General features: G+C 64.5%; 72 protein-coding genes and 1 tRNA gene. 45 read left to right on the top strand and 28 right to left on the bottom strand.

Going from position 1 to position 86,266, the window contains the following annotated elements; all coding sequences use genetic code 11:
- Window positions 1–89: 89 nt before the first annotated feature.
- The 3 genes from AC1Q6X_RS25085 to AC1Q6X_RS25095 are packed head-to-tail and all read right to left on the bottom strand — an operon-like array spanning window position 90 to window position 5,310.
- The gene (locus tag AC1Q6X_RS25085) at window positions 90–2,855 is read right to left on the bottom strand and encodes an Hsp70 family protein (protein ID WP_492498735.1); all 2,766 of its coding nucleotides are present in this window, start codon (window positions 2,853–2,855) and stop codon (window positions 90–92) included.
- A 5-nt stretch (window positions 2,856–2,860) separates the two neighbouring features.
- A complete protein-coding gene (locus tag AC1Q6X_RS25090; protein WP_492498736.1) occupies window positions 2,861–4,732 on the bottom strand; it encodes an Hsp70 family protein in 1,872 nt (623 codons plus the stop codon).
- Window positions 4,729–5,310, bottom strand: coding sequence for a DUF2760 domain-containing protein (locus AC1Q6X_RS25095; RefSeq protein WP_492498737.1), 582 nt, complete (start codon window positions 5,308–5,310; stop codon window positions 4,729–4,731). The genes AC1Q6X_RS25090 and AC1Q6X_RS25095 overlap by 4 nt, the downstream gene beginning before the upstream one ends.
- 265 nt (window positions 5,311–5,575) lie before the next feature.
- Here AC1Q6X_RS25095 and AC1Q6X_RS25100 point away from each other — a divergent pair, with 265 nt between their 5' ends.
- The 7 genes from AC1Q6X_RS25100 to urtE all read left to right on the top strand — a co-directional run bounded on the left by AC1Q6X_RS25100 (window position 5,576) and on the right by urtE (window position 12,817).
- On the top strand, window positions 5,576–6,187 hold the full coding sequence (locus AC1Q6X_RS25100; protein ID WP_492498738.1) for a transglutaminase-like domain-containing protein: 612 nt from the start codon (window positions 5,576–5,578) through the stop codon (window positions 6,185–6,187).
- Window positions 6,188–6,203: 16 nt separating this feature from the next.
- A complete protein-coding gene (locus AC1Q6X_RS25105; protein WP_492498739.1) occupies window positions 6,204–6,992 on the top strand; it encodes a DUF4349 domain-containing protein in 789 nt (262 codons plus the stop codon).
- A 185-nt stretch (window positions 6,993–7,177) separates the two neighbouring features.
- Window positions 7,178–8,431 carry an urea ABC transporter substrate-binding protein gene (gene urtA, locus AC1Q6X_RS25110; RefSeq protein ID WP_492498741.1) on the top strand — a complete coding sequence of 418 codons (1,254 nt, stop codon included), beginning with the start codon at window positions 7,178–7,180 and terminating at the stop codon, window positions 8,429–8,431.
- A 136-nt stretch (window positions 8,432–8,567) separates the two neighbouring features.
- Complete coding sequence (gene urtB / locus AC1Q6X_RS25115) at window positions 8,568–10,154, top strand: urea ABC transporter permease subunit UrtB (protein WP_492498742.1); 1,587 nt, start codon at window positions 8,568–8,570, stop codon at window positions 10,152–10,154.
- Entirely contained in the window at window positions 10,151–11,272 is a 1,122-nt protein-coding gene (gene urtC / locus AC1Q6X_RS25120) for an urea ABC transporter permease subunit UrtC (RefSeq protein ID WP_492498743.1), read from the top strand. Before urtB ends, urtC begins: the two co-directional genes overlap by 4 nt.
- The gene (gene urtD / locus AC1Q6X_RS25125) at window positions 11,269–12,099 is read left to right on the top strand and encodes an urea ABC transporter ATP-binding protein UrtD (protein WP_492498744.1); all 831 of its coding nucleotides are present in this window, start codon (window positions 11,269–11,271) and stop codon (window positions 12,097–12,099) included. The genes urtC and urtD overlap by 4 nt, the downstream gene beginning before the upstream one ends.
- Window positions 12,100–12,118: 19 nt before the next feature.
- Window positions 12,119–12,817: an urea ABC transporter ATP-binding subunit UrtE gene (gene urtE, locus AC1Q6X_RS25130; RefSeq protein ID WP_492498745.1), complete on the top strand. Its 699-nt coding sequence runs from the start codon at window positions 12,119–12,121 to the stop codon at window positions 12,815–12,817.
- A 2-nt stretch (window positions 12,818–12,819) separates the two neighbouring features.
- Here urtE and AC1Q6X_RS25135 read toward each other — a convergent pair whose 3' ends face one another.
- Genes AC1Q6X_RS25135 through AC1Q6X_RS25145 form a run of 3 tightly spaced genes read right to left on the bottom strand, consistent with a single transcriptional unit; the run spans window position 12,820 to window position 14,221 of the window.
- Window positions 12,820–13,404 carry a chromate transporter gene (locus tag AC1Q6X_RS25135; protein WP_070222258.1) on the bottom strand — a complete coding sequence of 195 codons (585 nt, stop codon included), beginning with the start codon at window positions 13,402–13,404 and terminating at the stop codon, window positions 12,820–12,822.
- Window positions 13,401–13,991, bottom strand: a complete 591-nt coding sequence (locus tag AC1Q6X_RS25140; RefSeq protein WP_070222256.1) for a chromate transporter — start codon at window positions 13,989–13,991, stop codon at window positions 13,401–13,403. Before AC1Q6X_RS25140 ends, AC1Q6X_RS25135 begins: the two co-directional genes overlap by 4 nt.
- A gap of 53 nt (window positions 13,992–14,044) precedes the next feature.
- Complete coding sequence (locus tag AC1Q6X_RS25145) at window positions 14,045–14,221, bottom strand: hypothetical protein (RefSeq protein ID WP_175444697.1); 177 nt, start codon at window positions 14,219–14,221, stop codon at window positions 14,045–14,047.
- A gap of 263 nt (window positions 14,222–14,484) precedes the next feature.
- Here AC1Q6X_RS25145 and AC1Q6X_RS25150 point away from each other — a divergent pair, with 263 nt between their 5' ends.
- On the top strand, window positions 14,485–14,706 hold the full coding sequence (locus AC1Q6X_RS25150) for a hypothetical protein (RefSeq protein WP_070222254.1): 222 nt from the start codon (window positions 14,485–14,487) through the stop codon (window positions 14,704–14,706).
- 416 nt (window positions 14,707–15,122) lie between these two features.
- On the opposite strand, the gene AC1Q6X_RS25155 is transcribed toward AC1Q6X_RS25150, so the two are convergent.
- Both AC1Q6X_RS25155 and AC1Q6X_RS25160 read right to left on the bottom strand, forming a co-directional pair.
- The gene (locus tag AC1Q6X_RS25155) at window positions 15,123–15,722 is read right to left on the bottom strand and encodes a response regulator (protein WP_227742005.1); all 600 of its coding nucleotides are present in this window, start codon (window positions 15,720–15,722) and stop codon (window positions 15,123–15,125) included.
- Between the two features lie 361 nt (window positions 15,723–16,083).
- Window positions 16,084–16,632 carry a phosphohydrolase gene (locus AC1Q6X_RS25160; RefSeq protein ID WP_083293695.1) on the bottom strand — a complete coding sequence of 183 codons (549 nt, stop codon included), beginning with the start codon at window positions 16,630–16,632 and terminating at the stop codon, window positions 16,084–16,086.
- A gap of 200 nt (window positions 16,633–16,832) precedes the next feature.
- On the opposite strand from AC1Q6X_RS25160, the gene AC1Q6X_RS25165 reads away from it, so the two are divergent.
- Window positions 16,833–19,970, top strand: coding sequence for an NAD(P)-binding protein (locus tag AC1Q6X_RS25165; protein ID WP_492498746.1), 3,138 nt, complete (start codon window positions 16,833–16,835; stop codon window positions 19,968–19,970).
- Between the two features lie 2 nt (window positions 19,971–19,972).
- The gene (locus tag AC1Q6X_RS25170; RefSeq protein ID WP_492498747.1) at window positions 19,973–20,884 is read left to right on the top strand and encodes an alpha/beta hydrolase; all 912 of its coding nucleotides are present in this window, start codon (window positions 19,973–19,975) and stop codon (window positions 20,882–20,884) included.
- Here AC1Q6X_RS25170 and AC1Q6X_RS25175 read toward each other — a convergent pair.
- Window positions 20,869–23,769: a hybrid sensor histidine kinase/response regulator gene (locus AC1Q6X_RS25175; protein ID WP_492498748.1), complete on the bottom strand. Its 2,901-nt coding sequence runs from the start codon at window positions 23,767–23,769 to the stop codon at window positions 20,869–20,871. The two genes, AC1Q6X_RS25170 and AC1Q6X_RS25175, sit on opposite strands and share 16 nt — an antisense overlap.
- A gap of 156 nt (window positions 23,770–23,925) precedes the next feature.
- Here AC1Q6X_RS25175 and AC1Q6X_RS25180 point away from each other — a divergent pair, with 156 nt between their 5' ends.
- Window positions 23,926–24,555: a LysE family translocator gene (locus tag AC1Q6X_RS25180; RefSeq protein ID WP_034754929.1), complete on the top strand. Its 630-nt coding sequence runs from the start codon at window positions 23,926–23,928 to the stop codon at window positions 24,553–24,555.
- Here AC1Q6X_RS25180 and AC1Q6X_RS25185 read toward each other — a convergent pair.
- A complete protein-coding gene (locus tag AC1Q6X_RS25185) occupies window positions 24,518–25,246 on the bottom strand; it encodes a YceI family protein (protein ID WP_492498750.1) in 729 nt (242 codons plus the stop codon). The two genes, AC1Q6X_RS25180 and AC1Q6X_RS25185, sit on opposite strands and share 38 nt — an antisense overlap.
- 145 nt (window positions 25,247–25,391) lie before the next feature.
- Window positions 25,392–26,288, bottom strand: a complete 897-nt coding sequence (locus tag AC1Q6X_RS25190) for an alpha/beta fold hydrolase (RefSeq protein ID WP_492498751.1) — start codon at window positions 26,286–26,288, stop codon at window positions 25,392–25,394.
- Window positions 26,289–26,399: 111 nt separating this feature from the next.
- Here AC1Q6X_RS25190 and AC1Q6X_RS25195 point away from each other — a divergent pair, with 111 nt between their 5' ends.
- Window positions 26,400–27,278, top strand: coding sequence for a LysR substrate-binding domain-containing protein (locus tag AC1Q6X_RS25195; RefSeq protein WP_492498752.1), 879 nt, complete (start codon window positions 26,400–26,402; stop codon window positions 27,276–27,278).
- A gap of 501 nt (window positions 27,279–27,779) precedes the next feature.
- Here the strand turns inward: AC1Q6X_RS25195 and AC1Q6X_RS25200 are convergent.
- On the bottom strand, window positions 27,780–30,485 hold the full coding sequence (locus tag AC1Q6X_RS25200; RefSeq protein WP_492498753.1) for a M1 family metallopeptidase: 2,706 nt from the start codon (window positions 30,483–30,485) through the stop codon (window positions 27,780–27,782).
- A gap of 252 nt (window positions 30,486–30,737) precedes the next feature.
- On the opposite strand from AC1Q6X_RS25200, the gene AC1Q6X_RS25205 reads away from it, so the two are divergent.
- Window positions 30,738–31,361 carry a glutathione S-transferase family protein gene (locus AC1Q6X_RS25205; protein WP_070222237.1) on the top strand — a complete coding sequence of 208 codons (624 nt, stop codon included), beginning with the start codon at window positions 30,738–30,740 and terminating at the stop codon, window positions 31,359–31,361.
- Window positions 31,362–31,598: 237 nt separating this feature from the next.
- Here the strand turns inward: AC1Q6X_RS25205 and AC1Q6X_RS25210 are convergent, their stop codons facing one another.
- Window positions 31,599–33,704 (bottom strand): prolyl oligopeptidase family serine peptidase, encoded by a 2,106-nt coding sequence (locus AC1Q6X_RS25210; protein WP_492498754.1) that lies wholly within the window; start codon window positions 33,702–33,704, stop codon window positions 31,599–31,601.
- Between the two features lie 214 nt (window positions 33,705–33,918).
- Window positions 33,919–35,634 carry a CehA/McbA family metallohydrolase gene (locus AC1Q6X_RS25215; protein ID WP_492498755.1) on the bottom strand — a complete coding sequence of 572 codons (1,716 nt, stop codon included), beginning with the start codon at window positions 35,632–35,634 and terminating at the stop codon, window positions 33,919–33,921.
- A 334-nt stretch (window positions 35,635–35,968) separates the two neighbouring features.
- On the opposite strand from AC1Q6X_RS25215, the gene AC1Q6X_RS25220 reads away from it, so the two are divergent.
- The 7 genes from AC1Q6X_RS25220 to AC1Q6X_RS25250 are packed head-to-tail and all read left to right on the top strand — an operon-like array spanning window position 35,969 to window position 46,726.
- Window positions 35,969–37,276 (top strand): MFS transporter, encoded by a 1,308-nt coding sequence (locus AC1Q6X_RS25220; protein WP_492498756.1) that lies wholly within the window; start codon window positions 35,969–35,971, stop codon window positions 37,274–37,276.
- Window positions 37,277–37,286: 10 nt separating this feature from the next.
- A complete protein-coding gene (gene nirB / locus AC1Q6X_RS25225) occupies window positions 37,287–39,851 on the top strand; it encodes a nitrite reductase large subunit NirB (RefSeq protein ID WP_492498757.1) in 2,565 nt (854 codons plus the stop codon).
- 3 nt (window positions 39,852–39,854) lie between these two features.
- Window positions 39,855–40,217, top strand: a complete 363-nt coding sequence (gene nirD / locus AC1Q6X_RS25230; RefSeq protein ID WP_492498758.1) for a nitrite reductase small subunit NirD — start codon at window positions 39,855–39,857, stop codon at window positions 40,215–40,217.
- Window positions 40,214–41,440, top strand: coding sequence for an NAD(P)/FAD-dependent oxidoreductase (locus AC1Q6X_RS25235; protein ID WP_492498759.1), 1,227 nt, complete (start codon window positions 40,214–40,216; stop codon window positions 41,438–41,440). Before nirD ends, AC1Q6X_RS25235 begins: the two co-directional genes overlap by 4 nt.
- Window positions 41,441–41,462: 22 nt before the next feature.
- Window positions 41,463–44,132, top strand: a complete 2,670-nt coding sequence (locus AC1Q6X_RS25240) for a molybdopterin-dependent oxidoreductase (protein ID WP_492498760.1) — start codon at window positions 41,463–41,465, stop codon at window positions 44,130–44,132.
- 24 nt (window positions 44,133–44,156) lie between these two features.
- Entirely contained in the window at window positions 44,157–44,726 is a 570-nt protein-coding gene (cysC, locus tag AC1Q6X_RS25245; protein WP_492405405.1) for an adenylyl-sulfate kinase, read from the top strand.
- Window positions 44,723–46,726, top strand: a complete 2,004-nt coding sequence (locus AC1Q6X_RS25250; protein WP_492498761.1) for a diguanylate cyclase domain-containing protein — start codon at window positions 44,723–44,725, stop codon at window positions 46,724–46,726. The genes cysC and AC1Q6X_RS25250 overlap by 4 nt, the downstream gene beginning before the upstream one ends.
- A 3-nt stretch (window positions 46,727–46,729) precedes the next feature.
- Here AC1Q6X_RS25250 and AC1Q6X_RS25255 read toward each other — a convergent pair whose 3' ends face one another.
- From AC1Q6X_RS25255 to AC1Q6X_RS25265, 3 genes are all read right to left on the bottom strand, one after another.
- Window positions 46,730–47,647 carry a pyridoxal-phosphate dependent enzyme gene (locus tag AC1Q6X_RS25255; protein WP_492498762.1) on the bottom strand — a complete coding sequence of 306 codons (918 nt, stop codon included), beginning with the start codon at window positions 47,645–47,647 and terminating at the stop codon, window positions 46,730–46,732.
- A gap of 85 nt (window positions 47,648–47,732) precedes the next feature.
- Window positions 47,733–48,233, bottom strand: a complete 501-nt coding sequence (locus AC1Q6X_RS25260) for a MarR family winged helix-turn-helix transcriptional regulator (RefSeq protein WP_070290701.1) — start codon at window positions 48,231–48,233, stop codon at window positions 47,733–47,735.
- 482 nt (window positions 48,234–48,715) lie between these two features.
- Entirely contained in the window at window positions 48,716–49,594 is an 879-nt protein-coding gene (locus tag AC1Q6X_RS25265; RefSeq protein ID WP_070222218.1) for a LysR family transcriptional regulator, read from the bottom strand.
- Between the two features lie 122 nt (window positions 49,595–49,716).
- On the opposite strand from AC1Q6X_RS25265, the gene AC1Q6X_RS25270 reads away from it, so the two are divergent.
- The gene (locus tag AC1Q6X_RS25270; RefSeq protein ID WP_070290699.1) at window positions 49,717–50,721 is read left to right on the top strand and encodes a zinc-dependent alcohol dehydrogenase family protein; all 1,005 of its coding nucleotides are present in this window, start codon (window positions 49,717–49,719) and stop codon (window positions 50,719–50,721) included.
- 22 nt (window positions 50,722–50,743) lie between these two features.
- On the opposite strand, the gene AC1Q6X_RS25275 is transcribed toward AC1Q6X_RS25270, so the two are convergent.
- Window positions 50,744–51,505, bottom strand: coding sequence for a DeoR/GlpR family DNA-binding transcription regulator (locus AC1Q6X_RS25275; protein WP_175444698.1), 762 nt, complete (start codon window positions 51,503–51,505; stop codon window positions 50,744–50,746).
- 226 nt (window positions 51,506–51,731) lie between these two features.
- On the opposite strand from AC1Q6X_RS25275, the gene glpD reads away from it, so the two are divergent.
- The 8 genes from glpD to glpK all read left to right on the top strand — a co-directional run bounded on the left by glpD (window position 51,732) and on the right by glpK (window position 60,911).
- A complete protein-coding gene (gene glpD, locus AC1Q6X_RS25280) occupies window positions 51,732–53,270 on the top strand; it encodes a glycerol-3-phosphate dehydrogenase (RefSeq protein ID WP_492498763.1) in 1,539 nt (512 codons plus the stop codon).
- A 74-nt stretch (window positions 53,271–53,344) separates the two neighbouring features.
- The gene (locus tag AC1Q6X_RS25285; protein ID WP_492498764.1) at window positions 53,345–54,439 is read left to right on the top strand and encodes an ABC transporter ATP-binding protein; all 1,095 of its coding nucleotides are present in this window, start codon (window positions 53,345–53,347) and stop codon (window positions 54,437–54,439) included.
- Between the two features lies 1 nt (window position 54,440).
- The gene (locus AC1Q6X_RS25290) at window positions 54,441–55,541 is read left to right on the top strand and encodes an ABC transporter ATP-binding protein (protein ID WP_070222210.1); all 1,101 of its coding nucleotides are present in this window, start codon (window positions 54,441–54,443) and stop codon (window positions 55,539–55,541) included.
- Window positions 55,541–56,425 carry a carbohydrate ABC transporter permease gene (locus AC1Q6X_RS25295; RefSeq protein WP_034754965.1) on the top strand — a complete coding sequence of 295 codons (885 nt, stop codon included), beginning with the start codon at window positions 55,541–55,543 and terminating at the stop codon, window positions 56,423–56,425. Before AC1Q6X_RS25290 ends, AC1Q6X_RS25295 begins: the two co-directional genes overlap by 1 nt.
- On the top strand, window positions 56,422–57,228 hold the full coding sequence (locus AC1Q6X_RS25300; RefSeq protein ID WP_070222208.1) for a carbohydrate ABC transporter permease: 807 nt from the start codon (window positions 56,422–56,424) through the stop codon (window positions 57,226–57,228). Before AC1Q6X_RS25295 ends, AC1Q6X_RS25300 begins: the two co-directional genes overlap by 4 nt.
- A gap of 31 nt (window positions 57,229–57,259) precedes the next feature.
- A complete protein-coding gene (locus AC1Q6X_RS25305) occupies window positions 57,260–57,535 on the top strand; it encodes a DUF2160 domain-containing protein (protein ID WP_070222334.1) in 276 nt (91 codons plus the stop codon).
- A 71-nt stretch (window positions 57,536–57,606) separates the two neighbouring features.
- Window positions 57,607–59,334 (top strand): ABC transporter substrate-binding protein, encoded by a 1,728-nt coding sequence (locus AC1Q6X_RS25310; protein ID WP_034779106.1) that lies wholly within the window; start codon window positions 57,607–57,609, stop codon window positions 59,332–59,334.
- An 83-nt stretch (window positions 59,335–59,417) separates the two neighbouring features.
- The gene (gene glpK, locus AC1Q6X_RS25315; protein ID WP_121669953.1) at window positions 59,418–60,911 is read left to right on the top strand and encodes a glycerol kinase GlpK; all 1,494 of its coding nucleotides are present in this window, start codon (window positions 59,418–59,420) and stop codon (window positions 60,909–60,911) included.
- Window positions 60,912–60,930: 19 nt separating this feature from the next.
- Here glpK and AC1Q6X_RS25320 read toward each other — a convergent pair whose 3' ends face one another.
- The gene (locus AC1Q6X_RS25320) at window positions 60,931–61,491 is read right to left on the bottom strand and encodes a YdcF family protein (protein ID WP_492498765.1); all 561 of its coding nucleotides are present in this window, start codon (window positions 61,489–61,491) and stop codon (window positions 60,931–60,933) included.
- Window positions 61,492–61,545: 54 nt separating this feature from the next.
- On the bottom strand, window positions 61,546–62,184 hold the full coding sequence (locus AC1Q6X_RS25325) for a cysteine hydrolase family protein (protein WP_492498766.1): 639 nt from the start codon (window positions 62,182–62,184) through the stop codon (window positions 61,546–61,548).
- A 139-nt stretch (window positions 62,185–62,323) separates the two neighbouring features.
- On the opposite strand from AC1Q6X_RS25325, the gene AC1Q6X_RS25330 reads away from it, so the two are divergent.
- Complete coding sequence (locus tag AC1Q6X_RS25330) at window positions 62,324–63,292, top strand: GlxA family transcriptional regulator (protein ID WP_492498779.1); 969 nt, start codon at window positions 62,324–62,326, stop codon at window positions 63,290–63,292.
- Here AC1Q6X_RS25330 and AC1Q6X_RS25335 read toward each other — a convergent pair.
- From AC1Q6X_RS25335 to AC1Q6X_RS25350, 4 genes are all read right to left on the bottom strand, one after another.
- Window positions 63,269–64,129 (bottom strand): tetratricopeptide repeat protein, encoded by an 861-nt coding sequence (locus tag AC1Q6X_RS25335; protein WP_492498767.1) that lies wholly within the window; start codon window positions 64,127–64,129, stop codon window positions 63,269–63,271. The two genes, AC1Q6X_RS25330 and AC1Q6X_RS25335, sit on opposite strands and share 24 nt — an antisense overlap.
- 91 nt (window positions 64,130–64,220) lie before the next feature.
- On the bottom strand, window positions 64,221–64,787 hold the full coding sequence (locus AC1Q6X_RS25340; protein ID WP_492498768.1) for a carboxymuconolactone decarboxylase family protein: 567 nt from the start codon (window positions 64,785–64,787) through the stop codon (window positions 64,221–64,223).
- A 95-nt stretch (window positions 64,788–64,882) separates the two neighbouring features.
- On the bottom strand, window positions 64,883–65,230 hold the full coding sequence (locus AC1Q6X_RS25345; RefSeq protein ID WP_070222194.1) for a hypothetical protein: 348 nt from the start codon (window positions 65,228–65,230) through the stop codon (window positions 64,883–64,885).
- 148 nt (window positions 65,231–65,378) lie between these two features.
- Window positions 65,379–65,879 (bottom strand): Lrp/AsnC ligand binding domain-containing protein, encoded by a 501-nt coding sequence (locus tag AC1Q6X_RS25350; RefSeq protein WP_070222192.1) that lies wholly within the window; start codon window positions 65,877–65,879, stop codon window positions 65,379–65,381.
- A gap of 106 nt (window positions 65,880–65,985) precedes the next feature.
- Here AC1Q6X_RS25350 and AC1Q6X_RS25355 point away from each other — a divergent pair, with 106 nt between their 5' ends.
- The 13 genes from AC1Q6X_RS25355 to AC1Q6X_RS25415 all read left to right on the top strand — a co-directional run bounded on the left by AC1Q6X_RS25355 (window position 65,986) and on the right by AC1Q6X_RS25415 (window position 79,829).
- The gene (locus AC1Q6X_RS25355; RefSeq protein ID WP_099411493.1) at window positions 65,986–67,275 is read left to right on the top strand and encodes a D-amino acid dehydrogenase; all 1,290 of its coding nucleotides are present in this window, start codon (window positions 65,986–65,988) and stop codon (window positions 67,273–67,275) included.
- 13 nt (window positions 67,276–67,288) lie between these two features.
- Window positions 67,289–68,398, top strand: a complete 1,110-nt coding sequence (gene alr / locus AC1Q6X_RS25360; protein WP_227742002.1) for an alanine racemase — start codon at window positions 67,289–67,291, stop codon at window positions 68,396–68,398.
- Between the two features lie 205 nt (window positions 68,399–68,603).
- A complete protein-coding gene (locus AC1Q6X_RS25365) occupies window positions 68,604–69,161 on the top strand; it encodes an NADPH-dependent FMN reductase (RefSeq protein WP_492498769.1) in 558 nt (185 codons plus the stop codon).
- 155 nt (window positions 69,162–69,316) lie between these two features.
- Window positions 69,317–70,891 carry a sensor domain-containing diguanylate cyclase gene (locus AC1Q6X_RS25370; RefSeq protein ID WP_492498770.1) on the top strand — a complete coding sequence of 525 codons (1,575 nt, stop codon included), beginning with the start codon at window positions 69,317–69,319 and terminating at the stop codon, window positions 70,889–70,891.
- Between the two features lie 135 nt (window positions 70,892–71,026).
- The gene (locus AC1Q6X_RS25375) at window positions 71,027–71,572 is read left to right on the top strand and encodes a hypothetical protein (protein ID WP_492498771.1); all 546 of its coding nucleotides are present in this window, start codon (window positions 71,027–71,029) and stop codon (window positions 71,570–71,572) included.
- A 33-nt stretch (window positions 71,573–71,605) separates the two neighbouring features.
- Window positions 71,606–72,034 (top strand): hypothetical protein, encoded by a 429-nt coding sequence (locus AC1Q6X_RS25380; protein ID WP_409028322.1) that lies wholly within the window; start codon window positions 71,606–71,608, stop codon window positions 72,032–72,034.
- Between the two features lie 113 nt (window positions 72,035–72,147).
- The gene (locus AC1Q6X_RS25385; protein ID WP_492405431.1) at window positions 72,148–72,525 is read left to right on the top strand and encodes a hypothetical protein; all 378 of its coding nucleotides are present in this window, start codon (window positions 72,148–72,150) and stop codon (window positions 72,523–72,525) included.
- Window position 72,526: 1 nt separating this feature from the next.
- Window positions 72,527–73,885 carry a TolC family protein gene (locus AC1Q6X_RS25390; protein WP_492498772.1) on the top strand — a complete coding sequence of 453 codons (1,359 nt, stop codon included), beginning with the start codon at window positions 72,527–72,529 and terminating at the stop codon, window positions 73,883–73,885.
- 2 nt (window positions 73,886–73,887) lie between these two features.
- On the top strand, window positions 73,888–75,270 hold the full coding sequence (locus AC1Q6X_RS25395; protein WP_492498773.1) for a multicopper oxidase family protein: 1,383 nt from the start codon (window positions 73,888–73,890) through the stop codon (window positions 75,268–75,270).
- 159 nt (window positions 75,271–75,429) lie between these two features.
- Window positions 75,430–77,085, top strand: coding sequence for a methyl-accepting chemotaxis protein (locus tag AC1Q6X_RS25400; RefSeq protein ID WP_492498774.1), 1,656 nt, complete (start codon window positions 75,430–75,432; stop codon window positions 77,083–77,085).
- A 77-nt stretch (window positions 77,086–77,162) separates the two neighbouring features.
- Entirely contained in the window at window positions 77,163–77,936 is a 774-nt protein-coding gene (locus tag AC1Q6X_RS25405; protein WP_492498775.1) for a transporter, read from the top strand.
- A 93-nt stretch (window positions 77,937–78,029) separates the two neighbouring features.
- Window positions 78,030–78,515: a hypothetical protein gene (locus AC1Q6X_RS25410; RefSeq protein WP_070219233.1), complete on the top strand. Its 486-nt coding sequence runs from the start codon at window positions 78,030–78,032 to the stop codon at window positions 78,513–78,515.
- A gap of 15 nt (window positions 78,516–78,530) precedes the next feature.
- Entirely contained in the window at window positions 78,531–79,829 is a 1,299-nt protein-coding gene (locus AC1Q6X_RS25415; protein WP_492498776.1) for an NAD(P)/FAD-dependent oxidoreductase, read from the top strand.
- 43 nt (window positions 79,830–79,872) lie between these two features.
- Here the strand turns inward: AC1Q6X_RS25415 and AC1Q6X_RS25420 are convergent, their stop codons facing one another.
- Both AC1Q6X_RS25420 and AC1Q6X_RS25425 read right to left on the bottom strand, forming a co-directional pair.
- Window positions 79,873–80,388, bottom strand: a complete 516-nt coding sequence (locus AC1Q6X_RS25420; RefSeq protein ID WP_492498777.1) for a DUF6265 family protein — start codon at window positions 80,386–80,388, stop codon at window positions 79,873–79,875.
- 74 nt (window positions 80,389–80,462) lie between these two features.
- Window positions 80,463–81,176, bottom strand: coding sequence for a sensor histidine kinase (locus AC1Q6X_RS25425; RefSeq protein WP_070219230.1), 714 nt, complete (start codon window positions 81,174–81,176; stop codon window positions 80,463–80,465).
- 310 nt (window positions 81,177–81,486) lie between these two features.
- On the opposite strand from AC1Q6X_RS25425, the gene AC1Q6X_RS25430 reads away from it, so the two are divergent.
- Complete coding sequence (locus AC1Q6X_RS25430) at window positions 81,487–81,882, top strand: hypothetical protein (protein ID WP_070219229.1); 396 nt, start codon at window positions 81,487–81,489, stop codon at window positions 81,880–81,882.
- A gap of 80 nt (window positions 81,883–81,962) precedes the next feature.
- Here AC1Q6X_RS25430 and AC1Q6X_RS25435 read toward each other — a convergent pair whose 3' ends face one another.
- Window positions 81,963–82,946, bottom strand: a complete 984-nt coding sequence (locus AC1Q6X_RS25435; protein ID WP_070219228.1) for a GGDEF domain-containing response regulator — start codon at window positions 82,944–82,946, stop codon at window positions 81,963–81,965.
- 306 nt (window positions 82,947–83,252) lie between these two features.
- Entirely contained in the window at window positions 83,253–85,760 is a 2,508-nt protein-coding gene (locus AC1Q6X_RS25440) for a hybrid sensor histidine kinase/response regulator (protein ID WP_492498778.1), read from the bottom strand.
- Between the two features lie 429 nt (window positions 85,761–86,189).
- On the opposite strand from AC1Q6X_RS25440, the gene AC1Q6X_RS25445 reads away from it, so the two are divergent.
- Window positions 86,190–86,266: transfer RNA gene (locus AC1Q6X_RS25445), tRNA-Arg, on the top strand.

An 86,266-nucleotide genomic window follows, 5' to 3' on the forward strand; every position in this document is an offset into this window, starting at 1 on the left:
GCATTCGGCGTGCTCAGGTCGGGAAAAATATTTGATCCGGCCTTGCACGCCGCTTGACGGGGATAACAGTATCTACGTGAGCCATGGTTTCAGCCGATCAGCTTCAAGCCCGGCGGCAGCGCCTCGCCCAGCATGCGCCGGGTAGCTGTTTCATCCAGCTGTGTCACTTCGCTGACCATCGTTTGCCACAGGGGCGGGGCGCCCACGGCTTTCAGGCGGACGAGGATGGTGGCCCGCAGGTCGTCGCCGATGTCGCGCGAGCGGTCGCCCGTCATGCGCGCCAGGTGGGCGGCGGCAAACGCCGCCGGTTCCACTTTTTTCCAGTCCAGCGCCAGCAGCATCGTGAGCCATTCGGCCACGATGGCGCTGTCGACCACTTCGTGCGCGCTGCCGTGGAAGGGCTGGCGCGCGCCGACCCTGGCCAGCGCCCACAGGGTATTTGTGTCCGCCGCTTCGCCCCTTTTATCGGCCTTTTGCAGGCGCTTGATCAGCCAGGCGCCCACTTCGGCCTTGTAGGCGCCGGGGATGCGCTCGAGCGATGCGCCCAGGCGCAGCATGTCGTCGTCGCTGCCGTTCACGAGGGTGACGGGGCGGCTGCCGCGCTGGGCCGCATCGGCTTGCAGGTTGAAAGCGAAGTCGTCGAGCAGGCGCAGCTGCTGCTCCGAACTCAAGCCGCCGGCGACCCTGCGCCACAGGGTCCACCATTCGGCGCACACCTGGTTGTCCTTGTGATGCTGGACGCCCGCGTCGAACAGGGCCCACAACTGCTCGATGCGCCACGGGTCGAGCGCATCGCCATAACCGGGCCGCAAACAGTAGCCGGCCAGATTCAGCCACACCCGCTCATGCTCGGCGGAGCGGCGCCGGCCACGGGCGCGCAGCAGGAGGGCGTCGAACAGCTGGCGCAGCAAGGGTGTATCCCAGCTTTCGCGCCCGCCCAGTCCCCGTTCCAGGTGCTGGCGCAGCTGGCGCACTTCTTTGGTCTCGACCTTTTGCGCCTTGCCGCCGAAGATGCGCTCGATCTTCTCGATGGCTTCCTTCACGCGTGGCGGCACGCTGGACGTGTCGGCCTGCGTTTCCTCCTCGCCACGCAACTGGAATTCCAGCAACCACCGCTGGCCGGCATCGGCTTCGGCCACGCAGTGCACTTCCAAAGTCCCTACCTCGGTCATGACTGTAGCCAGCTGCACGGTGATCTCGCGCTTGTCATTGCCGTCGCTGGCGTGCAGCACGCTGGCCAGCGGCGGCAGGCGCAAGTATTCTCCGGCGTTCAGGTCGACGATCTCGCCCAGCTTGGGCGGCGTGCCCGACTCAAAGAGGGAAGTGGCCAGGTGGAAGCGCACGGGCCGGCCCAGGCGCAGCGCGAACAGGCGCTCCGTCAGGCGGATTTCCTCGCCGCTGGCACTGCCACGGGGCAGGATGCAGACGGCGCGATGGTCCTTGCCCGCCTCGCCCAGCACGAGGAAATAGCTGCGCGGCGAGCCGCCGCCGATGCGCGGCGCCTGGCCGCGCCGGGCCAGCGCGTAGGCGACGGCGCCACGGGCCACGGCCACGTCGGGATTATCGTTATGCAGGATGGTGAGGGGCTGACCGCGCCAGTGCGCCAGGGTCTCGGCCAGGCGGCGCGCCAGCGCGTCGGCGCGGAACACGCCGCCATTGAGCAGCAGGGTATCGGGCAGTGGCCCTTGGTGCTGCTGCAAAAAGCTGGCCAGGTGGCGCGTGATGGCCGCGTCCTGCGCATACGGCAGGCCGAATTCGACGATGCCGGCACGGCCTTTTTTTGCCGTGTCGCCCAGTTCCACCTTCGGAAAGAAGCCGTCGACCACCATGGCCGCCACTTCCTCGCGCGTGACGTCGGCGGAACGGCTGCCTCCAATCAGGCGCGAGCCGGCGCCCAGCAGGGTCACGGTGACGCTGTCGGGCGCGTCGGTGGAGAGCAGCAGCTCCTTGGCGGCGCGGCAGCGCTCCATCAGTTGTGACAAGCGTGCGGCGGACAGTTTCATGCCGCCTTCGACACCCGCCGCCATGCGCGTTTCCACCAGGTGGGCCAGCGCCAGGTCCATATTGTCGCCGCCGAGGATCAGGTGGTTGCCCACGCTGCTGCGCGTGAGCTGCGGTGTGCCGTCGTCATCGAAGACCACGTCGATCAGGCTGAAATCGGTGGTGCCGCCGCCCACGTCGCACACCAGAATGCGGCGCGTATTGGACAAGTCTTCGCGCAGGGTGGCGCGCTGGCGCTGCAGGAAGTCATAAAAGGCCGCTTGCGGCTCTTCCACCAGGCGCAGCGCGGGCAAGCCCGCCATGCGCGCCGCTGCCAATGTGAGTGCGCGCGCACCCTCGTCGAACGAGGCGGGGATGGTCAGCACCAGTTCCTGCTCTTCGAGGGGAGCGTGCGGAAAGCGGTGATTCCACGCGGCGCGCACGTAGGCGAGGTAGCTGGCACTGGCCGCCACGGGCGACACCTTGGCCACGTCGGCATCGGCGCCCCATGGCAAAATCGGCGCCTGGCGGTCCACGTTTGCATGCGACAGCCAGCTCTTCGCGCTGGAAACGAGCCGGCCCGGCACCTGGGCGCCGAGCTGACGCGCCAGTACGCCCAGCACGGCATGCTCCACCTCCTGTTGCGGCCACGGCAGCGGCAAGTCGCCCGCCGCCAGTTCGCCGGCGGCGGGGTGGTAGCGCAAGGAGGGCAGCAGGGGGCGTGCGCCCACTTCGCCGGGCGCGACCAGCTGCTCGATGGCGAACAGGTTTATTCCTGCCTGCGCATCGCCAGCCGCCGCATACGCCACCACCGTGTTGGTGGTGCCCAGGTCGATGCCGACCAGGAAGGCCGGCTTGCCCGCAGTGCTGCCCATGGCGCTTATTGCTGCGGCGTGCCGCGCACGTCGAATTCCACCTTCCAGCGCTCGGCGCCGTCAGGGGAAACGGCCAGCAGCTCCAGGGTGCCCGCTTCCGTGACTCTGGCGTGCAGCTTGACTTGCACGACGTCGCCGGCCTGACGGCCTTCGGCGGACAGCGTCGCCTGGATTTCGTTCAGCTCCTGCAATTCATCGGGACCCCAGAAGTCGAGCAAATCGCCGATCTGGTCGTTGCGGCGCGTGGACGAGGCGAAGAAGCGGAAATGCACGGGTTCGCCCACGACGAGGCCGAATTGCTGGCCCGGCAGTTCCAGTTCGCTGCCTTCTTCCATGCCGAACGGCGCCACGCACAGGGCCTGGATCGGCGGTTCCATGCCGGGGATGGCCGGCATGGCCGATTCGATGGCCACGTAAAAGGCGCTGGCCGTGCCGCCGCGGATGCGCACGCCGTGGCCGCGCCGCACGTAGCTGTAGTAGGCCGCGCCGCGCGCCACGGCCAGGTCCAGGTCGGCCCCGGCCAGCATGCGCGCCGGTTCCGCGCCTTCCATGTACAGCCAGTCGTTGACGGTGGCCATGATGCGCTGCACCAGCAAGTCCGACTTGAACACGCCGCCGTTGAACAGCACGGCCGTCGGGTGCAAGAAGCTGGCGCCTTGCGCCTGGCGGCCGGCAAAGCCTTCCAGTTCGGCCGTTGCTGCCACTTGCCGGCCCAGGAAGGCGGCCAGGTGGCGCGTGATGGCGGCGTCCTGCGCATACGGCAAGCCCAGTTGCGTCAGGCCGGCGCGCGTGCGCACGGCGGGGCGGCTCGACGCTTCCACCTGGGGGAAGAAGCCGTCGAGAATGAAGGTGGACACTTCCGCGCGCGTCAGTTCCGTGCGGATGGAGCCGCCGATCAGCTTCGAACCGCGGCTCGGCACGACGATCGGTGCCACATCGAGGCCGCTGTCGGCCAGCAGGCTTTCCTTGGCGCTGCGGCAGCCGTAGGTCAGCGCGCGCATTTGCCAGGCATCGAGTTGGGTGCCGTTGGCGGCCAGCTTGCGCGCCACCAGATGGGCCAGGGCCAGGTCCATATTGTCGCCGCCGAGCAGGATGTGTTCGCCGACGGCCACGCGGTGCGGTTCCAGCACGCCGTCGCGCTCGAGCACGGCGATCAGCGAAAAGTCGCTGGTGCCGCCGCCCACGTCGACCACTAAAATGATGTCGCCCGGCTTGACTTCCTTGCGCCAGCGGCCTTCGCTGGTCTGTATCCAGCTGTACAGTGCCGCCTGCGGCTCTTCCAGCAGGGTCAGCGAGGTGTAGCCGGCCGCCTGCGCCGCTTCCATCGTCAGCTCGCGCGCGGCAGGGTCGAACGAGGCGGGTATCGTCACCGTGATTTCCTGCTCGGCGAACGGCGCTTGCGGGTGGGCGTTGTCCCAGGCCTGGCGCAAATGCGTCAGGTAGCGCGTGGCGGCCGTGATCGGCGAAATGCGCGCCACTTCGGCTGGCGCGTCGTTCGGCAGGATCGCTGCGCGGCGGTCCACGCCCGGATGGCACAGCCAGCTTTTCGCGCTGGACACTAAACGGATCGGCGTGGTGGCGCCGCGGCTGCGAGCCATTTCGCCCACGACAAACGGCGCTTCGGCTTCCTCGGTGACCCAGGGCAGGGCCAGGTCGCCCGCCGCCACTTCGTCGGCGTGCGGCAGGTAAACGAAGGACGGCAGCAGCGACAATTCTTCGACGGTGCCCGGTGCTGACAGTTGCGGCACTTTCAGCACGCCGTGGCTGGACTTTTCGCCGTCGCTCTCGACCAGGTTCACATATGACAGGGCGCTGTGGGTGGTGCCCAGGTCGATGCCGATGGCGTAGCGCGGGGTGTTGTTGGCTTGATCGCTCACAGTTCCACCTCGGCCGGTGCCAGGATGGCGGCATCGTGCTGCTCGCTCAGCTTCGGCAGGCGCACGCTGGAGGCGCGCCAGCCGCGGTGGCTGAGGGTGCCCGTAAACGGCGCCGAGCCGACCACGTTGCCCGTCAGGCGTACTTGCGCGGAATCAAAACCTTCCTGCAGCACGATGCGGCTGCCCTCGGCTTCCTGGCGCACGGCGTCGATGGTGAAGTATTCGCGCATGACCTTGGCGCAGCCTTCATGCACGACACGGGCGGCCGCGCCGATGTCGGCATCGGCATGGCTGCCCAGGTTTTCCTGGGTGAAGTCGATCAAGCGCGCTTCGCGTTGCAGCAGGGCCAGCAATTGCAGGGCCGCGTCCGGCGTCGCTTCTTTCAAAATGACGGGGGCGGCTGCCGGCACGGGGGCTGGCGCCGGGGCCGGGGCCACTGGCGCCACAGGGGCGACCTCGGGCAGCGACAGCTTTTCCACGCGGGCCGCATAGGCGGCGTCCGACAGGGTGCTGAAGAAGGCGCCGAAGGCCAGCGGGACACGGCGCCAGAACGATGGGTGGGACGATGAGGTGCTCATAGGGAACTCGTTTCTCTGATCTGTAGGGAGGCGTCGGCGGCGCGCCCGGTGGCGGGGCCGCTTCGCAGGGTAGTGCATGTGCCGCGCCAATATGGCCGGCTGCGTTTGCCCGCATGATACCAGCTACCGGGCCGGCGCCAAAGTCACCGGCCCCCGCGCAGCGAGCCTGAGGCGTGGATTTTCTTTGTTCCTGCGCAAAGAAACACTGAATGTTGCGCCGCTTCGACTAAAATCGCGCATTATCTTTTCGCATTGCCTTTATGCCATGTCTGCCGACTTTTCCCCCGACTTTTCCATATATCTAGCCAGCAGCCTGTATATCGATAGCGATCATCCGGCCGTGCGTGCCAAGGCGGCCGAACTGGCGGCAGGCGCCGTAGGCGACGCCGCCATCGCGGCCCGCTGCTTTGCCTTCGTGCGCAACGAAGTCGCCCACAGCTGGGACTACCAGCGCAATCCCGTCACCTGCCGCGCGTCCGACGTCTTGCAACACGGCACGGGCTATTGCTATGCGAAGAGCCATCTGCTGGCCGCGCTGCTGCGCGCCAACGGCATCCCCGCTGGCCTGTGCTACCAGCGCCTGGCCGTGGGGGAAGCGGGCCCGCCGTTTTGCCTGCATGGCTTGAATGCCGTGTATCTGCAGGATGTTGGCTGGTACCGCATCGATGCGCGCGGCAACAAGCCAGGTGTCGCGGCCGCCTTCGCGCCGCCGCAGGAGCAACTGGCCTTTCCCGTGCTGGCGCCGGAAGAGCGCGATCTGCCGGAAATCTGGCCGGCACCGCTGCCGCAGGTGATCGCATCGCTGACCGGCCATGCCACGGTGCAGGACGTGGCCGCGCACTTGCCCGATATCGAATTGTTGCCGCTGAAAAAATAATCTCAAGAAAGAAATCATGAAAAAAGTGTATCTTGGTCTGTTCGGCCTGATGTTACTGGCCGGTTGCGGCGGCAAGGGCGAGAGCGGCGGGCAATCGAGCGCCGCGCGTCTCGACGGCAAGGAAAAAGGCAGCGAGTTTCTTGCCTATGAACACAATGTCAGCGTCGATACGAGCGAGGCGCAAGTGCGGCCCCTGTATGAAAAAGTGGTCGCCGCCTGCAAGGCCGATACGGAAAACGGCTGTCTGCTGCTCGATTCCAGCCTCGACAGCGGCCGCTACGTGCATGCGCGCATCAGCATGCGCGCCAAGCCGGCCGGCATCAAAAAGCTCGTTGCGCTGGTCGCGGCCGAAGGCGACGTCACCAGCCAGGGTACCAAGGTGGAAGACCTGGGCCGTCCTGTGCTCGACAGCAAGAAGCGCCTGGAGATGCTGAAACAGTACCAGGCGCAGCTGCAAGACCTGGAAAAGCGCTCTGGCGCGAACGTCGACGCCCTGATCAAGGTGACCAAGGAGCTGGCCACCGTGCAAGTGGAGCTGGAGCAGGCGACGGCGGCCAATGCGCTGTTGATGCAGCGCATCGACACGGACTTGCTGAACGTGATGATCAGCGCCGAAGGCAAGCAATCGTTCTGGCGCCCCGTCAAGCGCGCGCTGGGCAATTTCACGGACAACCTGTCGGAAGGCGTGGCCAACGCCATCACGGCCATGGCTTACATCCTGCCGTGGCTGATCGCTTTCGTGCTGCTGTTTCCGCTGGGCCGCAAGGGCTGGCGCCGTCTTCGTGGCGCGCCGCGCAAGGATTAAAGCCTCCGGCGCACCGTTTTACGGCAATTTGAAACCTGGCTGCACAGTCCTTGTGCAGCCAGGTTTTTTTTCGTGCGGCGAGCGCCGCGTGCACCATGGCGGACAGCTGTAGGCGCTGGCACGCATTCTGCTTTAACAACATGGCAGGCCCAGCTCGACCCCACGAACCCATCACAGGAGTCCCCATGTCACGACGCATCATCCTGAAAGCGGCCGCCGCCGGCGCATTCGCCCTGGCCACGTCCACCTGCATGCAGGCAGCCCTGGCCGCCGATACGATCAAGGTCGGCATCTTGCACTCCCTGTCGGGCACCATGGCCATCTCCGAAACGTCGCTCAAGGATGTGGCGCTGATGACGATTGCCGAGATCAATGCCAAAGGCGGCGTGCTGGGCAAGAAGCTGGAAGCCGTCGTCGTCGACCCGGCGTCGAACTGGCCTTTGTTCGCGGAAAAAGCGAGACAACTGGTGGCGCAGGATAAGGTGGCCGTGGTGTTCGGCTGCTGGACGTCCGTGTCGCGCAAGTCGGTTTTGCCCGTGTTCAAGGAACTCAACAGTCTGCTGTTTTACCCCGTGCAATACGAGGGCGAGGAGCTGGAAAAGAATGTGTTTTATACGGGCGCCGCGCCCAACCAGCAGGCGATCCCCGCCGTCGAATACCTGATGAGCACAGATGGCGGCGGGGCCAAGCGCTTCGTGCTGCTGGGCACGGATTACGTGTATCCGCGCACCACCAACAAGATCCTGCGCGCCTTCCTGAAAAGCAAGGGAGTCAAGGATAGCGATATCAGCGAGGTCTATACGCCGTTCGGCCATGCCGACTATCAAACCATCGTCGCCAATATCAAGAAGTTTTCCACGGGCGGCAAGACGGCCGTCATTTCCACCATCAATGGCGATTCCAACGTGCCGTTCTACAAGGAACTGGGCAATGCGGGCTTGAAAGCGACGGACGTGCCCGTCGTCGCGTTTTCCGTGGGCGAGGAAGAGCTGCGCGGCATCGATACCAAACCCTTGCTCGGTCACCTGGCGGCGTGGAATTACTTTGAATCCGTCAAGAACCCCGTGAATACCGCTTTCATCAAGCAGTGGAAGGCGTACGCCGTGGCGCAAAAACTGCCGAACGCGGGTTCGGTGGTGACGAACGACCCGATGGAAGCGACCTATGTGGGCATCCACATGTGGGCGCAAGCCGTGGAAAAGGCGAAATCGACGGACACGGACAAGGTGATCGCCGCCATGGCGGGCCAGAGCGTCAAGGCGCCATCGGGCTTCACCCTGACCATGGATGCAACGAACCACCACTTGCACAAGCCCGTGATGATCGGCGAGATCAAGGCCGATGGGCAATTCAATGTCGTGTGGAAAACCAAGGAACCGATACGCGCCCAGCCGTGGAGCCCGTTTATCAAGGGCAATGAGGGCAAGCAGAAGCTGTAAAAAGCTTGCGCGTCGATTCGTCGCCGCAACCCCAGGCAAAGAGCTGGGGTCAGACCCGGCGGGTCTGACCCCTGTCCTTGTCTTGGGGGAAGGATACCTATCAAGACATCGGCTTTACTACATGGAATCCATGCACATGCAGCTTCTCCCCAAACTGCTGGTCCTCGCCTGCCTGTTGCTATCCTCGCTGGCGCAGGCCGCCATCCCTCCCGACCTGCTCAAGCCGCTGGCCGGCGACGATCCCGACGCCAGGGTCGCCGCCGTGGCGCAGATCGCCGCCTTGGCCACGCCCGAGGCTGCCAAGGTGCTGCAAGCGCTGCAGGACGACGCCTTGTACGCCGCGCCCGACGGCAAGGTGTACATCGTTGACGGCGAGCAGGCGGTTGACCCGGCAATCGGACGGAACGTGCCGCTGCCCGACGGCATCGATGGCGTGATGGTCAACAACCGCTTGCGCGCGGCCGTGGCAGGCGCCTTGTCGGGTTTGCAGCTGCTGGCGCCGGAGCGCAGCGCCCGCCTGGCCGCCGCGCAAGCCTTGCAAAAGGCGGTCGACCCCGCGCAGCTTCCGTTGATCCGCACCGCGCTGGCGCGGGAAAGCGACGCTGAAATTCAACAACTATTGCAAGTGCTGATCGCCAGCGCCAACCTGCATGCACCCGACGCCGCCACGCGCAAGGCCGCCGTGCAGGCGCTGGCGGGCAGCAGCGATGCGCGCCTGCTGCCGGTGCTGCAAGCCATGCTGGAGCAGGGCGGCGAACCCGACGAAGCCGTGCAGCTGGCCGCCATCGACACCATGCGCCAGATCAAGGGCAGAGTGGCGCGCATGGAATTGGCCGGCAATGTGTTTTACGGCATCTCGCTGGGCAGCGTGCTGCTGTTGGCCGCGCTGGGCCTGGCCATCACCTTCGGCCTGATGGGCATCATCAATATGGCGCATGGCGAATTGCTGATGATAGGCGCTTACACGACCTATCTGTGCCAGCTGTTTTTCCGCACCTATCTGCCTGGCCTGCAGGATGCGTATCTGCTGGCCGCCTTGCCGGCCGCGTTTTTTGTTGCCGGCCTGGTGGGCGTGGCACTGGAACGCACGGTGATCCGCTGGTTGTACGGGCGGCCGCTGGAAACCCTGCTGGCCACCTGGGGCATCAGCCTGATCCTCATGCAGCTGGTCCGCACGATCTTCGGCGCGCAAAACGTGGAAGTGGCCAACCCGGCCTGGATGTCGGGCGGCGTCACCGTGCTGGGCGGTCTCGTGCTGCCGTACAACCGCCTGGCCATCATCGGCTTTGCCATCGTCGTGGTGGTGGCCGTGTGGTTGATCCTCAACAAGACGCGGCTGGGACTGTTCGTGCGGGCCGTTACGCAAAACCGCCGCATGGCCGATTGCGTGGGCGTGGCCACGGGCAAGGTCGACATGCTGACTTTCGGCCTCGGTTCCGGCATCGCTGGGCTCGGCGGCGTGGCCCTGTCGCAGCTGGGCAATGTGGGTCCGGACCTGGGCCAAAGCTACATCGTCGATTCCTTCATGGTGGTGGTGCTGGGCGGCGTGGGCCAGCTGGCCGGCACCGTGATCGCCGCGCTGGGCCTGGGCGAAGTCAACAAATTCCTCGAACCGGTGGCGGGCGCCGTGCTGGCGAAGATCGCCATCCTGGTATTCATCATCATTTTCATCCAGCGCCGGCCGCAGGGCCTGTTTGCCATGAAGGGACGCAGCGTCGAATGACTACCTCCTACCCGATCAAACAGGGCCTGTTCACGCGGCCCGTCTGGCTGGTCATCGCCGCCTGCAGCGTGCTGGCGGCGCTGCTGCCGATCTTTAATCTGATGTTTGCCGAAGGCCATGCGTTGCATGTGTCCGCCTACACGGTGGCGCTGGTGGGCAAGTTCATGTGCTACGCGCTGGCCGCGCTGGCGCTGGACCTCGTCTGGGGCTATACGGGTATCTTGTCGCTGGGACACGGCGTGTTCTTTGCCTTGGGCGCGTATGCGCACGGCATGTATCTGATGCGCGCCATCGGCGACCAGGGCCAGTACCGCAGCAGCTTGCCCGACTTCATGGTCTTTCTCGACTGGAAAACCTACCCGTGGTACTGGGCCTTCACGGAACACTTCTGGTATTGCATGGCCCTCGTCGTGCTGGTGCCGGGCGTGCTCGCCTTCGTCTTCGGCTACTTTGCGTTTCGCTCGCGCATCAAGGGCGTGTATTTTTCCATCATCACGCAAGCGATGACGTATGCCTTCATGCTCTTGTTCTTCCGCAATGACACCGGCTTTGGCGGCAACAACGGTTTCACGGATTTCAAGACGATATTGGGCCATAACATCACGGCACCCGCCACCCGGGCCGTGCTGTTCCTGCTGACCCTGGCCTTCCTGCTGGCGGCCTTGATCGGCGCGCGCGCCATCGTCCGCTCGAAACTGGGCAGGGTGCTGCAGGGCGTGCGCGACAGCGAAGCGCGGCTGATGTTCCTCGGCTACAACCCGCTGTGGTTCAAGCTGTTCGTCTGGACCTTGTCGGCCGTGCTGTGCGGCATCGCAGGCGCCCTGTACGTGCCGCAGGTGGGCATCATCAATCCGTCCGAGATGTCGCCCGCGAACTCCATCGAGATGGTCGTGTGGGTGGCGGTGGGCGGGCGCGGTACCTTGCTCGGTCCGATTCTGGGCGCCTTTACCGTGAACGGCTTGAAAAGCTGGTTCACGGCCGTCTTGCCGGAATTGTGGCTGTTCGCGCTGGGTTTGCTGTTCATCGGCGTCACCCTGTTCATGCAGCAGGGCATGCTCGGTATGTTGAACAAGCTCAAACGTAAAAAAGTCGCCATCGTGGCAGAGGAGGCCGCATGAGCATCCGCATGTTGTCCGGCATGGCCGGCACCGAGGCTGGCCCCACGTATGCGCGCGTAAAAGGCGAGGGCGTCGATACGACGCATGGCGCCATTTTGTATCTGGAAGACATCAGCGTGTCGTTCGACGGCTTCAAGGCCATTAATAAACTGAGCCTCGATATTTCCGTGGGCGAGCTGCGCTGCATTATCGGCCCGAATGGCGCGGGCAAGACGACGATGATGGATGTCATCACGGGCAAGACGCGGCCCACGTCCGGCACGGCCTGGTTTGGCCAGACCATGAACCTGGCCACCATGACGGAAGCGCAAATCGCCCATGCGGGCATCGGCCGCAAGTTCCAGCGCCCCACCGTGTTCGAGCAGCACACGGTGTTCGACAACCTGGAATTGGCGATGAAAATGGACAAGCGCGTGGCGCCCACCCTGTTTGCGCGCCTGACGTCCGAGCAGGAAGGCAGGATCGAATCGGTCTTGCGCCTGATCCGCCTGAACGGCCACGAGGCGCGGCCGGCCGGTTTGCTGTCGCACGGGCAAAAGCAATGGCTGGAAATCGGCATGCTCCTGATGCAGGAGCCGCAGCTGATTTTATTGGATGAACCCGTGGCCGGCATGTCGGACGCGGAAACGGCGCGCACGGCGGAACTCCTCAATGAATTGCGCGGCAAGCATTCGATCATGGTCGTCGAGCACGACATGGGTTTCGTCACGGAGATCGCTCAGCAAGGCATCGTTACCGTGCTGCATGAAGGTGCCGTGCTGGCGCAGGGGCGCATGGACGAAGTGCAAGCGGACGAGAGAGTCATCGAAGTCTATCTGGGAAGATAATAAGGGGAGATCGCAGGCCATGCTCGAAGTGCAACAATTAAATCAATACTATGGCTCCTCGCACACCTTGCGCGGCATCGACCTGTCGGCGCGCAAGGGCGAATGCCTGGCCTTGCTAGGACGTAATGGCGTGGGCAAGACGACCTTGCTCAAATGCCTGATGGGCGTGCTGCCCGTGGCGCAGGGCAAGGTGGTGTTCCAGGGGCGCGATATCACGAAGCTGGCGCCGCATGCGCGCGCCAGGCTGGGCATCGCTTACGTGCCGCAGGGGCGCGACATCTTTGCGCGCTTGACGGTCGAGGAAAACTTGCTGATGGGCATGGCGGTGAAGCGGGGCAGGTTGGCCTCGCGCATTGATCCCCACGTGTATGAGCTGTTTCCCGTGCTCAAGGAGATGCTGCAGCGACGCGGCGGCGATTTGTCCGGCGGGCAACAGCAGCAACTGGCCATCGCCCGCGCCCTGCTGGCCGAGCCGCAATTGATCATCTTTGACGAGCCGACGGAGGGTATCCAGCCCTCCGTCATCAAGGATATCGGCAGGGTCATTTCCTTGTTGAAACAGCGGGGCGACATGGCCATCGTGCTGTGCGAACAGTATTTCGATTTCGCCCGCGAACTGGCCGACGAGTTCATCGTGCTGTCGCGCGGCAGCGTGGTGGCCAGCGGCAAGGCGGAACAGATGGATGGCGATGAGGTGAAGCGGCACTTGGCCGTGTAAGGTCAGACGAGCTGGAACCAGCCCAGCACGGCGCCGGCCGCCAGCAGCCACAATAAATGGATCTTAGTGCGCCAGATGATCAGGCCGGCCACGATGGACAGGCTCCACAGGGGCCAGTCGGTGCGGATGTCATGGTTGGCGCCGCCCAGTATCATGCCCGTGGAAATCAGGAGGGCGACGACGATGGGCGCCATGCCTTGCTTGAAGGCGCGCACGGGGCGCAGGTCGCGGTTGCGGTAGCCCCACTGGGCCGCCACATAGGTGAGGGTGGTGCTGGGCAGCATGATGCCCACCATCGTGATGAACACGCCGAGATAGGCGGCCGTGTAGCTGCCCGCATTCATGCCCACGTTCCAGCCCATCAGGGCGACGAACAGCACATTGGGGCCGGGAGCGGCCTGGGCGATGGCGATCGACTCGTTGAATTGCGCCTGTGTCAGCCAGCCATGCTGTTCGACGAGGAAGCGGTGCATTTCGGAAGTGGTGGAAATGGCGCCGCCAATCGACATCAGCGACAGCATCAGGTAGTGGCCGAACAGGTTCAGCCAGTCGCCCGCGCTTAACACCAGTTGCAGGGGCGGATTCATCTGGACAGCTTTCGATAAGTGAGCAGGCAGCCGATGCCGCCCAGACCCAGCAGGATGTACAGCAGGGGCCAGCGCAGCACGGCCACCATCAGCACGCCCAGCACGGTGATGGACAAGGTCAGCCACAGGGGCAGCGGATGCCTGGCCAGTGCGGTGGCCAGCTTCACACCCGTGGCGGCGATCATGCCGGCCGAGACGGCGGCCATGCCGCGCAGTGCGCCCGCCATCTGCGGATTGTCGCCAAAGCGCGTGTACAGCACGCCCAGCACGAGCACGATGACGAGGGGGGCGGTCAGCATGCCGGCCAGCGCCGTCAGCGCGCCTTTCAAACCGAAATAGCGCCCGCCCACCATCAGCGACAGGTTGACGACATTCGGCCCGGGCATGATCTGCGCCACGGCCCAGTCCTCGAGGAATTCCTCCTGCGTCAGCCAGCGCTTGCGCTCGACCATCTCGCGCTGGATCACGGCCAGCACGCCGCCAAAGCCTTGCAGGGCCAGCCAGGTGAACGAGAAGAACAGGTCGGCAAGCGAGGCCGGTTGCGGACGGGGCTGGTCGGGTTGGGGAGTGGATGAGGCGGCGGGCATGCACGATTATGGCCGTGCCTGCTCCGCCTTGTCCATGCCTATCTCCATGCCGTCTAGCCGCCGCCCACGCCGGCGATGACCACGCCCGTGCCGCCGCACATGACGCAAGGCTGGCCATTGTCCGTGTTGCCCCTGCCCATGCAATGCGTGCAGACGTTTTCGCCCGTGCCGGGCGTGCCGGGCGGGGCGATGTCGCCAGGATGTTGCTCAGAATCCGGTGTTGTATTCATGTCGTGTCTCCTTTGCATGCAGGGCGGGAGCTGCGCGATGGCGGCCAAATCCCATGGTAGGCCGGCGCCGCGTGAGGCGTTTGACCTGCCTTAAGGTGCGCGGCCTTGCATCCCCGAAAAAAACTGCATTGCAATAGCTGGCTGGCATTGACATCGCGCGTTTTTCAGCAATACTTTCGCTGTCGCCTTCCGCGCTGGCCATGCTGGTGCCGGTCCCCGCTGCTGCATCCCGCCACCGTCGCTTTCTTCAGGAGTCATCGATCATGCCTCATTCCACAGAAACGCTGCATATGCCCGCCAAAACCGTGGTGCTGCATGCCCGCGTCGACCAGAAGATGTCCGATATCGTCAATCTGGGCATCGCCGTGCAGGCAGCCTTCAGCACCTTGTGCGCGCTGGAATACCTGAAGTCATACAATGTCGCCCCCGACCTGATCGAGCGCGTGCTGCTGCATCCGGAGCAGCGCCGCCAGACCGTGCACTGAGTATCCTCGCGGCAACTGTATTGCCGGCAGCGTTGGCCCGGTGTTGTCGGATTGATCATTACGGCTCAGTTATGCACAAATGATGGGCTAACGAAATTGGCGAAATAATTTTCTTGTGATTATGTGTGACTTTCTAAGTGTTTGATTTTAATGGATTTTATTTTTGCTGTTTGATTGAGCAGTTTATTGAAAGCCGCACGGGCTGTGGCTTTGAAGGCTGTCAATAGGCCCTTATCCACAAAGATATCCACAGTCCGTGTGGATATCTGAAAAAGCGCTTAACAATCCGCCACTTAGGAAAAAGGGGCGGGCCAGCGCCTGCTTTCGGCGCGCGAGATGGGCCAAAATGGGGCATGGCACAAGCCTGTATGCCTATCCAGTGCTCTTGTTTTTATGACTGAAAGTAGCGGCCCCGTTCAGGGCGTGCCGCCGGCCGGCGCCGCTGGCGTGTCGCCGCACTGGGCCAGGGCGGCAGCCAGTTCGGCGACTTGCTGCTCCGCTTCGCGCAAGGTGGCATAGGTGCGCAGCGAGGCGATCACAGTGGTAAACAACTTGCGCGTGGTCAGGTCCGTCTTGCACCAGAAATCGTTGATGTCGTAATCGATGATGATGCGGTGTTCCAGCGCCTGGCCGGGCTGGCCCGTGCGCAGGATGATGCGCACGGCGCTGTTGTGCAGCTCTTCGCGGATCTGGCGTGCCACTTGCAGTCCGGCATCCTGGGTTTCCATGATCACATCGAGCAGCACCACGGCGATATCGGAAGTGCCGCGCAGCAAGGTGAGCGCCTCGGCGCCCGAGTACGCGTGCAAAAAGCTCAGCCTGCGGCCCTGGAAGCTGGCCTGGCTGAGGGCGAACTTGGTCACCACGTGCACATCGACATCGTCATCGACGATCAGCACGCGCCATGGCGCCGCAGTGGCAGGCTCTGCCGCCGCGTCTGCCCGTTCCAGCGGTTCGTCGACCAGCCAGTCCGGTTCGTCCGCTCCCTTGGCGGCGTTGTCGCTATCCATGTTCATGCGTTTATCCACCGTTGATCGTGCTTGCTACTCCACACTATGCCAGTCTACGGGGTTTGTCAAAACAATGCTGTTCAAGCAAGACGGCCTGGGCCAGGGTTGCTTATGCACAGCAAAATATATTTTCATTGTGGCAAAGTAACTTTGTTCGAGCGCAAATTCGTGATTGCAAGTCATTGATTTCATTGGGGTAAAAAATTGCCTGTGAAATCAGCAAATTGTTGAAACCCGCATCAATACTGGTGTTGCGGCTTGTCAAGAGGGGCTTATCAACAACTTTATCCACAGTTGCTGTGGATATCTAAAAAAGCCGTGCAAAAACCGGGGCTTAGCGCCCGTTCATGCGGCAAGGTGACAGCATTCATGCGGCCAGTCCAAGCCCGCCCAGCTGGGCAAAGGCGTGCAGGAAGCGCTGCTTGGCTTCGGCCGGGCCCATGGCGTCGATTATACCGGGCAAGGGGGCGATGCCGTCAAGGTAAGCCCAGCGTTCGGCCGAGTGCGGCATCAGGTCGCGCTTTTCCGTGGCCAGCGCGATCAGGTCGGCCCGCTTGATCGGTGCGTAATCGGAAAAATCCAGCCCATATGTGGCGGCGATGATGGCGCTGACCTTGTCTTCCAGCACGGCAAACTCGGGCAGCAACACTTTCAAGGGCTTCACCATGTCGCCCAGATAGGCTTCGGCCGCGTCGTGCAGCAGGGCGGCCAGGCGCAAATGGGGCGGCACCAGTTCGGCGACGATCAGGCTGTGCTGGGCGACCGAGTAAAACACTTGCGTCTGTCCATTGAAGCGGCACTGGTACGCGAGGCCGTGGGCAATGTCTTCAATGGCTACCTTGTCGATATGCGGACGCAAGGGATAAAAACGGTTGCCTGAATAAGTGGAAACGTAGTCGGTGGTAATCATTGCCATGGCACGGTTCTCGGAACGCTCAAGATGCTTCATCGTACACCCGATGGCATGGGCTTGCCCCGGCTGCCGTGCACAGGCGTCGGGCTGCTGAGCCTATGCATCTTGGCAAAGCCTTTAATTTATTTCATATCATTCATTGTTCTTTCTCAAATACACTATAGCAATCTTGTTTGTCTGAAACTTCATTTAGGGGCAGGGCAATGACGGCGATACCTTCGGCAAGACCTTCGTATATCTATCAGGGCGGTTCGGTGATGATGCACTCGCCGCTGCAATTGAAACAGTCGGAAATGTACGGCTATTTCGTCAGGGGCGACCTGGCCAAGCTGCAGGCCACCGTGAATACCACGCTGAACCAGGTGGCGGGCAGCAGGATGACTCTGAAAGCCCTGTCGCCGTATGTGATGCTGACGTTTACGCGCGTCAACCATGCGGACTCGGCCAATCCCGTCGACCAGGCCAAGGGCTGGATCACGGAAGTCGACATCGTCACCTGGATCATGGTCGGCCAGATGGATGAACGCGGCAAGCTCGCGCATATCTACTGGTATCCGTGCCACATTTTTGTGGATGACGCCATGGCCCTGATCAACGGGCGCGAACTGTTCGGCTATCCGAAATGCCTGTGCGACTACGAGATTCCCGCCGCCGGCAGCGAGCCGCTGCGCTGTTCCGTCGCCGCCAAGGGCTTCCAGCATTTTTCGCCGGAAACGAAGCTGGCCCTGCACCCGCTGCTGGAAGTCAATGCCACCGTGCAGACGGGGCCGCACAAACCCGTCAACAGTTTCCTGGAACTCATCGAGCAGGCATTCGAGATTTTTCTCTCCATTCCCGATTTCTTCGACATGGACCAGGCTGGCTGGGCCGACATCCTGTCGCTGCTGCGCAACCCGCGCATCGACCAGATTTTCCTCAAGCAATTCCCCGACAGCGCGGGCGTGAAAGCCGTGTACCAGGCCCTGGTGGCCGCACCGGCCGAAATCAACCGCCTGCACAGCGCGCGCCTGCTCGGCTATGAATACGAATGCACGGTGCACGCCTTCGACAGCTTCCCGCTGGACCAGACCCTGGGTTTGCAGCTGGGACCGCAGGCGGCGATTTTGCCCTTCAATGTAAATTTCGACTTCACGGCCATGCCGGGCGAGGAACTGGTCGACAATTCCCGCATCGCGCCGGAAAAGATCGCCATCCTCGGCGGCGGCGTGGCGGCCATGACCACCGCGTATTATTTGACGAACCAGCCGGGCTGGCAAAACCGGCATGCCATCACCGTCTACCAGCTGGGCTGGCGCCTGGGCGGCAAGGGCGCCAGCGGGCGCAATGCACAGGCGGGCCAGCGCATCGAGGAGCACGGCCTGCACATCTGGTTCGGCTTCTACGCGAACGCCTTCAGGATGATCAAGGAAGCCTATGCCAGCCTGGAACGCCCGCCCGGCGCGCCGCTGGCCACCTGGCGCGACGCTTTTAAACAACACGATTACGTGGCCCTGTCGGAAGACGTCAAGGGACAATGGCGCAACTGGTCCATTGTCTTTCCCACCTTGCCGGGCGAGCCGGGCGAGGGCGGCGAAGACGTCACCCTGTGGCAGATGGCCATCGCCATGGTGGGCTGGATCGAGCAGTGGATACGCCAGATCCGCCAGGTGGCGGACGCCGACGCGCGCATCGTGCGCGCCAGCGCATCGCAGGGCGAAGGCGTGTGGCCGGGCTGGTTGCGCCGCCTGGCCGACGAAGTGGTGGGGCAGGCCGATGAACTGGGGCTCGACGTGGGCCTGTCCGTGGGCGCGCTGGCGGCGCTGGTGGCCGACCTGGCGCCGGACTCCACGCGCCACGACCAGGCCCGCCACCAGCTGCTGGCCAGCACCCTGAACGGCATCCGCGCCTGGCTGCGCCTGCGCTACCGCGCGCTGATCGATGGCGACGACGAGTTGCGCCGCCTGTTCACCTGCCTGGACCTGGGCATCACGGTCATGAAGGGCATGTTCGAGGATGGCGTGTTCAAGAACGGCTTTGACGTCATCAACGACATCGATTTCCGCGCCTGGCTGCGCAAGCATGGCGGCGACGAGCAGTTCAGCGTCAATTCGGCGCCCGTGCGCGGCTTTTACGACCTGGTGTTTGCCTACGAGGGCGGCGATTTTTCCAAGCCGAACATCGAGGCGGGCACCTTGCTGCGCTCGATGGCGCGCATCGGCCTGGCCTACAAGGGCGGTATCATGTTCAAGATGCAGGCCGGCATGGGCGACACGATTTTTACACCGCTGTACGAGGTGCTGCGCAAGCGCGGCGTGGAATTCAAGTTCTTCCAGCGCGTGGAAGAACTGGTACCGGGCGCGGGCGACATCGACAGCATCCGCATCACGCAGCAGGTGCAATTGAAGGACCCCGCCGCCGGCTATGCGCCGCTGGTGGACGTGAAAGGCTTGCCGTGCTGGCCCAGCGCGCCCGATTATGGGCAGATCGCACCGGCCCAGGCGGCGCTGCTGCAGGCGCAGGAAGTCAATCTGGAATCGTACTGGAGCGACTGGCCGCAGCAGTATGCGCAGGCGTTCGGCCGCGCGCTGCCCGCCACGGTATTGAAGAAGGGCGTCGACTTCGACAAGGTGGTGTTCGGCATTTCCATCGGCTCGCTGACGGCCCTGTGCCCGCAACTGCTGGCGCAAAGCCCGGCCCTGCAATTGGCGGCCGACAAGGTGAAAACGGTGGCCACGCAGGCTTACCAGGTGTGGCTCAACAAGGATTTGTCTCAGATGGGCTGGACCACGCAGCCGAAGGGCCAGCAACCGGTGCTGTCGGCCTTCACGGAGCCGTACGACACGTGGGCGCCGATGGACCAGTTATTGGCGCACGAGGACTGGCCGGTGGGGCTGGAACCGAAAAACGTTTCGTACTTTTGCAGCGCCTTCCCCGTCGACAGCTACCCGCCCGTCACCGACACGGGCTTTCCCGCCCGCTGCGCGGCCAAGGCGAAACAGGGCGCGCTGCACCAGCTGGAACGCGAGATCGGCGCGCTGTGGCCCGAGGCGGGCGGGCCGGGCGCGTTTCCGTGGCAATGGCTGGTCGATGCGAAGGCCGGTACGGGACCGGCGCGCTTCGACAGCCAGTACTGGCGCGCCAACGTCGACCCGTCCGAGCGCTACGTGATGTCGGTGGTGGGCAGCACGCAGTACCGGCTGGCGACCGACCAGTCGGGCTTCAGCAACCTGTTCCTCACGGGCGACTGGATCAGGACGGGCCTGAACGCGGGCTGCGTCGAGGCGGCCGTGATGGCCGGCATGCAGACTTCGCGCGCCATGACCGGCTATCCGGCCGTGATCCAGGGCGAGACGGATTTCTAGGCATGCGAGGCCTGATGCTGCTGTGCCTTGTCTTGATCCACCTGCACGCGGGCGCCGCGCCGCCGGGCGCCATCGTGCTGTGGCCCGGCGCGCCGCCCGGCGGCGCGGCGCCGGGTCCGCAGCGCGACAGCGCCAAAGGCTCCATCACGCAGGTGGAGCAGCCTTACCTGATCGCACACCGCCCGGCGCGGCCGGACGGCACGGCCGTCCTGCTGGTCAGCGGCGGCGGCTATGCGCATATCGAGGCGGGCAAGGAAAGCGGCCCCACCGCCGCCTGGCTGCAAGCGCAGGGCGTCACGGCGTTTGAACTCGTGTACCGTCTGCCGCAGGAAGGCGGTGGCGCCAGCGCGCCGTTCCAGGACGGCCAGCGGGCCATGCGCGTGATCCGGGCGCGTGCGGCCGAGTGGGGCATCGATCCGGCGCGCATCGGCATGCTGGGTTTTTCCGCCGGCGCGCACCTGGCCGGCATGACGGCCGTCCAGCCGGACGCCGCCCTGTATGCGTCCGTCGATGCGATCGATAGCGTCTCCGCGCGGCCCGATTTCGTCGTGCTGCTGTACCCCGTGCTGACCATGCAGCCGCCGTTCGACACGACGCATGCGAAGAAAGAGCTGCTGGGAAGCCACCCCACGCAGGCGGCGCGCGATGCGCTGTCGGTGGAACGCCACATCGATGCGCGCACGCCGCCCATGTTCATCGCGCAGGCGCTGGACGACCCGATTTCTCCATCCGAGAACAGTACATTGATGGCGGCGGCCCTGCGCCGCGCCGGCGTGCCTGTGGAACTGCACCAGTTCCGGCACGGCGGCCATGGCTGGGGCCTGGGCAAGCCGGGCAGCGAACCGGCCGCGTGGCCGCAGCTGCTGCTGGCGTGGCTGCAATCGCGGGGCTGGATGCCTCAGCCTTCGGGCTGAGTTTCCAGGTCGCGCCGCGCCACGTCCAGCGCCGCCCGCAGCTGCGGCAGGAACTGTTCCACGTTATCGAGCTGGCCGTTCGAGGCCAGGGTTTCCATCTGGTGGCACAGGCCGTGCAGGGTGGGGCGGCTCAGGTAGCCGGCGCTGCCCTTCAAGGCGTGGAAGGCGGCGGCCGCCGCGCTGGCATTGCCGTCGCGCACGGCGTGGCAAGCCAGGTCCAGGCGCCGCGGCGCTTCCGTCAGGAATGCTTGCGCGATGCGCTGCAAGTGCTGCGGCGACAGGCCTGCCAGCGGCAGAATGTGCACGGGCGCCGTCATGGGATCGGCCGGCGCCGGCGTTTGCGCCTGCGCGTCGTCGGCATCGTCCAGGCCGAACTGGCGCGCCAGGGTGTCGTCGTCGATGGGTGCGGCCTGCGGCAGCGCGTGGCCGCGCGCCAGCAGCAGGTCGATGATGGCGTCGATTTTCTCGAACAGCAGCGCTTCGTCGACGGGCTTGCTGAGGAAGTCGTCCATGCCGGCGGCCAGGTAGCGTTGCCGGTCATGTTCGCTGGCGTTGGCCGTCAGCGCGAGGATGGGAATCTGCGCGTCGGGAATGGGGAACTGGGCATTGCCGCCGTCGCGGATTAGGCGCGCGGCCTGTTCGCCATCCATTTCCGGCATGCGGCCATCCATCAGCACGCAGTCGTAGGGGCTGGATCCCAGCGCGCGCAGCGCCTGTTCGCCGTTTTCCACGATGGTGACCTCATGGCCCATGCTTTCGAGCAGGGTGCCGATGATGATCTGGTTGGTGCGCACGTCTTCGGCGCACAGGATGCGCAGGCGGCAGGCGTGGCGCGCCTGGCGCACCGGCCGGCGCGCATCGGCCGCCGGCGCGCTGCCGTCTTCCAGCGGCAAGGTGAAGTGGAAGCGCGAACCGATGCCGACCCGGCTTTCCACGCCGATCGTGCCACCCATCAGTTCGACCAGTTCCTTGCAGATGGCCAGGCCCAGGCCCGTGCCGCCGTAGCGGCGCGTGGTGGAATGGTCGGCCTGCTCGAATTTCTGGAACAGGCGCGGCAAGGTGTCCGCGTCGATGCCGGGACCCGTATCGCTGATGAGGAATTCGATCTCGCTGCGGCCATCGCGGCGCGGCGGCGTGCGGGCGCGCCGCACTTCCAGCAGCACTTCGCCATTGGCCGTGAATTTCAGCGCGTTGCCCAGCAGGTTGATCAGGATCTGCCGCAGGCGCGTGGGGTCGGCGCGCACGTAGCGGGGCAGGTCCAGCGCCAGTTCGCGGCGCAGCAGCAGGCTCTTGGCGTCGGCCTGGCCCTGCACGATGCCGGCCGCGTCGCCGATCAGCGCCAGCAGGTCGAAGTCCACCGTTTCCAAGGTCAGCTTGCCCGCGTCGATCTTGGAAAAATCGAGGATGTCATTGAGGATGGTCAGGAGCGACACGCCATTGTGCAGGCCGATGCGCAAGTATTCCTGCGTACGGCCACGCACGGACTGGTCGCGCAGTGCGAATTTCAGCATGCCGATCACGCCGGCCAGCGGCGTGCGGATGTCGTGGCTCATGGCGGACAGAAAATCGATGCGGTGGCGGCTGACCACTTCCGCATGCTCCTTGGCCTTCAGCAGGGCGTCGTTGCTGAGGGTGAGAGCCAGGGTGCGTTCCTGCACCCGCTGTTCCAGGTTGTTGCGCAGCAGGCGGATCTGGTCGGCCAGGGCAAAGGCCAGCAGCAAGCCGTCGAAGGTGCCGCCGAGCAGGGTCACCAGCTGGGCGTTGGCCACCATGGCCGGCATCAGCCCCAGGTTGGCCGGCAGGATCAGAAAGCCGGGCAGCATCAGCGCGACGAAGGCCAGCACGAAGAAGCGCGCCGGCTGGTAGCCGCGCCGCCAGACGACGATGCCGCAGATGAGCGCCAGCAGCATCCAGATGCTGATGGCGATGGTGGCCAGCGTGTGCGCATACGACAGGGCGAAAAAGCAGCTGGGCAGGAGCAGCAAGGGCAATGCCAGGTTGACCTTGCTGAGACGGTACAGCAGCAGGGAGTAGTCGCGCAGGCGCAGGAAATGCATGTAGAACAGGGTGCTGAAGACGGGCAGCAGGAAAAACGGCACGTAATGCAGCTGCAGCTGGTGCCAGTCGAACAAGTCGGCAAACACGTGGAAGGTCATGGCCCAGGCCAGGCCGTACGTCAGCACGTACAGCGCGTAATACGCCGACGCCTTTTCCAGGGTGATGGAAAAGATGAAGAAATTGAACAGGCCCAGCGCCAGCAGGGCGCCGATGGAGGCCACCATCAGGAAGTTTTCCTTGCCCACCAGCTTGCGGTAGTCGTGCTGCGTCTTCACGCCGAACAGGGGCGCGCGCGCGTAGTAGGGGCTGGAAAAGCGGATCAGGATGTCGTACGTGGCGCCCGGCGCCAGCTGCACGTTCATGCCATAGTGCAGCAAATAGTCGTGCGGCCGCTGGTAGCCCGTGAGCAAGGTACGCGGCGCCGCGTGCGGCCCCGGGCCATACACGTAGACGTCGACCAGGTCGATCAGGGTGTCGTTCGGGTCAATGACCCAGGCCGCTTCGCTGCTGTCGTTGCGCACCTGCGCATGCAGCCAGTAGGCGCCGCCGAACAGGTCGACCTGGTCGGCCGGGCGCTGGCGCGCCAGCCAGGCGGGCAGGGCGGCGACATCGGCAGGCGCGGCTTCATTTTCGGCAAGAAATAGTTGGCCGCCCTTGCCCAGGTGAGCGATGCCTTGTTTGCTCAGAGGCAAGGGCGTCGCCTGCGCCGCGCCCGCCAGACCCAGCAGGCCGAACAGCAGGCTGAGCACGAGCGGCCAGCCGCATAGCCAGGCGCTGACGCGGGAGCTGGAAGCGCGGTGGCAGGGAGGGGGCGAGTGGGCTGGCATCGATGGAGTGGGTGATGGTCGCGCGGGAATTGGCGGCAACGCCGTTTGCTGTGGAGTGTCCATTTTAATCGACTCTCGGTGACACACGGGCAAATTCATGTCCTGTCCGCCTGGCGCCCGCTCCGGTATCATGGCGCTTTTGCCCGCGAGATATTCATGCTCAGTCCCGACCAGTTCCTGGCCTTCCTGGCCGCCGCCGTCTTGATCACCGCCAGTCCTGGCCCCGACAACCTGATGGTGCTGGGCGTGGGCATGTCGCGCGGGCGCCGCCAGGGCATGGCCTTCGGCCTGGGCTGCGCCCTTGGCTGCCTCACGCACACCGTGCTGGCGACCATCGGCGTGTCGGCCCTGCTGGCCGCCTCGCCCACGGCCTTTACGGCGCTGAAAGTGGCCGGCGGGCTCTATCTGGTGTGGCTGGGCATCGGCGCCTTGCGCAGCCGTGGCGGCGCCAGAGTCGATGGCGCGGCCGCCTTGCCCGACGAATCCTTGCTGCGCCTGTTCGGCAAGGGACTGTTTGCCAACAGTATCAATCCGAAAGTCGTATTGTTTTTCCTCTCGTTCCTGCCGCAGTTCATCGTCGCGGGCCAGGGCAATGCCAGCTGGCAGACGGCGCAGCTGGGCCTGGTCTTCACGGCGCAGGCGTGCGTGCTGTTCGGCCTGCTCGGCTATTTTTCCGGCGCCGTCGGCCTGTGGCTGAACCGCCGCCCGCGCGCCGGCCTGTGGCTTGACCGCGTGGCCGGCACCATCTTCATCGGCCTGGGCTTGCGCCTGATCCTGGCGCGCTGACCTCTTGCCTGGCGGTGATGCGGAACGCCAGTTCCATCTGGTCCTGCACGGCCATGGCGCCGCCCAGGATGGCGAACGGCACGATGCCGAAGTCGCTTTGTTTCAGCAGCAGGCTGCCGCTGGCCTGCAGGCTGCGCCCGTCGGCCGCTTGCTCGACGCGCACCGGCAGCCGCACCGTGCGCGTCACGCCATGCAGGGTGATGTCCGCATCAAACACCTGCTGGTCGCCCGTGCGGCGCGCCTCGATGCTGACCCACGGATAGCGTTCCGCCTCGAGCACGCGCACCAGCATGTTGTGGCGCGTGCCGGCGATGGCGTCGGCCGACGGCGTCGTCGCCAGGCCCGCCGCCTGGCGCAAGCTTTCTTCATCCACAGTCATCTCGTCGAGCCGGAAGCGCAACTGCGCGCGCCCCGGCGCGGGCGCCACGATGCCCTGCAGGCTGCGGCTGGCCACCACATGGTCATGCCCGAGCCGCGCCAGCGCGCCGCCACGGCGCACGGTGATGGTCAGCAGGGACTCGTCGGGCACGATGTGCAGCAGCTGCACGCCCTGCCGCTGCCACGCGGGCGCCGGCACGGCGGCAGGGGCGGCCGGCGCGGAAGCGGGGGCCGGCGCGGGCGGCAAGGGCGTGCAGGATAGCAGCACGGCGCAGGCGCCGGCCAGCAGCATGCGGCGGTGAACAGTGTGCATCGATGAAAACTCCTGGCTGGACATGGACTGCGCGTGCAGAGGCGCAAGGCGCGATGGGGCGATGGGGCGATAGTAAGCGATCCAGCCTGCCCGGCGCTAGCCCTTTCGCAGGCGGCCGCGCAAGGACGGAGTACAGGGATAGCGTTTACCGCGCCTGTCCGTCGACAAACAGGAGGATGGCGCTGGCGACCACCTGCGGCGCTTCGCGCTGCGGGAAGTGGCCGATGCCTTCGAGCAGCACGCGCTGGTAGGCGCCGCTGAAATGGCGTTCGCGACCGGCCGAGCTGTCCGGATGGTTGCAGGTGTCGGCCGCGCCATGCAGCACCAGGGTGGGCACCGGCAAAACGGGCGCCGGGTGCAGCCGCGCTTCGTCGGCTGCGTACGCGGGGTCGCCCTCGGCAAACGCCCAGCGATGACGGTAGGAATGCAGCACCACCTCGGCCCAGTCGGGACCGTCGAAAGCGCGGCTGGCCTGCGCGAAATCGGCTTCGCCATACCAGCCGGCGGGCGACCAGCTGTCCCACATCATGCGGGCAAACGCGTGGCGGTCATGCTCGACCGCATGCTGGCCCCGCGGCGTGGCCATGAGCCAGTGGTACCAGTAGTTGCGCGCCTGCTGGTAAGACAGTTCTTGCCGTGGGTCATTCGTGCCATAGCCTACCGACAGCATGACGAGGCCAGATGCCGCATCGTGGCGCAAGCCGCAGGCATTGGCGACGGCGCGCGCGCCCCAGTCATGGCCCACCAGCAAGGGCTGATCCAGTTGCATCGCATCGATAAAGTCGAGCAAGTCGCGCCCCAGCGCGGCCAGCTGGCCGCTGCGCGGCGTGTCCGCATGGCGAAAGCGCGTGGGCGCGAAGCCGCGCAGGGCGGGCGCCAGCACGCGGTAGCCAGCGGCGGCCAGCGCCGCCGCCGTTTTGGCCCAGCTTTCCGGGCTGTCGGGCCAGCCGTGTACCAGCACGGCGCAGCGGCTGCCGGACGGGTTCCATTCCAGGTAGGCCACGTCCAGCAGCGGGGTGGCGATGTAGTGATAGTCTTGCATGGCATTCCTGACGAAGGTGAGGGGAGAACGTCATGGTAGCGCCGGCAATTAATTTGATTCGTGAGCAATTCATCGATATTATGATCATATCTTGATGAATTGGAGCCTATCATGCACGCCTTGCCGGCAATGACCCTGGACATCGTCCTCTTGCGCAGCCTGCTGGAAGTGGTCGATACGGGCGGCTTCGCGCTGGCCGCGCAAAACCTGGCGCTGACGCCGTCGGCTGTCAGCGGGCATATCAAGCGCCTGGAACACAGCGCCGGCAAACAGTTGCTGGCGCGCACGACGCGCAGCCTGGAGTTGACGGCGGCCGGCGAACTGCTGTACATGTATGCGCGCAATATCGTCGACCTGGAACGCGAGGCGCGGGCCAGGCTCAGCGGTGCATCGGTGCAGGGGCGGCTGGTCCTCGGTGCGTCGGAAGATTTCGCGGGCACGTGGCTGCCGCAAGTGCTGCAGACGTTCCAGCGCTGGCATCCGCAAGCGTCGATCGAGCTGAAGGTGGGCATCACGGCCGACCTGCTGCGGCGTCAGGCGCACGAGCAGATCGATGTCATTTTCGGCAAGCAATGCAGCCGCACGGAAGGGGCGGGCGAATTGCTGTGGGCCGAACCGCTGGTATGGGCGTATGCGGCCGGCCGCCTGCCCGATCCGCAAATGCCCGTGCCGCTGGCGCTGTTTCCCTCGCCGTGCGTGTACCGCGAAGCGGCGCTGGCCGCTTTGGCGCAGGCGGGCCGTGCCTGGCGGCTGGCGTTTGACAGCGGCAGCATGGCCGGCTGCGTGGCGGCGGCGCTGGCCGGCTTTGCCGTGACGCCCGTGGCGCGCAGCCAGTTGCGCGACGGCTTGCGCATCCTGGGAGCGGAAGAGGGCTTGCCGCCATTACCCGATGCCCGTTTTTATGCCTTTCCACGCAATAATACGCCGGCCGTGCTGGCGCTGGTGGACGCCGTGCGCGGCGCGGGACAGCGGCACCAGTTTCGCGCATGATGCCGGCGGAGCTGGAAATGCCGATGAAAGTATGAAAGTTTAGCCTGCGTCATAAGGCGGTCATATGCCGCTGTTATGATGCTTTCGTTGGCACACAGCATGCATTGCGCAGATCACTACGCTCCGGGAGCGATAGGATGCAGGCATGACTCAACAGCTTAGCCGGTGAGCTCAACCATCGGCACCAGACATGTAAAAATTGTTTTATGGCAGTATTTGCAGGGTGGGGCAGGGGAAATGCAGGAATCGGGCGGGGCTTTAATGAAGTCCTAAGCCTGCCCGAGGGAAGGACTGGCATAGTGGATACATGGCGCACGGAGACCCCGGGCGCAAGGTTGCCGGACACCTCAATGACCGGCACGATTTCCACGTTTTCATGTGTTTCCCGTTTTATCCCTGCGCTCGAAACAGCGTTTCAACCGGCTACCGCACTTTGCGAAGCCGGTTTTTTTTTGCCTGCGTTTTCATCCGTTCCCGGCGCCGCGGCGCCGGGAAAACCAATCAGCCCGCCTGTTTCGCCAGCCATGCATCGACGGCCGGCAGCCGTTCGGCGCGCAGCTTGATGCGGTACTTGATGCCGGCCACGGAACTGTCGGCGTCGCCGCGCGCGCCGGCCGGCAGGTGCGCCTGCGCGTACGCTTCCAGCTTGGCGATCATGTCCGGCTGCGCCGAACCGGCGGCCAGGCGCGGGAAGTAGCGGCTGCGCGAGCTGGCGTCGATGCGCGCATTGACTTGCTCCAGGTGCGCCAGCGCAAAGTCGAAGGCCAGTTCCGGATGCGTGCGCGACACGCGCGAGATCATGGCCGGGCTGTTGGTCACGCCCGGTTCATCCGTCAGCGCCAGTGCCAGCGCGCGCTGCGCCAGCGCGGGATCGTCGCTCGAGGCCAGCAGGTCATACAGCTGGTTTTTCACCAGCGGCGTCTTTTCCTGCTGCGCGCGGGCGTGCAGCTGCTCCCAGGTGGTGGCGTCCGCATGCTGGGCCACCACGCCCAGGATGGTGCGGCGCAGCGGTGCGGGCATGGCGGCGGGATCTTGCTCGCTGGCCGCATGGCGGCGGCGCGCCTCGGCGATCACGCCCGGTTCGCCCATGTCGCCGAGGATGGCGATCAGCTGTCCGCGCAGGGTCGCCACGCTCGACGCTTCGCCCGCGCGCGCTTCCCAGCCCGTCTGCGCCATCATCGGCGCCAGGCGCGCCACGGCAAAGCGGCCGAAGGCCTGCTGGCGCGCTTTGCTTTCCGCGCTATCGCCCGCATATTGTTCGTACAGGCTGCCCAGGGAGGCGGCCACCTTGCCCAGTACCTGCGGATCGGCCGACAGCGGCGTCGCTTTCACCAGTTCCAGGAAGTCGGCCAGGTTTTGCGCGCCGGCCAGGCCCAGCGACTGGCTGTCCGCCAGCAAGCCCAATTGGTCGATCGGCGCCAGGCGCGCGAAGCTGCGCGCCAGCGCGCGCGTGTTGGCGGGCGCGTACACGGTGCGGTAGTAGCCGCTCTGGCCCGCGTTCACCAGCAGGGCGCCGCAGCCGGGCACGTTCAAGGTCGCCTTGCCATTCCTGACCAGCACCGTGGCCAGCTTGCCGTTGCCGACCGTAGAGGCGATGACGGGCACTTTCCACGACAGCGGTTTCTTGTTCGGCTGGTCCTTGGAAAATTCCGTCTGCGTCAGGCGCACGCGCGTATTGCCGTTCCGGCACACGGCGTTGTCCACCGTGATCATCGGCACGCCCGGCTGCAACGTGAAATCATGGGCGATGGCGCTGACCGGCTTGCCGGCGGCCGCATCGACTTCGCGCCACAGGTCGTCGGACACCGTATTGCCATACGCATGCTTGCGCATGTAGCTGCGCACGGCCGTGCGCCACGTGTCGGCGCCGACATACGCTTCGAGCATGCGGATCACCGCCTCGCCCTTTTGATACGTGATGCCGTCGAAGGCCTGGCTGGCCTGCTCCACGGTGGCGATGCGCTGTACCACCGGATGCGTGGTGCGCAGCGCGTCCTGGCTCATGGCCGACTCGCGCCCGCCCACGCTGGACAGGGCAGTGTTCCACTCGGGGTGCAGACGCTCCGTGGTGCGGCTTTCCATCCACGACGCAAAACCTTCGTTGAGCCACAGGTCATCCCACCAGCGCATGGTGACCAGGTCGCCGAACCACTGGTGCGCCATTTCATGCGACAGGGTGGTGTAGATGTTTTCCTTGTCGGCCTGGGTCGAGATGGCCGGGTCGAGCAGCAGGCCGTATTCGAAGGTGAAGACGGCGCCCCAGTTTTCCATGGCGCCGAAGAACTGGCTGCGGCCCGGCGCGGCGATGTTGTCGAGCTTGGGCAGCGGATAGCGCACGCCGAAATAATCGTTGTATTCGCGCAGCAGGGCGCTTGACTCGTCGAGCGCGAAGCGGCTTTGCGCCAGCGCTCCTTTCTTCGTGATGACGCCGATCTCCGTACCGTCGGCCATCGTTGTCGCCCGCTCGAAGTCGCCCAGGCCGAAGAACAGCAGATACGTCGACATGCGCGGCGTCGTGGCGAAGTACACGTGCTTCATGCCATTGCCCAGATCTTCGCTGCTGGCGATCGGCATGTTGCCGACGGCCATCTGGTTGCTCGGCACGACCACGTTGAGATCGAAGGTGGCCTTGTAGTCCGGTTCATCCCACGATGGCAGCATGCTGCGCGCGTCCGAATTTTCGAACTGCGTGTACAGCGCGCGCTGGCGGCCTTGCGGCGTGTCGTAGTCGAGCGAAAACAGGCCCGTGGCCTGCGTGCCGATCTTGCCGCTGTAATCGATGCGCAGCAGGTACTCGCCCTTCGCCACGGGTTCGGCGAAATGCACGGTGGCCGTCTGCTTGTCCGCGTCGAACTCGATCTTGCGCGTCACCTGCTTGCTGCCGCCCGCGCCTTCGATGGCGGCGGCCGCAAACGTCAGGTTCAAGGCATTGAAGGTGATGCTGGCCGTCGGCGCGTCGACCGCCACCTTGATGGCCACCTCGCCCTTGAAGGTAGAGGCGGCGGCGTCCGGCGTGATCGACACGATATAGTGCAAAGGCGTGACGCCGCGCGGCAGCTGCGTGGTGGTGCCGGGCGCATGGCTGGCCGAGACGTACCTGGCGGCGGGAGCTGCATTGTCTGCATGGGCTGCGGTGATGGAAGCCAGTGCCAGGACGGCGGCGGCCAGTTGGCTGCGCCGGAAGCGCGGGGTCGGTGTGCGATGCATGGTATGCCCTTGGTTCATGGATAAAACGCCCGCCAGCCGGATAGGCTGCGGGCGTTGATGACGTGTGGGGGACATCGCTGGAACTGGCGGCCAGCGTTCCCGTACAGCAATCTAAGGCGAAACGGGGGCAAAGTCAACGCGCCAGGGGCGCCGCACCATGCCGGTGCGCTGGTATGATGGGCGTCTGACTGCATTGCCACAGGCTGGTGCCGCGCCTGATTGGCCACCACCATAACGAGACGAGACCTGCACATGAAACTCACTATCAGCCCCCGCACGCCCAATCCGCGCCGCGTCACCATGTTCATCGCCGAGAAGGGCATCACCGGCATCGAGGAAGTGGCGCTCGACCTGATGGCCGGCCATCACCGCGATCCCGCCTTCCTGGCGAAAAACCCGCTGGGCCGCGTGCCCGTGCTGGAACTGGACGACGGACGCGTGCTGACCGAGACGCGCGCCATCTGCACCTACCTGGAAGGCTTGCAGCCGCAGCCGAACCTGATGGGCGAGGGATTCGAGGAGCGCGCCTTCATTGAAATGGCCGACCGCCGCGTGGAACTGCATTTGTTCAGCGCCGCCGCCAACTGGGTGCGTCACGGTCATCCGGCCCTGGTGGCGCTGGAAAACCCGCAGTTTCCCGATTTCGCCACGGCGCAGGCGGGCAAGCTGCGCGAGACGGCGCAATGGCTGGACCAGGTGCTGGCCCACCAGCCCTACATCGCCGGCGAACGCTTTACGATTGCCGACATCACGGCCTTCTGCGCACTGGAATTTGTACGCGGGCTGATGAAGTACCGGCCGGGCGCGGAAGGGTTGTCCAACCTGCAGGCTTACCGCGACCGCATCGCCGAGCGGCCCAGCGCGCAGGCGAAGTAGGCCTTGCGTGCGGGCCGCTTCAACTATGTTGTCGGCTTACGCCCGTTGGGCTAAGCCGACCTACGCCCCGTAGGTTGGATTAGCGGGACGCGTAATCCAACATCATCGCGGGCGGGCCAACAATGTTGTCGGCTTACGCCCGTTGGGCTAAGCCGACCTACGCCGACCTACGCCGACCTGCGTTTACCGACAGCCCGGTAGGTCGGATTAGCGGAACGCGTCATCCGACATCACCATTTACTTCAGCTGCTCGTGCAGGAAGGTGTAGGTCAGCGCCCACATCAGCGCCTGCTGGTCGTTGTTGGCGGCACCCGCATGGCCGCCTTCCGTGTTTTCCCAGTACAGCACGTCGTGGCCTTGCTCTTCCATCTTCGCCACCATCTTGCGCGCATGGCCTGGGTGGACGCGGTCGTCGCGTGTCGAGGTGGTAAACAGCACGCGCGGATATTTCTTGTCCTTGAAGACGTTCTGATACGGCGAGTACTTGCTGATGTAGGCCCATTGTTCCGGCACGTCCGGATCGCCGTACTCTCCCATCCACGAAGCGCCCGCCAGCATCTTGTTATAGCGGCGCATGTCGAGCAGCGGCACCTGGCTGACGACGGCGTTGAACAAATCGGGACGCTGCACCAGCACGGCGCCCGTCAGCAGGCCGCCATTGCTGCCGCCCATGATGCCCAGGTGGCGCGGACTGGTGACCTTGCGCTTGATCAGATCCTGCGCCACCGAGATGAAATCGTCATACGCGCGCTGGCGGTTTTCCTTCAGCGCCGCCTGGTGCCAGCGGGGGCCGAATTCGCCGCCGCCGCGGATATTCGCCAGCACATACACGCCGCCCTTTTCCAGCCACGCCACGCCCGTGGTGCCGCTGTAGCTCGGTTTGAGCGACACTTCAAAGCCGCCATAGCCATACAGCACGGTGGGGTTGCTGCCGTCGAACTTCGTCTTCTTGTTCATGATGGCGAAGTAGGGCACCTTGGTGCCGTCCTTCGACGTCGATTCGAACTGCTCCACCTTGTACGGCGCCGCATCGTAGTAGGCGGGCAGCGACTTGATTTTCGTGCGCTGGTCGCTTTGCGCAGTGGCCAGGTACAGGGTGGTCGGATTGAGGAAGTCGGTCACCGTCAGGAAGTACTGGTCCGAATCGACCGGGTCGAGCGCGCTGACGGCCAGGGTGCCCAGCTTCGGCGCGTCGACGGCGCGGCGCTGCCACTTGCCGTTCACGTGGCGCAGTTCCGTCAGGCGGTTCTTAACCTTGTCCAGGGTGGTGACGAGGATGGTCGATTTCGTCGCCGTGACATTGTCCAGCGACGAGGTGGCCGTGGGCGCGTACAGCAATTCCAGCTCCTGCTTGCCCTGCATGAAGGCCTTGAAGTCGGACGCCAGCAGCGAGCCTTGCACGTAGGTCTTGCCGTTCACTTTCCAGTCCGAGCGCAGGGTGATGATCAATTGATCGCGTACGGTGAAGGCCGTCGCGTCGTCCGGCTTCGGCACTTTTTTCAGATCGGCGCCTTCGCGCAGGAACATTTCGCCGCTGTAGAAATCGATTTGCCGCTCGATGAACTGGTGTTCGTGGCCGGGCGTGAAGTCCTTGTAGGCGCCCGCGCTCATGTCGTCCGGTTTGGCTTCATACAAGGTGTGCGCCTGCGCCAGCGGCGTGCCGCGCTGCCACTCTTTGATGATGCGCGGGTAGCCCGAGCTGGTCATCGAGCCGGGGCCGAAATCGGTGGACACGAACAAGGTGTCCTGGTCGATCCAGCTGGCGCTGCCTTTCGCTTCGGGCAGGGTGAAGCCGCCGTCGACAAAGGCGCGCTTGGCCACGTCATATTCGCGCACCACCTTGGCGTCGCCGCCGCCGCGCGACAGGGAAATGAGGCAGCGTTCGCCCTTCGGATACAGGCAGGAGGCGCCGCCCCAGACCCAGTTTTCGTTCTCGCCGGCGGCCAGCTGGTCGAGGTCGATCACGGTTTCCCACGCGGGTTCGGCCAGCTGGTACTGCGCCAGGGTGGTGCGGCGCCAGATGCCGCGCACGTGCTGGGCGTCGCGCCAGAAATTGTAGTAAAACGCGCCTTCCTTGCTGACGTAGGGAATGCGTTCCTTTGAGTTGAGGATGGTTTTCAGGCGCGCCTGCAGGGCCGCGAAGCCGGGTTGGGCTTCCAGCTCTTTGGTGGTGACGGCATTGTGCTGCTTGACCCAGGCCAGCGGCTTGTCGCCGAGGACTTCTTCCAGCCACAGGTGGGGATCGGTGTTGGCGGCGGCAGGGGCGGGGGCTTGCGCGTGGGCGATGCCCGCTGCGGCCAGGCCGAGCAGCATGCTGCCGGCGAGAGTGCGATATGACGACATGTAAGGTTCCTGGTTGGTCCGGTGGAGGCCGCGTTGCAGGCAAAACGGCGCAGCCATGGTGCCATGGATTGCTGTGAGGAACCAGTGTCTATGGACGGCTACCTGAAAAAATAGTTACTTTTCCAATATTGTTTGCTGGAAAAGAGCAGGGCCGTAGAATCTGCGGCACTTGGTGTACCAGTCCGTGCCGTTGCCGTGCCCTGATGCGCGGCGTTCACGGCAGCTGATTGACCCACACGGGCGCCGACCAGACGATGTTGCCGTCGTCCTGCGTCAGGCGCGCGTAATAGACATGGGGGCCGGGCGCGGGCGTGACGGTGAGCTCGGCCTGGTCCGACAGTTGCGTGACGGAGCCGTTGCCGCCCGGTACGCCGTGGAAAATGGCGACGGCCGCCGCTTGCCGGCCCGCGCTGTTGCTGAAACTGGTAGACAGTTGCAAGGGCCCGTGGTTGTCGAAACGCTCGCCCATCAGCTTGCCATTGGCCGTGAACAGCAGCTGCGCGTGCTTGTCCATGGTGGCAAAGACGCGGCGCGCGCGCAGCGCGTCGAGGAAGCTGTCGCGTGACACGGGCATGCCGGCGGCCGGGCTGGCCACCAGCACGGCCGTGCGGTTGCCGTACGACGCGCCCCAGTTGGCGCAGTGGTTGTCCTGGTTGCTGCTGAAGGCCACGTGGTAGCCGGCCGCCAGGGCACGGTTGCAGGCCGCCTCGTAATTGCTGCGCCGCGTTTCCGTTTCCTGGTCGTTGGTGGAAAACGCGGATGTATTCATCACTTCGCACAGCACCATGGCCGCATCGCCGTCCGGCGTGTAGCCGAGCGGCTGGCCATCGACGAGAAACTGGCCCGCATAGGCAGGGTGGTTGAACTGGCCTATCCAGCCCCGTTCGCGCATCAGCGCATACAGGGCGGCGTAGTCGTTTTTCGGCGTTTCCAGGTCGGCCAGCAATTCGCCCCGGGCATTCCTTTCCCAGCCCAGCAATTGGTCGCTATTGAAGATGTTCAGGTGGCCGCCCTTGTTGATGACGCCCCATTCCATGCCGTACAGGGCCAGGAAACCCGGGTGGGCGTTTGTATAGGCGGCCGCTTCGGCCAGCCCCGTCTGGTACAAGGCCTTCGCTTCGGCAGGCGTGGCTGCGGGATTGGTTCCGTCCGAACCGTCATACATATGGTTGTGCTCGGATGTCAGTAGGGCGTCCAGGCCGTGATCCTGCGCATATTTATAGGCGTCGATGGGGCCGAACGGCGCCGTTTGCGGCTCCTGCGCGCCATGGCAGGCATCAAGCGCCGCGCCGCCGTCGCTGTGGCGCGTCTGGCTGTGCAGGTTGGCGTAGACGATGCGGTAGCCGGGCTCCTCATCCAGGCGAGACAGTTGTTGCAGGCCGGCCTGGAAGGCGGGCACCCGGGGCGCCGTGCTGGCGCCCCGCTGCACCGCGATTTGCCATTGCTGTTCCACCTGCGCTTCGTGCGGCGTGCCGGCATCGGCCACGGCCAGCAGGCGCAGCGCGTACAAGCCGTCCGGCGCCAGCATGCGCCGTTCGCGCGCATCGGCATCGGCGCGGCCATCCCAGGGCAAGTTCACGCGCTTGCCGCCGGCGCCCACCTGTTCCGTGCCCGACCAGCGCCGCAGCACGGCGCCTTGCGGACCGGGACCGGACAAGGTCAGGGTCCAGCGCACGGCATGGGCGCGGCCTTCGTCCGGATACGTGAGGCGCACGACGAATGTGCGCGCCTGCGTGACCCGTTCGCCGCGCGCCGCGTGGAACGGTGCGAACACGGTCGCGTCCAGCTCGCTGTGCTCCCTCGGTTCGGGAGAGCCATCTTGCGCTGCGGCGGTGTTACTCCAGGCGATCAAGAGCGCACCCACGCAGACGCATGCCAGCGCGCGCGCCAAGCCGCGCCGTGGCTGCCATTGCCGCAGTTGCCCGAACATGCCGGCCTCCGCTTCATGAACTCAATATCAATTAGACAAACATTGCACTTTCGAGTTCCCCGACGCACCAAGAAGAGGCGTGCCTGCACCGCCAGGTGCCATGACCTGGCGCAAAGTCCGTACAAATAGGCACCCTGCCCTTGGGACGGGCCTGGCACGGCGCTTGCTAAACAGAAGGGACGGATCAACGGCGATCCCCTGAATAAACGCACAACGGTCCAACGACGGACCACCTGGACAACGGCGTCCGCTCTGGCTGATTTTTTCATCGGCGGGGGCGGGCGCCGTTTTTGTTTGCATCTTTGTTATTTTCGGGATACTTCGGGAAACCATCATGGCCAGCCAAAAAGCAACGCGCATCGCGCTCTTCTCCCTCGCCACGCCGCCCATGCGGGCATTCCACCTCACGTGGATGGCATTTTTCGTGTGTTTCTTCGCCTGGTTCGCCTGCGCCCCGCTGATGCCTGTCATCAAGGGCGAGTTCGGCCTTTCTTTGGCGCAAGTGACAAACATCAATATCGCGGCCGTCGCCATCACCATCCTCGTGCGCCTGATCGTCGGGCCCTTGTGCGACCGCTACGGCCCCCGCAAGACGTACACGGGCTTGCTGCTGCTCGGCGCCATTCCCGTGCTGGGCGTGGCCGCGTCGCAAAGCTATGAAAGCTTTCTGTTCTTCCGCCTGGGCATCGGCGCCGTCGGCGCCAGCTTTGTCATCACGCAATATCACACCTCCGTGATGTTCGCCCCGCGTGTTGTCGGCACGGCAAACGCGGCCGCCGCCGGCTGGGGCAATGCGGGCGGCGGCGCGGCGCAGGCGCTGATGCCGCTGCTGCTCGGCGCCGTGCTGATGCTGGGCGTGTCCGAATCGCTGGGCTGGCGCGTGGCCCTGCTGGTGCCGGGCGTGCTGATGCTGGTGATGGCCGTGCTGTACTGGCGTTATACGCAGGATTGCCCTGAAGGTAATTATTCGGACTTGCGCGCCGCCGGCACCGCCATCGAAGGCGGTAAAGGTGGTGGTAAAAGCGGTGGCTGGGACAGCTTCAAGGCCGCCAGCAGCAATTATCGCGTCTGGCTGCTGTTCGTCACCTACGGCGCCTGCTTCGGCATAGAAATCTTCATCCACAACATCGCCGCCGTCTACTACGTCGACCATTTTGGCCTGTCCTTGAAATCGGCGGGCCTGGCCGCCGGCAGCTTCGGCCTGCTGGCCCTGTTTGCCCGCGCCTTGGGCGGCTGGCTGTCCGACAAGCTGGCCCTGCGCGGCAACCTGAACAGCCGCGTGACCCTGCTGTTCATGCTGATGATAGGCGAAGGCGTGGGCTTGCTGTGGTTTGCCAAGGTCGACAGCGTCACCTGGGCCGTCATCGCCATGCTGGTCTTCGGCCTGTTCACCCACATGGCGTGCGGTGCCACCTACGCGCTGGTGCCCTTCATCGACAGCAAGGCTCTCGGCGGCGTGGCCGGCATCATCGGCGCAGGCGGCAACGTGGGCGCCGTGGCGGCCGGTTTCCTGATGAAAGGCACGGGCGACATCCGCCAGACCCTGATCATTCTCAGCGCGCTGGTGGTGATTTCGGCCCTGTGCGCCATCGCCGCCCGTTTCACGGGCCTGGCGGCCGAACCGAACATGGCCGCGGCCTGAGGAGAGCGCAATGAACCACCCCCTGAAGATCGTCGTCCTTGGCCATGGCATGGTCGGGCATAAATTCCTCGAACGGCTGGCCCTGGACAACGCGCCGCACCTGTCCGTGACGGTCTTGTGCGAAGAGCCGCGCCCCGCCTACGACCGGGTGCACCTGTCCGAATTTTTCAGCGGCAAATCGGCCGAGGACCTGTCGCTGGTGGCGCCCGGCTTTTTCGACAAGGGCAACGTCGTGTTAAAGCTCAATGCGCGCGCCGTGTCCATCGACCGCGCGGCGAAAACCGTCACTGCCAGCACGGGTGAAGTGCTGGCCTACGACAAACTCGTGTTTGCCACCGGCTCGACGCCGTTCGTGCCGCCGCTGCCGGGCAAGGAGCGCGATGGCTGCTTCGTCTACCGCACCATCGAAGACCTGGAAGCCATGCTGGCCTGGGGTGCCAAGTCCACCACGGGCGTGGTGATCGGCGGCGGGCTGCTGGGCCTCGAATGCGCGAAAGCCTTGCGCGACCTGAAGCTCGACACCCACGTGGTGGAATTCGCGCCGCGCCTGATGGCCGTGCAGGTGGACGAGGGCGGCGCGCGCGTCTTGCGCCGCAAGATCGAGGAGCTGGGCGTGACCGTGCACACGCAAAAGAATACGCTGGCCATCGTCGACGGCGAATCAGCCACGCACCGCATGCAGTTCGCCGACGGCAGCCACCTGGAAGCGGACATGATCGTCTTTTCGGCCGGCATCCGCCCGCGTGACGAACTGGCGCGCGCCTGCGGCCTGCACGTGGGACCGCGCGGCGGCATCGCCATCGACGACCGCTGCGTCACCTCCGACCCGGACATCTATGCCATCGGCGAATGCGCGCTGTGGGGCGGCCTGGTGTTCGGCCTGGTGGCGCCCGGCTACGAAATGGCCCGCATCGCTGCCCGCCACCTGCTGCAGGAGGAAGAAGGAGAAGCGGGCGAAGCCTCGTTCAAGGGCGCCGACATGAGCACCAAGCTCAAACTGATGGGCGTGGACGTGGCCAGCCTGGGCGACCCGCACGGCAATGCGCCGGGCAGCCGCTCCTACCAGTTCATGGACGAGCGCAAGCAGATCTACAAGAAGATCGTCGTTTCCGACTGCGGCAAATACCTGCTGGGCGGCGTGATGGTGGGCGACGCGAGCGAGTACGGCACGCTCTTGCAGATGATGCTCAACAAGATCGAGCTGCCGGCATCGCCGGAATTCCTCATCCTGCCGCAGGCGGACGGCCAGCAAAAGACGGGACTCGGTGTGGACGCCTTGCCCGAGTCGGCGCAAATCTGCTCGTGCAACGACGTGTCGAAAGGCGCGCTGTGCGCGGCCGTCGCCGATGGCGCCACCAGCATCGGCGCATTAAAATCCTGCACGAAAGCCGGCACGGCCTGCGGCGGCTGCGTGCCGCTGGTGACGCAGATCATGAAGGCGGAAATGCAGAAGCAGGGTCTGGCCGTGAACAACCACGTGTGCGAACACTTTGCGTACTCGCGCCAGGAATTGCACCATCTGGTGCGCGTGGGAAAAATCCGCAGCTTCGGCGCGCTGCTGTCCGCGCATGGAAAGGGTCTTGGTTGCGACGTGTGCAAGCCTGTGGCGGCGAATATCCTGGCGTCTTGCTGGAACGATTTCGTGCTGTCGCCCGTGCACGCCAGCCTGCAGGACAGTAACGATTATTTTCTCGGTAATATCCAGAAGGATGGCACGTATTCCGTCGTGCCGCGCATGCCGGGCGGCGAAGTGACGGCCGACGGCTTGATCGCCGTGGGCATGGTGGCGAAAAAATACGGTCTCTATACGAAGATCACGGGCGGACAGCGGGTCGACCTGTTCGGCGCGCGCGTGGACCAGTTGCCGGCCATCTGGGAAGAGCTGATCGCGGCCGGCTTCGAGTCGGGCCACGCCTACGGCAAGTCGCTGCGCACGGTGAAATCGTGCGTCGGCTCCACCTGGTGCCGCTACGGCGTGGCCGACAGCGTGGGCTTCGCGATTCAACTGGAGAACCGCTACAAGGGCTTGCGCACGCCGCACAAGATCAAGTTCGGCGTCTCCGGCTGCACGCGCGAATGCGCCGAGGCGCAGGGCAAGGACATCGGCCTGATCGCCACGGAAAAAGGCTGGAATTTGTACGTGTGCGGCAACGGCGGCATGAAGCCGCGCCATGCGGAACTGCTGGCATCCGATCTCGATGAAGCGACCCTGGTGCGCTATGTCGACCGCTTTTTGATGTTCTATGTGCGCACGGCCGACCGCCTGCAGCGCACCAGCGTGTGGCGCGACAACCTGGAAGGCGGCTTCGACTACCTGAAAGCCGTCGTCGTGGCCGACCGTCTGGGCATCGCCCACGAGCTGGAAGCGGACATGCAGCACGTGGTCGACACCTATGCCTGCGAGTGGAAGGAAGCCGTCTCCAACCCTGCCGTGCGCCAGCGTTTCCGCCATTTCGTCAACAGCGGGAAGAACGATGAAAACGTCGTGTTCGTCGAAGAGCGGGGTCAGATCCGGCCCGCCACGCCCCTTGAACGCAGCAGCACCGTGATCCCCATCCTTGCCGTGGAGGCGTGAGCCATGAATGCGATGAATGAATTGAACAGCGCCACCGCCGACAACTGGGTGGCCATCTGCCCCTTGACGGACATCGTGCCCGACACGGGCGTGTGCGCGCTGCTGGGCGGCCGGCACGTGGCCGTGTTCCGCGTCGGCGATGCCGCGCCGCGCGTGTACGCCATCGACAATGTCGACCCGAACGCCGCTGCTTCCGTGCTCTCGCGCGGGCTGGTGGGCAGCATCGGCGAGCGCGTCGTGGTGGCGTCGCCCATCTACAAGCAGCACTTCGACCTGGCCAGCGGCGAGTGCATCGAAGCGCCTGAACACTCGGTGGCCGCCTGGCCGGCGCGCGTGTTCGGCGGCATGGTGTGGGTGGCCATATGAACACCGCCGCACGGCCGTCTTTAGTCGTGGTCGGCAACGGCATGGCCGGCATGCGCACGGTCGAGGAATTGCTGAAACTCGCGCCGGACCTGTACGACATCACCGTCTTCGGCGCCGAACCGCACGGCAATTACAACCGCATCCTGCTGTCTCCCGTGCTGGCCGGCGAAAAGACGGTGGACGACATCATGCTGCACACGCGCGACTGGTATGCGCACAACGGCATCACCCTGCACGCGGGCGACCCCGTGGTACACATCGACCGCCAGGCGCGCACGGTGCAGGCGCTGTCGGGCATCGAGGTGCGCTATGACCGCCTGCTGCTGGCCACCGGTTCCACCCCGTTCATCGTGCCCGTGCCGGGCCACGAACTGCCCGGCGTGATCGGTTTTCGCGATATCGACGATGTCGACACCATGCTGCGGGCGGCGCGCCAGCACCGCCACGCGGTCGTCATCGGCGGCGGCTTGCTGGGACTGGAAGCGGCCAACGGCCTGCAGCGCCAGGGCATGGATGTGACGGTGGTGCACATGAGCGGCGCCCTGATGAACCAGCAGCTGGATCCTCCCGCATCGATGCTGCTGAAATCGGCGCTGGAAGCGCGCGGTCTGCGATTTTTGATGCAGGCGCAAACCTCCGCCATCATGGGCAGCACCCGCGTGGAAGGCGTGCAGTTTGCGGACGGCAGCAGCATTCCCGCCGACCTGGTGGTGATGACGGCCGGCGTGCGCCCCAACATCGCGCTGGCGCAAGCGGCCGGCCTGCACTGCGAACGGGCCATCGTCGTCGACGACTGCCTGCAAAGCTACGACCCGCGCGTGTACGCCGTGGGCGAATGCGTGCAGCACCGGCGCGCCACCTTCGGTCTGGTCGCGCCCATCTGGGAACAGGCGCGCGTGTGCGGCGCGCATCTGGCCGGCGCCGGGCACCGCCGCTACGTGCAGCAAGCCAGCGCCACCAAATTGAAAGTGACGGGCATCGACCTGTATTCGGCCGGCGATATCATCGGCGGCGAGGGCAGCGAAGACCTGGTGCTGCGCGATCCGAGGCGTGGCGTCTACAAGCGGCTCGTGGTGCAGGGCAGCCGCCTGGCCGGCGCCGTGCTGTATGGCGACGTGCAGGACGGTCCGTGGTATTTCGACCTGATCCAGCAGCGCCGCGACATCAGCAAGCTGCGCGCCCATTTATTGTTTGGCCAGGCGCTGTGCGCCCAGGCCGCCTGACAGCGACCAACAGGATACGCCCATGACCAGCTGCATGCCCGTGAAAACCACTTGCCCGTACTGCGGCGTCGGCTGCGGCGTGGAAGCGACACGCCTGCCCGACGGCGCCATCCGCATCGCCGGCGATACAACGCACCCGGCCAACCTGGGCCGCCTGTGCGTGAAAGGTTCGGCCCTGGGCGACACCCTGGACCTCAACCAGCGCCTGCTCTACCCGCAGGTGCGCGCCGACGGCGTGCTGCGGCGCGCTTCCTGGGATGGCGCGCTGGACCAGGTGGCCGGCGGCCTGCGCGCCATCATCGACGAGCACGGTCCCGACGCCGTGGCCCTGTATGTCTCGGGCCAGCTGCTGACGGAAGACTATTACATCGCCAACAAATTCATGAAGGGCTATGTGGGCAGCGCGAATATCGACACCAATTCGCGCCTGTGCATGTCCTCGGCCGTCGCCGGCCACAAGCGCGCGTTCGGCGAAGACATCGTGCCCGGCTGCTATGAAGACCTGGAGCTGGCCGACATGGTCGTGCTGGTGGGCTCGAACACGGCCTGGTGCCATCCGATTTTATTCCAGCGCATCGCCCGCATCCGCGAAACCCGGCCGGAGATGAAACTGGTGGTGATCGATCCGCGCCGCACGGCCACCTGCGAACTGGTCGACCTGCATTTGCCCGTGAAACCGGGCACCGACGTGTGGCTGTTCAACGGCTTGCTGTGCTATCTGGCGAAGGAGGGCGTGATCGCCGGCGAGTTCGTCACGCAGCACAGCCGTGGCCTCGACGCAGCGCTGGCGGCCGCCCACGCGGACTGCGGCGACCCGCTGCAGGTGGCGCGCATCTGCAAGGTCGACCCGCAAGCCCTGCTGGCGTTTTACCAGGCGTTTGCCGCCACGCGCAAGGTCGTCACGGCCTTTTCGCAGGGCGTGAACCAGTCGTCCTCCGGTACGGACAAGGTCAACAGCATCATCAACTGCCACCTGGCGACGGGGCGCATCGGCCAGCCCGGCATGGGACCGTTTTCGCTCACGGGCCAGCCGAACGCGATGGGCGGGCGCGAAGTGGGCGGGCTGGCCAACATGCTGGCGGCGCACCTTGAACTGGACAATCCGCTGCACCGCGACACCGTGCAAACCTTCTGGGACTCTCCGCGCATCGCCGCCAAACCGGGCTTGAAGGCGGTGGACCTGTTCCACGCGATCGAGGCGGGCAAGGTCAAAGCCGTGTGGATCATCGCCACCAATCCCTTGGTCAGCATGCCGGACGCCGACCAGGTGCGCCGCGCGCTGGCCACGTGCGAGCTGGTGGTGGTGTCGGACATCAGCGCGCAGTCGGACACGAATGCCCATGCCGACGTGCTGCTGCCGGCCCTGGGCTGGGGCGAGAAGGACGGCACGGTGACGAACTCCGAGCGCCGCATCTCGCGCCAGCGCGCGTTCTTGCCGGCGCCGGGCGAGGCGCGCGCCGACTGGGACGTGCTGTGCGACGTGGCGCGCCGCATGGGTTATGACGGCTTCGATTTCGCGGCGCCGCAAGCCATTTTTGCAGAACACGCACGGCTGTCGACCTTCCGCAACGGGGCGGAAACGGCGCGGCTTTTCAATCTGGCGGGCCTGGACAGCCTGGATGCCGCACAGTACGACGCCCTGGCGCCGCAGCAGTGGCCGCAGGGCCGGGCGCGCCTGTTCGGCGACGGCCGCTTCGCCCATGCGGATGGGCGCGCCCGCTTCGTGCCGACGGCGCCGCGCGCGCCGCACAACATGCCCGGCGAGGACTATCCGCTGATCCTGAACACGGGCCGGGTGCGCGACCAGTGGCATACGATGACGCGCACGGGCAAGGCGGCCAAACTGTCGGGCCACGTCGCCGAAGCGTTCATCGACATTCACCCGCAGGATGCGCTGCTGTACGGCGTGCGCGAGGGCGAGCTGGCGCGCATTTCCAGCGCCTGGGGCGCGATGGTGGCGCGCGTCGTGCATGGCGGCGGCATCGCGCGCGGCCAGGTATTCGTGCCCATCCACTGGAGCGACGCGAATGCGTCCGACGCGCGCGTGGGCACCGTCGTCAATCCGGTCGTCGACCCCGTCTCGGGCGAGCCGGAATTCAAGCACACGCCGGTGCGCATCGAACAATTCCGCGTGCACTGGCATGCGTTTGTCCTGAGCCGCACGCCCTTGGCCCTGGACGGCGTGGCGCACTGGACGCGCATCCAGGGCGAGCAGTTCCTGCGCTACGAACTGGCGGGCCGCCAGCGCATCGATGATCTCGGCGCCTGGGCGCGCGCGCTGCTCGGCGTCACGGACGACAACGCCGACTGGCTCGATTACGCGGATGCCAGCGCCGGCGTGTACCGCGCCGTGCACCTGGACGAGGGACGCATCGCGCAATGCGTGTATGTCTCCCCCCGTCCCGACCTGCCGTCGCGCAGCTGGCTGGCCGGCCTGTTTGCGCATGCGCAAATGGATGCGCTTGATCGCGCCGGCGTGCTGCTGGGCCAGCCCATCGGCAAGGGCGTGGATGCCGGTCCCATCGTGTGCTCGTGCTTTGGCGTGGGGCGCAACACCATTTGCGCGGCCATCGCCGGGCAAAAACTGGAGACGACGGCGCAGGTGACGGCCTGCGTCAAGGCGGGCGGCAATTGCGGCTCCTGCGTGCCGGAGATACGACAGTTGCTGCTTGAAGCGCGCAGCGCGGCCTGATCATCTGTCCTTTCCCGCGCGGCTTTGCTATATTGCCAGCTCTACAAGGGGAGAGGCAATGTGATGACGGCAGGACAATACGACACGGTCTGGCTGACGGGCTTGAGCGGCGCCGGCAAGTCCAGCATCGCCGACGCGCTGGCGCGCCAGCTCAAGGCGCAGGGATGCGCCGTGGCAGTACTCGATGGCGACCAGCTGCGCCATGGCTTGAACCGCGACCTGGGTTTTACGCCCCAAGACCGGCATGAAAACATCCGCCGCACGGCCGAAGTGGCGCGCCTGATGAACGGGGCGGGCTTGACCGTCATCGCCGCCTTCATTTCTCCCTACCGCGCCGACCGGGCCATGGCCGCCGACATCATCGGCGCCGCGCATTTCATTGAAGTCCACGTCAGCACGCCGCTGGCCGTGTGCGAGGCGCGCGACCCGAAGGGCCTGTATGAAAAGGCGCGGGCAGGGCAGCTGGCGCAATTTACGGGCGTTTCCGCACCCTATGAAGCGCCGCTGGCCGCCGCGCTGACCCTGGACACGGGCACCCTGGCGCTGGACGAGTCGGTCGAGCGCATTTGCCGCTACCTGCGGCAGCGGCCGTGACGACCTGGCGCAAACGATTGCGCCGGCGCCTGCCGGCCAGCCTGAAGGCGCGCATGAGCGTGGTCGTCTTCCTGCTCGTGCTCGCTGCCGTGGCTTCGCTGGCGCTGGCAACCCTGTCCGTGGCCGAGCGCGGCATGCGCGACGTGACGGGGCGCCAGCAGTACGTATCGCTGTCCAGCGCCGCCGTCTTCATCGATGAGGAACTCGACGCGAAGCGCAACGTGCTGCGCGCCATTGCCGACAGCCTGCCTGCCGGCGGCGCGCACGACGGCGCCAGCCTGCAGCGTTTCCTGGCTGCGCAAACGGTGCTGCGCAAGGAATTTTATTCGGCCGGCGTGGTCGGTATCGACGGGGCCGTGCTGGCCAGCGTGAGTCCCTTCAAGCCGCAGGCGGGGCTGAATGTGAAGGGCCGCCCTTACTTTGAACAGACGCTGGCGACCCGGCGCTCGGTGATTTCCGCGCCCCTCAACGGCAGCATTTCCGGCATGCCCATCGTCGTGGTCACGCAACCCGTGTTCGACGCGCAGGGCGCCGTGCGTTATGTGCTGGCGGCCAGCGTCAACCTGCGCCAGCCCGATTTCCTGGGGCGCCTGGGCGCGCTCAAGCCGGGCACGGGCGGCTACCTGTACATCATGACCGGCGAAGGCATCATCGTCGAGCATCCCGACAAGTCGCGCATCATGCAGCATATCGAGGCGCATGGTCCCATCAGCATGTCCGCGCGGCGCGCCTTGCAGGGTTTCGAGGGCTGGCTGACGGGCACCACCACGCAAGGCGTCGATGCCCTGTTTGCCTACCACCGCATCGCGTCGACGGGCTGGATACTGGCGTCCGTGTATCCCATGCGCGACGCGTTCGCGCCGCTGCACGCCATCCGCAGCAAGATATTGCTGGCCGCCGTGCTGCTGGCGGCGCTGGCGGGGCTGGCCGGCTGGCGCGTGGTGCTGCGCCTGCTGCTGCCTTTGGCGCGGCTGCGCCACCATGTGCATGAAATCCGCCGCCAGCGCCTGGGCATCGAGGCGCTGCAAATCGAGCGGCGCGACGAGATCGGCGACTTGAGCCGCGATTTCTACTCGCTGATGGCCGAGCGCGAAATCGCCGTGGCGCAGACGCGCGACAGCGAGCGGCGTTTGAAACTGCTGACGGACCACGTACCCGTGGTGATCGTCTACATCGACCGCGAGCACCGCTACCAGTTCATCAACGCGACGTTTGAAAAATGGTTCGGCAGATCGCAGCAGGAAAGCATGATGCAATCGATCCGCGAGGTGCTGGGCGAGGAAGCCTACCAGTTGCGCGAACAATACCTGCGGCGCGCCTTCTCGGGCGAGGAGGTTGAATATGAGTTCACCATCGGCGGCGACGGAGACGCTGGCCAGCGCGCCTTCCAGACCAGTTACGTGCCCGATGTGGGCGAGAGCGGCGCGGTGGAGGGCGTGTACGGCCTGATCCACGAAATCACCAAGACCAGGGCCGTGCATACGGCGCTGCAGTTCGCCGCCGCCACGGATATCCTGACGGGCATCGCCAACCGGCGCCGTTTCGACGAACAGCTGGAGTTGAGCATGCAGCGCACGCGGGCCGCGCGCGCGCCGATGGCGCTGGCCTATCTTGATATCGACCGTTTCAAGGCCATCAACGACAGCCTGGGACACAAGGCGGGCGACGAGGTGCTCAAGGAGTTCGCCGCGCGCCTGGTGCGCAGCGTGCGCGCCAGCGACCTGGTGGCGCGCCTGGCCGGCGATGAATTCGTGATCATTCTCGAAGGGGTGAACGGCGCGGCCGAAGTGCGCCAGGTCGGCGCCAAGATCGTCGAGGCCATCCGCCAGCCGTTTGCGCTGGCCGGCGGTCCGCTGCCGGTGACGACCAGCGTCGGCATGGCCATCTTCCGCGAGGGCGCGCTGACGCCGGCGCAGCTGCTGGATCTGGCCGACCAGGCCCTGTACGCCGCCAAGGGGCAGGGCCGCGACGGCGTGGCGCTGCGCGAGGCGGCGCCGTAGCCACTACAGGATGGCGCTCCAGTGATCGAGCTGCTGCGTGGTGGCCGTCACGCCGCCGCACACGATGACGAGCACATTGCGGTAGGGAGCCAGTTCCGGCGCCTTGCCGTAGACGGCCGCCAGCGCCGCTCCGCAGGCCGGTTCCACCACCAGGCGCTGGTCGGCGACAAAGCGCTGGCAGGCGTCGACGGCGGCGCGGTCCGACACCACCACGCTGTGCAGCAGACGGGTCTGGCTGATGGCGTATGCCTGGGCGCACACCTGGCGCGCGGCCAGCGACGTGGCGATGCTGCTCACGGCCGGCAGGGCCACGTGTTCGCGCGCGGACACGGCCGCCGCCAGCGAAGCGGCGCCTTGCGTTTCGACGGCCACGATGGCCACGTCATCCCAGCCGTTGCGCTGCAAGCCTTCGGCCACGCCGGCCAGCAGGCCGCCGCCGCCCACCGACAGCACCACCGCGTCCGGTTTCAGGCCCGCGCGCGCTACTTCATCGATCATGCCGGCATGGCCCTGCCACAGCAGCGGGTCGTCGAACGGGTGCAAAAAAGCGTCTTGCGGCGTGAGCATCGATTGGGCCAGCGCGTTCGCTTCCTGCCAGGCGGCGCCGTGCACGATGACTTCGGCGCCTTCCTGGGCGATCAGGGCCTTGGCCCGTTCGCTCGTCGTTTGCGGCACGACGACGATGACGGGAATACCGAGCTGGCGTCCCGCATAGGCGACGGCGATGCCGGCATTGCCGCCGGAAGAGGAAATGAAGCGGCTGGCGCCGCGCCGCGCGTATTCTTCGCAGGCGAGGCCGATGCCGCGGATCTTGAAGGAGCCGGGTGGCTGCAAGGCTTCGAGCTTGAGCCAGATGGCGCGTTCGCTGAGCAGGCTCAGGGCGCGCGAGTTGAGCAAGGGAGTTTCGATGTGCAGGGCCATGCGTGTTCCTGGTAAACAGTCAGGCCAGCATCATAGCCGAAGCGCCCGCGCCACCGTGTCATCCTTGCCGGCAGTGCGCTGGCTGTCAGTTCAGCGGGACGCTTTTGAGGTGGTGCGTGCGCGCCACTTCCTTCATCGCTTCGAGCAGATCGTCGCGCAGCTGGCGCGGCAGCTTGCCGAAGAATTCCTCGTCGTTCTGGTCGGCCATCTCGGCCAGCACCGGTACCAGCGCCTCGCCTTCCGTGGTCAGTTCGATCGAATGCTGGCGGCGGTCGGCCAGCAGGATGGATTTGCTGACCATGCCCTTGCTTTCCAGGCGGTCGATCAGTTTCGACACGGCGCCCTTGCTCATGCCGGACACCTGCGCCAGCACCGTGGGCGAGGTGCAGCCCAGGCGGAACATTTCGCGCAGCACCACCCATTCGGACACCGTCACGCCATTGGCTTCGGCTTTCTTCTGGAAGCTGTGGGACACATGGTTGGAAACGAAACGCAGCCAGTAACCGAGATGGGCTTCCAGTTCGCTGACGGGAACGCTGTTGGGACGGGCGGCTTGCGTGGCGGCCGATTCAAAATTATGGCTCATTTCTCTTCCTTCACTGGGCGGCGTTGCCGGCATGGTTAAGGCCTTCACGCTTGCTGTCGAGTGGTTTGTTTGGGAACAATCGTCGTGCTTGAGGTATTTCTAACACTGTTTTCACAGGAAATCATTCAGCGGCAAAAAGTTTTTCCTTTTTCTCTTGCTCTAAATATATAAAAAGCAATATCAAGCAAATAATCGTATTGCTAGAGAGGAAGATTAAAAAAATAACTCATGTTGTATCAATGGTAACATGAATTTTGCCGAATTGATAAATATTTCAAGCGCGATCACTGTCGCATGGCACAGGTGTGTTGCCGGCGCTACTTAGAGCCTATCCCAGTAGATGAATACATCTCTTGCAAGCGCCCCTCAGAAGCGGGGACTGCGTTGTTCGTCGTCGCGTGGTTCGCCACGCGTCCTCCTCGCGCCTTGTCCGCGCTCCTGATGTGCTGCTTGCAAAAGACGCTCCCTACTGGGATAGGCTCTTAGCTGAACCGTTCCACGAGAAAATCGACGAAGCTGCGCAGCTTGGGCGAGCGATAGCGGTCCGGCAGGTAGACCACGTTCAAGGGGCGGCTGGGCAGCGCATGCGCGGGAAACAGCTGGACCAGGCGGCCCGCTTGCACGTCCGTTTCCAGCAGGAAGGCCGGTTGCAGCACGATGCCCATGCCATGCAGTGCAGCAACGCGCAGCGCCTGGCCGTGGTTGACTTGCAGGCGGCCCGAGACGGGCACGCTGCAGACGCCGTCCTCGCCTGTCAGGCGCCAATGCGCCAGGGCGGCGGGCGAGAAGGACAGGCATTCGTGCCGGCTCAGCTCGGCCGGGTGGCGCGGCGTTCCCCTGCGCGCCAGATAGTCGGGAGCGGCGCAGATCATCAGCCGGTAGGGCGCCAGCGGTCTGGCGATCAGCAGGGAATCGGGCAACTGGCCGATGCGGATGGCGGCCTCGAAACCTTCCTCCACCAGGTCGACCACGCGGTCGCTCAGCGACACATCGATGCTCACGTCGGGATAGCGCTCCAGGTATGCGGCCATGGCGGGCATCAGCGCTTCCGCGCCGAAGGTGAGAGGCGCCGTGATGCGCAGCTTGCCGGCGGGCGCCAGTTGCAGGTTTTGCGCCTGGACATCGGTTTCGGCCACCAGCCTGAGGATTTCCTTGCAGCGCGCATAGTAATCCTCGCCGAAGGCCGTCAGGTGCTGGCGCCGGGTGGTGCGCTGGAGCAACTGCATGCCCAGGCGCTTTTCCAGCGTCCGCAGGTGGTTGCCGGCCATCGTCGCGGATATCCCGCAGGCGGCCGCGGCGGCGCTCAAGCTGCCTTTTTCCACGGCCAGTACATACACCTTCATGCTGTCGAGCAAATCCATTGGCAATCCCTGGTGTCAAATCATTGAATCAAACCATAGTTTATCTATTAATGATTTTAAATGACACTGCTGTTTGTCCCGCCAGCGCGCGGCCACCCTGACCCATTGCCCGAGAACAGACCATGCAAGCCATCCAACTGACCGCTCCTTCCCTCACCGCGTTTCACCAGACCGAGCTGCCCGAGCCGCAGGCCGGGCGGGGCGAGGTGCTGCTGCGCCTGCGCGCCGCCACGCTGAACTTTCTCGACGTGGCCATTGCGACCGGCAACTTTGCCGGCGCGGCTTTTCCGCTGATTCCCGTCGCCGACGGCGCGGGCGAAGTGGCGGCGCTGGGCGAGGGCGTCAGCGGCCTGGCCGTCGGCGACCGCGTCATCCCGCATTTCATGCCGCGCTGGCAGGGCGGCGCCATCGCGCCGCACAACGTGGGCGCGATGCGCGGCGTCACCTTGCCGGGTTCGCTGGCCGAATACGTGGCCGTCCCCGCCGCCAGCCTGGTCGCCTTGCCGGCCCACCTCGACTTTATCCAGGGTGCGGCCCTGCCGATTGCAGCCACGACGGCGTGGAATGCCGTGCGTTCGGCGCAAGTGCGCCCCGGATCGGTGGTGTTGCTGTTGGGGACGGGCGGCGTCAGCCTGTTTGCCTTGCAGTTCGCCAAGGCGTCGGGCGCCACGGTGATCCTCGCGTCGTCCAGCGATGACAAGCTGGAACGGGCGCGCCAGCTGGGCGCCGACTACCTGATCAACTACCGGGCCACGCCGGCCTGGGATGCGGAAGTGCTGAAACTGACGGGCGGGCGGGGTGCCGACCTGGTGGTCGAGACGGTGGGCGGCGCCACCATCGTGCGCTCGCTCAACGCGGCAGCGGTGGGCGGCACGGTCTTCACGGTGGGTTTTGTCGGCGGCACGGCCGCCAGCATCGACTTGCTGCCCGTCATCGTCAAGGCCTTGCGCATCGTCGGCAACAACACCGGCTCCGTGGCGGACCTGGCGCAGGCGGCACAGGCCATCGCCGCGCATGGCATCGTGCCCGTCATCGACCGCGTGTTCGGCCTCGGCGACACGGCCGAAGCGTATGCGCAGCTGGCTGCCGGCGGCCGCCATTTCGGCAAGCTTGCCATCGCGCACTGAGCCGGCCGCAACACTGTCGCCGTCAGGCGGCGACGTGCACTTTCACGTTCGCGTCGCGCAGCACCTCGGCAAAGCGGGGCGGCGGCGGCGCGTCCGTAAACAGGATGTCGACTTGCGCCAGGTCGGCCAGGCGCACCAGCGCCTTGCGGCCGAATTTATGCTGGTCGGCCACCAGCCACACTTCGCGCGACTGCTCGATGATCGCTTGCGCCACCTTCACTTCGCGCGCGTCGAAGTCGCGCAGGCTGCCATCTTCGTCGATGCTGGAAATGCCGATGATGCCGATGTCGACCTTGAACTGGCGGATGAAGTCGATGGTGGCTTCGCCGACGATGCCGCGGTCGCGCCCGCGCACCACGCCGCCGGCCACGATGACTTCGCAGGCGGCGTTGTCGGCCAGGATGGCGGCCACGTTGAGGTTGTTCGTCACCACGTGCAAGCCCGTATGGCGGCCCAGCGCGCGCGCCACTTCCTCGGTCGTCGTGCCGATATTGATCAAGAGCGAACAGCCGTGCGGCACCTGCGCGGCGACGGCGGCGGCGATACGCCGCTTGGCGTCGCTGTTGAACACTTGTCGCTGGCTGTAATCGATGTTTTCCACGGACGAGGGCAAGCCGACTCCGCCGTGGTAGCGGGCCAGCAGGCGCGCTTCTTCCATCTGCTTGACGTCGCGGCGCACGGTCTGCGGCGTCACGTCCAGCTGCTGCGCCAGCTCCTCGACGGACATGGTGACCTTCTGGCGCACCACTTCGAGCAAGCGGCGCTGGCGGGGATTCAAAATCATGGGCTTGTCTCTTTAAAAAACACAAACGAACAAAAACGAACAAATAGTGATAAAAATATGTTGCTATCGATTCGCAATCTGGCGTATCTTATCCATATTGCATTCGAATTACAGCTGTATTGATCTTAACGACAGTCGCCGGCGATGCCTAGTCTTTCCTCGCCGGCCTTTCCCTGACAGACACGGAGTCCCGATGGCCGCAGCACAGCAAGGTGTGGAGACAACGATGGCATGCGACGTGCTGGTGGTGGGCGGCGGCATCAATGGCGCCGGCATCGCGCGCGACGCGGCCGGACGGGGCTTGTCCGTGGTGCTGTGCGAAAAGGACGACCTCGCTGCCCACACCTCGTCCGCTTCCACCAAGCTGATACATGGCGGCCTGCGCTATCTCGAATACTATGAATTCGGCCTCGTGCGCAAGGCGCTGATCGAGCGCGAGGTGCTGCTGCGCTCGGCGCCGCACATCATGTGGCCCTTGCGCTTCGTCATGCCGCACGCCCAGGGCCAGCGCCCGGCCTGGCTGATACGCGCCGGCCTGTTTCTGTACGACATGCTGGCCAAGCGGGAAATCCTGCCTGGCTCGCAGGGCATCGACCTGACGCGCCACGCGGCCGGCAAACCGTTAAAACCCGAATTCAAGCGGGGCTTCGTGTATTCCGACGGCTGGGTCGACGATGCGCGCCTGGTGGTCTTGAACGCCATCGACGCGGCGGACAAGGGGGCGACCATCCTCACGCAGACGCGCTGCACGGCCCTGCGGCGCGACGGCGCGGGTGCGGACGCTTCCTGGCTGGCGACCCTGCTGCAAGGCGACGGGCGCGAGCTGTCCGTGCGCGCGCGCAGCGTCGTCAATGCGGCCGGGCCGTGGACGGCCGAGTTCCTGCAGCAGGCGGCGCCGGGCGGACAGGGCCGGCATTTGCGCCTGATCAAGGGCAGTCACATCGTCGTCAAGCGCCTGTTCGAGCACGATCACGCGTATATCTTCCAGCATCCGGACGGGCGCATCGTGTTTGCCATTCCGTATGAGCACGATTTCACCCTGATCGGCACCACCGATCTCGACTACCACGGCGACAGCGGCAAGGTGGAAATCGACGACGAGGAAATTCGTTACTTGTGCGAGCTTTCCAGTTACTATTTCAGCAAGCCCATTGTGCCGGCCGACGTGGTGTGGACGTATGCGGGCGTGCGCCCGCTGGTGGAAGACGCGGCGGCCGACGCCAAGGCCGTCACGCGCGATTACCGCTTCGAGCTGGATCGGGAAGGGGCGCCGCTGCTCAGTATTTTCGGCGGCAAGATCACCACGTTCCGCAAGCTGGCGGAGGAAGCGCTCGATGTGCTCGCGCCCTTATTGGCGCCGGTGCCAGGCAATGCGCGGCCGGCCTGGACGGCCAACGCCTGCCTGCCCGGCGGCGATGTGTTCGGCAGCACGCCGCAGAACAGAGCAGTGCGCGAGTTCGGCCAGTTCGTGCAGGGCTTGCAGCGCGACTATGCGTGGCTGCCGGCCGCGCTGGTGGCGCGCTATGCACGCGCCTACGGCACGCGCATCCACGTGCTGCTCGCCGGGCGGACGGATGTGGCGGCCATGGGCGAGGAAATCGCCGCCGGCCTGTACGCGGCGGAAGTGGACTATTTGCGGCGCCACGAATGGGCCGTCAGCGCGGCCGACATGCTGTGGAGGCGCTCCAAGCTGGGCCTGCACCTGCCGCGCGAAACGGCGGACACGCTCGACGCCTGGCTGTTGCAGCACCCGTTGTCGTTGTAGGCAGCACACGTAAGCGACCGCGCCCCGCAGAGGGTGCGGCGAAGAATAAGAAACCATCACTGGAGGAGAAGCGCGTGCAACTGGTACTGGACAAGATCAGCAGGAAGCAGGGGGCTGACGATTTTTTATATCCGATGTCGCTGGCATTGGTGCCGGGCGCCATCAACGTCTTGCTGGGCACCACGCGTGCCGGCAAGACGACCCTGATGCGCGTGATGGCGGGGCTGGACAAGCCCAGCGGGGGCACCGTCACGGCCGACGGCGTCGACGTGACGGGCGTGCCCGTCAGCAAACGTAACCTGGCCATGGTGTACCAGCAATTCATCAACTATCCGGCCTTCACCGTCTACGACAATATCGCTTCGCCCTTGCGTTTGCGCAAGGTGCCCGAGGAACAGATCCGCATGAAAGTGCTGGCGCTGGCCGAGCGCCTGCACATCACGCCCTACCTGCAGCGCACGCCCGGAGAATTGTCGGGCGGGCAGCAGCAACGCACGGCGCTGGGACGCGCGCTGATCAAGGACGCATCGTTGCTGCTGCTCGACGAGCCCCTGGTCAACCTCGACTACAAACTGCGCGAGGAATTGCGCCGCGAATTGACGGAACTGTTTTCCAGCGGCAGCACGACGGTCGTGTATGCGACCACGGAACCGCTGGAAGCGCTGCAACTGGGCGGCCACGTGGCCGTGCTGCACGAGGGACGGCTGCTGCAGCAGGGGCCGACCCTGGACGTCTTCAACGCCCCCAATTCCATCGATGTGGCGCGCACCTTCAGCGACCCGCCCATCAACCTGATTCCCGCCCGCGTGAGCGCCGATGGCGTGGCGCAGGCGGCCGACGGCCTGGCCATCCACCTGAGCGGCGCGCAGCGCGCCCGCCTCGGCGAGCGGCGCGACGTGATCCTCGGCGTGCGCGCACACAGCCTGCATTTATCTCCCCAGTCCGAAGGCGACGTGGCCATCGCGGCGCAAGTCGACCTGGCGGAAATCAGCGGCTCGGAAACCTATGTGCATGCGCGCCGCGGCGACCTGGCCCTGGTGGCCCAGCTCGGCGGCGTGCACAATCTGGAGATCGGCAGCGCCTGCACCGTGTATTGCCAGCCGCACGGCTTGCTGATCTTCGCCGACGATGGCGGGCTATTGTTCGCTCCTGTGCAAGGAGGGGTGTGACATGGCGCGCATCGAACTGGTGGACCTGGCTCACGCCTACAAACCGAACCCGACGGCACCCGCCGACTATGCGCTGCGGCCCATGAGCATGGAATGGCATGACGGCGGCGCCTATGCCTTGCTGGGGCCGTCCGGCTGCGGCAAGACGACCTTGCTCAATATTATCTCCGGTCTCGTGAAACCGTCGCATGGCAAGGTGCTGTTCGACGGCAAGGACGTCACGCAGCTGCCCACGGAAGCACGCAATATCGCGCAAGTGTTCCAGTTTCCCGTCATCTACGACACCATGACCGTGCACGACAATCTGGCGTTTCCGCTGCGTAATCGCGGCTGGAAAGAGAGCGAGGTGAAAAAGCGCGTGCAGCAGGTGGCGCAGATGCTGGAGCTGACGGGCGACTTGAAACTGCGCGCCAGCGGCTTGTCCGTGGACGCCAAGCAAAAGATTTCGCTGGGACGGGGGCTCGTGCGCCCCGACGTGGCGGCCGTGCTGTTCGACGAACCGCTGACGGTGATCGATCCGCATTTGAAATGGCTGTTGCGCAGAAAGTTGAAGGAGATCCACCACGAACTGAAATTGTCCCTGATCTACGTCACGCACGACCAGGTGGAAGCCTTGACCTTTGCCGACCAGGTGGTCGTCATGACGCAGGGCGAAGTGGTGCAGACGGGCAGCGCGCAGGCGCTGTTCGAGGAACCGGAACACACCTTTGTCGGCTATTTCATCGGCAACCCGGGCATGAACTTGCTCGATTGCACCCTGGACGATGGCGGCGTGCGCGTGGCGGGGCAGCTACTCGCCGTGTCCGCTTCCGCCCGCGCGGCCCTGGCTGGCGCGCAAGGGAAAATCACGCTGGGCGTGCGGCCGGAATTCGTCGCATGCCTGAAGGCGGGCGAGAGCGGTGCGGGTAGCGATCATTGCCTGGACGCCACGGTGACTGCCGTGCGCAATATGGGTACGCATTACCTGGCGGAATTCCAGCTGGGCGGCGTGACGGTGGCGGCCAAGCTGCGCGCCATCGATGCCGTCGCCGGGGATGCTGTGCGGCTGCATTTTCCGCCGCAACGCACCCTTTTCTATGTCAACGATAAGCGGGTGGCCTGATGATACATAACGGTAAAACCGATAATAACCGCCGCGCCTGGCTGCTGATCTTGCCCGTGCTGCTGTGCGTGGCCTTTTCCGCCATCCTGCCATTGATGACGGTGGTCAATTATTCCGTGCAGGATATTCTGAGCCCCACGCAAAAGGTCTTCGTGGGCACCGAGTGGTTCCGCATGGTCATGCTCGACGGCGACTTGCACAGCGCCTTGTTGCGCCAGCTGCTGTTTTCCGGCTCCGTGCTGGCGATCCAGATTCCGCTCGGCATCCTGATCGCCCTGTGCATGCCGGCCGATGGCTGGAAGGCGTCGCTGGCGCTGGTGCTGATCGCGTTGCCCTTGCTCATTCCCTGGAACGTGGTGGGCACCATCTGGCAAATCTTTGGCCGCGGCGACATCGGCCTGATGGGCTATACCCTGAATCAGCTGGGATTCGACTACAACTACAACGGCAATTCGCTCGACGCCTGGCTGACCGTGATGGTGATGGATATCTGGCACTGGACGCCGCTGGTGGTGCTGCTGTGCTATGCGGGCTTGCGCGCCATTCCCGACGCGTATTACCAGGCGGCACGCATCGACGGCGCCTCGCGCCTGGCCGTGTTCCGCTACATCCAGCTGCCGAAACTGCGCAATGTGCTGATGATCGCCGTCTTGCTGCGCTTCATGGACAGTTTCATGATCTACACGGAACCGTTCGTGCTGACGGGCGGCGGACCGGGCAATGCCACCACCTTTTTGTCGCAATATCTGACGCAAAAGGCCGTGGGCCAGTTCGACCTGGGGCCGGCCTCGGCCTTCTCCCTGATCTATTTCCTCATCATCCTGCTGTTCTGCTTTGTGCTGTACACGTGGATGCAGAGAGTCGGCACGGGAGACCAGAAATGATGCACAAGAAAATGAGCAGCACCATCCTGATCGTCTTTTTGCTGGGCTCGCTGTTGCCCATCTACTGGATGCTCAATATGTCGCTCAAGACCAACGAGGAAATCGTGGGCGTGCTGAGCCTGTGGCCGCAGCAATGGACGTTCGCCAACTACCACACGATTTTTACCGACCGTTCCTGGTACAGCGGCTACATCAATTCCATGATTTACGTGGCCTTGAATATGGTCATGTCCGTCACCGTCGCCTTGCCGGCAGCCTACGCTTTTTCCCGCTATAACTTTGTCGGCGACAAGCATTTATTCTTCTGGCTCTTGACCAACCGCATGACGCCGCCCGCCGTCTTCCTCGTACCGTTCTTCCAGCTGTATTCGACGGTGGGCCTGATGGATACGCACCTGGCCGTGGCGCTGGCGCACATGGTGTTCAACGTGCCGCTGGCCGTGTGGATTTTGGAAGGTTTCATGTCCGGTGTACCGAAGGAAATCGACGAAACGGCGTATATCGACGGCTACAGCTTTCCCCGTTTCTTCATCCGCATCTTCTTGCCGATGATCAAGTCGGGCGTGGGCGTGACGGCGTTCTTCTGCTTCATGTTCAGCTGGGTGGAATTGCTGCTGGCGCGCACCTTGACCTCCGTCAATGCCAAGCCCATTGCCGCCACCATGACGCGCACGGTCTCGGCGGCCGGCATGGACTGGGGCGTGCTGGCGGCGGCCGGCGTGCTGACCATCGTGCCCGGCGCGCTGGTGATCTGGTTCGTGCGGCATTACATAGCCAAGGGTTTCGCGATGGGGAGGGTGTGACATGGAAAACAATACCGATAGCACAGCCAGCCTGTTCGGCTGGATGGCGTGGACGCCGGAAGTGGCCATCTTCTTCATCTGCATCGGCTTGATGCTGGCCGGCATGACGGTGTGGCAAATCCGCTCGCCCAGCATCGAACGCAAGGGCTTTTTGCCCATGCCGACGACGCGCGGCGACCGCCTGTTCATCGGCTTGCTCACGGCGGCCTACGTGAATCTGGCCTGGGCGGGGTTCACGGAAATGCAGCAGGCGATAGGCGCCGCCATCAGTTTTGTCATTTTATTAGTGGTAATGCGTTGGGGATGACCGGCTTGCCGGTGTTGATGGAGGCCGGACCGTCAGCAGGCGGCCGGCAATAAAATAAAAGGAGATTCACGATGAAATTGAAGTTCACGGTCTTCGCGGCTGCGGCCATGCTCGTGTCGAACGCGGCCCTGGCCGACGCCAAGCAGGCGCAAACCTGGATCGACAAGGAATTCCAGCCATCCAGCCTGAGCAAGCAGCAACAGCTTGCTGAAATGAAATGGTTCATCGATGCGGCGGCCAAGCTCAAAGCCAAGGGCATCAAGGAAATTTCCGTGGTCTCGGAAACCATCGACACCCACGTCTACGAATCGAAGACCCTGGCCAAGGCCTTCGAGGAAATCACGGGCATCAAGGTGCGCCACGACATCATCCAGGAAGGCGACGTGGTGGAAAAGCTGCAAACGTCGATGCAGTCGGGCAAGAGCATCTATGACGGCTGGATTTCCGATTCCGACCTGATCGGCACGCATTACCGCTATGGCGCCGTGGAACCGCTGTCCGACTACATGGCCGCCAAGGGCAAGGAATTCACGAATCCGGGCCTGGACCTGAAAGATTTCATCGGCATCAGCTTTACCACGGCGCCGGACGGCAAGGTGTACCAGCTGCCCGACCAGCAATTCGCCAACCTGTACTGGTTCCGCGCCGACTGGTTCGCGCGCAAGGATTTGCAGGCCAAGTTCAAGGCCAAGTATGGCTACGAACTGGGCGTGCCGCAGAACTGGTCCGCCTATGAAGACATCGCCGATTTCTTCACCAATGACGTGAAGGAACTGGACGGCAAGAAAGTCTATGGCCACATGGATTACGGCAAGAAAGATCCGTCCCTGGGCTGGCGCTTCACCGATGCGTGGCTGTCGATGGCTGGCGCGGCCGACAAGGGCATTCCGAACGGCATGCCGGTCGACGAGTGGGGCATCAAGGTGGCGGCCGACAAGTGCACGCCCGTGGGCGCGTCGATGTCGCGCGGCGGCGCCACGAATTCGCCGGCGGCCGTGTTTGCGCTGACGAAATATATCGACTGGATGAAGAAATACGCGCCGCCGCAGGCGAACGGCATGAATTTCTCGGAATCGGGCCCCGTGCCGGCCCAGGGCGAAATCGCCCAGCAAATCTTCTGGTACACGGCATTTACGGCCGGCATGACGAAACCAGGCTTGCCAGTGGTCAACAAGGACGGCACACCGAAATGGCGCATGGCGCCGTCGCCGCACGGCCCGTACTGGAAAGAGGGCATGCAGAACGGCTATCAGGACGTCGGTTCCTGGTTCCTGTTCAAGTCCACGCCCGATGACCGCAAGGCCGCCGCCTGGCTGTACGCGCAATTCGTCACGTCGAAAACCGTGTCGCTGAAGAAATCCATCGTCGGCCTCACCTTCATCCGCGATTCCGACATCCGCCACGATTATTTTACGAAGCACGCGAACGAGTACGGCGGCTTGATCGAGTTCTACCGCAGCCCCGCCCGCGTGGCGTGGACGCCGACCGGCAACAACGTGCCCGACTATCCGAAGCTGGCCCAGCTGTGGTGGAAGAACGTGGCCACGGCGATTACGGCGGAAAAAACGCCGCAGGCCGCCATGGATAACCTGGCCGAGGAAATGGACCAGGTCATGGCGCGCCTGCAGCGGGCCGGCATGAAGGCGTGCGCGCCCAAGCTCAATCCCAAGGTCGATCCGAACCAGTATCTGTCGGACCAGCACGCGCCATGGAAAAAGCTGGCGAATGAAAAGCCGAAGGGTGAAACAATTGCCTACGATAAATTATTGCAGGCTTGGAAAGAAGGCAAGGTAAGGTAGTCGTGTAAACTTCTGCCGCCGCTTTCCCGGGGCACGGGCGCTTGTCCGTGCCCTTTTTTCACTGTATAGCCGTAGTAGCGACCATGACCAAATACATACTTGCTTTAGACCAGGGCACCACCAGTTCGCGCGCCATCCTGTTCGACCATGCGGGCCGGCCGCACGCCAGCGCGCAGCGCGAATTTCGCCAGATTTTCCCCCAGCCGGGCTGGGTCGAGCATGACGCGGGCGACATCTGGGCCTCGCAAGAGGGCGTGCTGCAGCAGGTGCTGCGCGACAGCGGCGTGGCGGCAAGCGACGTGGCCGCCATCGGCGTGACCAACCAGCGCGAAACGACGGTGCTGTGGGACCGCGCCACGGGCGAACCCGTCGCTAACGCCATCGTCTGGCAAGACCGCCGCAATGCCGCGTTCTGCGAGCTGCTGGTGGAGCAGGGCAAGGCGGACGTGATCCAGCAAAAAACGGGCCTCGTGCTGGACGCCTATTTTTCCGCAACTAAATTGAAATGGCTGCTTGACAACGTGCCGGGTGCCCGCGCCCGCGCCGAACGGGGCGAGCTGGCCTTCGGCACCGTCGACAGCTGGCTGATCTACAAGATGAGCGGCGCCCACTTGACGGACACGAGCAACGCGGCGCGCACCATGCTGTTCAACATTCATACTTTGCAGTGGGACACGGATTTGCTGGCGCTGCTGGACATTCCCGCCTCCCTGCTGCCCGACGTCGTGCCATCGAGCGGCGTGGCCGCGCACACGCATGCGGCATTGCTGGGCGTGTCCGTGCCCATCGCCGGCATCGCGGGCGACCAGCAGGCGGCCACGTTCGGCCAGGCCTGTTTGAAACCGGGCATGGCGAAAAATACCTACGGCACGGGCTGCTTCATGCTGATGAACGTGGGCAAGCGCCCGCTGCCATCGAAAAACCGGCTGCTGACGACGGTGGGCTGGAGCCTGGGCGCCGGCAGCGACAAGACTGATTACTTGCTCGAAGGCAGCGCCTTTATCGCGGGCGCGGCCGTGCAATGGATGCGCGACGGCATCGGCATCATCCGCGACTCGTCCGAAGTGGAAGCGCTGGCCACCAGCGTGCCCGATTCGGGCGGCCTCGTCTTCGTGCCCGCCTTCGCGGGGCTCGGCGCACCGTACTGGGACCCGTATGCACGGGGCACCCTGATCGGCATCACGCGCGGCACGGGCAAGGCGCACATCGCGCGCGCCGCATTGGAGGGCGTGGCCTACCAGAACGTTGATGTGTTATCCGCCATGCAGGACGACGCGGGCATTGCGCTATCCGAGCTGCGCGTGGACGGCGGCGCGGCCCGCAACGACATGCTGATGCAGTTCCAGGCCGACATACTCAATGTCCCCGTGGTGCGCCCCGTGGTGACGGAAACGACGGCCTTGGGCGCCGCCTACCTGGCGGGTCTGGCCGTGGGCTTCTGGGCCTCGCAGGACGAGATCGCCGCCCAATGGCAGGTGGGACGCCGATTCGAGCCGAAGATGGCGGCCGACGAACGGCTGACGCGCTTGCATAAATGGCAGCGCGCGGTGGAGCGCTCGCGCGACTGGAGCGAGTGAGTCAGGGAATAAGCCAGGATCAATGGCGCATGAAATACACGGCATAGCCCACCGTTTCGCGCGGCACGGAATACAGGTCGCGCAGCTCGAAATAGGGCGCGTGCACGTGGCCGCTGACGGTGATGCCGCTGCGCTCCAGCGCCAGCCGGAAGCGGGGCACGTGAAAGTATTGCGTGGCCACCATGGCCGTGTGCCAGCCGTGTTGGCGCATCAGGGCCGCAGCGTTGCGTGCCGTGGCGTCCGTCGTCCAGCCTTGATTATCTTCAATAATGACGCCAGCCGGCACGCCGCGCGATTGCAGATAGCGGGCCATAGCCGCGGCCTCGTCAAAACCTTCCTTGCCCGTCGCCCCGCTGACGAGGATGCGCGGCGCGCGGTGTTCCTGGAACTGTGTCAGCGCCGCGTCGAGCCGCGCCTGCAGGCGGGGGCTGGGCGTGCCGTCGGGCAGGATCGTGTTGCCGGGCACGACGATCACGTCGGCCGGGGCCAGCTTGTCGTTCAGGCCCGCCAGCACCAGGGCGGCCGTAGCCAGCAGGAAAGCACCGGCAGTGCTTAAGCCCAGCACAGTTATTTTTCGCATCGTTCATCATCAAGTTGGGAATGGACGCATGATACCCGTCCATTCCCGTCGGCGTCAGTTCGCCTGCGCCTTGCGTGCGCGCTGGTTCGACAGATAAATATTATCCTTGTCCAGCGGCTTGCCTGCGCGTACGGCATCGAGCCAGTCCTGCGTGCTGGCGACGGCGGCGAAATTCGAGTGGAACACGGTGCTGAAGACGCGGTGGATTTCCTCGGCGCTGGCCGTGCCGCCCGCATTGGCGTAGGGCAGGGTGCCGGTGGCGTCCTGCAGGAACTCGACTTGCAAGCCGTCGTGCGCGGCCTGGTAGATGGTGGCCGCGTCGCAGTTGTGCGTCATGTAGCCGATCACCGTCAGGGTGTCGATGCCGCGGTTCTCCAGCCAGGCGCGCAAGTCCGTGCCCGCAAACGCGCTGCCCATGCTCTTGTTGATGCGGTGGTCGGCGGCAAAGGCGGCCACTTGCGGGTGCAGCTGCCAGCCGTCGCTGCCTTTTGCAAAGATGGGGGAGGCTTCCGGCGCATCGTGCTGGACGACGATGACGGGCACGCCGGCGGCGCGGGCGGCGGCCATGGCGGTGACGATGTTGGGCAGGGAAATGTCGACGGACGGATATTCGATGGGCATGTCGCCCGTGAAGTATTCATTTTGCACGTCGATGACGAGCAGGGCGCGGCGCGGTGCGGTAGTGGTGGACATGCTTGACTCCTGAATGTTTGAAAGAGGAAGGACTTCCCCGATACAGCCATTTTCAAGCCGCACGGCATAAACAAAAAGTGGCCCGAAGGCCTATCTGCGATAAAATCGGGCCATGCCTGCCATTTCTTCTTCTTCGCCTTTGAGCGTGGCCGTGATCGCCTTCGACGGCATGACGCCTTTCCACTTGTCCGTGCCTTGTCTCGTGTTTGGCGCCCAGACGGACGAGGCCGATCTGCCGCCTTTCCACGTGCGCGTCTGTGCCGCCGACCCCGCGCCCTTGCGCACGGCGGCCGGCTTCGCCATTACGCCCGAGTTCGGCCTGGAAGGCCTGGAGGGCGCCGATATCGTCATCATGCCGTCCTGGCACGACGATTGCCGCGACGCGGCGCCATCGCTGGTCGCGGCACTGCAGGCGGCCAGCGGGCGCGGCGCGCGCATGGTGGGCCTGTGCCTGGGCGCGTTTCCGCTGGCGCAGGCAGGCTTGTTGGATGGCAAGAGCGCCGCCACGCACTGGGGCATGGCGGACCGGCTGGCGGCCCGCTATCCCAGGGTCAGGGTGGACCGGGAAGTGCTGTACGTGGACGATGGCGCCGTGCTGACGTCGGCGGGCGTGGCGGCCGGCCTCGATTGCTGCCTGTATCTGCTGCGCCAGCTGGCGGGCGCCGAGGTGGCCAACCGGGTGGCGCGCCGGCTGCTGGTGGCGCCGCACCGCCAGGGCGGGCAGGCCCAGTTCATCGAACGCCCGCTGCCCGTGTCCGGCAGCGAAGGGCGCTTTGCCGAAGTGCTTGCCTGCGTGACGGCCAGCCTGGGCCAGGCGCACAGCATCGATGCGCTGGCCGAGCGGGCCGCCATGAGCCGGCGCAATTTCACGCGCCACTTCCGCCAGGCGACGGGCACCTCGTTCAAGCAGTGGCTATTGAACCAGCGTCTGGCGCATGCGCAAAGCTTGCTGGAAAAAAGCGCGGCCTCGATCGATGTCGTGGCGCAAGAAGCCGGCTTCGGCACGGCCCTGTCGCTGCGCCAGCATTTCCGGGCCAGCTTGCAGACGTCGCCGTCGGCGTACCGCAAGCTGTTCCGGCAGCAATCAGACCAGATCAGGCAGCCATAGCGTGGATGTGTCCCGGCTGCCGTTGGGCAGCTGCGCGCTGACGGCGATTTGCCGCGCGATGAAGGCGGTCGGTTCGAAGGCGTAGCGTTCCTGGAACGAGACGGTTTCTGCGCTCATCAGTTCGGCATACGTCTGCATCAGGGTCGAGGCGGAAACATGCTTGCCTTGTTCCACATAGGTGTCGATGGCGGCCAGCAGCACGGGGTAATCCGCATTTTCCTTGCTGCCGCCGAAGTTGAACGACAATTGCCCGCAGGCGCGCCAGATGGGGTCTGGTTCCCCGTCCGGTACCGGCTGCGAGCGCAGCCATTGCAAGGCCTTCAATGGCGGGCCGCCAAACGACGGTGGAGAGATGATGGCCTGGATGGCCAGCTTGACGGCTTCGTCGATTCTTCCCGCGCGCACATACTGTCCGTGCAGCAAGGTCAAGGCGTCCGTGTATTCGGGAGCGATGGCCAGCGCCGCTTCCAGCAGCGCGATGGCCGCGTCCGAGTTGCGCTGGGCAATCAGTTCCTTGGCCTCCAGGAACGCGGCGCGCGGGGAAGCGGGGTCGTCGGCCAGCGATGGTGTGGCGACGTACTCGTCTTCTGCCGTTGCGTAGGCTGACAGAAACGCCGCCAGGCTGGAAAAGTGCGGCTGCAATCGCCACTCGTCGTGCCACGTTTCGACGACGATCGGTTCGTACGCTTCGCGCCCGATGGGCCAGTACAGGCCGAACGTATCGCCATTGCCCAGCGCCCCTTCGGCGAACGGGGTGAAGCCGAGCGGTGGATACGCAGTCGTGTGTTGCCAGTCTTGTTCGACGGAGATGTGGGCGAGGTTTGCAGGTGGTTGCATGGAAGTTGCCGAGGATAAAACGCCAGTGTAGAGCAAGAGCGCATCCGCCGGCGTTTCCCATCGCAGGGGGCAAGTGAGGGGGCAAGGCCCTTCAGTCGCGTTCCGGCACCGGCACGTTGAAGCCGTTCAAGGTGGTCGAGACCAGCGCGTACAGGCCCACCAGGTAGATCAGTTCGTTGGTGCCGTGCTGGCCAAAGGTGGCCAGCGCCAGGCGGTACAGCGGCTCCGGCAGAGTGCCGCCGCCGCTGAGCGCGTAGGCAAAATCGTAGGCGATGCTCTCATGCTGGTCGAGGTCGACCGGCTTGACGTCGGCCACCAGCGTGGCCAGGCGCTCGGCCGACATGCCTTCGCGCTCTGCGACGGCGATGTGGGCATAGATTTCATAGGCAGCGTTGTAGCGCGCGCCGACCACCAGGATGGCAATCTGGCGCACGTTATCGGGCAGCGTGGCGTTGGCCGTCATGGCCAGGGTCAGGTCCCAGATGGCCTTGCCGATGGCCGGTTCGTGCAGCCACGGATTCCATGGCCCCATCAGGGCGCCGTCTTCGCGCACGGCGATGAAATCGTTGAAATTGCTGGTGATGCCTTTGCGCATATCGTCGTACAGCGGCTGCTGTTCGGGCGTCAGGTCTTGCGGAGCGATCAGGGGCAGGCGCATGGGAACTCCTTGCTGGGTAGGTGAGCGGTGGGCGGCGGGAGCCAGCAGCCAGTATAGCCAGCCAGCGTGGCAGGCGGCGCCCGTTCGCTGTGCGCCTACTTGCGCGGCTCGTGAATGCGGAATTTCTTCACGACACCCGCCTGGTCAAACATGACGGCCACTTCGCGCGTGCCTTTTTCGCCCAGCAGGGGGATCAGCCGAGTCACCTTGGGCGCTTGCAGCTGGTTCTTGTAGACCCAGACTTCATAGCCGGGATCGAAGCTGACGACGGTGGCGTTGCCCAGAGCCGCGTCGAGGTCGAGGCGGGTGGTCTTGCCGACCTTGATGTTTTGATAGATGGCGCCGTTGTCGGGCGCGCGGTTGACCTTGTATTCACTGGCGGTGCACATGGCCACGGCCAGGCCCGCGAGGCAGGAAGCTGCCAGTTTGATCAATGTGTTCATAGGGACTCCCGGTGTGCATCACTGCTTCCAATCTCAGAGGGGACGGGCGTGATGTCATGCCGGGAGTGTGCTTGCGTCGCCGCGAATGTGCTACAAGATTATACAAAGGCGCAAAAAATGATGCCGGTGGTGCCGGCTGACGGTACTTTTACCGGTTCTGCAGCACGTCGGTCGACAGTGCCAGGGTTTCCTTGATTTCTTCCATCACCACATAGCTTTTCGATTGCGCGGCGCCCGGCAGCTGCAGCAGCATGTCGCCCAGCAGCTTGCGGTACTCGGCCATTTCATGGATGCGCGCCTTGATCAGGTAATCGAAGTCGCCCGACACCAGGTGGCATTCCTGCACTTCGGGAATCTGCAGCACTTCGCGGCGGAATTGCTCGAAGGCGGACGCCGACTTTTGATTGAGAGTAATCTCTACAAAGACGAGCAGCTTGGCGCCCAGCGCGGCTGGGTTCACCTTGGCGTGGTAGCCCGTGATGACGCCGTCGCGCTCCATGCGCTTGACCCGCTCGATGCACGGCGTGATCGACAAGCCCACCTGTTCACCGAGGTCTTTCATCGAGATGCGGCCATCCTGCTGCAGGATGCGCAGGATGTGGCGGTCCAGCTTGTCGAGGCCACGTGCCGATTCTTTAAGGATTCTCATGATTTATTGCTGAATATCTCGATTTATACGTGAACAAATACTGGCTCTTTCCCAATATGATAGCGGTTAATCTGGCGTCAGCCTAAAAAAATATAATGAGGAAACTATGCGTATCGTGATTCTGGGTAGCGGCGTCATCGGCGTCACCAGTGCTTACTATCTGGCCAAGGCAGGACATGAGGTGACCGTCATCGACCGCCAGCCGGGCCCCGCACTGGAAACCAGCTTTGCGAATGCGGGGCAAATCTCGCCCGGCTACGCTTCGCCATGGGCCGCGCCCGGCATTCCCCTGAAAGCCGTGAAATGGATGATGCAGCGCCACGCGCCGCTGGCCATCTCGCTCGACGGCAGCGCCGCCCAGCTGAAATGGATGTGGCAGATGTTGCGTAATTGCACACCGGAAGCGTATGCCGTGAACAAGGAACGCATGGTGCGCCTGGCCGAGTACAGCCGCGACTGCTTCAAGGTGTTGCGCGCCGAGGCCGGCATCACGTATGAAGGCCGCCAGCAAGGCACGATGCAATTGTTCCGCACGGAAAAGCAATACAACGACGCCGCCAAGGATATCGAAGTGTTGAAAGACGCGGGCGTGCCGTACGAAGTGCTGCAGCGCAATGAGTTGTCGCGCGCCGAGCCGGCCCTCGAAGCTGTCAAGGACAAGCTGTTTGGCGGTTTGCGCCTGCCCAACGATGAAACGGGCGATTGCCAGCTGTTTACCACGCGCCTGTCCGAGATGGCCGAGGCGCTGGGCGTGAAGTTCCGCTATGGCGTCTCCATCGATGCATTGCTGACGCAGGGCGATGAAATCGCCGGCGTGCAATGCGGCGCGGAAATCGTCAAGGCCGATTCCTATGTCGTGGCGCTCGGTTCCTACTCGACGGGCTTCATGAAGCCGCTGCTCGACATTCCCGTGTATCCATTGAAGGGCTATTCGATCACCGTGCCCATCGTCAACGCGGCCAAGGCGCCCGTGTCGACCATCCTCGATGAAACCTATAAAATTGCCGTGACGCGTTTCGACGACCGCATCCGCGTGGGCGGCATGGCGGAAATCGCCGGCTACAACCTGAACCTGAATCCGCGCCGCCGCGAAACCCTGGAAATGGTCGTCAACGACCTGTTCCCCGGCGGCGGCAACACGGCTGAGGCGACGTTCTGGACGGGCTTGCGCCCGATGACGCCGGACGGCACGCCCATCGTCGGCCGCACGCCGCTGCGCAACCTGTTCCTGAACACGGGCCACGGTACCCTGGGCTGGACCATGTCCTGCGGTTCGGCGCAATTGCTGGCCGACCTGATGTCGTCGAAACAGCCGGCCATTCTGGCCGACGACCTGTCCGTCAGCCGCTACAGCGGCGCGCAGCGCGGCGGCAAGTTGCAATACGCGGGAGCCTGAGATGGCGGGAAGCATGCCTCCAAAGGAACGTAGCGGCGCCATCCTGACGGTGGACCTCGATGCCGTGCGCGCCAACTACCGCTTGCTGCGCGACAAGGCGCACCCGGCCGCCTGCTCAGCCGTCGTGAAATCCGACGCGTATGGCCTCGGTGCCGCGCAAGTGGGCGCGGCCCTGTATGAAGAAGGGTGCCGCCATTTCTTCGTGGCCCACCTGGAAGAGGGCATCAGCCTGCGCCCGCACGTGGCGCCGGACGCGGCCATCTTCGTGCTGCACGGCCCACCCGTCGACACGGAAGGCGAATTCACGGCCCATGGCCTGACGCCCGTGCTCAACAGCGAGCCGCAGGTGGCGGGCTGGCGCCGGCACGCAGCAGCGCTGGGCACCACCCTGGACGCGATCGTGCAGGTGGACACGGGCATGTCGCGCATGGGCTTGTCGCCGCAGGAAATCGACGGCTGGCTGCTGGACCCGCACTTTCTCGACGGCATCAATGTGCGCTATGTCATGAGCCACCTGGCTTGCGCCGACGAGCGAGCCAACCCGATGAATGGCGAGCAACTGGCCCGTTTCATCGCCATTCGCGCCCGTTTGCCGCAGTACCGCGCCAGCCTGGCCAATTCCTCGGGCATCTTCTTGTCGCCCGATTACCACTTCGACCTGGTGCGACCGGGCGCGGCCCTGTACGGCATCGGACCGCAGGGCGGCGAACCGAATCCGCTGCGCTCCGTGGTGCGGCTGCAAGGCAAGGTCTTGCAGACACGCACGATTGCCGCCGGCGACCACGTGGGCTACAGCCGCCGCTACACGGCCAGCGAGCCGCGCCAGGTGGCCACGGTTTCCGTCGGCTACGCCGATGGCTGGCTGCGCAGCATGAGCAATCAGGGCCTGGCCATCGTCGATGGCGTGAAAGTGCCGCAGATCGGCGCCATCTCGATGGATTCCATCACCCTGGACGTGAGCGCCATCGCCGAGGAACGCGTCGCACCGGGCAGCCTGGTCGACCTGATCTGCGCCGAACACCCGGTCGATGCCGTGGCGGCCATGGCCAATACCATCGGCTACGAGGTATTGACGAACCTGGGCGGACGTTATTATCGCGAGTACCGGGGCCTGGCACGTTAGCGCACCTGCCAAAACGCCCATGGCGTTGTTGCCTTGCCTTGCCGTACATTCGTACTGTCTTCGGCAAGGCGCCTAGCCCTGAGCATTTTTTCAGGTGCGCTGGTTTCGCACGCTAAGCAGCGCGAAACCGATGATTGTGTGGCAAGATAGCCCTGACGTGCATCGCACCTCAGGGCTTTTTTTTTAACCATCATCGGGGATTTCTATGAGTCAATATAACGTTGCTATCATCGTCGGCAGCCTGCGCAAGGATTCCTTCAACCGCAAGCTGGCCGACGCCATCATCAAGCTGGCGCCGCCCGAGTTTTCCTTCAAGTACATTGAAATCGGCGATTTGCCGCTGTACAACCAGGATGACGATGGCGCGCAGGCCGAGCAGGTGCTGCGCCTCAAATCCGACATTTCCGCATCGCAAGCCTTGCTCTTCCTCACCCCCGAATACAACCGCTCGATCCCCGGCGTGCTGAAAAACGCCCTCGACCACGGCTCGCGTCCGTATGGCCAGAGCGTGTGGGGCGGCAAGCCCGGTGCCGTGCTCGGCGTGTCCGTCGGTGCCACGGGCACGGCGCTGGCGCAGCAGCATTTGCGCAATGTGCTCGCCTACCTGGACGTGCCGCTGCTGGGGCAGCCTGAAATGTTTATCCAGGCCAAGGACGGCCTGTTTGACGAGCACGGCGGCATCGGTCCGGCCAGCCTCGGTTTCTTCCAGGGCTGGATGCAGCGCTACGTGGACTGGATCCGCAAGCACGCCATCCACGCTTGATTCCACGCTTGATGCAAGTCAAGGCGGCAGCGCTCAGCGTTGCCGCTTGTTCACATTCTTTGAGCAACGATGCCAGGATTTCAATATTGGCACGGCTGTCTCGGTATAATGCGCCCTTTCTGTAGCGCAATACTTTCCAATTTCCTGCCGACTCCATGTGGACTAAACCTGTTCCGCGCATGAACTTGCGCCGTTTGATCGTGCTCGTGGCCTTTGCCAGCGCCCTGGTGTCCCTGGCCAACACCTTTTATGCCAGCTATAGCGTGCAGCGCCAGCTGCTGATCGATACCACCCTGGAAGCGAACCACGCCTACGCGAGCAAGCTGGCCAGCACGGCCGAGGATTTCCTGCAGTCGGCGCGCCAGCAGCTGGCCTACAGCGCCGGCAGCCTGCCGTCGCGCATGGACGACGAGCAATGGCTGACGGAAGAGGCGCAGCGCCTGCGCCTGCAGACGAACAGTTTCAATTCCGTGCTCATCGTCGATGCCCAAGGCAAGGTGCTGGGCGTGTCGCCGGAAACCCTGGCCCTGAAAAACCGCACGCTCGACTCGGCCGGCGCCGCGCAGGCGCTGCGCGAACGGCGCCCGCTGGTGACGCAGCCGTACATATCTTCGGTCGGCAATCTGGTGGTGTTCATCTCGCATCCCATCCTTGGCAAGGATGGCCGCTACCTCGGCTACGTGGGCGGCAGCATCTACCTGAAACAGAAAAATATCCTGTACACCATGCTGGGCCAGCATTACTACCGCGACGGCTCCTACCTGTACGTGGTCGACCAGAACCGGCGCCTGCTGTACCACCCGGACCCCGAGCGCCTGGGCGACGTGGCCGGCCGCAATGACGTTATCGACACCATCATCGCGCAGCGGGGCGGCGGCAACCGGCGCATGCATAACAGCCTGGGCGTGGACATGCTGGCCGGCTACGCCGTCATGCCGTCGACGGGCTGGGGCATCGTGGCGCAGCGTCCCACGGCCATGACCCTGGCCCCGCTGAACCAGCTGATGGCCAATACCGTATGGCATTCCCTGCCGATCGCCTTGCTGAGTTTGCCATTCATCTGGTGGCTGGCCAGCCTGATTTCCCGGCCCCTGATGCAACTGGCCGAGGGGGCGCGGCGCATGGATGTGCCCGGTACGAGCGAGCACATCGCCTCCATCCGTGCCTGGTATGTGGAGGCGGCGCAGATCAAGAAAGCCTTGTTGAAGGGCCTGGCGTTGTTGCAGAACAGGATCGGCAAGTTGAAGACCGACGTGGAGACGGACCCGCTGACGGGCCTCTCGAACCGGCGCGGCATGGCGGCGGCGCTCGACGTCTGGCAGGCGCAGGCGCGGCCGTTTTCCGTCATCGCCATCGATATCGACCATTTCAAGCAAGTCAACGATAAATGGGGCCATGCCGTGGGCGATGAAGTCATCCTGCGCCTGGCGCAGCTGATGCGCGCCTGTTCGCGCGATGCCGACGTTCTGTGCCGCAATGGCGGCGACGAGTTCATCATGCTGCTGCCCGATGCCGACCTGGACGTGGCCATGCAGGTGGCCGAGCGCCTGCGCGCCAAGGTGGCCGCCGCCGTGATTCCCGGCGCGGGCGCCATTACGGTCTCGCTGGGCGTGGTGGCATCGTCGCACGGCGAGCGCAGCACGGACGCCGTGCTGCTCGCCGCCGACGCGGCCCTGTACGTGGCCAAGGAAAACGGGCGCAATTGCGTGGGCATCACGGAACCCGCCTGACAGGCGTGCCGCGCGGGATGAACTGATCCGTTGTTTTCTGTTGCATCTGAGCCTGTCCCGTTTGCCCGACAGCGCTTACCATATGGCCCTGATGGTGTACAACGGGGACAATGTGCATGGCAACGGTGAATATTGATGACGTTTGAGCAAGAACTTGGCATCCGCTGCGAGGTCCATGATCAGCCCCACCCGCTGGCCTTGCTCGACTGTCGCGAACTCAATTACGGTCAGCACAGCGTGCTGCCGCTGCACCCGTTCCGCCTGAGCGTGCCGGAAGCTGCGCTGGCGGGACTGCTCGACGAACCGTTCAACAGTTTCGTGCAGGATTGCCGCGAAGACGATCTGCAGTACGAGGAAAGCGACTTGCCCGAGCTCAGGGACGCCGGTTACCCCGACATCACGGCCATGCTGGCGGGTCACCGGCCGCTGCTGGCCGAAATGATTGACGACTTCATGATCGGCGACCTGATGTGGGCCATCGGGCGCGCCAGCGGCTACTGCCGGCCCCGCGCCCGTTGCTTGGGCGACGTGGAGGCGGCCGATGGCCGCGCGTACTTTACCGTCAATAAAGTGGAGAAAATCCATTTTGCCGATGGCAAGGTCATCCTGGAAGGGCAGGGCTACTACGGCACCTACATCATCTGGCTGACGCAGGGCCGGCGAGATCAAATAGGCACTTGACCTTCCTCATGTGGGAAGGTTTATAGTCGTGCCATGAACCGTGCCTTTTTCCGCTTTCTCGCCCGCTCGCTGCTCTGGCTGCTTGCCGTCACCTTGCCCTTGCAGGGCTTTGCGTCGGCCATGCGCAGCTGCTGCGTGGACGAGCGGGCGGCAGCGGTCACCGTCACCGCCGTAGCGATGGAGGCGCCCCAGTGCCACGACATGGGCGACATGGCCGGCATGTCCCACATGCAGGACCAGCCGCTAAAAATGGCCATGGACGATGGCGGCGCCGGCCACCCTGGCCACGATTGCAGCAACCACGGCGCCTGCACGGTGGGCGCCACTGCCCCCCCGGGCATGCCTGCCTTGCACGCCTTGACCCTGCGCGCGCCGCCCCCGGCGCTGGCGCCCGATTCCCTGTTCGCCGGGCATATCCCGCCTGGCCCCGAACGTCCCCCGAGAAGCACGCGCTCCGCCTGACCGCCCGTTGAACCTGGCGGTGCCGCCGTCGCACGTCCCTGCACGTTGCTTTGGCCGCACCAGCGTTCCCGTCGCGCGCCCGCCGCGCCATACCCCGTCATTCAAGGAATACCATGAAGCAATTATTCAGCCTCGCGCTGGCTGCCGGCATTGCGCTTGCCTCGCTGCCGCCTGCCGCCGCGCAATCGCGGCCCCCATCCGCCCCGCAAGAGGCGCAAGCGCCCGTGCCGGCCGCCGCCTACCGCTCCGCCTTCGCCGGCTACCGTCCCGCCGCCGAGGACGACGCCACGCCCGATCAGACCTGGCGCGCCGTCAACGACAAAGTCGGCAAGGCCGGCGGCCACATGGGCATGATGAAGATGGATGGCCACAAGATGGAGGGGCACAAGATGGAGGGGCACAAGATGGAAGGCCACAAGATGCCGATGGAGAAGCCCGGCCCCAAGCCGGCCGCCCAGCCCGCCCCGCAACACCAGCATGAGGGACACTGAGATGGCACGTTTTACAAAATCAACTTGCCTCACGCCGCTGGCCCTGGCGGCCGTCTTGCTGCTCAGCGGCTGCGCCAGCTTCAGCCCCGATGGCGGCATGCAGGCCGTGTCCGCGCTGGCAGACGCCCGCACGGGCGCCCCCGCGGCATTGACGGACAAGGGCGGCGAGGAAAAGCTGGCTTCCCTGCTGGCCCAGCCCCTGGACGCCGACAGCGCCGTGCGCATCGCCCTGATGAACAACCACGGCATGAAAGTGGCGCTGGCCGAACTGGGCGCGTCCGAGGCGGACCTGGTGCAGGCGGGACGCTTGCGCAATCCCGGCCTGTCCTTCGGCCGTTCGCACGGCAGCCACGGCACTGAAATCGACCGCGGCGTCAGCTTCGACCTGGCGGGCCTCTTGACCATGCCGATGCGCGTGAACATCGAGCGGGGCCGCTTCGAGCAAGCCAAGCTGCAGGCCGCCGGCAGCGCCGTGCAGCTGGCGCTTGAGACGCGCCGCGCCTACTTCAATGCCGTAGCCGCCGTGCAGACGGAAGCGTTCATGCAGCGGGCGCTGCTGTCGGCCGAGGCGGGCGCCGAACTGGCCACTCGCTTGCGGCAGGCGGGCAACTGGAGCCGCCTCGACCAGGCGCGCCAGCAAGTGTTTTATGCGGACGCCGTCGGCGACCTGGCCCGCGCCCGCCACCAGGCATTGGTGACGCGCGAACACCTGACGCGCTTGCTGGGCCTGTGGGGCAAGCAGACCAGCTTTACTTTGCCGTCGCGCCTGCCCGACTTGCCGGCCCAGGCGGCGGAGGCGGGCAATATCGAGGCGCAGGCGATGGAGCAGCGCCTCGACGTGCAGATGAGCAAACTTGACGCCCATGCCACGGCCGATGCGCTGGGCCTGTCCAAGGTGACGGGCTTCATCAATGTGCTCGATGTAGGCTACACCAACAAGAGCAGCAGCGAGGCGCCGCGCGAAAACGGCTATGAAGTGTCGCTGGAATTGCCGCTGTTCGACTGGGGTTCGGCGCGCAATGCGAAGGCGCAAGCGCTGTACGAGCAGTCGCTGCAGCGCACGGCGGGCACGGCGGTGAAGGCCCGCTCGGAAGTGCGCGAAGCGTATTCGAGCTACCGCACGGCCTACGACCTGGCGCGCCATTACCGCGATGAAGTCGTGCCGCTGCGCAAGACGATATCGCATGAAGTATTGCTGCGCTACAACGGCATGCTGGCCAGCGTGTTCGAACTGCTGGCCGATGCGCGCGAGCAAGTCGCCAGCGTGAACAGCGCCATCGAAACCCAGCGCGATTTCTGGATCGCGCAAACCGAACTGCAAGGCGCCATCAATGGCAGCGGCCCAGCCAACAAGGAATAATGATGATTACACGTAGAAACTTTTTCATGAATGCGGGCGCCGTCGCCCTGAGTGCGGCAGCGGTGAGCAGAGTCGGTGCGGCGTCCCTGCCGGAAGCCGTCAGCATGGCCGGCGCAGACACGAAAGCGCCGCCACCGCCGCCGAACGGGCGTCCGTACAACCCCGTCGTCACCCTCAATGGCTGGTCCTTGCCCTGGCGCATGAACAACAACGTCAAGGAATTCCATCTCGTGGCCGAGCCCGTCGTGCGCGAACTGGCGCCCGGCATGCAAGCGAACCTGTGGGGCTACAACGGCCAGTCGCCCGGTCCCACCATCGAAGTGGTGGAGGGCGACCGCGTGCGCATCTTCGTCACCAACAAGTTGCCGGAACACACGAGCGTGCACTGGCATGGCCAGCGCTTGCCGAACGGCATGGATGGCGTCACGGGCCTCACCCAGCCGGGTATTCCTCCCGGCAAGACCTTCGTCTATGAATTCGTCGCCAAGCGGCCCGGCACCTTTATGTACCACCCGCATGCCGATGAAATGACGCAGATGGCCATGGGCATGATGGGTTTCTGGGTCACGCACCCGAAAGATCCGAACTTCATGAAGGTGGACCGTGATTTCGTCTTCCTGCTCAGCAACTATGACATCGATCCGGGCAGCTACACGCCGAAGATCATGACCATGACGGATTTTAATTTGTTCACCTTCAACAGCCGCGTCTTCCCCGGCATCGACCCCATGGTCGTGCGCCAGGGCGACAAGGTGCGCGTGCGCGTGGGCAACCTGACCATGACGAACCACCCGATCCACATGCACGGCCATGAATTCGAGGTGACGGGCACCGATGGCGGCTGGACGCGCCCCGAATCGCGCTGGCCCGAAGTGACGACCGATATCGCCGTGGGCCAGATGCGCGCCGTCGAGTTCACGGCAACGGACCTCGGCGACTGGGCTTTCCACTGCCACAAGTCGCACCACACGATGAATGCCATGGGACACGACGTGCCCACCATGATCGGCGTCGACCACCAGGGCGTGGCGGCGAAGATCAACCAGCTCGTGCCCGGCTACATGGTGATGGGCGAACGGGGCATGGCCGACATGGGCGAGATGCAGATGCCGATCCCCGACAATACCTTGCCGATGATGGCCGGCGACGGTCCCTTCGGTGCCATCGGCATGGGCGGCATGTTTACCACGGTCAAGGTGCGCAAGGATCAGAAACCGGGCGATTACCGCGACCCGGGCTGGTACAAGCACCCGGCCGGCAGCGTGGCCTATGAATGGACGGGCGCCTTGCCGGAACCGGTGCGGGGCCAGGGCGCGGGCAAGCTGGCGGCAAAAAGCGGCGTGGAAATGACGGTGCGCAAGCCAGGCGGGCACAGCGGCCATTGACGCTCTCCCGGGGATTGCTAGCATGGCACGCCCCGGGACATGTTGCTTTGTATCAAGGAATTGTCGGTTAGTGACAATCCGAGCATTTTAGTGACAGTTTTTTCCTTATATTCAAGTCATAGCTTAAATTATTGGCTACCGTCTTGTCTTGGAGGAAACATGTTGAGTAAAATGAAAGTGGGGACGCGCCTGCTCGCTGCCTTCTTTTGCGTCGCGCTGATGGGGGCCATCGTGGCCGGCATCGGCATCTTCAACATGGGCAAGATCGATACCATGGCGGGGCAGATGTACAACCATGAATTGCTGGGGCTGTCGTACATCAAGGAAGCCAATATTGCCCTGATCAAGGTGGGCCGCGCGCGCAGCAATTTCTTGCTGGCCACGACCGCCGAGGAGCGCGCCACGCGCCAGGCCGACATCGGCAAATTCCTCGAGCTAAATAAAAGCTATCTGGCCAAGGCCCAGCCGCTGTTCGTCACGTCGGCCGCCAAGGAATTGTTTGCCCGCTTCGCCGCTGTCGAAGCGGAGTACATTGCCACCATGCAGCAAGCCCTGGCGCTGGCGGCGGCCGAGCCGCTGGCGCAGCGCAGCGCGCAACTGGTCGAACTGCTCAACAAGACGCGCCAGCATGCCGATGAACTCGACGGTATGCTGGATAAACTTTCGCTGCAGAAGGAAGAGCGCGCCAAGGCGGCTTCCGAGCAGGCCTCGGGCGTGTACCAGGCCAGCCGCAGTTTCATGATCGCGTTGGTGCTGGGCAGCATGGCGGCCGGCCTGGCGCTGGGGGCGCTGATCACGCGCGGACTGACGCGCCAGCTCGGCGGCGAACCGGCGTACGCCGTCAGGATCGCCGGCGCCATCGCCGAGGGCGATCTCACCATCGATATCCGCACGGCCACCCATGACAATGCCAGCCTGCTGTTCGCCATGAAAGCCATGCGCGACAAGCTGGTGGGCATCGTCAGCCAGGTGCGCTCGGGTACGGACACCATCAACACGGCCTCGAGCGAAATCGCCCAGGGCAACCTCGACTTGTCGTCGCGCACGGAAGAGCAGGCCAGTTCGCTGGAAGAAACGGCGTCCTCGATGGAACAGCTGACCTCGGCCGTGCGGCAGAACGCGGACAATGCGCGCCAGGCCAATGCGCTGGCCGGTGCCGCGTCCGATGTGGCCGGCAAGGGCGGCGCCGTGGTGGGGCAGGTGGTGCAGACCATGGAATCGATCAATGCGTCGTCGCGCAAGATCGTCGACATCATCAGCGTCATCGACGGCATCGCCTTCCAGACGAATATCCTGGCCTTGAACGCGGCCGTGGAAGCGGCCCGGGCGGGCGAGGAAGGGCGGGGATTTGCCGTCGTGGCATCCGAAGTGCGCAGCCTGGCCCAGCGTTCTGCCAGTGCCGCCAAGGAAATCAAGACCCTGATCGGCGACTCCGTCGAACAGGTGGAAATCGGCTCCAAACTCGTGCATGACGCGGGCAGGACGATGGATGAGGTGGTGACCAGCGTGCGCCAGGTGGCCGATATCATGCAGGAAATCACGGCCGCCAGCGCCGAGCAAAGCGCCGGCATCGAGCAAGTCAACCAGGCCGTGCTGCAGATGGACCAGGTGACGCAGCAGAATGCGGCCCTGGTGGAAGAGGCGGCAGCCGCCGCCGAATCGCTGCAGGACCAGGCGCAGACCCTGACGGAACTGGTGGGCGTGTTCCGCCTGCATGCCCAGGCCGAACGCATCGCCGTGGCGGCGGCCAGCAATGTCACGCCGCTGCGCCGGCCAGTGCCGCCCGCCCGGCAGGATGTGCGGCGCCTGGCCTGACGGCGGCTGGCTCGGGCGCAATCGGCGCGGCGGTGGTAGGCTGTCGCTATTGCGCGTTTGCCACTTCCGGTTTCCCCATGCCATCTTCTTTCCTGTCCTCCTTCGGTTTTTCCCTGTTGCTGCTGTCGCTGGCGCCCCTGGCGCAGGCGCAGGAGGGCGATCCCGTCCTGCCTTATCGTCCATCGGTGGCCAGTCCCGCCCAGCTGCCCGTGCCGGGCCAGCTGGAATTCGAGGCGGGCGGCCTGCTGTCGAAAACGGACGACGCGCGCCGCGCCAGCTTGCCGTACACGTTCAAGCTGGCGTTCACGCCCGAATGGGGCGTGCTGCTCGAAGGTGAGGGCTTCGTGCGCGCGCGCGATGACACGGGCCGGCGCGAGACGGGCGTGGGCGACACGACGGTCGTGCTCAAACGCGCCTTTTTGCTCGACAGCGCCACGGCGCTGGGCCTGGAACTGGGCTGGAAGTTGCCCACTGCCAAGGACAGCATCGGCAGCGGCAAGAGCGACGTCTCGTTGAACGGTATCTTCAGCCGCGACCTGGGCGCCGTGCACATGGACGCCAACCTGAACGCCACGCGCCTGGGGGCTTCCGACCCTGGCACGGGCAGGGTGCAAACGGGCTGGGCGGCCTCCTTTTCCACGCCCGTCAGCGACCGCTGGGGCGCCACGGCGGAAGTGTCGGGCACGCGCCTGCGCGGCGCGCCAGCCACGGCGCAGCTGCTGCTGGCTGCCACCTACAGCCCCACGCCGCGGTTGGCCATCGATATCGGCATGGCGCGTGGCTTGACGGCGGCGTCGCCGGACTGGTCGCTGTTCAGCGGCTTGGTAGTGCCTTTGGGCAAACTGTGGTGAGATTGCGACGGGATTCCTTATGTGTCCTTGCGAACAAACAGTTAGTCACACAAGGTCTACAATTGCGGCATAACTGATAAAAGGAGTGTCCTCATGAAAACCCTCATTCTCGCCGCCGTCCTGCTGTCGGCAGGTACCGCCGCCGTTGCCCAGGTTTCCGTCACCGTCGGCCAGCCAGGCTTTTACGGCCGCATCGACATAGGCGACTATCCCGCGCCGCAATTGATCTACGCCCAACCCGTCATCGTGCAGCGCCCGCAATACTATTCGGCCGCCCCGATCTACCTGCGCGTACCGCCCGGCCATGCGAAACACTGGTCCAAGCACTGCCGCAAGTATAATGCCTGTAACCAAGAGGTATATTTCGTCCAAGATGGTTGGTATAACAACCAATATGTGCCCCGCTACCGCCAGCAGCATGGCGACCATGGCCGTCCCGATTACGGCGACCGCGACCGTCATGACGACAAGCATGACAAGCACTATGACAAGCGCGACAAGCATGATGACAAGCCCGGCAAAGGCCATGGCAATGGCAATGGTCGTGGCAACGGCAACGGCAACGGGCACAGGGATTAACAAGCAGGAGGATCTTTGCATAGTAAAATCGTTATCGTAGGAGGAGGTGCAGGCGGCCTGGAGCTGGCTTGCAAACTCAGCCGCAAGCTCGGCCCCGGCCAGGTCACCCTGGTCGACAGCCGCCTGTACCATATCTGGAAGCCGTCACTGCATGAAGTGGCGGCCGGCACCCTGGACATTCATCAAGAGGGCCTGTCGTACCAGATGCTGGCGCATGACAATGGTTTTACCTATGTCTATGGTCCCCTGATCGGGCTCGACGCAGCGTCGAACAGCCTCACCGTGGGCGCCATCGCCACGGACAAGGATGAGCAGCTCTTGCCGCAGCGCCAGGTCAGCTACGACCAGCTGGTGCTGGCCGTGGGCAGCACCTCGAATTACTTCGGCGTACCCGGCGCCCAGGAAAACACGATTTCCCTCAATGCCACGGAAGACGCCGAACGTTTCCGTCTGACCCTGCTGAAACTGCTGGCCATGGCCGAACAGCGCCAGGGCGACGCGGGCCATCCCGGCGTCGACATCGTCATCATCGGCGGCGGCGCGACGGGCGTGGAACTGGCGGCCGAATTGCGCGAAGCGAGCGGCGTGTATGCCGCGTATGGTTTCCAGAATCTCAACGCCATCAAGGATGTGCGCATCACCCTGCTCGAAGGGGCGCCGCGCATTTTGGCGCCGCTGCCCGAGCGCGTCTCCCTTGCCGCCTCGAAACTGCTGCACCAGCATGGCATCACGGTGGTGACCGATACGCGCGTCACCACGATCGAAGCCGACAAGGTGACGGTGGCCAGCGGCACCAGCTATGCGGCCGACATCTGCGTGTGGGCCGCCGGCATCCGCGCGCCGGAATTCCTGTCCACTTTGGGCTTGCCTACCAACCGCGCCGGCCAGCTGGAAGTGACGGGCATGCTCAATGTGCAGGGCCATGCGAATATCTTCGCGCTGGGCGATTGCGCCGCCTGTACGGGTCCCGACGACAAGCTGGTGCCGCCGCGCGCCCAGGCTGCCCACCAGCAAGCCGATTACCTGCTGAAAACGTTCCTGCTGCAGGCGAAGGGCAAGCCGCCGCAAACCAGGCCGTACGAATATCTGGACTACGGTTCGCTGGTGTCGTTTGGCCGCACCACCTCGGTCGGCACCCTGATGGGGTCGCTGAAGGGCCTGAGCTGGTTCGTCGAAGGCTTTGTCGCGCGGATGATGTATGTGAGCCTGCACCTGATGCACCACAACGCCGTGCTGGGCACCGTGCGCACGGCCGTCATGGCCATGGGCCGTTTCCTGATCAAGCGCAGCTCGCCGCAGGTCAAGCTGCATTAAGCAGTTTGCGCCGTAACAAAACAAGGGGCCTTGCGGCCCCTTTTTATTTGCCGCGCGCGAGGGGCGCCGCGTCGCAGCGGCCCCGCGTCATGGGGAAGGCGATGGTGGTGAGCTTGCCCTTCAAGGTGCCGGTGATGCTGGCGTGTAAGATGCGCTCGCTGTCATGGCGGTAGGTGATGCGGCTCGGGAAGTCATTGTCCAGGTTGGCGAAGATGAATTCATTCGGCTTGTCCTGGCGCAGCAGGTTGAAGATCACGGGTGGCTCGCCCGACGGCTGCACGATGTAGGCCAGCTGGCCCGGTTCGGTGAGGCGGATCTGCACGAATTCGAAGGCCGTCGTCTTGCCGCCCTTGACGGTGCGGCTGGTGCCGAGGATGGTGCCGCCGGCGGCCGTGCTCCATTGTTCCCCGGAACCGGGTTCGGCGCCGTCGACGTTCCAGCAGCCGGCCAGCCAGGCCAGCTTGTCCACGGTTTCCGGCGGCGGCACGGTCTTGTCGGCGGCCTGGGCGGCTCCCATGGCCAGCAGCGCTGCCAGCAGGGTGGGGATCAGTCGTTGCATGCGGTCTCCTTGTCGTATCGTTGAGCGGGGCAGGGTGCCCGGCGATGTTCCGGCCCGATGCTGTCTGGCAGGGATTATTCTTTCGGGCTAATGCGCGGCAAGACGGCGGTCAGGGCCATGCCGCCTTGCGGATTCGCCGTCAGGCTCAGGCTGCCGCCGAGGTAATGCACGCGCTCGCGCACGGCGCGCAGGCCGTGTTTGCTCATTTCGACGGGCACGCTGGCCGGCAAGCCGCTGCCGTTGTCCTTGACGGTCATCATCAGCGCCTCGTCGTTGTCGTCAATGATGATATCCACTTCGCTTGCCTGCGCGTGCGCGGCGATATTGCTGAGCGCCTCTTCCAGGGTGCGCAGCAGGGCCACGCCCACGTTGCGCGGGCAGATCAGTTCATCTTCGGGCAGGCTGCAGCGCACGGTGATCTTGTGCTGTTCCGCAAATTGCGCAGCCAGCTCGCCCAGCGCCACATTCACACCGAGAAACTCCAGCTTGTCGTTCCACAGCTTCATCTGCATTTGCCGGTTGGTCTCGATGACATTCAGCAGCAATTGCTTCATGGTCGCGGCGCGGTCGAGCAAGGCCGCTTCCTGCGGCATTTTTTGCGTCAGCAGCGACAGGTGCATGGTCAGCGCCGTCAGCGACGAGCCGAGGCTGTCGTGCAGCTGGCGCGACAGGGCGCGCCGTTCATTGTCCCAACTGGTGTTGACATGACCGAGCAACTCGCTGAGATCGGCGGCGCGTTCCGCATCGGCCTGGGCCGCTTCCTTGTTCGGATCTGTTTGTGCGGACATAGCGCCCCGTGAATGGTGAAAGGTGGACCAAATTCAAGTTGTGGATCATACATGATGATTTCATCGCGGGGCGCATGGATGGAAAATTTCTGTCTTTTCGGCAATTTTAATCTCCTCCCATCATTTTTATATGATAGGCAATATTTCTGTTTGCGCCAGCAGGAAGTTGTTCCCGTCTTTACGTACGGCTGCGCACATACCGGGACGCCACACGCTGCCATAGTGGGGTTGTGCATTTTTCCATGCAGCATAGCCGCCCCGCGGCGCAGGGTGCAGTACAGGCCCGTTTACCGAAACGAAAGGACATGCCATGAATATCGAAACCATCGTCGACAAGGAATACCTCGACAAAAGCTTCCGCGACATCGTCAATGCCCCCATCAGCGCCTTGCGCGGCGTCAGCGCGAAGGATGCGAAGGCCTTGCAGCAAGCGTTTGGCGTGACCACCGTACGTGAATTGTCCAACCTTAATTTCGTGAAATGGGCCAGCGCGCTGGCCATCCTGGCCGATGAAGAAGGCATGAGCGGCGAAGAGCGGGCCAAGGAAGAGTTGCTTGACGACGCCGTGGAAATGACCTTCCCCGCCAGCGACCCGATCTCCGTCGATGCCGGCATCACGCGCATCGAAGTACCGCCGGAAACCGTCGATGCGCAAACGGACCACCAGCATGCGGGCCAGCATGAAGTGACGGCTGGCAAGAAATAAAACATCGTGCTCATGAAAAAAACCGGCAAGCCATCAACGTGGCTTGCCGGTTTTTTTCATGTGCGGTGCGGCGTAAAAACTCAGGCGATCGACGGAATGTTGTTTTTTTGCATATTCACCTGCGAGGCGATCACCTCGTGCGGGATGCAGCAAAAGCGGTTCTTGCCGGCACGCTTGGCTTCGTACAGAGCCGTGTCGGCCGCGCCCAGCAGGGATTCGACGGTGCTGGCGTCGTCCGGGTAGATGGCGATGCCGATGCTGGTCGACAGGCGCAGGGTCAGGTCGTTGATGAAATACGGCTCGGAAATGACTTCGATCAGCTTGGCGGCCGGTTCGCGTGCGTCGCCCTTGCCGGCCAGGTTGCCCAGCACGATGACGAATTCGTCGCCGCCGATGCGCGCCACCGTGTCTTCCTTGCGCGATGCGCTCACCAGGCGGGCCGCCACCATTTTCAGGATTTCATCGCCATAGCCGTGGCCGTAACTGTCGTTGATGGCCTTGAAGCCGTCCAGGTCCAGGTACAGGATGGCCGACTTGCCGCGGCTGCGGGCCGATTGCTGCAAGGTATGCTCGATGCGGTCTTCCAGCAGGCGCCGGTTCGGCAAGCCCGTCAGCGGATCGTGCAGCGCCAGTTCCTGCTGCTGCTTGCTGTATTGGGCCAGTTCCTTGTACAGCAGGCGCACTTCCAGCATGTTGTGGATGCGCTTGTGCACTTCCATCAGGTCGAAGGGCTTGCTGATGAAGTCGCGCGCGCCCGCTTCCAGGGCGGCGATCTTGAAACTCGGCTGTGCCGTCAGGGCCAGCACGGGCAGGTAGCCGCCATGCTCGATTTCCTTCAAGCCTTTCATGACCTGGAAACCATTGAGTTCCGGCATTTGCAGATCCAGCAAGATCAGGTCGTAGCAATGCTCCCGGTGCAGGGGGCAAACCTGGGCCGGACGCATGGTGGCGGTCACATTGGTGTAGCCGGCATCGCGCAGGATTTCCAGCATCAGGTCAACATTGTCGGGTGAATCGTCGACGACCAAAATTTTGGCTTTCAAAATCTCATCTTGGCTGGGCATGTAAGGTCTCGGTTATACGGTCTATGCAACGCTGGCTTCCACCGCAGATGATGGGCTGACGGCAGTGGGGAAGATAGTAGCGCCTTGCAACAAGTTAGGGCGCACAACAGCGCTTGAGCTCGCTTCTGACGTTCTCGCCGGCCCAGGCCGCCATCTCCAGCCTGCCGTGCAGGTGCGTTTCTGCATTTCAGTGTAGCAAACTTTAGCTTAGTTGCTTGTAGGACAGAGCCGCGTCTGAAAGTAGGAAGGCTAGCCCATGAAAATAGTCATTTTGTACTGCATCATGTATTTCTTTGCATCATCTTTTTAGGGCGGCGTATTGCTGCCCTCTTCAGGACGCTGCGCGAGGGAGCGCGTTGCGGCCAGTTGCGCCACGGCCGCCAGCAGTTCGGCCGGGTCGAGCGGTTTCGAGACCCAGGCCTGGAAGCCGCTGGCCAGTGCCCGCTGGCGGTCCTGCGGTTGCGCGAACGCCGTCAGCGCCAGCGCGGGCAGCCGGGCCGCATCAGGGGAGGCGTGCGCGCGGATTTGCGCCAGCAAGTCGAAACCGTCGGCGTCAGGCATGCCGATGTCGCTGACCAGCACATGCGGGTGTACCTGGTCCAGCAGTTGCAGCGCTTGCGCCACGTTGCCGGCGCCATGCACTTCGGCGTTGCTGTCGCGCAGGATGCGCGCCGTCAGTTCGCGCGCATCGGCCTCGTCATCGACCAGCAGGACGGTGACGCCGCGCAAGTCATGGCTGGCGGGCAAGTCGCCGCCCGTTGGCCGCGCCGGCGCGGTTCGCGTCCCCAGGGGCAGGCGCACGGTAAAGCTGGCGCCCTGCATGTCGCCGGCGCTGCTGACCGTGACCGTGCCGCCATGCTGCTCCACCAGGTGCTTGACGATCGCCAGTCCCAGCCCCAGGCCGCCATGCCGGCGCGTGGTGGAGGCGTCGGCCTGGCGGAAGCGGTCGAACACGTGGGGCAGGAAGTCATTCTTGATGCCGACGCCGTTGTCGCTCACCGTGATGGCCAGGCGGCTTGCCTCGCGGCGCACGCCGATCTCGACCCGGCCGCCTTGCGGCGTGAACTTCAGGGCATTCGACAACAGGTTCCAGATCACTTGCTGGATACGGCTGGGGTCGCCCGTGATCCTGCCAGCATCACTGGCGATGTTGCTGTGGATGGCGATGTGCTTGGCGTCGGCCGCCGGGCGCAGGGTTTCGATGGCCGAGGCGATGATGCTGGCGGGCACGATGGTTTGCAGATCCAGCAGCACCTTGCCGGAAGTGATGCGGCTCATGTCGAGCAAGTCTTCGATCAGTTGCGCCTGCGCGCGCGCATTGCGTTCGATGCTTTGCAGGCCGCGGTGCAGGTCGGCCTGGTCGCGCGTGCCGCGCCGCAGCACTTGCGCCCAGCCCAGGATGGCCGACAGCGGCGTGCGCAGTTCGTGCGACAGCGTGGCGAGAAAATCGTCTTTCAGCTGGTTCGTGCGCTCGGCGTCGGCGCGTGCCTCGCGTTCGCTGTCGAGCAGCACCTTGCGCTCTTCGGCGGCGCGCGTGGCGGCCGCGTACAGGCGCGTATTGTCGAGCGCGACGGCGGCCTGGGCCGCGATGGCCGAGACGATGCGTTCGCTGCGCGCGCTGAACATGCCCGCTTGCGGATGGCCGAGCAGCAAGCGCCCCAGCAACAGGCCCGAGCGCGAACTGACGGGCAGGCTCAGGCAGCTGCGCAGCGGCGGCGCGCCGCCGGCGCTGGCGTCGGGCGCGGCCAGCAAGTCGTTCTGGCGCATGGCCGCTCCCTGGCGCAGTTCCGTGGCGATGGCATCGGCCTGGCGCAGGCTGATGCCGTTGACGGCGCGTGCCGCGGGCAGAGCGTCGGGATCGTCGTGGATATCGCCCGCATCATCATAGTAAAAGGCGCCGAAGCGCGCGCCGCTGATGCGCGTGGCCGCATCGACGGTTTCCTGCAGCAGGGCCGGCAAGTCGAGGGTGCTGGCCAGGGCCGCGCCCGTATTGTTGAGCAGCTCGAGTACGCGCGTTTCATCGCGCAAGGCTTCCTGCGCCCGCTTGACCTGGTCGACGTCGGTGCTCGTGCCAAACCAGCGCAGCAGCTGGCCGCCCCGGTCGCGCACGGGATTGGCGCGCGTCAGGAACCAGCGGTACTGGCCGTCGGCACCGCGGATGGGGAACTCCATTTCGAAGGGCGTGCCCTCGCGCAAGGCGGCCTTCCAGGCTTGCAGCATGGAAGGCAGGTGCTGCGCGTCATAGGCGATGCTCCAGCCGTCGCCCGCCATCTGTTCGGCAGTGGTGCCCGTGTAGTCGTGCCAGCGCTGGTTGTACCAGGCAATGGTGCCGTCGAAGCTGGCGATCCAGGCCAGTTGCGGGATGGAATTGGCCAGTGCGCGCAAGTCTTCCTCGCTGTGGCGCAAGTTTTCCTCGGCCGCCTTGCGCTGGCTGATGTCCTGGATATACGTGGTCAAGCCTTCGCTGGAAGGGAAGATGCGCACTTCCAGCCAGCGCCCCAGCGGCGGATACGGCAGTTCGAAACTGCAGCTGAGCTGCTGCGCCATGGCGCGCCGGTACTGGGTTTCGAGTTCCGTGCCATGCAGGGAGGGGCAGGCATGCCACAGGTTCTTCCCCGCCAGGCTGGTGCCAGGCGCGTGTTGCGGCGCGAGCATGGCGGCGCCGCGCGTATTGAGGTAGCGGATGGTCCAGTCGCGGTCGAGCAGGCAAAAGCCGTCGGTAATGCCTTCCAGCAAGTTGGACAGGCGCTCGTCGGATAGGCTCAGCGGCGCTGATGGGGGAAGCAGATCTTGCTCGCGGTCATGCTTGGCCATCGGAAATCCTGCAACAATGAATCTGCCGCACGGGCGCTTGTCCCGCCGGGCCGCCGTCGCTAAGCTCAGTTAAATAGGTCATGATGCTCAATGTCCGCCGTCATGCATCAGGGGAGGCAAAAGCGCCCCTGTCTGGCTGGTATTGTAGCCCCAAGCGGGGCACCGCCACCGCACGCTTGCGCGCCGCCTGCAGATAGCACTGGACAGGCTGGAAAGCAGTCCCTATAATCCCGCTTCTTTCGAGGCAGCAACTCCTCGATTCGCTGGACGCGGCTGTGGAAGCAGAAGTGCCATGCGATAAAAAGGCGTCAGCTTTTTTGGCAGTGAAAAGGTAGTCGATCATGCGGGGCGGTATTCTGCAAAATCAGCTAAGCGATTGAAAAATCGAACTTTTCAAAGCGAAATGAATACGCTATAATGTTTGCCTGCGCGGCTGTAGCTCAGCTGGATAGAGTACTTGGCTACGAACCAAGGGGTCGTGGGTTCAATTCCTGCCAGCCGCACCA

The sequence above is a fragment of the Janthinobacterium sp. GW823-FHT06H09 genome (assembly GCF_058794735.1).

What these genes read in the sequence shown, in the direction of transcription:
- AC1Q6X_RS25265 (WP_070222218.1), bottom strand. Translation starts at nt 49,594, where the DNA reads ATGGATTTGCTCGACAGCATGAAGGTGTATGTACTGGCCGTGGAAAAA.
- AC1Q6X_RS25175 (WP_492498748.1), bottom strand. Translation starts at nt 23,769, where the DNA reads ATGCCAGCCCACTCGCCCCCTCCCTGCCACCGCGCTTCCAGCTCCCGC.
- AC1Q6X_RS25160 (WP_083293695.1), bottom strand. Translation starts at nt 16,632, where the DNA reads ATGGCAATGATTACCACCGACTACGTTTCCACTTATTCAGGCAACCGT.
- AC1Q6X_RS25405 (WP_492498775.1), top strand. Translation starts at nt 77,163, where the DNA reads ATGCCATCTTCTTTCCTGTCCTCCTTCGGTTTTTCCCTGTTGCTGCTG.
- AC1Q6X_RS25205 (WP_070222237.1), top strand. Translation starts at nt 30,738, where the DNA reads ATGAAACTCACTATCAGCCCCCGCACGCCCAATCCGCGCCGCGTCACC.
- glpD (WP_492498763.1), top strand. Translation starts at nt 51,732, where the DNA reads ATGGCATGCGACGTGCTGGTGGTGGGCGGCGGCATCAATGGCGCCGGC.
- AC1Q6X_RS25365 (WP_492498769.1), top strand. Translation starts at nt 68,604, where the DNA reads ATGAGTCAATATAACGTTGCTATCATCGTCGGCAGCCTGCGCAAGGAT.
- AC1Q6X_RS25340 (WP_492498768.1), bottom strand. Translation starts at nt 64,787, where the DNA reads ATGCGCCTGCCCCTGATCGCTCCGCAAGACCTGACGCCCGAACAGCAG.
- AC1Q6X_RS25310 (WP_034779106.1), top strand. Translation starts at nt 57,607, where the DNA reads ATGAAATTGAAGTTCACGGTCTTCGCGGCTGCGGCCATGCTCGTGTCG.
- AC1Q6X_RS25430 (WP_070219229.1), top strand. Translation starts at nt 81,487, where the DNA reads ATGAATATCGAAACCATCGTCGACAAGGAATACCTCGACAAAAGCTTC.
- alr (WP_227742002.1), top strand. Translation starts at nt 67,289, where the DNA reads ATGCCTCCAAAGGAACGTAGCGGCGCCATCCTGACGGTGGACCTCGAT.
- AC1Q6X_RS25425 (WP_070219230.1), bottom strand. Translation starts at nt 81,176, where the DNA reads ATGTCCGCACAAACAGATCCGAACAAGGAAGCGGCCCAGGCCGATGCG.
- AC1Q6X_RS25165 (WP_492498746.1), top strand. Translation starts at nt 16,833, where the DNA reads ATGACGGCGATACCTTCGGCAAGACCTTCGTATATCTATCAGGGCGGT.
- AC1Q6X_RS25270 (WP_070290699.1), top strand. Translation starts at nt 49,717, where the DNA reads ATGCAAGCCATCCAACTGACCGCTCCTTCCCTCACCGCGTTTCACCAG.
- AC1Q6X_RS25325 (WP_492498766.1), bottom strand. Translation starts at nt 62,184, where the DNA reads ATGTCCACCACTACCGCACCGCGCCGCGCCCTGCTCGTCATCGACGTG.
- AC1Q6X_RS25235 (WP_492498759.1), top strand. Translation starts at nt 40,214, where the DNA reads ATGAACACCGCCGCACGGCCGTCTTTAGTCGTGGTCGGCAACGGCATG.
- AC1Q6X_RS25335 (WP_492498767.1), bottom strand. Translation starts at nt 64,129, where the DNA reads ATGCAACCACCTGCAAACCTCGCCCACATCTCCGTCGAACAAGACTGG.
- urtD (WP_492498744.1), top strand. Translation starts at nt 11,269, where the DNA reads ATGAGCATCCGCATGTTGTCCGGCATGGCCGGCACCGAGGCTGGCCCC.
- AC1Q6X_RS25380 (WP_409028322.1), top strand. Translation starts at nt 71,606, where the DNA reads ATGAACCGTGCCTTTTTCCGCTTTCTCGCCCGCTCGCTGCTCTGGCTG.
- AC1Q6X_RS25355 (WP_099411493.1), top strand. Translation starts at nt 65,986, where the DNA reads ATGCGTATCGTGATTCTGGGTAGCGGCGTCATCGGCGTCACCAGTGCT.
- AC1Q6X_RS25290 (WP_070222210.1), top strand. Translation starts at nt 54,441, where the DNA reads ATGGCGCGCATCGAACTGGTGGACCTGGCTCACGCCTACAAACCGAAC.
- AC1Q6X_RS25220 (WP_492498756.1), top strand. Translation starts at nt 35,969, where the DNA reads ATGGCCAGCCAAAAAGCAACGCGCATCGCGCTCTTCTCCCTCGCCACG.
- AC1Q6X_RS25200 (WP_492498753.1), bottom strand. Translation starts at nt 30,485, where the DNA reads ATGCATCGCACACCGACCCCGCGCTTCCGGCGCAGCCAACTGGCCGCC.
- nirB (WP_492498757.1), top strand. Translation starts at nt 37,287, where the DNA reads ATGAACCACCCCCTGAAGATCGTCGTCCTTGGCCATGGCATGGTCGGG.
- AC1Q6X_RS25300 (WP_070222208.1), top strand. Translation starts at nt 56,422, where the DNA reads ATGATGCACAAGAAAATGAGCAGCACCATCCTGATCGTCTTTTTGCTG.
- AC1Q6X_RS25085 (WP_492498735.1), bottom strand. Translation starts at nt 2,855, where the DNA reads ATGGGCAGCACTGCGGGCAAGCCGGCCTTCCTGGTCGGCATCGACCTG.
- AC1Q6X_RS25375 (WP_492498771.1), top strand. Translation starts at nt 71,027, where the DNA reads ATGACGTTTGAGCAAGAACTTGGCATCCGCTGCGAGGTCCATGATCAG.
- AC1Q6X_RS25435 (WP_070219228.1), bottom strand. Translation starts at nt 82,946, where the DNA reads ATGCCCAGCCAAGATGAGATTTTGAAAGCCAAAATTTTGGTCGTCGAC.
- AC1Q6X_RS25215 (WP_492498755.1), bottom strand. Translation starts at nt 35,634, where the DNA reads ATGTTCGGGCAACTGCGGCAATGGCAGCCACGGCGCGGCTTGGCGCGC.
- AC1Q6X_RS25135 (WP_070222258.1), bottom strand. Translation starts at nt 13,404, where the DNA reads ATGAATCCGCCCCTGCAACTGGTGTTAAGCGCGGGCGACTGGCTGAAC.
- AC1Q6X_RS25410 (WP_070219233.1), top strand. Translation starts at nt 78,030, where the DNA reads ATGAAAACCCTCATTCTCGCCGCCGTCCTGCTGTCGGCAGGTACCGCC.
- urtB (WP_492498742.1), top strand. Translation starts at nt 8,568, where the DNA reads ATGCAGCTTCTCCCCAAACTGCTGGTCCTCGCCTGCCTGTTGCTATCC.
- AC1Q6X_RS25255 (WP_492498762.1), bottom strand. Translation starts at nt 47,647, where the DNA reads ATGGCCCTGCACATCGAAACTCCCTTGCTCAACTCGCGCGCCCTGAGC.
- AC1Q6X_RS25170 (WP_492498747.1), top strand. Translation starts at nt 19,973, where the DNA reads ATGCGAGGCCTGATGCTGCTGTGCCTTGTCTTGATCCACCTGCACGCG.
- nirD (WP_492498758.1), top strand. Translation starts at nt 39,855, where the DNA reads ATGAATGCGATGAATGAATTGAACAGCGCCACCGCCGACAACTGGGTG.
- AC1Q6X_RS25150 (WP_070222254.1), top strand. Translation starts at nt 14,485, where the DNA reads ATGCCTCATTCCACAGAAACGCTGCATATGCCCGCCAAAACCGTGGTG.
- AC1Q6X_RS25420 (WP_492498777.1), bottom strand. Translation starts at nt 80,388, where the DNA reads ATGCAACGACTGATCCCCACCCTGCTGGCAGCGCTGCTGGCCATGGGA.
- urtE (WP_492498745.1), top strand. Translation starts at nt 12,119, where the DNA reads ATGCTCGAAGTGCAACAATTAAATCAATACTATGGCTCCTCGCACACC.
- AC1Q6X_RS25370 (WP_492498770.1), top strand. Translation starts at nt 69,317, where the DNA reads ATGTGGACTAAACCTGTTCCGCGCATGAACTTGCGCCGTTTGATCGTG.
- AC1Q6X_RS25260 (WP_070290701.1), bottom strand. Translation starts at nt 48,233, where the DNA reads ATGAGCCATAATTTTGAATCGGCCGCCACGCAAGCCGCCCGTCCCAAC.
- AC1Q6X_RS25210 (WP_492498754.1), bottom strand. Translation starts at nt 33,704, where the DNA reads ATGTCGTCATATCGCACTCTCGCCGGCAGCATGCTGCTCGGCCTGGCC.
- AC1Q6X_RS25395 (WP_492498773.1), top strand. Translation starts at nt 73,888, where the DNA reads ATGATTACACGTAGAAACTTTTTCATGAATGCGGGCGCCGTCGCCCTG.
- AC1Q6X_RS25385 (WP_492405431.1), top strand. Translation starts at nt 72,148, where the DNA reads ATGAAGCAATTATTCAGCCTCGCGCTGGCTGCCGGCATTGCGCTTGCC.
- AC1Q6X_RS25145 (WP_175444697.1), bottom strand. Translation starts at nt 14,221, where the DNA reads ATGAATACAACACCGGATTCTGAGCAACATCCTGGCGACATCGCCCCG.
- AC1Q6X_RS25345 (WP_070222194.1), bottom strand. Translation starts at nt 65,230, where the DNA reads ATGAACACATTGATCAAACTGGCAGCTTCCTGCCTCGCGGGCCTGGCC.
- AC1Q6X_RS25350 (WP_070222192.1), bottom strand. Translation starts at nt 65,879, where the DNA reads ATGAGAATCCTTAAAGAATCGGCACGTGGCCTCGACAAGCTGGACCGC.
- AC1Q6X_RS25100 (WP_492498738.1), top strand. Translation starts at nt 5,576, where the DNA reads ATGTCTGCCGACTTTTCCCCCGACTTTTCCATATATCTAGCCAGCAGC.
- AC1Q6X_RS25240 (WP_492498760.1), top strand. Translation starts at nt 41,463, where the DNA reads ATGACCAGCTGCATGCCCGTGAAAACCACTTGCCCGTACTGCGGCGTC.
- AC1Q6X_RS25320 (WP_492498765.1), bottom strand. Translation starts at nt 61,491, where the DNA reads ATGCGAAAAATAACTGTGCTGGGCTTAAGCACTGCCGGTGCTTTCCTG.
- AC1Q6X_RS25095 (WP_492498737.1), bottom strand. Translation starts at nt 5,310, where the DNA reads ATGAGCACCTCATCGTCCCACCCATCGTTCTGGCGCCGTGTCCCGCTG.
- AC1Q6X_RS25155 (WP_227742005.1), bottom strand. Translation starts at nt 15,722, where the DNA reads ATGAACATGGATAGCGACAACGCCGCCAAGGGAGCGGACGAACCGGAC.
- AC1Q6X_RS25400 (WP_492498774.1), top strand. Translation starts at nt 75,430, where the DNA reads ATGTTGAGTAAAATGAAAGTGGGGACGCGCCTGCTCGCTGCCTTCTTT.
- AC1Q6X_RS25275 (WP_175444698.1), bottom strand. Translation starts at nt 51,505, where the DNA reads ATGATTTTGAATCCCCGCCAGCGCCGCTTGCTCGAAGTGGTGCGCCAG.
- AC1Q6X_RS25180 (WP_034754929.1), top strand. Translation starts at nt 23,926, where the DNA reads ATGCTCAGTCCCGACCAGTTCCTGGCCTTCCTGGCCGCCGCCGTCTTG.
- AC1Q6X_RS25295 (WP_034754965.1), top strand. Translation starts at nt 55,541, where the DNA reads ATGATACATAACGGTAAAACCGATAATAACCGCCGCGCCTGGCTGCTG.
- AC1Q6X_RS25390 (WP_492498772.1), top strand. Translation starts at nt 72,527, where the DNA reads ATGGCACGTTTTACAAAATCAACTTGCCTCACGCCGCTGGCCCTGGCG.
- AC1Q6X_RS25105 (WP_492498739.1), top strand. Translation starts at nt 6,204, where the DNA reads ATGAAAAAAGTGTATCTTGGTCTGTTCGGCCTGATGTTACTGGCCGGT.
- urtA (WP_492498741.1), top strand. Translation starts at nt 7,178, where the DNA reads ATGTCACGACGCATCATCCTGAAAGCGGCCGCCGCCGGCGCATTCGCC.
- urtC (WP_492498743.1), top strand. Translation starts at nt 10,151, where the DNA reads ATGACTACCTCCTACCCGATCAAACAGGGCCTGTTCACGCGGCCCGTC.
- AC1Q6X_RS25185 (WP_492498750.1), bottom strand. Translation starts at nt 25,246, where the DNA reads ATGCACACTGTTCACCGCCGCATGCTGCTGGCCGGCGCCTGCGCCGTG.
- glpK (WP_121669953.1), top strand. Translation starts at nt 59,418, where the DNA reads ATGACCAAATACATACTTGCTTTAGACCAGGGCACCACCAGTTCGCGC.
- AC1Q6X_RS25140 (WP_070222256.1), bottom strand. Translation starts at nt 13,991, where the DNA reads ATGCCCGCCGCCTCATCCACTCCCCAACCCGACCAGCCCCGTCCGCAA.
- AC1Q6X_RS25440 (WP_492498778.1), bottom strand. Translation starts at nt 85,760, where the DNA reads ATGGCCAAGCATGACCGCGAGCAAGATCTGCTTCCCCCATCAGCGCCG.
- AC1Q6X_RS25195 (WP_492498752.1), top strand. Translation starts at nt 26,400, where the DNA reads ATGCACGCCTTGCCGGCAATGACCCTGGACATCGTCCTCTTGCGCAGC.
- AC1Q6X_RS25190 (WP_492498751.1), bottom strand. Translation starts at nt 26,288, where the DNA reads ATGCAAGACTATCACTACATCGCCACCCCGCTGCTGGACGTGGCCTAC.